Raw genomic sequence first — 115,343 nt, forward strand, 5'->3', positions numbered from 1 at the left:
TAATCCACCGCAACGACTGGGAGACCGGTCAGCACCGCGATACGGCGTACCGAGGAGTGGTGGGTCTCCAGGTTGCCCATGAGCCAGCCGCCACCGTGCATGTAGAGCACCGCAGGGGTCTCCTGGCCGCGCTCCTCCTCCGGGCGGGGATCATAGAGGCGAACCTGGAACTCGTCGACCTGGAAATCCGTGGTCGCGGGTTCCTTCGCCTCATGGAGCGGGTTGGCGTGGGCTGAGGCTACGTAGTTCTCACGCACCTGCGGGATGGGGAAGTTATGGAAGGACTTCGCCCCACCATCGCGGAACGGCTTCAGCGCCTTCCGCGCATCCTCAGCGACGGGGCGCCCGGAATATTCGTCGTGCAGAGTGTGCATCGTGATCACTACCTTCTAGACCAGCTCGTAGTCGTTGAGCTCGAGCTCATCGGTGAGCTCGTAGTACTCAGCAACGTTTCCGGACCAGTTGTTGATGACGCGGCCTTCCTCGTTCTTGTACCAGGAGGAGCAGTCAGCGGAGAACGCAGATGCCTCGAGTTCCTTCTGGATACGGGTGTTGAACTCGTCGATAACGTTCTTCTTCACGTCGAGGGCTGCCTCCGGGTTCTCGCGTAGGTAAGCAACGGCCTGGGAGATGTAGCGGTCCTGTGCCTCGAGCATGGCCACCACGGAGTGGTGGTTGAGGTTGGTGTTCGGGCCGTAGAGCATGAAGAAGTTCGGGAAACCATCCACGGTCATGCCCAGGTAAGCCTCCGGGGAGTTGCCCCAGCGCTCACGCAGATCGATGCCGTCACGGCCGGCGATAGGCAGGTCACCCTGGAACTCCTGGGAGTGGAAGCCGGTGGCGTAGATGACGACGTCGAAATCATGCTCCGCACCGTCGTCGGTACGGATGCCGGTCTCAGTGAACTTTTCGATGCCAGCGGTGATGAGCTCTACGTTGTCACGGTTGAAGGTGGGGTAGAAGTCATCGGAGCGCAGGATGCGCTTGCAGCCGAAGGCGAAGGTTGGGGTGAGCTTCTCCACCAGCTCCGGGTCGTCGACCTGGGAACGCAGGTGCTCCATGGCCTGCTCGACACCCTCAGCAGCGGAATCGGTGCCCTTGCGGGTGCGGTCGAAACCTTCTTCGCGGACATCGTGGATCTCCTGGCGGATGGCGCGGTAGGAATCTGGGTTTTCCTGGAATTCCTTGGTCTCCTCCTCGGTGAAGATGACCTGGTTGCGCGGGAGGATGTAGTTGGCGGAGCGCTGGAACACGGAGAGCTTCTCCGCAACCTTTGCTACCTCCGGAACCAGCTGGACAGCGGAAGCTGCGTTACCGATGACGGCAACCTTCTTGCCGTTCAGGTCGACGTCGTGGTTCCACTCAGCGGAGTGGAACTGTACGCCCTGGAATGCCTCGCGGTTCGGGAAGTTCGGGATCTTCGGCTTGGAGAGCTGGCCCCACGCGCCGACGAAGACACGGCCGTAGAAGGTCTCGCCGTTGGCCCCGATTTCCCAAGCCTTGAGGTCTTCCTTCCATACGGCGTTGGTGATGCGGTGGTTGAACTTGATGTGATCGTAGAGGCTGAACTCCTCGGCAAGTGCCTTGAGGTAGCCCTGCATCTCGTCCTGACCGGCGAACATGCGGGAAACACCGAGGTTGAGGAAGTAGGAGTAGCAGTAGATGAGAGCCTGGGTATCGCAGGCAGCGCCCGGGTAGGTGTTGTCGCGCCAGACGCCGCCGACCTCGTCGGCTGCCTCGAGGATGAGGAAGTCCTTCTGCTCGTCGCGGACCAGCTGGGCGCCCATGCCCAGTCCGCCGTAGCCGGTGCCGAGGATGATGCAATCGTAGATCTTCATGGTGTGTGACTCCTTAAGTCGTTGTAGTGGGGGAGGCCGTTAATTCCAACGGCATGGATTGTGTGGTGGGGTTTAGTTTGCGCGGATGGCTTCAGTCAGGACGTGGAGGCCGTCGCGCAGGGTGGACTCGTTGATGACCAACGGCGGGAGCAGGCGGATGACGTTGCCGTCGAGGCCACAGGTGAGGATGAGCACGCCCTGCTCGCGGCAGGTCTTGGCCACCTTGGCAGTGAGATCAGCATTGGGCTGGTTGTTGTCATCAACGAGCTCGATGGCGATCATGGCGCCGCGGCCACGAATCTCAGCGACGGTGGTGAGCTCCAACAGCGGCTCGAGTTCCTCGCGGATGATGGCCTCAATGTCGCGGGCACGGCCCTTGAGATCGTGCTCCTCCATCTCCTCGAAAGCAGCGAGGGAGGCAGCACAGGCCACCGGGTTACCGGCGTAGGTACCGCCCAGGGAGCCTGGGTCTGGGGCGTCCATGATTTCGGCGCGGCCAGTCACAGCGGAGAGCGGCATGCCGCCGCCCACGCCCTTGGCGGTGGTGATGAGGTCCGGGATGATGCCCTCGTCCTCGCAGGCAAACCAGGAGCCGGTGCGGCAGATACCTGCCTGGATTTCATCGGCGATGAAGACAACGCCGTTGTCGGTGCACCATTCCTGCAGTGCAGGAAGGAAGCCCTTGGCCGGCTCGACGAAGCCGCCTTCGCCCTGGATGGGCTCGATGATGACGGCGGCCAGCTCCTCAGTGCCGACGTACTGCTCGATGTAGCGCAGGGTGCGCTCGGCTGCTTGTTTGCCGTCGAGGCCGTCACGCAGCGGGTAGGACATCGGCGCGCGGTAGATATCGGCAGCCAGGGTGCCAAAGCCCTGCTTGTACGGTTTGTTTTTGGCGGTCATGGTCATGGTGAGGTTGGTGCGGCCGTGGAAGGCACCGTCGAAGACCACGACGCGGTTCTTGCCGGTGTAGCGGCGGGAAATCTTCACGGCGTTCTCAACGGCCTCGGCACCAGTGGAGAAGAGAACGGTCTTCTTCTCGTGAGTACCCGGGGTCAGCTCGTTGAGCTTCTTGGCCACCTGAACAAAGCCCTCGTAGGGAGCGTTGAGGAAGCAGGTGTGGGTGAGGTGGCTAGCAGCTTCGGCGACCGCCTTCGCTACACGCTCGTTGGAGGCGCCCACGCTGGTGACGGCGATGCCGGAGGCAAAGTCGATGAGGGTGTTGCCGTCGACGTCGACAAGCACGCCACCGTCGCCATCGGTGACGAAGGCCGGGTAGCCGGGGATGACTCCTGCGGCGACTTCGGCCTGGCGTGCGGATTCCAGCTCCTGGCTGCGCGGGCCAGGGATGGCGGTGGAGACATTCCGCTCTTGGGGGAGGCGGTGCTTGAGATCCTGCATGCTGTCTACTCCTTTGTGAGGTAAAGATCTGGATTTTTATGATGCAGGTCATTGTTATGGCTACACTGAGGTTGGCGCCATAGACAATCTGGTGAAAGATGGGTGAAGATTTGTCCACTTTGGATACGGGGGTAACTGCCGGGCTGGAAGAGGGAAGCGTTTCCCTCACTTGGTTGGCTAATCAACCCGATCTGGGGATCGATATTCTGCACGATTGCGGGAGTGCTTTTTCCGTGATGCACCCCTGTGAGCTGCGCGATCCTCGCGAATTTGTGGGCGATGGGGCCGTCATTCTGCTCACCGGAATGGCTTTTGAAGGACAGCCTGAGGAGCTAGCAGAGTACATCCGTAGGGTGGCAGCAGGTGGGGTGACGGGGGTGGGCTTCGGCGTTGGCCTCGCCTTTGCCGAGGTTCCGCCCGGCATGGTTGAGGCCGCCCGGGAATGCAACATTTCGCTATTCACGGTGGCGCGGCGCGTACCTTTCGTCTCGGTGCTGGCGCGTTTGCACGACGAGTTGCAGCGCCAGCGTGAGGAGGGGCTAGAGCGTTTCATTGCCCAGCAAGGCGCGCTGAACGACGCCGCTGTGGCCGGCCTCGATGCCCTCGTGGACAAGACCAGTCGCCTCCTGGGCGCACATTCCTGTCTCGTTGATAAAGACGGGCGCGTGTTTGCGCAGTCCACTTGTCCTGGGCTGCCTCCCGTGGATTGGACGCCGGTGATTGCCGATACCCGCGCCCAGAACTTTTACGCCGCGTGCCGCGTGGGCGGGTGGAACGTCTTGGCCCAACGCTTGGCCGACCACGGAGCGCGCTCCTTCGGACTCTTGGCAGTGGCGCGTGACGGCTTCGGTGTCAACGAGCGCGCGCTGCTCAAACAGGCCGCAGGCCTAGCGGAACTCACCGTGAAGCGCCCGCAGGAGCTGCGGCGCACCCAAAACGAACTCAACTCCATGGCTTTGGCCATCCAGCTGGGGTTGGACCAACCGGAAGACCCTATGCGGCGTATCTTCCGCCTCGTGGGCGATGCGCAGGGCCGGGTGCGGCCGGTCCTCGTGAAGTCCGAGGGTGAGCGGGCCCACCAGCGCTTTATCCAGGCTCTGGACGCCCGTCTCCAAGACCACGGGCGTTTGCTCTTCGAGTATGCGCTGGATAAGTCCTCCAGTCTTCTGCTCTTTAGAGGAAGCCGAACGATGAAAAACTTGCAGGATTTGCTGCGCGATATTCGCGGAAACAAGCGCATCGTCGTAGGCCAACCCATGCCGTGGGCTGAGCTGGGGGTGGGGATTGTCCGCGAGCTGGAGTCCTTCGCCTTCGGGCTGCAGCCGGGCATGCTTGCGGGCCCGGAATCGCGCACTTTGAGCTGGACTAGGGATCCCCGCGTCAAGGGGGCGGTGCACAACCGCGCGAAGGAGACCTGGGGCAAGGTGCGTGCCTTTGATGCCGAGCACGGCACCGACTTGGCGGAAACCCTGGAGGTCTACCTGCGCGCCGGTGGGCGGGTAAGCCGCACCGCTGAGGAGTTGCACTCGCACCGCCATACCGTGCGCAAGCGCATCGCGGATTTGGAGGAATTATTAGAGGTTGACCTCAAGGACCCCCTAGTGGCGGCGGAGCTACTTATCCTTGGCGTGAGCGCTCCGGACTGAGTTCTTAAGAATCAAGGCTGAGCAAGAGCAGCTCCGCGCGGGTGACGGGATTGCTCAGATCGACGCCGCAGAGTTGCTCTATCTTGTCCAAGCGGGCGCGCACGGTGTGGCGGTGAACGCCGAGCTCCGCGGCGGCGGTGGCTAAGTTGGCGTTGCCCACGAGGAAGGAGCGCAGCGTGGCGCACAGTTCGGTGTTGTGCTGCGCATCGTGCTCGGTGAGACGGCTGACCGTCGCTGCGCGCCGGGCAGCGAGGGCCTCGGGGACTCCGGGTTCTGCCAGCCAGGTGGGGGCAGCTGAATCGAAGGCCTCCACAGCACCGAGGGGCAGGCTGCGCGCGTGGCTCTGGAGTGAGGACAACAGCGTCGGTGTCAACGCCCGCCATTGAATGTGCTGCAGGATGGACGTTCGGAGGAAGCGCGTATGTTTCCCACTCAAGTTCGGGTTCGCGGTGCCCGGGGGAAGGGCGATAAGCGCCGAATCGTGCTCCGGGCGGATAAGGCTGAGTGGTTCGGCCTTTCCGATTTCGCTCAAAGCCCGCGCGAGGCGGGAGGGGGACGGTGCGGTGAGGAACAGGATATCCACGAGGTCATGGCTATCGACCATGTGGAAGGCCGCCTGCAGGGCGGGGGAGTCAACCCCGGCCAGTTGGGCGTCAAGTGCCAACGCCCCGAGGATCGTGTGCGCAGTGGTGTCGGGGTGATCCAAAAGCAGGCTGGCCAGGCCCGCTAGGTGCCGGATCAGCGCGCGCGAGTAAGAATCAAACTTCTCCGCGCGCGTTACCGCGAGAGCCCAGCGCCGTCCCGCCGAGCCGAAGATGCTGGTGATGGTGGCGCCAGTGCTTGTCGACGTACCCGTTCCCCGACCTGTCTGCTCCGCGGCCCCCACCGCGGCGTCGGCTGCGCTGAGCTGGCCGCGATCGCTGCGGCTGACCACCGCTCCAGAGGAGCTGGCCACCGCTACCGCGGCGCCGAGTTCCTTGCCTGCCTGTGCGATGAGTGCCCCGATGCTCACGGCCGCGGCTTGATTGAGGCGCTCTTGTTGACGGTGGAGTGCAAACTGCGCGTTGTTGTCTAGGCGGGCCTGTTCTTGAGCCACGGCCGTGGTGATGGACACGAAACGGGTGGCGCGTGGGACCTCAAAGAGGGCGAGATTGTGGTGGGAGCAGGCGTGAATAAGTTCCGTGGGGACCTTGTCAAAGGCCAGCCCGGTACCGAAGCCGATGCCCTGCACGCCTGCCGCGGCGAGAGCCGCGACATAGCGCTCAAACCCCTCCGGTTCTTCCTGGAAGGCAAGCCCTAGGGTGAGCATGAGCGCGCCGGGGGAGGTGAACTCGCTGGGGTCCGCGAGCTCGGAGGCATGAATGGTGTTGAACGTAGCGCTACCGGTGACGATGCTTCGCAGGTTCAAAGAGCGCTGGTTGAGCAGCCAGCGAAAGGAAATCTCGCGCATGCTAGACAGAGTACACAGCTATGCGGAGAAAATTTATACACCTCGTCCATAGTGTGCCAAGGGTGGTGGAGACCACACTAAGGGGCACACTATTCATCCGAGCACACAAGGAAGATCATGCAGGAACTTCAGTACCACATTGAGCAGTCTCGCCACCTGGGCCAGCAGGTCCCGGGCCCGAAGAGCGCCGCCCTGGATGAGCGCCGCAAGAACGCCCTTCCCGCGGGCATGGCGCCCTCCCTTCCGGGCTACGTGGTGGATGCCGATGGCGGCATTCTTGCCGACGCCGACGGCAACCGCTTCATCGACCTTGCCTCCGGCATCGCCGTGACCTCCGCTGGCGCTTCGAACCCGGCCGTCGTGGCCGCGGTTCAGGAGGCCGTTGCGCACTTCACCCACACCTCCTTCACCGTTTCTCCTTACGAGTCCTACGTGGCGGTGGCAGAAAAGCTCAACGAGGTCACCCCGGGTGACCACCCGAAGAAGACCGCGCTGTTTAACTCCGGCGCGGAGGCCGTCGAGAACGCAGTAAAGATTGCCCGCAATTACACCGGCAAGCGCGGCGTTGTGGTCATGGACCGCGCCTTCCACGGCCGCACCAACCTGACCATGGCGATGACCGCTAAGCAGTCTCCCTACAAGAACGGCTTTGGCCCGTTCGCGCCGGAAATCTACCGCGCACCGATGTCCTACCCGCTGCGCGATGGCCTGACCGGCGCCGAGGCCGCCAAGAAGACCATCACCATGATTGAGCAGGAAGTCGGCGCGACCAACCTGGCCTGCGTTGTTGCTGAGCCGATTCAGGGTGAGGGCGGATTCGTCGTCCCGGCTGAGGGTTACCTCGCAGCAATCCAGAAGTGGTGCAACGACAACGACGTGGTCTTCATCATCGATGAGATCCAGGCGGGCATGATGCGCACCGGTACCTGGTTCGCCTCCGACCACGAGGGCATCGTGCCGGACATGGTGACCATTGCCAAGGGCATTGCCTCCGGCATGCCGCTGTCCGCTGTCACCGGCCGCGCAGAGATCATGGATGCGCCGCAGCCGGGTGGCCTGGGCGGCACTTACACCGGCAACCCGGTGGCGTGCGCGGCTGCGCTGGCAACCTTCAAGGAATTCGAGGAGAAGGACTTCGGTGCGCGCGCTCTCAACCTGGAGAAGATTGCTCGCGAGGAGCTGGAGCCCATCCTGGGCGACGAGCGCGTCGCCGAGTTCCGAGGCCGCGGCGCCATGCTCGCACTCGAGTTCGTAACCGCAGACGGTGAGCCAGACTCCGAGCTCGTCCACAAGATTGCAGATGCCGCAAAGGCAGAGGGCGTCCTCATCCTCACCTGCGGCCTTGACCACAACGTCATCCGCTTCCTGCCTTCTCTGGCCATCCCGGAGGATCTGTGGCGCGAGGCCCTGCAGGTAGTGGTCAAGCAGTTCAACGAGTACAAGTAAGTCCGGGCTGCAGCCAAAAGGGTAGAAGCAAATGACAAACTTTGATTACTCGCAGGTTTCTGAGCTGTTGGGTTCTCTGCCAACTGGCCTTTGGCTGGAGGGCAGGAACGTCGCAGCCACTGGCGGCGCCACTTTCGAGGTCCTCGACCCAGCAACGGAAGAAGTCATTGCCAACGTTGCAGATGGCACCTCCGCTGACTGGATGCGCGCGCTGGAGCTTGCCGACGCCGCACAAAAGGAGTGGGCCGGTTTTGCGCCGCGCACGCGCTCTATCATCCTCACCGACATCTTCAACGCCATTATTGAGCGCAAGGAAGACTTCGCTCGCGTGATGACCCTGGAGATGGGAAAGCCTTACGCGGAAGCGCTGGGCGAGGTGGCCTATGGTGCTGAGTACATGCGCTGGTTCGCAGAAGAAGCCGTGCGCATTCCGGGCCGCTACTCCCAGTCGCCGGCCGGCAACGGTTCCATTACCGTCTCCCACACCCCGGTGGGCCCAGTGCTGGCAATCACCCCGTGGAACTTCCCGCTGGCCATGGCCACCCGCAAGATTGCCCCGGCTTTTGCCGCCGGCTGCCCGGTCGTGGTTAAGCCCGCTGCGGAAACCCCGCTGACCATGCTGCTGTTGGGTGAGGTCATCGCAGAGGTATTCACCCGCCACGAGGTACCGGCTGGTGTGTTCTCCATCGTGACCACCACGCAGTCGAGCACGCTGTCCTCCGAGCTCATGGCGGATCCGCGCCTGCGCAAGGTGACGTTTACCGGCTCGACCGGCGTGGGCAAGATTCTGGTTCGCCAGTCTGCCGACAACCTGCAACGCACCTCCATGGAGCTGGGTGGCAATGCCCCGTTCCTGGTCCACGAGGACGCCAACCTCGACCTAGTGCTTGACTGCGCAATGCAGGCGAAGATGCGCAATGGTGGAGAAGCCTGCATCGCAGCGAATCGCTTCATCGTCCACGAGACAGTGGCGGAGGAGTTCACCCGCCGCCTGACCGAAAAGATGGCTGCTTTCCAGATAGGCCACGGCTTGTCTGAGGGCACCGCGCTCGGCCCGCTGATTAGCGCGAAGCAGCGCGATGCGGTGGCCGACTTGGTAGCGAAGGCTCTGGAGCAGGGTGCTGTTGCCACGACCGGCAGCTCCAAGCCGGAGGGCAAAGGCTTCTTCTACCCGGCAACGGTCTTGGCGCAGCTGCCTGACGACGCGGAGATTCTCCGCCAGGAGATCTTCGGGCCGGTAGCTACCGTGACCACCTTCTCCACCTTGGAGGAAGGAGTCGCCAAGGCCAACGACACCGAGTTTGGCCTGGCAGCTTATGCCTTCACGGAGAACTTCCACACCGCGGAGTACCTGGCGCACGCGCTGGAGTCCGGCATGGTTGGCATTAACCGCGCTGCGATTTCCGACGCCGCCGCTCCATTCGGTGGCATCAAGGAGTCCGGCTTCGGCCGCGAGGGCGGCGCAGAGGGCATCGAGGAGTACATCTCGGTGCGCTACATCGCGAAGCCTTAATACTTTGCACCGTTCCAGACACGTTTGGCTCTCAAACCCGCTTCGGCGGGGGCCTTCCGTGTCTGGAACGGTGCGTTTTATAAAGAGCGGCGTCGGCAAGCAGCCTGCGCCTTAAACGGAGGAAACGATGACAACTTCAACTCGCAGCACCGCGGCACCTAAGCCAGCGCTGTCATTTATTCAAGGCATTGCCCTGATCTTCGGCACCAACATTGGCGCCGGCATTCTGTCGATTCCATATGCAGCGCGCAACGGTGGCTTCCTTGCGCTCGTCATCGCGCTGCTGGTGGCCGGAACGCTGACCACTATCTCGATGCTCTATGTGGCCGAAACCGCGATGCGCACGAGGGCGCCGCTGCAGGTCTCTGGTCTTGCTGAGCACTATCTGGGGCAGTGGGGCCGCTGGCTGGTCTTCGTGGCGATTATCGTCAACGGCGTCGGCGCGCTCATCGCCTACGCCTCGGGCTCCGGCGACCTCATCAATAATATTTTCGGCCTGCCGCCGCTGGCAGGTACGTTGATCTTCTTCGGCTTTGGCTCTTGGGTGATGTACCGCGGCTTGCACACCACCGGTGCCACAGAAGGCGCCATTACCACAGGTATGGCCATCATCATTGCCGTGCTGTGTGGCTGGACCATTCTGGGACCTGGAATCGAGGCCGAGAACCTGTTGGTGCTCCACCCGTTCTTCATCGTTCCTATTTTGAACCTGGCCGTCTTCTCGTTCTTGGCTCAGTACGTGGTGCCGGAGCTGGTACAGGGCATGGACCCGGCGAAGCCGCAGGAGACAGCTCGCGCCATCGTGCTCGGCATGGTGATTACCGGCTTTACGCTGGCACTTGTGCCGTTTGCGGCGCTGGGTCTGCTGGGAATGGACGTTACTGAGGTTGTTACCATTGCCTGGGGCGAGGCGCTTGGACCGGTCGCGTACTACTTGGCCAATATCTTCGCGTTGGCGGCGATGCTGACCTCCTTCCTCGCGATTGGCTTTACCACCATGCGCAACGTGCTCGACATTTTGCACTGGGAGGGCAACAACGCGCAGCGTGGCATTGCCGTGGCGCTGACCGTTGTTCCGCCGCTGGCTATCTCCATCGCGGGTCTTGGCGGTTTCGTCGCAGCGCTGTCCTACGCGGGCGGCTTTGCGGGTGCAATCATGTCGATCATTCCGGTGATGTTACTGCATGCCTCCCGCAAGAAGGGCGATCGTGACCCCGGCTGGAGCGTCGGTGCGCTGGCAAACCCGGTGATTCAGGGGGCCATCATCGTGGTTTATTTCTTGGCTTTCGTCTATTCGGTTGTTTCGATTGTGGGCTTGGTTCCGGCGGGCTGGGCTTAAGAAAATGGCGTCGGCAAGCGCTCCTGCATAGGGGGTAGGCAGGGGTGTTTGTCAAAAGTATTGCTGGAATTTATTTTTCCAGCCGTGTCCGGCTATCAGTGCAGGTCATAGGGAAATAAAACGAACCTTGCGGGACGAGAGCTCTGAACGCCTAATCAATTTAGTGTGATTAGGGTCATATATTTACCAGTGGCTGCTCGGCTAGGAACTGTTACTGTCATTGGGCAAGGATTTTTCAGAGATTCCTAAAGTTTTTGCTAAGGAGTTCAGTACGCCTACATAACATCCCGAGTAATTCGATCTCTATGCAAATAGCCAGCCTCCTCACGTGCCTTGTTGTCGCTCTGTCTGTTCTACAGTCGCGACAACACCTGAATTAGAGAAAGCATTGGTCATGTCAAAGATAACTTTTCGGCCACCTCGTTCTGTAACTGCACTCAGCGGGCTTAATTTAAGCGGCCGCTGGCGCATGCTCACTGCCTCTGGCATGGCTGCTGCGCTAGTTATGGGCGGGGTCGTTGTTGTACCCAACCTCCTCGATAAAGAGCCTGTAGCCCAGGCGGCGACCGCAGCGCCAGGTTCCTCCGAAGAAACCGCCATAAACACCACGGTTCCCGCGGGAAGCAACCGCTCCGTGAACGGCTTCGTGGGCCTGCAGACCGGCGGCACCATGCAATCGAACCTGAGCGATCCAAACGTTGCGCCCATGTCTGGCGTGAAAGTTTTTGCCCAGTGGTTTGAAAAAGATGGCACCGCTTCGCCGATTTACACCACCACCACCGGCGCCGATGGTCAGTTCCACATCGGCATGACTTCCTTTACTGACGCCAAGGGTGTCCGGCGCAACTTCGACGCAGACCCCAACTTGCCGGAGGGAGAAAAGCTCCGCATCTGGTCCATCAATCCGGATACCTCACAGTACAATCTGCTCTACTCCTATGGCCAAGAGCAGATCATGCCGGAAAGCAACGTCGCCAACACCGAGGCCGGCGCTAGCCAGTCCGTGGGGTCTGATACCTATAACGATATCAAGATCGCTTACTCGCCCATCGCTAACAACAACGTGATGCACGACCTGGCGAATGTCGCGGACAACCCTCAGACTGGCTCCTATGGCCAATACTCCGGTACCGTCTTCTGGAACCAAACCAACGCCGCCGCCGGCGCCCTCTTGTGGCAGAACTACCAGTCCGTCAACGGTATCGACTCCGTGGCTCCAGACGTCACTGTGTATGGCTCCTACCTTTCTGATTACGCGCTTTCGCGCATCTACGATCCCGCAACCATGGCCGCCATCGGTTACAAGGGCCGCGTGCGCGATGCCGGCTGGAGTACCCAGCAAGAACTCGCGCTGCAGCAGTGGATCAAGACGCGGATGGCCGCAGAGGGCCAGCAGAAGTGGATCGCAGAGACCGTCCAAGCCAAGACCGATGCCAACGGTAAGTACACGCTGCAGTTCCGCGGTATCTGGGGAAATAGCTGGGACGATCGCGGTATTTTGTCCAAGGGCTATACCTGGCACGACTTGGCTGATTCCGCCGAGGCAGGTAATTGGGCCAACGGCAACATGAAGTCGAAGCACGTCAATGACGAGTGGATGTTCTTCTCCTTGCAGGACATGCCAGGCATTTCCGTGAACACGCCGTTTAACTACAACGGTTACACTGGCAACACCACCAGCAACTTAACCTCCGCCGGCACCTTGGCCGGATGGCCAGCTAACTGGGGCGGTACGCTGGATTACGCCAGCAACCTCAACTTTGCGCTGTACCCGGGTAACCTGAAGTTTGACGTCACCCCGTATGACTCTTTCTCCAACTTCGCTACTGCGGGTCAAGCCATCGAGACCACCACGACGGGCCTGCAGTACGACAAAATCGGTAACACGCGTTATCAGATCGCGTGGTTCGACGAGGCTGGCAATGAACTGCCCCAGTACACCTGCCCGCCGGTAGCGCCGGATGCGAGTGGCAGGCTTCCTTCCTGCGGTTTTGTCACCGACCCTAACTTGAAGAAGACCACCACCTACACCGCACGCTTGTTTGCGGTCTCGCCCTCTGGCGTGCGCGATGGCCTGGCGATAACGCAGGATTCCTTCACCGTAAAGCCGCTGCCGACGTCCGGACGCTACGAGCCCACCTATGGTTCTACAACCGTGGCTCAAAGCAGCATTGGTTCCGTTGCGGCGCCGCTTTTCGACGACTCGACTACCGCAACAACCGCTGAAACCCTGCCAGCACCAGCCGGTACCACCTTCAAGCTGGCGGATGGCGCCCCAACGTGGGTAAAGATTGATGACCAAGGCACCATCACCGCCACACCGGGCACCGATGTTGCGCTGGAAGATTACACCGTCCCGGTCATTGTCACCTACGCCGATGGCTCGACCGACCTCGTCAATGCCAAGGTCACGGTCACTGACGGCAACCCGCCGCAGATTGAGCAGATCGATTCGCAGTCCCTGGAGCTGGGCAAAGCCATCGCGCCGATTAAGGTTACGACGAAGGATAACATCGGTGTGACCAGCGTTGAGGTCAGTGGCCTGCCAGATGGCGTCACCTATGATCCTGCGACCGGAACCATTAGTGGTACTCCGTCGGCCACCGGGGCGTCGACAGTTAACGTCCGCGTCACCGATGCCGCCGGAAATGTCACCGAAACTGCATTCAGTATCAACGTCGTGGATACTTCCGCGCCGGTTCTCACCAGCCCGGATGCCACCGTCCCAGAGGATAAGCCTGCTTCGATTCCGATCAAGGTGGACGATCCTAAAGCCTCCGTCACCGTGGAAGGTGATATCCCGCCGGGCATGACCTGGAACGAGCAAAACGGTGCCCTCGAAGGTACCCCAACCGAACCGGGCATTTACACGGTCGCCGTATCGGCCACCGATCCCCAGGGCAATAACTCTGTATCCAACCTGGTCGTTACTGTTACCGACACCACGGAACCGACCATTGCCAAGATCAACGACGCCACCGCAGAGGCCGGTCAACCGATCACCGCAATTCCAGTAGACGTCACCGATAACTTCGACAAGTCCGTCAGCAACGTTGTAGTCGCGGGCCTGCCACCAGAAGTGACCTATAACCCGGAGACCCATAAGATCGAAGGAATCCCGCAGGCACCGGGAGAGTACCCAATTACGGTGACTGCGACCGATGCCGCCGGCAATACCTCGACCCAGGAATTCCTTCTCAAGGTAGCCGACACCACCGCGCCGCAGGTAGATAACATTGCCGATGCCACCGTAGAAAATGGCACTGCGCTGGACCCAATCACCGTGACCAGCAATGAGCCGAACTCCACCTTTGCTGCATCCGGCCTGCCAGAAGGTGTTTCCATCGACCCGAACACCGGCGTCATCTCTGGTACACCAAGGACTGAAGTCACGAGCCCAGATGGCAAGGTCTTCCCGGTCACCGTCAAGGTCACCGACCCATATGGCAACGTCACGGAGAAAACCTTCAACATCACGGTCACCGATACCGTTGCCCCGGCTCTGCGCCCGCTTCGCGACGTCTCGGTTCCTGAAGATCAGCCGCTCAACCTGGAGCCTGTCACCAGCCCGGACCCGACTGCCAAGATCACCGTTACCGGCCTTCCCGAGGGTGTGACCTTTGATAGCGGAACGGGGCTCGTCACGGGCACCCCAACCACTCCGGGGCGCTACATCGTTACGGTCACCGCGACCGACCCTGCTGGCAACTCCACCAGCCAGGACGTCGTCCTGCTCGTGGGCGATGCCACCGCGCCTACCTTCGAGGATCCGAAGGATCAGACGATTGAACAGGGGAAGCCCATCGACGACATCGATCTGATGAGCCTAAACCCGGCCGACAACGCCACCGCACCGCAGGATCTCGCCTGGACCGTCACCGGCCTGCCCGAGGGCGTGACCTACGATCCCGCGACCAAGAAAATCTCCGGCACCCCGAAGGAAATCGGCTCTTCCGTAGTAACCGTCACGGTTTCCGATGCTGCGGGCAATACAACGACTCAGACCTTCGTCATTGCGGTTAACGATGCAACGGCGCCTGCCATCACTCCGGTGGAGAACGTCAGCGTCCCGGAGGGTGATGAAATCACTCCGATTCCGGTCAAAACCGATGATCCGAAGGCGAAGATTGAAGTCACGGGCCTGCCTGATGGCTTGACTTATAACCCGGATACCAAGCAGATCGAGGGCACCCCGACTAAGCCGGGTACCTATGATGTCGTTATTGCGGCAACTGATGCAGCGGGCAACGTTTCCTACGAACCGTTTACCATCACCGTCGAAGACACGACCGCCCCGGTCATCGATCCGATTGAGGCCCAGGATATCGCTCTGAACGAGACGATTAAGCCGGTCGTGGTCTCGGTAAATGATCCGGATGCCACCGTCCAGGTTGATCCGGAGACCCTGCCGAAGGGGGTTAGCTTCGACCCCGCGACCAACACCTTTACCGGCCGCCCAGAGAAGCCGGGAACCTACACCATCAAGATCACGGCTACCGATGCCGCCGGCAATACCTCGGAGCCCGTTGATTTTGTCATCACCGTCTCCGATAAGACCGCGCCGCAGATCGCGCCGATTTCGGATCCTACCGTTCCCGCGGATTCCCCGATCACGCCAATCGAGATCACCGCTGAGGACAACGTTGCGGTGACCTCCTTGACATTCACTGGCTTGCCTGAGGGCTTGAGCTACAACCCGAAGACCAAGCAGATCGAGGGCACCCCGACTAAGCCGGGAAGCTACCCAGTGACGATCACCGCTAAGGACGACGCTGGCAATACCACCGAAGAAGTCTTCAACATCAACGTCAATGACGCCGGTGCACCAGTCATCCAGCCGCTGCCCGATAGCACGGTCGCTGCGGGATCTGAGGCCGACCCGATTCCAGTGCGCGTAGATGATCCTTCTGCGAAGGTAACGGTCGAAGGTCTACCTGATGGCATGACTTTTGACCCAGAGACGGGACTAATCACCGGTACCCCGACCAAGCCGGGCACCTACACCGTGACCGTGACCGCGGTCGACGAAGCGGGCAACAAGGCTATCGATACCTCGACCATCACCGTCACCGATGCCCAGGGCCCAGCGCTGGACAAGATCAGTGACCAAACCGTTGCTGCCGGCAGCGCCATTAAAGATATCGTTGTCAAGGCGGATGACCCCGATGCCGAGATTTCCGTAGTTGGCCTGCCAGAAGGCGTTCAGTATGACGCCGCTACCAACACGATTTCTGGCACGCCAACCACCGCGGGCACCTACCCAGTGCGCGTCCTGGCAACCGATGCAGCCGGAAACACCTCCTACGTTGACTTCACCATCACGGTCAGCGATTCCACTGCTCCGAAGGTCGACCCCATCGACGATCAAGAGGTAAAGAAGGGCGATGCCATCGCTCCTGTCACGGTAGTCAGCGATGATCCGAGCGACACCGTGACGGTCATCGGCCTGCCTGATGGTCTCAGCTTCGACCCAGAAACCCGGACCATCTCTGGCACGCCAACCACCGCTGGTGAGCACCCCGTGACCGTGGTTGTCACCGATGCCGCGGGCAACACGGCCAAGGAGACCTTCACCATCACCGTCGACGACCCTGGAGCGCCGGTTCTGGAACCAATTTCGGATCAGGAGGTGCCGCTAGGGGAAGCGATTACGGAGATTAAGCCAACCGTGACGGGTCCGTCGATTTCTACGACGATCACCGTGACCGGGCTGCCGGACGGCGTTACTTACGACACCGATACCAATACGATTTCGGGTACTCCAACCCGCGCGGGTGACTTCCCCATCGTGGTCACCGTAACGGCCACTGACGCCGACGGTAAGTCTTCCGTCGAGAAGTTCACGATCACCGTGGTCGATTCTGAGGGGCCTTCCTTAGACGGCGTCGCCGATCGGACCGTCACGGAAGACACCGAGCTTGACCCGATTCACATCACCTCGGATGACCCGCAGGCTACCCTGACCGTGACTGGCTTGCCTTATGGCGTTCGGTTCTTCGCGTCCACCGGCGAGATTTCCGGTGTGCCAACTACTCCGGGCACCTATGAAGTGACGGTGACCGCCACCGATGCGGCAGGCAATACTACCGAAAAGAAGCTGACCATCACCGTAAAGGATGCAACCGGTCCGCAGGTGGATCCGATTGCAGATCAGGCTGTCGATGCCAATACGCCGATTGAAACGATTCGGGTCTCTTCTGATTCGGACACGGATAAGGTAACGGCCTCCGGTCTGCCGGATGGCGTGAAGCTTGAGACCGTTGACGGCGTTGCCACCATCACCGGCACCCCGACCAAGCCGGGCACCTACGAGGTCACCGTGACGGTCACCGACGCCAGCGGCAATGCCACCGACGAAACCTTCACCATCGTGGTCCGTGAGCCGGCCGATACCAGCGCGCCGAAGCTTGACCCGATTTCGGATCAGACCGTGAAGCTGGGCGAAGACGTCACTGAAGTCACCGTTCACAGCGATGACCCAGCAGCAACGCTGAGCGCAACCGGCCTGCCTACTGGCGTCGAATTTGACCCAGCTACTGGCACCATCAGCGGCAAGCCGAGCGCCCTCGGCCACAGCGAGGTTACTATCACGGCAACCGACGCCGCTGGAAACAAGTCCACCACGACGTTCATCATCGACGTCGTCGCAGCCGATCCGACGGATCCGACCGACCCGACCGACCCGACCGACCCGACGGATCCGACCGACCCGACGGATCCAACCGACCCGACGGATCCGACCGATCCGACCCCGGCACCGGTGATTGCACCTATCGCTGACGTGGATGTTGCAACCAATACGACGATGCCGCCAATCAACGTTGTGGTCGATAACAAGGATGCAGACGTCACCGTCACCGGCCTGCCGGATGGCGTGACCTATGATGAGGCCACCGGCCAAATCTCTGGCAAGCCAACCAAGGCTGGCGACTACACCGTGACCGTTACTGCAACGGTGGATGGCGTTCCTTCGATCCTCGAATTCCACATCAAGGTCACCGACCCGGCCACCCCGCTGGCCGAGGCCAATAACCCGGCCTACCCAGCAGTTGACGGCGCACCGGGCAGTGAGGTCAAGGTCCCACAAACTGGCGATACAGTACTTCCTGCGGGCACTAAGTTCTCCACCACGGACCCGAAGGCGAGCGTTGACCCATCTACGGGTGAACTGACCGTCAAGGTCCCGGAGGATGCAACCCCGGGTGAGACCATCACCATTCCGGTGACCGTGACCTACCCAGACGGCTCTACTGATGAGGTAGACGTCGAGGTCACGGTTGTTGAGCCTGCGCCTGACGACGTCCCGGATTACGCCCCGACATATCCGGCGCCGGTAGCTGTTGCTTCCGGCCAAACCGGTACAGCTGAGGTCGATTTCACTGCTGGAAATGCACCGGCCGGAACCAAGTACCGCATCCCAGCGGAGTGGAACGGTAAGGGCGGTTGGAGCGTCAGCATCGACGAAGATACCGGCAAGGTGACCGTCACCGCGCCGAAGGCAGGGACGGCAACTCCGGATGATCTCGAACTCGTTGTTCCGGTAGTCATCACCTACCCGGATGGGGCAGTGGCTGACACCATTGCGGCAACGTTCACCCTGGATACCTCCGGCGATACTCCGGAAACCCCGGATGCACCGTCTTGGAACGATGCGAAGGCCCCGGCTGGTGGCGCCGTGAAGGTTCCGAACGTCGGCGGCAAGGTACCGGCAGGTGCCAACGTCGATAAGACCACCGGCCCAGGTAAAGCGACCTTGGATGAGAACGGCGATGTCATCGTCACCATCAAGCCAGACGCAAAGCCAGGCGATACCGTAACTGTCATCGTCCGCGACGACTCCGGAAAGGAAATCGGCCACATCACCGTGACCGTCACCGAGTCGAACACCGACCCAACGGATCCGACCGATCCGACCGACCCGACGGATCCAACCGACCCGACCCCGGCACCGGTGATTGCACCTATCGCTGACGTGGATGTTGCAACCAATACGACGATGCCGCCAATCAACGTTGTGGTCGATAACAAGGATGCAGACGTCACCGTCACCGGCCTGCCGGATGGCGTGACCTATGATGAGGCCACCGGCCAAATCTCTGGCAAGCCAACCAAGGCTGGCGACTACACCGTGACCGTTACTGCAACGGTGGATGGCGTTCCTTCGATCCTCGAATTCCACATCAAGGTCACCGACCCGGCCACCCCGCTGGCCGAGGCCAATAACCCGGCCTACCCAGCAGTTGACGGCGCACCGGGCAGTGAGGTCAAGGTCCCACAAACTGGCGATACAGTACTTCCTGCGGGCACTAAGTTCTCCACCACGGACCCGAAGGCGAGCGTTGACCCATCTACGGGTGAACTGACCGTCAAGGTCCCGGAGGATGCAACCCCGGGTGAGACCATCACCATTCCGGTGACCGTGACCTACCCAGACGGCTCTACTGATGAGGTAGACGTCGAGGTCACGGTTGTTGAGCCTGCGCCTGACGACGTCCCGGATTACGCCCCGACATATCCGGCGCCGGTAGCTGTTGCTTCCGGCCAAACCGGTACAGCTGAGGTCGATTTCACTGCTGGAAATGCACCGGCCGGAACCAAGTACCGCATCCCAGCGGAGTGGAACGGTAAGGGCGGTTGGAGCGTCAGCATCGACGAAGATACCGGCAAGGTGACCGTCACCGCGCCGAAGGCAGGGACGGCAACTCCGGATGATCTCGAACTCGTTGTTCCGGTAGTCATCACCTACCCGGATGGGGCAGTGGCTGACACCATTGCGGCAACGTTCACCCTGGATACCTCCGGCGATACTCCGGAAACCCCGGATGCACCGTCTTGGAACGATGCGAAGGCCCCGGCTGGTGGCGCCGTGAAGGTTCCGAACGTCGGCGGCAAGGTACCGGCAGGTGCCAACGTCGATAAGACCACCGGCCCAGGTAAAGCGACCTTGGATGAGAACGGCGATGTCATCGTCACCATCAAGCCAGACGCAAAGCCAGGCGATACCGTAACTGTCATCGTCCGCGACGACTCCGGAAAGGAAATCGGCCACATCACCGTGACCGTCACCGAGTCGAACTCCGACCCAACGGATCCGACCGATCCGACCGACCCGACGGATCCAACCGACCCGACGGACCCAACGGATCCGACGGACCCAACCGACCCAACCGACCCGACGGACCCAACGGATCCGACGGACCCGACCGACCCAACGGATCCGACCGATCCGACCGACCCAACGGATCCGACCGATCCGACCGACCCAACGGATCCGACCGATCCGACCGACCCAACCCCGGATGCACCGTCTTGGAACGATGCGAAGGCCCCGGCTGGTGGCGCCGTGAAGGTTCCAAATGTCGGCGGCAAGGTACCGGCAGGTGCCAACGTCGATAAGACCACCGGCCCAGGTTCCGCGACCTTGGAAGAGAACGGCGATGTCATCGTCACCATCAAGCCAGACGCCAAGCCAGGCGATACCGTAACCGTCATCGTCCGCGATGACTCCGGCAAGGAAATCGACAGCATCACCGTGACCGTCACCGAGCCGAACACCGACCCAGGTACTGATCCGGGTACTGACCCCGGCAAGAACCCAGGCAGCTCGGATGGGTCTTCTGATGGTTCCTCCGACGGTTCCTCCAACGGTTCTTCCAGCGTTGACCTGGGTCGTTGTATCCCAGCTGGCCTGGCTGTAGGCCTGCCGCTGCTGTTCCTGATTCCGGTTGGCATGGCTTCCCAGCTCAATGTTCCGGGTCTGTCCCCGTTCATCGAGCAGATTTCCGGCCAGATTGACAAGGCCAACATCGAACTGCAGAAGCAGCTGGGTGTCTACAACCCGGCTTTTGCTAAGCAGGTTGCTGGCATCAACGCTCAGTTCGGTAAGTACGGCGAGTCAGCTGGCAAGGTTGCTGGCGGTGTCGCTCTGGTTGCCGCTGGTGCACTGGCTATCGGCCTGCTGGCAGATGCTTGCTCCCCGAAGAACTCCTCTTCCTCCAACGGTTCTTCTGACGATGCTTCCGATGGTTCCTCCAACGGTGGTTCCAGCAAGTAATCTCTCGCTGAGAAATTTCCCTACGAGCAGCCGAAGCTACTGCTTAAGGCAGCCGGTTAATCCCGGTTGCCACTAGCTTCACCACCAAGCGAAACGCCCGTCTTCTATTTCTTTCCAAGTAGAAGGCGGGCGTTTGGTGATCCCGCGGCCTTCGCTGTTGCCTGCGGCGGGTTAAGGGTCAAAAGGGGATGCGGACGAAATCTTGGAGGATTTCCCGTATGACTAATGTGCGATACACGGATACCCAGCGGCTCAAGGCATTAGAGGTATTCGACAGAACACAATCTGCTACCAAAACCGTTCGTGAGTTGGGCTACCCAGGCCGTTGGACACTCCATCGATGGATCAGAGAGCGTGATGAACCCCCAGCTGCCCCCATTCGGCGTACGACCTTAAAGCGCTACCCGCTTGCGACAAAGCTCAAAGCCGTTGAGCTCTTCACCGCCGGTATGTCTCCTGACGCCATCGCATCTGAGCTTTCGTTGAACTCGAAAATGAGCGTCTATGCTTGGGCCCAACGATTCCGCGAAGAAGGAAAGTGGGGCTTGATGAGCGCAACTGAACGCAAACGCTCTGCCGGCATTGTCACTCGTAAAACCTTTGAGAAATCGCTTCCAGATGATGCGGCTGAACTCAAGAAGCTGGCAGCACGCCTATCAGCGGAAAAGGCGGTGTTAGAAAAAGAACTGGAAGAATTAAAAAAGACGACAGCATCGACCCAGCCAACTTCAGTAACAAGTTCAAAGCCATTGTGGGGCCTGAAACAGGGGCGATAACTTTGGCAGATAGGGCAGTTGCGGCCTCAACTCGGTTCTAGAGCTACTGGGCGTCGGGCTTATGTGGAAAACGTGAAAGGCTGGGCCACTCCCGTATCAAGGAGTGGCCCAGCCTTTGGCGTGCAACCTAGGTTATGGCTTAGAAGATGCCGTGGCTATGAAGCGCCTCATTATCGGAGGGGACCTCAGAAATGGCATCCCACATTTCGACGAGCTTGCCGTCTTCAACGCGCCACAGCTCGCAGTAGGAGTGGCGCGCACCAGCGATGCTTCCTTCGGAATGCGTCAGAACGAACTGTCCCTGCGCAATCGTGCGGTGGATGCGCTCGTACTCCAGTCCTTCGCCGTCCTCCTTCAGCTTGGTGAGGAAATCGACGCAGTTTTGGGCGCCGTCGGCGATATCGGGGGAGTGCTGGGCAAACTGATCATCGCGTGTGTTGTCGATGAAGCCGGAGTAGTCACTGCCGATGAGCGAGCGCTCGAAGAATTTGATGACGAACTTACGGTTCTCCTCGGTAAGGCTCTCATCTCCCGCATCGGTGGTGCCATCGAGCTGCGTGCGGCCGCTTTCATTCGGCTCTGCCTTAGGAACGAGGTTGTCCCAGTGCTCGACAATTTTGTCACCTTCGACGCGATAAATGTCGAAGCCGACGAAGGGCTCATCTTCGATACCGTCAAAACGACCGTGCAGTGCGACGAGGTTGTTTGCTTCATCGGCAATCACTCGGGCGTTGGTGTACTTTAATCCCTCGCCCAGATCCGTGACGAACTTCTTAAGGCCTTCTGCATCGTTAGCGATGAGGGGAGAGTGCTCCACGAAGTTATCGGCGAAGTGCTTGTCTAGGACGGAGGTATCGTGGCCGTCGAAAAGCGCGGTGTGTACCTCGAGGACAAAGTTTCCTAGTGAAGTCATGGAATCTCCTTAGTTGGCCACAAAGTAGGTGCGCTTGTTGACGAACTCATCCATGCCGTAGGGGCCCAGCTCGCGGCCATAGCCGGAGTTCTTGACGCCACCGAACGGCACCTCGGCGCCCTCAGCCGCGTAGGTGTTGACGTTGGACATGCCAACCTCCAAGCGCTGAGCAACCTTTTCTGCTCGCTCGACGTCCTTGGAGAAGACGCAGCCGCCCAGACCGTACTGTGTGTCATTGGCCAGCGTGAGTGCTTCTTCGTCGCTGCTGACCTTGAACACGGTGGCAACGGGGCCGAAGAGCTCTTCGTAGTAGACGTCGGAGCCAACGGGGACGTCGGTAAGCACGGCAGGGCTCAGGTACGAGGACTTGTCATCTACTAGCTCGCCGCCGACGTGCAGGGTAGCGCCGGCAGCAACGGCGTCATCGAGCTGCTCCTTGAGCTTCTCGGCGGCACCGCGCGAGGATAGCGGCGTATAGACGGTCTCGGATGCGTCCTCCGGCTTGCCGGGTTTCATGGCCTTGGCCAGTTCGACGAGCTCGGCAACGAACTCATCGTAGATATCCTCCATGACGATGAGGCGCTTGTTGGAGTTGCAGGCCTGTCCGGTGTTGTAGAGGCGGGTCTCCCACGCATCCTTGGCTGCCTGCTTGACGTCCGGGGTATCGAGGATGATGTACGGGTCAGAACCGCCGAGCTCGAGGACTGCCTTCTTGAGGTTCTTGGCGGCGATAGCGCCGACGGCGGCGCCGGCACGCTCGGAACCGGTGAGAGATACGCCGCGCAGCTCCTTGTGCTCGATGATCTTTTCAACCTGTTCGTGGGTTACGAAGACGTTGGTGTACACACCCTTGGGCACACCGGCATCGTCCATGATTTTCTGGATGGCCAGCGCGGAACGAGGGCAGATTTCTGCATGCTTCAGGATGATGGTGTTACCCAGCATCAGGTTGGGAGCTGCAAAGCGAGCGACCTGGTAGTAGGGGAAGTTCCACGGCATGATGCCCAACAGAACTCCGAAGGGGCGGCGCTGGATGTAAGCAGTGCCATCCATCTCTACGGGGATTTCCTCATCGGCGGCGAACTTCGGGCCGTTGTCGGCGTAGTAGGAGAAGATAGCGCCGCAGAACTCGGCCTCCTCCACGCCTTCAGAGATTGGCTTGCCCATTTCGGTGGCGATGATGTCAGCTAATTCGTCCTTGCGCTCGTCGAAGAGCTCGCCAACGCGGGTGACAATCTTGGCGCGCTCCTCGATGGGAGTCTCGCGCCAGCTGAGGAAGGCCTCGTGAGCGGTGTCGACGGCTGCGAGTGCTTCCTTTTCGGTGATGTGGTCGAAGGTTTCCAGTACCTCGCCGGTAGCGGGGTTTTCTACACGAATTCCAGGCATGATGTTGTCCTCCTGTGGTCGTTAGTCTGACGGGGTGATCCCCTTTATAGCGCTGCCATGTGACGCGCGCCAATAAATTTTTACTCTATGGCTTTTATCTCACTATGAGGTAGGTGAGCGCTGGGAAAAGATGGTGAGCGCGAACTAGTTAGGCCGTCCACGGCTTAATTCCGGCCCGTTGCCATGCCTCCAAGAACTGGGTTGTCTCTTCCTCGTTGGTGATCGATACGCGAACACCTTCGTCGAGGTAGCGGCGAATGACCACTCCTTGCTCAAGGATCTTCTGCTCTACTTCCGCGGCGTCCCCGCGCGGGAGCCACACGAAGTTGCCGTAGGATTGTTCAGCCCCCAGCTCGTGTGCGACGCGGTCGCGCTGGGCTTTGGTGATGGCGACGGCGTCGAGAAGCTCGTCGTGGTGCTTGAGTACCTCCACCGCGGCCATCTCCGCCATGGCGGTGACCGTCAGGGGAAGGGAGAGTAACCGCAGGGCGTTGATGATCTCCCTGCCGGCTACCGCATAACCCACGCGCATTCCGGCGAGGCCCCAGGCCTTGGAGAACGTACGCACGCCCAGCAAGTTGGGGTAGCGGGTGTATTCCTCGACGGAGTCCGGGGTATCGGGGGCATCGTTGTACTCCCAGTAGGCTTCGTCGAGGAGAACGACGACATCTTCAGGCACGCGGTCCATGAAAGCGCGGAATTCGCCGCGGGTAAGCACCGTGCCCGTGGGGTTATTGGGGTTGCACAGGATGATGAGCTTGGTCTTGTCGGTGAGGGCGGCTAGCACAGCGTCAAGGTCTACGCGGTAGTCTTCCGTCAGTGGGGTCAGCACTGGGGTAGCACCGGCCATGCGCACGTAGAGGGGGTAGGCCTCAAAGCTGCGCCAGGGCACGATGACCTCATCGCCGGTTTGGCAGCAGGCCAAGATAGTGGCCTGCAGAATCGGGGTGGAACCAGCGGAGACAAAGATGTTGTCCGCAGGCAGGTTAAGGTAATTGCACAGAGCATTGGTGAGCTCAGGGCTTCCGGGCTGTTGGTACCGGTTGGTGGTGCGGGCGGCGTCGGCAGCCGCGGCGATGATGTTCTCTGAAGGAGGGAAGGCAACCTCGTTCGAGGACAGCTTGAGGGCATCAGGGAAGTCCTTGCCCACCTTGTACTCGGGGAAGCTGGAGAGATCGCTGCGAAGCATGCGGATTCCTTTCTAAAGCAGGTCCCAGATGGTGACGGCCATGATGAGCACGCCCATACCGAAGACGAAGTAGCTCCAGGGGTCGTTACGGAATTTCGTGTAGACGTCCAGTTTCTTGAACATGTACACCGGCACGATGTAGACAATGAACGCCACGAACACACCGGAGACCACGGAAATCATGGAAATGATGGAGGGGTTGAAGACTGCCACAAGCGTGGTGCCCACGAAAGCGATGAGGTAAATGATGTTGAGAAGGCTACGGCGCGAAACCTTTTCTGCCAGCTGGGGCGCGGCAGTCTTAAGCAGGTACTCCGTGCCCTCTTCGGTGCCGAGCATGTGGCCGAAGTAGGAGGACACAATGGCGCAGATAACGACGATGGGCGCCATATACGCCATGAAGGGTGTGCCGGTGACGTTGGCGAAGTAGGAGAGCACCGGAATGTTTTGCTCCAGCGCCTCATTCATGCCGTCCGCGCCCAAGGCAAGGACGCAGGACCACACGAAGAACATGGTGAACACCACGAGGAGGATGGCGGTGTAGAGCTCCGTGCGGGAGACGCGCTTTTCGGTCTTCTCGCCGTACTGCGGCTGCATATCGATGGCGAACTGCGACAGCGCCGCCATGTGGGAGAAGGAGAAGACCAGCACCGGCAGGATGAGGAAGATGCCTTTCAGCATCTGGCCCCAGCCATCGGCGCCGTCGTCGAAGTGGATAAAGCTCTGGAGATCCCAGCGCGGGATGAGGTACAAGGAGGTCACCGCCAGCGCGATGATGAGAGGGTAGACCAGTACCTGGGCCAGCCAGATCATGGGCTTGCGGCCGATGGCAAATCCACCGGTCATGATGCCGACGCAGATCGTGGCGAGCAGCCAGCGATTCAGCGACGGGCCGCCGAGCTGGTTCACAATGAAGCTGTCGACGGCGTTGGTGATGGAGACACCATAAATGAGCACGGTGGAAAAGACCGTAATCCAATACAACAAGGCGAAGATGACTCCAGAGCCTTTACCTAGGTACTGGGTGACCAGCTCGAGGATGTCCTTGCCGTGGTCTTCCTTTGGGGCACCGGCCACGATGCGCGCGTAGGTGCGGTGGGAGAAGTACACCAGCGGCAGGATGAAGACGGTGGCGAAGACCAGCGGCCAGAAGCCGAAGCCACCGGCGTTGAGCGGCAGGAAGAGGATACCAGCACCCACGGCGGTGCCGAAGAGGGTAATGATCCACGAGGCAGTAGAGGCAGCGGGGCGCTGCTTGGCCACGACATCATCACCGACGAGGTGCTCACCTTCTTTCAGTTCGCTGGCGGGCACGGAAGATGTGGTCGGGGAATTGTGTGTGGTGCTCATGGTGAGCCTCCTCTATTCGATGGGTAGGGAGTGGTCTTGGTCTGTGATGACGTTGATGAGTGCAGGGATACCTTCTTCCTGGATGGCTGCAAGGGCACGGGCGACGGCCTCCGGTGCTTGAGAATCATCGGTGACGAGTTCGCCGTGAGCACCGAAGCCGCGGGCGACGGCCGCGAAGTCGGGGTTGACCAACTGCGTGCCGGAAACACGATCGGGGAAGTGCTTCTTCTGGTGATCGCGAATTGTTCCGAATTCGCCGTTGGACATGACGATGATGAGGAAGGGGGCACCGTACTGAAGGGCGGTGGCGAGCTCTTGGCCGTTCATGAGGTATTCGCCATCGCCAGCAATGGTGACCACGGTGCGCTCGGGGAACTGTAGTTTGGTGGCTACCGCGGCTGGAACGGAGTAGCCCATGGAGCCATTGCGCACGCTGAACTGCGAAGGATAGATCGTCGAGCGCAAGAACTGTTGCGCCCAGATGCAGTGGTTGCCGGCGCCGAAGGTGTAGAGGGAATCCTTGGGCAGCTGCTCGTGGAGCGCTGCGAGGATGGCCTCCATGTGGGCGGTGCCGTCCTTGCCGGGGCGGTAGTCTGCTGGCTCGGGGAGGGTGGCGAACTCAAGATGGTTGGCGTGGGCGGTGTCGAACCACTTACCGCGCTTGTCTGCGCCCTCTACGTTCAGGCGTTCTAGGGCGTTCGCAAAGGCAACGGGGCTCGCCACGATGTGCTCTTCGAGGGCCACTGAGTGCCCGCGCAAGCTGGTATCGGGGTTGATGGCGATGTTGCGTGCCTGCGGGGACTGGCGCAGGGTGTAGCCGTCGGTGGGGACATCACCAAGAACGGCACCGACTTCGATGACGAGCGAGGCATCGTCGAGGAGCTGCGCCGCGCGTGAATCACGTCCGTAGCCTAACCAGCCAGCATTGGCGGGGGAGTCGAAAGGCACGCGGTCAGCGGCGCGGAAGTCCTGGATGATGGGTATGCGGTGCTCTTCGGCAAAGCGAGTAATCTTCTCCGCGGCCTCCGGGGTCCAGCGAGGGCCGCCGGCAAAAATGAGTGGACGCTCTGCGCGGCTTAGCTCGTGGGAGAGGAGGTCCAGGTGCTCGTCGGAAAGCGCGCCCTCCGACACCGGGATGGGTGGGTGGATGCTGCCGGTGAACTCCTGGTGGAGAACATCCTCCGGCAAGCCCACGATGACGGGGCCGGGGCGGCCTTGCTGGGCCTGGAAGAAGGCCTCGGCCACAACCCGGGAGGCGCGTGATGGATCGTCGAGGACGAAGACCTGCTTGGCCTGGGTGCCGAACCAGGCTTTGGGGTCGAACTCCTGGAAGGACTCGCGGTCGCGGTCGGAGGTAGGGATGAGGCCGACAAAGAGGACGAGCGGGGTGGCATCCTGCCAGGCGGTGTGGATGCCCACGAAGGCGTTGGCCGCGCCGGGGCCGCGGGTCACCATGGCAACGCCAGGCTGGCCCGTAGCCTTGCCGTGTGCCTCCGCCATGTAGGAGGCGCCGCCTTCCTGGCGGGTAACGATGGCTTCAACGGGGCTGTCATAAAGCCCATCGAGGACGGGCAAGAAGCTTTCGCCGGGAACGAGGAATGCGCGGGGCACATTGTGCGCGGCAAGGGATGCGGCGATGGCGGCGCCGACATGTGACATGGAGAACCTCCTTGACAGTATTGTGGTGATGGTCTCATTATTCTTGGATGATGCCATGTTGTCTAATGTCGCTAAAGCTCTAAAGCTATGCGCTTAGGGCATGGGTGCTGCTAAAAATAGGGGAATGGACATGGTGAAGGCCAAATATTTCCTCGCGGTGGCTGAGGCTGGGACGGTGACCGCAGCCGCGGCACGCCTTGGAATAACCCAGCCGGCGCTGAGTCGGCAACTGCGGCGCTTTGAGAAGGAACTCGACTTGGAGCTTTTCGTGCGGGCTGGGTCCTCACTAGCGCTGAGCGATGCAGCACACGCCCTCATCCCGACCTGCCGCCGTCTCCTCGCTGAATCCGCGCGTGCTGGGCGGTCGGTGGAGGCCCTGCGTGCGGGCAAAATTCCGGCGCTGCGCGTGGCGGCCACGCCGACGACAATATCGACGCTTCTCGCTCCGTTTATAGAGGCCGCTGGCTCGTCGATTCCTCTGCTTACCACGTTTCCGATGTCGCACTACGATGTGTTCGCCGCATTGGAGGGCACCGCCGACCTTGTCATTGCTCCCATTCCGCCGGGGCCTGATGTGACCTCACTGCCACTGGGTTCTGTTCCCGTTCGGGCTTGGGTCCCGCCAAGCCATCCTCTGGCATTGGAGTGCGCGGGTTCGACCAGCGTGGAGGTGGCCCGCTTGCTGCACGAGCGCCTCGCTATGCCGTCGCGCAGCAGTGTTTCTCGTGGAGTGCTTGATTCCTTTATTGGAAGGGCAGGCTTGAGCCTCGGCTTTCACGTCGAGTGCGATGACACCGCAACCTTGAGTGCCTTAGCCCGCTCAGGCCAGGCCGTGGCCCTGATGACAGAGCTGCAGCCGGCGCGGCTGGTGGGCTTCGACGTGGTCGATGGTGGAAAGACTCTGGGCGGTGTGCCACTGGTGGCGGCCTGGTCCCCGGGGCACTATGCGGGGGAGGAGATTGCGCAGATTGCCCGGCGGTTTCGCAGTTTTATTGAGGGCTCTCTTCGCTAGAGCTGTTTTCTTGGCGCTGGGCGGTGCACTCCTGGTGGGCAGTGGATATAACTGCCCTTGTTGCCAAAGATCTGGCTGGATCTTGAGGCAGAGGCGGTAACTTTGGCAGATAAGGCAGTTGCTCTGCGCTCAGCGGTGCGCCGTGTTAGCTTGGGGTCGAGCTTTCCGGGGGGAATGACATGAAACACGGCATTGTGCGCGGCTTATCTAAAGGTGCGCTTGCAACTCGGGTGCGCCGAGGAGAGATTACGCGTCTTGCCAAGGGGCTCTACGTCTGGGGCAGGCCCGAGGCATTAGAACTATTGAAGCTGTTACAGGAGCACCGGCCATTCCTTAAGGCGACAGGTACAACGGCTGCTCAGGTACTCCTTGGCGAGACTGTCACTTTTCCACTGAAGCTCGCCAGTGTGGAGAGGATGCCGACATCAACCTTCTATGTGCACTCGCGGGTGAGTGTCGAAAGCTTTGTTACCTTGTCTGGGATCCGGGTCCTTAATCCTCTTGTCGCAATGAAGAAAGTTAGTCCTGAGCTGGGAATTCGCGTTTTTGAGTCCATCTATTCCTCAAAGGCCGGGCGGGCGCGCCTGGATAATCACCGCGAAGCACTCAAGGTCACCCCTGTTGCAAGTCAACGGATGCTGGAGCAGGCCGCTTTGTTCACGGACTCTGGTGCGGAGGTCAAGGTGGCCAAGGGATTGAAAAGGCGTGGGCTCAAGGTTGAGTGCAACGTTGTTATCGGCCACTACACCTGGGACATTGTGCTCCCAGAGCTCAAAGTTGCGGTAGAAATCAACGGGATGAAATTTCATTCCCAGCAAGAGGCATGGCTGCGGGACCACTGGAAAAACAACGAAGGTGTACTGATTGGGTGGCTAACGCTGCGCTACACAGGTCATTGCGTGGCACACCACCTGGACTATGTCATCGACCAGATAGCCAATGCCAGGAATCCGGACTTTGAGAAGCGCTACTTCAAGTTCATCGGCTTCTGGCACGAGGGAGTGTTGCCGCCCAAACCAAAGCCCTGGGAGTACAGCGAGCACTTGGGGTATCTTCCGCCAGACTTGCCTGAACCTCCCGACTTCCCACAGCCACCTAACTGCCCTAGTTGACGAAGTTATTGCCAGATCTTGAACCGGAGGCGGTATTTTTGGCAGATCGGGCAGTGTGGAGCGTGATCCTGGCAGTTGAGCCCGACAGCAGGTCGCGGATGCTAGGCTGCAACCAGCCCCTCAACAATGAGCGCCAAGGCTGCACTAATGGCTACAACCACCACAATGCGGTTGAGCACCTTGGCGTTGATAAAGCGGTTGAGGTAGCCGGCGGCGATGAGGCCCACGATGGCTACCGGCAGGTAGGCCGCGGCGGCGGTGAGCTGCAGGCTGGTGATTTGCCCGCTCAAGCCCAAGATTGCCAGCGAGATGGTGCAGCCGATGATGAAGGTGCCCGACAGGGTGCCGCGCACGCGGGCGGGGTCATAGCCTTTAAGCACTAGTGCCATGGGCGGGCCACCGATGGAAGTGGAAGTTCCTAAGAAGCCCGAGGCCACACCTGCTACCGCGATGTTGGTAGTGGTGCGCTTGGGGGACCAGCCGAGGCTGGACAAAGTCATGGCGAAGATGACGGCACAGCCAATAAAGAGGGAGAGCCCGCGGTGCGAAAGCGAGGCAATGGCCCACGCGCCGAGCAGGGAGCCGGGGATGCGCGCGATGGAGGAGATAGCCACGATGTCCCAGGACACCGCGGAGCGTGCTTTAAGCATCGTCGTGGTTGAAATGACGAAGGCCAGCAGGAGGATGAGCGTGGGGACTAGCGCCGGTTTGATGAGCGCCAAGATAGGGGTGGCGATGGTGCCCAGCCCAAATCCGATGGTGCCCTGGCAGATTGTGCCCACGAGGATGAGCACACCGATGAAGACGTAGAGCCAGCTGAACATTGCTCCACTATCTCACGGTGCTGCCTAGGCGCGGACGGTGACCTTCTCGTTGTCCGCGATCTCTTCCAAACGGTCCGCCGAGCACAGGCCCGCCACAATGACGGCGGAGCCGCCCGCAGCGAGCGGTTCCAGTACCGAACGCTGGAAAGAGGCGGTATCGCTCCAGCCGGGGGAGAGCACGCGCTCAGCGCCTAAGTCGGTGGGGAAAAGCTCCGGTAGTGGCGTAGTAGTGCCGTAGAAGTGATCGCCATAGAAGCGGACCGTGGGGCCAAAGTCAATGGTGCCGACGGGCAGCTCACCACCGCTTTCCACGACGCCGCGCCCGAAGGGATCCTGGGTTACGAGTACGGTATCGGCGCCGGAGATTCCGGAGCCTTCGCTAAAGGCCTCGGGGGAGGTGAACACCACGGCAATCTCGTCGGCGGGCGGCTGCATGGCAGCCGCCCCATCGGTGACGTCGAAGGGGACTCCGGCAGCGAGTGCGCCGAGGGCGATGACGGCTGCCTGCCAGGACACCGGAAGGTCGATGAGAATGCGGGAGTCCGAGTCTGGCTCAAGATCGAGCTCCTCCAGCAACATGTTGGCAATCTTGGAGGTCCAGTTCTCCAGCGTTTGCGCCGAGAAGTCCATGCGCGTGCCGTCGGCCTCGTTGTAGACGCTTAGGCGTGGAGCGGAGGCATCGGCGGACAGGAGATGCTGAAGGAGTTCCATGTCCGCCCATCGTAGGTGGCGGGCACGAAGCCCGCCACGGGGTCTTTAGTTCACGCAGCGCGGGCCGTCGCCACCGGCGTCAATTTCCGGCGCCACCTCAGCTGTACCGAAGTCATCGCCCGGGGTGCCTACCTGCTGGTCCTCGGCCACCTGGTTCGAATCCGCTTCAGCTTCTTGCTCCATGGCGGAGTCATCCTTTGGGCCCGCGTAATCATCGGTAGCGACGACGATGAAAGTATCCGGTTCAAGCTCCTCGTTCGCGGTGACCGGCAATCCACCGAGCTGCTCAGCCAGAGCGAGGGCGCGCTCGTCGTTGGCATCCGCAGCCACGACCTGGGATTCGGCGTAGATACCGGACTGCGCATTGGCCGTGCGCTCGACGGTATAGCCCACGTTCTTGAGCCATGTGCCAATGCCACCGGCCATGCCGTCAATCGTGCCAGCGTTGAGCACGTGGAGGTTGAGGCCCTCAGCAACGGGTTTCTCACCGTCATTGGCGGCCTCGTCCGTGGCAGCTTCCTCGGATTTTTTGTCGTCTTCCGCAGCTTCTTGGGACTTAGCCAGGTCATCCATAAAGCGATGCACCTCGGCCGCGTCGATGGTAACGACAGACTCGCCGTAATCGCCGGTGCCAGAAATGGAGGTCACCGGAATAGTCGTAAAGGTTACGTTGCCACCGGCCAAGCCGGCGAGCTGGGTGACAAAACCCATGATGTCCCAGTCGTTGTCAATGACGACGGAACGCTCGACGGCATCGGCAATCTTATTGAGCTTGGCGGGCGAGGTCAGAGTGTCAGAATCCAGGACCTTTGAGGTCAGGGAGGCCATGTAGGCCTGCTGGCGCACGATACGGTCGAGGTCGCCACGCGGCAGATCGTAGCGCTGGCGCACGAAGGACAGGCCTTCAGCTCCCTGCAGGGTTTGGCGGCCCTTCGGGAATTTCGCGCCGGACATCGGGTCGTCCACATCGTCGTTGAGGCAGACGTCGACGCCCCCGACGGCGTCGGTAAGCAGCACGAAGCCCAGCAGGCCCACCTCGGCGTAGTGATCAACGCTGACGTCAGTGAGGGTGCGCACCATGGAAATCAGGCCGGCGCGGCCAGCCTCAGTACTGGCCTTCTCCATCTCCTTTTCCGTATGCGGCGGCTTCTTCCCCAAGGCCTCCGCCTCGGCATTCTCCTGCTGCAGCTCCTCCATCTTCGCGGACTTGTGCAGCGCAAAGACAGCGTTGATTTTGGTGTTGCCAAATTCGCTGTCGTGCACATACGTATCACGCGGGATGGACACGGCCGTGGCACGGGAGCCGTCGTTGGGAATGCGGATGACCATGATGGTGTCCGTATTCTCCTCGCCCTCATCCACGCCGGCATGCAGGTCCGCAAGCTCCTGCTCAGATAGGGGATTGCCCTTGGCGTCGGTGCGGGAGTCCTTGCCCACGAGAAGGATATCCACGGCGCCGTCAATGCCCTTGTCCTTGAATCCACCATCGTTGCCCAGGGCCAAATTGGACGCTGAAGAGATGTCATTGCCCAACTTGCCCACGGTGAAGTAGCCCACGCCGGAGAGCACGAGTACCACTGCAGAGAGGAAAGCCACGAGGGCCTTCACCGGCGTGGAGCCGTGCTGGGTGGCGGGCGCGGACTGCGACGGCGCGGCCTGGATATGGCGGGCGGCGCGCGGGGAGTTCGGGGAAGTCACGGCAATAGTTTAAGGGAGCAGGCGCCGAAAACGTGAAGCAGTGTCGCGTGCGCGTGCGCGCGTCGCCGTTGGGTACGCTCGATGCCATCGTGAAAGATTTAAGCAAACCCCTGGCAGTGGTCACGGTGACGTTCTCCCCGGGCCGCTACCTTAGTGACTTTTTATCCTCGCTGCGCTTGGCGACGTCCCACCCAACCCTCACCATCCTTGCCGATAACGGCTCCACGGATGGCGTGCCCGAAGCCGCTGCGCGGGATCATGCGGAAGTAGAATTCTTCGATACCGGAGGAAACAGCGGTTATGGCGCTGGCATGAACGCGGGCGCGCGTTTCGCGCGTACAAGGGGAGTGGATGAAGAGTTTTTCCTCATTGCTAACCCAGACGTGACGTTTAGTGAGGGCTCCTTAGACGAGCTCATCGCCTGCGCACGCCGCCATCCTCAGGCTGCGGCGGTGGGCCCGCGCATCGTGGAGCCGGATGGCACGAACTATCCCTCGGCGCGCGCGGTGCCGACGCTCACCACTGGAATTGGCCACGCGCTCTTTGGAACGGTGTGGCCGTCCAACCCGTGGTCGAAGGCCTACCGCAATGATGCGGACATGAGCAGCGAGCGTACAGCTGGATGGCTCTCTGGCTCCTGTCTCTTGGTGCGCTGGGAGGCTTTCGACGCCATTGGTGGCTTTGATGAGCGCTACTTCATGTATATGGAAGACGTGGACTTGGGTGATCGCTTCACTCGGGCCGGGTGGAGCAATATCTTTTGCCCGTCGGCGGTCATTACGCACGCCAAAGGCCATTCGACGAAGGCGCACCGCGGCGCGATGCTACGAGCGCACCATGACTCCGCCTACCGTTTCCAGGCAGATCGGTACCCGCACTGGTTCGAGGCACCCCTCCGCGCAGCGCTGTGGCTTGGATTGAGGGTACGTGGGCTGGCTTTGAGCGCGTGCCGTGACGGTTCCTAGGGCTCGTGGGCTATACACTAACGGTAACTTATCTGTGAGAGTTTAAGGATCGATATGACTGAATCAGCACCCCAGTGGGGATCGACGGCCGATGCCGTCATTCTGGTGGGAGGCCGCGGCACCCGCCTGCGCCCGCTGACGATTGGCACGCCGAAGCCCATGCTGCCGACGGCCAACTACCCCTTCCTCCAGCACCTTCTGGCCCGTATCAAGGAGGCCGGTATCGAGCACGTTGTGCTCTCCACGTCCTTTAAGGCTGAGGTCTTTGAGGAGTACTTCGGCGATGGCTCCGATTTGGGCCTGGAGATTGAGTACGTGGTGGAGGAGACCGCGCTGGGCACCGGTGGTGGTATCCGCAACGTCTACGACAAGCTGCGCCACGACACCGTCATGGTCTTCAACGGCGACGTGCTCTCCGGCATGGACTTGAACGGCATCCTCGATACACACCACTCGAAGCAGGCCGACGTCACGATGCATCTGCTGAACGTGGCGGACCCGCGCGCGTTTGGTTGCGTTCCTACAGACTCCAATGGGCGAGTAACGGCCTTCTTGGAGAAGACCGAGGATCCGCCGACGAACCAGATTAACGCCGGCTGCTACGTGTTCAAGCGGGAGGTTATTGAGACCATCCCGGCTGATCGCGTGGTCTCCGTTGAGCGCGAGACTTTCCCGCAGCTCCTGGAGTCCGGTCACCTGGTCGTGGGCCACGTGGACAACTCTTACTGGCGCGATATGGGCCGCCCAGATGATTTCGTGCGTGGTTCTTCTGATCTAGTGCGCGGCATTGCGCACTCGCCGCTGCTGACCGGTCGCACCGGTGAGTCTGTGGTGGATGAGTCCGCCGGCATTGCGGGTGGCGTGCTGTTGCTCTCTGGCACGGCTGTGGGGCGTGGCTCGGTCATCGGCGCGGGTTCGCGCCTTGATGGCACCGTGGTCTTCGATGGGGTGACCATTGAGCCGGGCGCCATCATTAGCAATTCCATCATCGCTTCGGGTGCGCACATCGGAGCCAATGCGCACATCGATAACTGCGTCATCGGTGAAGGCGCGACGATTGGTGCGCGCTGCGAGCTGCAGGGTGGCATGCGTGTCTTCCCAGGCGTGACCCTTCCGGATGCGGGAGTGCGTTTCAGCTCGGACGCCTAAACACAAAGCTGTGGCTAGCACTTAGGCGTAACTACAGGATGATTTAAGCCTCGGCGCTGGGAAAATACCTTCCCAGCGCCTTTCTTATGCCGTGACGGATGGTTTTAGTGGTGCGATTGAGATCCACGAGATCTGCGCGGTTGGGTGGCGACACGCCGAAGAAACCTTGGAATTGTTCACAGGGTAGGGGGTGGCCACTACATGTAGTACCCCCGATGTTCACCCCCGTGGCCGGGATGTTGTGACTGGTGTGAAAGTTGAGGATCGTGTGCAGCGTTTTTGCCGGGATTGCGGAAAAATGACTCCCGACAGGTTGACGATATTTAGTGATCCGGTGTGAAATGACATCAGTGTAATCAACGGCACGGCGGGCAGGGCACCGAGAACAACTTTCGGTGTACGGTCGGTGCCACCGACTAAAAGAGAGAAACGACCTCGGAGAAAGGAAGCGGCGTGGACAATACAACGAATAACAGCGCTATTCTCCGTGGCGGTGCTGCTGCAGAGATGTCGCTCGATGAACTCTTTGGTGCCGTCGAGCAGGAGTGGCAAGACCAGGCGCTGTGCGCCCAGACGGATCCGGAAGCCTTCTTCCCGGAAAAGGGAGGCTCAACGCGTGAGGCTAAACGCATTTGCCAGGCCTGCGCCGTGCGTGATGAATGCCTCGAATATGCGCTTGAGCATGATGAGCGCTTTGGAATCTGGGGTGGACTGTCAGACCGTGAGCGCCGCCGATTAAAACGTGAAATCGGTTAGCGCAGCGGATCTGGTAGTGCAGCATCTCCCTCTCCCCCGTCATACTTTGCTTCCCGCAGGGTGTGGCGGGGGAGAGCTGTGTTTTACCAGCTAAAACGCGGATCAATATCTTCTGGATCCACATTGAGGTAATTGGCGACAAGTGCGGTGAGCACAGTGGACAGCAGTTCTTCGCGCTCCCGGGCTGAGCGCACGCGCTCCTCCACTGGCATGCGGAAGATGACAAGGCGGGCGCGGGTCGGTTGCCCCGCTGAATCGACTCCGGCAGGCACGATGCGCCCCAAGGGGACGGGACCGTCCGCAATGATCTCATCGGGCATGACTGTCATGTCCGCGGACAGGCGCATGCGGGGTACGGTGTCGACGGCTAGGTCTAGGCCAGCGAGCTGCTCGGCGAAAGCGTTTTGGATGGGCGCGTAGGCTTCGAGTACAGCCATGTCGAAGCGCTCAGCGCTGCTGCGGTATCGGGGAATTGCATGGGGGAGTAGCGGCCCGCGAGCGCCGCGGCCATGACGGTGGCGGGCCGGGCGGATGTGGGGGCGGGGCGTGTTCATGCGGCTTAGTTTAAGGCGCGGTGGCGATGCTCGGGCAGGGGGCACGCCGTGTAGGACTATCGAAATCTCAAGTTTGGGTTTAGACTTGGGGCCGTGAATAGCTCCCGCCGTTGCTCCCGCCCCGGCTGCGGCCGTCCCGCCGTGGCTACGTTGACCTATGCCTACGCCCAACAAACCGCCGTTGTGGGCCCACTGTCTGAAGATACTGATCCCCATGCATGGGACCTGTGCGAGAAGCACAGCGAGCGCATCACTGCGCCCCAAGGGTGGGAGATGGTCCGTGTGGATCGCATCGAGCTCGATGAGGATGATGACCTCACCGCTCTGGCTGAGGCCGTGCGTGAGGCTGGCCGCGTGACCACCGGCCTGGTCGACGACTCCACGACCGGTTCCGGAGCTGACCCCATCGACTACTCCGCCACCTTCGACGGCGCGGATCCACGCAACTCCAACCATCCGGTCTTTCGCACCCGGCGAGTCCACGACGCCCGCCAACGCCGCCGCGCGCACCTGACGGTGGTGCCAGACGCCGACTAGCGCTCGGTGACGCGAGCCTCGTGGGTTTCCTTTGCACCGTGTTTCCCAGCGCAGAGGCGCAAGAGGACATGAGTATGCTGTAGGGCTATGCGAACTCGTGAACAGCTCAATGCAGTGATTAAGGCTTATGACGTCCGTGGCGTTGTGGGCGAGGACATCGACGAAACCTTCGTACGGGATACTGGCGCAGCCTACGCCGCCATCCTGCGCGGCGAAGGTGAGAAAACCCTGGCGGTGGGCCATGACATGCGCCCGTCCTCCCCGCAGCTGGCAGCAGCCTTCGCCGAAGGCGCTGCAGCACAAGGCGTCAACGTCATTATGCTGGGCCTGACCTCTACTGATGAGCTCTACTTTGCCGCCGGCGACCTCAACTGCGCGGGCGCCATGTTTACCGCCTCCCACAACCCGGCGAAGTACAACGGCATCAAACTCTGCCGGTCCGGGGCTGTGCCGGTAGGCCAAGAGACCGGTCTGGAGCAGATCAAGGACATGCTCATCGACGGCACCCCGGCCTACGACGGTGAGCCAGGTACCGTCACCGAGCGTGAGGTGCTGGGAGACTATGCCGCCTTCCTGCGCGGCTTGGTGCCGCTGGAGGGCTCCCGCCCACTCGTCGTGGCTGTCGACGCCGCCAACGGCATGGGCGGACACACCGTCCCGGCGGTCTTTGAGGGCCTACCTTTCGACGTCCGCGATCTCTACTTTGAGCTCGACGGCACCTTCCCCAACCACGAGGCGAACCCGCTCGATCTAAAGAACCTGGTGGATCTGCAGAAGTTCACCGTTGAGCAAAAGGCGGATATCGGCCTTGCCTTCGATGGTGATGCCGACCGTTGCTTCGTGGTGGATGAGAAGGGCCAGCCGGTCTCGCCGTCCGCCATCTGCGCCCTGGTGGCGGAGCGCTACTTGGACAAGTTCCCGGGCTCCACGGTGATCCATAACCTGATTACCTCGAAGACCGTTCCGGAGCTCATCGCGGAGAAGGGCGGCAAGGCCGTGCGCACCCGCGTAGGCCACTCCTTCATCAAGGCCCAGATGGCTGAACACAAGGCAGTCTTCGGCGGCGAGCACTCTGCGCACTACTACTTCCAGGAGTTCTGGAATGCCGATTCTGGCATGCTCGCGGCCATGCACGTGCTCGCCGCGCTGGGCGAGCAGGATAAGCCGTTGAGCGAGCTTATGGCGCAGTACTCGCGCTACGAGGCCTCGGGTGAAATCAACTCCACCGTGGAGGATCAGAAGGCTACGACGCAGCGCGTACTGGATGAGCTGGCGGACAAGGTCGAGTCCGTCGACGAGCTCGATGGTGTGACCGTGCAGCTCAAAGGCACCGATGCGTGGTTCAACGTTCGTGCTTCCAACACCGAGCCGCTGCTGCGCCTCAATGTTGAAGCAAAGACCGCCGACGAGGTGCAGGCCATCGTCGACGAGGTCCTCGCCATCATCCGCGCGTAGCGTGAAGGCGTATGTCTTCACGCTAGGCGCTTGAGACACGACCTTCACGCGCAGTACTTGAGACAAGAACTGCCCTAACTGACGATCTTCTCCGCGTTCATTGTGGCGAAGGCGAGAGTTTCGTCAGATAGGGCAGTTTTAGTTCAGGAGGCCTTGCCGTTGGCGGCGAGGATCTGCCGTCGGGGCTGTGGGCCCAGCCTTGAGACAGCAGCCTAGTCGCGCGAGTGGGTGACCATCTCTTCCCACTCGACAAACTTCTTGCGCTCGCGGCCCTCGGCCTCGCCCAAGGCGCGCTCGGCGGCATCAAGCTTCTTCCAGCCCTCCCAGGTCAGGTGCTCCAGGCCCTTGGACTTGAAGAGCTCGACGATGTCCTCCTCGCGGTCGTGGGAGAGATTGCCCGCTTCGGCGTCGTCAAGCAACATGCCGATGGTCTCCGTGGCGTCGGACTTGGTGTTGCCGATAAGCCCCACCGGACCACGCTTGATCCAACCGGTGGTGTAGAGGCCCGGCACGATGGTGCCGTCGAGATCGACGACGTGGCCGCCGTCGTTGTTGATGACGTTCTTCTGCGTGTTGAAAGGCACGCCTTCGATGGCATCGGAGCGGTAGCCCACGGCCAGGTAGACGGCCTGCGCCGGCCACTCGGTGAACTTGCCGGTGCCGGAGACAGAGCCATCACCGTTGAGGGCGGTGCGTTCGGTCTTCACGGCAGTCACCTTGCCATCTTCACCGATAAACTCGACTGGCTGCTCAAAGAGATGAATCTGCAGGGTATGCGGGGCATCCTTAGGTTCGCGGATGGCATAGCCCTCCAGGGTCTGGCAGACCAAGTCGCAGGACTTGGCCTCTTCGCGAGCCTTGAGGGAGGCTTCGTCGTAGTCGATGTCCTCCGGGTCCACGACCACGTTGATGGTCGGGGAGTGGTCGAGCTCCTTGAGCTCCAGTGGGGTGAACTTGGCCTGCGCCGGGCCGCGGCGGCCGAACACGCGCACGGTGGTGGCCTGGTTCTTAGCCAGGGACTCGTAGACGTTATCGGGGATCTCGGTGGCTTCCTTAAGCTCGTCGCCAGTCTTGGCTAGGATGCGGGCCACATCAAGGCCCACGTTGCCCACGCCGATGACAGCGACGTCCTTGGCGGAGAGGTCCCAGGAACGCTCGAAGCGCGGGTTGCCGTCGTAGAAGCCGACGAACTCGCCTGCGCCATGCACGCCCTCGAGGTCGGAGCCAGGGATGGTCATACCCAAGTCGCCGACGGCGCCGGTAGCGAAGACGATAGCGTCGTAGTACTCCTCGAGCTCGGCGACGGTGACATCGCGGCCCACAGTGATGTTGGACAGCAGACGGATTTGTTCGGAATCGAGCACGCGGTGCAGGGAGTTGACAATGCCCTTAATGCGCGGGTGGTCCGGCGCCACGCCGTAGCGGATGAGGCCAAACGGTGCGGGCATCTGCTCGATGAGATCGATCTGAACGTTGCCGCCGGTTTTCTTCACCAGGATGTCGGATGCGTAAATGCCGGCTGGGCCGGCGCCAATGACGGCTACTTTCAGGGGCTGCTGAGTCATGGATGACCTTTCGGAGTGTTGTACTAACTATCGAAAGCTTAGTTCTTTAACAAGTGTGGGCTTTATTGAACCGTCTTGTCTGCTGTAGGGCAACTATGCCTAAATACATTCGCAGATCATTGTGGCATAGACGCAGCGTGCTTTGCATATTGCTCAGAAAATAAAAAAGACTGCTTTGTCTGTTTAGTCTAGACCGGTAGGTTTTCACTAACTGACGAAAGGCAGCAGACTATGACCACCGCCACACAACGACCTACCCGCACGAAGAAGCCGGAAGGCCAGTGGAAGATTGACGGAACCTCCCCGCTCAACGCTGACGAGGAGATTAAGCAGGCTGACGACGCCCTCGCGGTGCGCCAGCGCGTTATCGACATCTACTCCAAGCAGGGATTTTCCTCCATCCCACCCGAGGACCTAGCTCCACGCTTTAAATGGTTGGGCCTGTACACCCAGCGCAATCAGAACTTAGGCGGCGAGATGACCTCCAAGCTTAGTAACGCCGAGCTGCAGGACGAATACTTCATGATGCGTGTGCGCTTTGATGGCGGCTGCGCCGACCCTGCCAAGTTGCGCGCGGTGGGTGAGATTTCGCGCGACTATGCGCGCTCTACCGCGGACTTTACGGACCGTCAAAACATCCAGTTGCATTGGATTCAGATTGAAGATGTTCCCGCCATCTGGGAGAAACTGCGCTCCGTCGGCCTCGATACCCTGCTGGGCTGCGGCGACGTGCCTCGTGTCATTCTCGGATCTCCCGTTGCTGGTGTGGCAGCGGATGAGATTATCGATGCCACCCCGGCCATCGAAGAGATTAAGAACGACTACTTGCTGCGCGATGAGTTCCATAACCTGCCGCGCAAGTTCAAGAGCGCAATCTCCGGCAACGCCCGCCAGGACGTGACCCATGAGATTCAGGATGTTGCCTTCGTAGGCACAACTCATCCCGAGTACGGTCCTGGCTTCGACTGCTTTGTGGGCGGCGGCCTGTCCACCAACCCGATGCTGTCCCAATCCCTCGGTGCGTGGATTCCGCTCGAGCGGGTGCCGGAGGTCTGGGCCGGTGTGGCTCGCATCTTCCGAGACTACGGCTTCCGCCGAAACCGTAACCGAGCGCGCTTGAAGTTCCTCGTAGCGCAGTGGGGCGTTGAGAAGTTCCGTCAAGTACTCGAAGAGGAGTACTTGGACGAGCCGCTTCTCGACGGCCTCCCGCTCCCCGTCGCACCCGGCAACCGGGACCACGTCGGCGTGCATCGCCAGCAGGACGGCAATTTCTATGTTGGCGTGAAGCCCACCGTGGGGCACGCCACGGGCGAGCAGCTCATTGCCATCGCTGACGTAGCGGAGAAATTTGGCATTACCCGCATTCGCACAACCCCGATGAAGGAGCTGCTCTTCCTCGACGTGGAGGAAAAGGACATTCCGGAGCTCTCTCGTGCGCTTGATGAGACGGGGCTGTACTCCCAGCCCTCGGAGTTCCGTCGCGGCGTCATCTCCTGCACCGGCCTGGAGTTCTGCAAGCTCGCGCACGTGACCACGAAGGCCCGCGCCATTGAGCTCGTGGACATCTTGGAGGACACCTTGGGTGACCTCGACGTCCCCCTTTCCATCGCTCTCAACGGTTGCCCGAACGCCTGCGCTCGCTCGCAGGTGGCTGACATCGGGCTTAAGGGGCAGATTGTCACTGATGCGGACGGCAACCGCGTGGAAGGTTTCCAAGTCCACCTCGGCGGCGCGCTGGGTCTCTCACCGGATTGGGGCCGCAAACTGCGAGGCCACAAGGTGGTGGCCGATGAGGTACCGGAATACGTCATCCGCTTGGTGAATAAGTACAAAGAGCAGCGCGACGACGGCGAAGAGTTCCGCCACTGGGTCCTGCGCGCTGACGAGGAGGACCTGCAGTGAATTTCCGCCGCGAGCCCAACCCCAACCGCAATCACCCGGCGTACTGCCCCTACTGCGCCGGCACCAATCTATTCCCGGATGAGGAAGACGACTTTGCCTGGAAGTGCGAAGAGTGCCTGCGCATCTTCTCGCTGCGCTTTTATGGCCAAGACGATGCCCCGGTAGCTCCCGCGCCGACGGTGTCTGCCAACGAAGCACTCAAGCGTTCCCTAGCTCGGCGCGGTCACTCCACTGCGCCTAAGGCCTAACGTTTAACTGAGGAGAGCCATCATGACCGCACTCATTACGTTGTCACACGGCTCGCGCCACCCGGCAGCCGCACCTCACGTGGAGGCCCTGACCCGTGCCGCAGGTTTACTCGCCGGCGTTGCGGCTATGGCCGCGCACCTCGAATTCAACGAACCGACCTTAGAGTCAGCAACACAAGAGTTGGCTCAACGCGGAGTGCGCGATGCAGTTGTCGTCCCACTGCTCTTTACCGAGGGCTATCACCAGCGCGTGGATGTGCCCGCCGCGATTGTCAGCGCTTCTGCATCGTCTGGTCTGGTCCTGCGTCGAGCTCGCGGCCTTGGCACTGGAGAGGACATGGCTCAGCTTCTCGCCGCGCAGGTTCCTGCCGGTAGCGATAAAGTAGTGGTTTATTCCGTTGGTTCTTCCGATGAGCAGGCTAATGACGCTGTCGCGAATCTTGCCCGTCGCGTGGGTGAGCTCACCGGATGCGACGCGGAAGTTGCCTATGCCACGCGAGACGCGCGAGACGCGCGAGCCGCTCACGCGTCTCGCAGTGAGAATCGGAATCGCGAAGCTGGGCGCATCGCGTCCAGTTCTCATAGCGAAGTGGTTGTGCCGCTATTCGTCAGCCCTGGCCTGTTGCTCGACCGCCTTGCTTCCCATTCCGACAATCCATCTAACCCACAGCACCGAAAGGTGCTTCCACCGCTGGGAGAGTCCCTAGCGGACATCGTGTCCCGACGTTTCCAGGAGGTGGCTCATGCGTAGCCTCATTCTCATCGCCCTTGCGGGTGCCGCTGCACAGCTCGTTGATGGCGGTATCGGCATGGGTTTTGGCGTCACCTCTACGACAATCTTGCTCCTTGCTGGCCTTGGGCCAGCAACGGCGTCGGCCGTGGTCCACACCGCGGAATTGGGAACCACCCTCGTCTCCGGTATCAGCCACTGGCGTTTCGGCAACGTGCACTGGCCAACGGTGCTCAAGTTGGGTGTCCCGGGTGCCATCGCAGCGTTCTTGGGGGCGACGGTGTTGTCCAACCTGTCTCTGGAATCCGCAGTACCGGTTACCTCCACCATCCTCCTTATTTTGGGTATTAACCTGGTGTGGCGTTTTTCTCGCCGTAGCCCGAAGAAGGCTTCAACCGCGCGGCCGCATTCCACCCCGTTTCTTACCGGACTAGGTATTGTCGGCGGCTTCGTTGATGCCTCCGGTGGCGGCGGTTGGGGGCCGCTCTCTACGTCGACGCTTATGGCAGTCGGCCGTGAACAGCCGCGTCGCATCGTCGGCACGGTGACCACCGCGGAATTCTTCGTGACATTCGGTGCGACCGCCGGCTTCATTCTGGGCCTGTGGCACGAAATCTTGGCCAATGCTGCGGCTGTGGTGGCGCTTCTTATCGGTGGCATGATCACTGCACCTATCGCGGCGTGGCTGATTTCCCGCATTAACCCTACGTTGCTGGGCGGCTTCGTCGGTACGGCTATCGTCACCCTCAACGTGCCCAAAGCCTTGGGCTGGGCGCTGCCGCACGGCGTTATCGTGGGCCTGCAAATCGCCGCACTGGTGCTAGGCGTCACCCTGACCGTCTGGGCCAATCGCCGCCGCAAGCGCCACGAGCGCGAAGAGAACTACGAGGGCCACCACTCGAGCCCAACGCGTGGAGGCAGCCGCGTCGTGAGCTCCTCGGAGCCGACTGGCCCCGCCGAGAGCTCTGCGGACACGGCAGAAACAGCCCGCGTTGGGGCGTCGGCTGCGGGTTCGGATTAGAGTCCGGCGACCTCGCCGATCACGATGACTGCCGGCGGTGCCACGGACTGCGCCTCCATCGTGGCGCCGAGCTCGGCCAGCTCACACCTGAAAGAACGTTCCTCAGCTAGTGAGCCTTCTTGGATGATGTGGACCGGGGTGTGGGGGCTTAGGGAGGCGTCGATAAGCGCCGCGGCAATCGCTGCGGCGTTTTTGACACCCATAATGACCGAGAGCGTCGCCCCAGAGCGGGCAAGAGCAGCCCAATCGACAAGAGACTTCGGATGGCCCGGTGGGAGATGGCCGGAGACCACCGTGAAAGCATGCACCATGCCGCGATGCGTGACGGGAGTGCCCGCCAGCGCCGGCACCGCCACAGCGGAGGTTACCCCGGGGATAACCTCCACGGGAACGCCAGCCTCCGTAAGCGCGGTCAGCTCCTCGAAACCGCGGCCAAAGACATAAGGATCGCCGCCCTTAAGACGGACCACCCGGCGGCCCGCCTGGGCATGTTCGATGAGGATCTCGTTGATTCGCTCCTGTGCAACTTGTGTGCGGTAGGGGATCTTGGAGACGTCGATAAGCTCCTTGGCGTCAACATCGCACAGCTTGTCCAACTGTGCGGTGGGGCCGAGGTGATCGGCCACAATGACGTCCGCAGCCTGCAGAGCCTGCATACCGCGCACCGTGATGAGGTCCCACGCGCCTGGGCCACCACCGACGAGGACTACCGGATGAATGCTCATGATCGCTCATCCTAGCTATGCTCGAGCCCATGACTTCCTATGACCCCGAAACCGTGCGCTTTTTCGACGTCGCCCACGAAGGCGCTCAAGCCCGCGTCGTAGCCTCCGCCGTGCCAGACCTTGCCCGGGTAGTGAGCGGCATGCGTCCGCGCTCCCTCGTTATCCTCGCTGCGGACCAGGTGTCCCGGGCCGCTGCGCATGTGGCCGTGGGGCTTGCGGAGCCAGCGGACGTTCCCATTGTGGTCAGCGAATCACTACCGCGTTTCATCGGTGCTCTCGACGTGGTCGTCGTGGCAGGGGAAAGCCCGTGGGCAGAACGCGCGTTGCACGACGCCGCACGACGCGGCGCCACCACCATTTGCCTCAACGAAGTTGAGGACGCCCCTGACGACACCGTGGTGATAGACCAGCTGCCCACGGCAGAGGGCGTCTCCCCAGTTCGGGCTATCGTGGCGCTTCATGCGGTACAGGCGGTGCTGAGCGAGGACCCGGAGCTGGTCGCGCGCCGTCTGGAAGACGTGGCGGAAGCCGTGGATCGGGAAATCGAAGCACTGTCCCCGCAGCGAGATTCCACCACGAACCCAGGCCGTGCCCTGCGCGAGTTTGCGGAGGGTGGCCGCGTGGTTCACAGCAGTGGTCCGGACCCCTATGCCTTCTCTGAGGAGCGAACGCGCGTGCATCTAGGTGCGCTCGTTGCCCGCATGGCAGGCGCTATCTGGGCAACGCATGGGCTGGGTGGCTCGGTCGTGGATGCGGAAGGCCTCGGGCCGATTCTGGAGGACGCGCCGACTGATATCTTCCACGACCCCTTTGAAGATGGGGAGCCTTTGGTACCCTTGAAATTAATTTTATGGGGACAGGAAGAGGCGAACCTGCCCCATTCATTCGCTGCGGCGAGCGCCGACCCCTCCAGTGGGGATCTGGCCGGCGCGCTGCAGTTGATTACGCGGAGTTACGCCGCGACCGCCTATGACGTGAAATAGAGGATATCGATGAAGCTGCTCGAGAGCGCTGCCCGCAACTATTCCTGGGGTTCGCGCACACTGATTCCTGCCCTCCTGGGAGAACCTGAAACGCAGAGCCCCGTAGCGGAGCTGTGGTTTGGTGCGCACCCAGCTGACCCATCCACCGTGGACGGTGAACGTCTCGATGACATCATCGCGGCGGACCCAGCGAACCAGGTTGGCACACGCGTGGCCGGTGAGTACGGCGAAAACCTGCCCTTCCTGCTGAAGATTCTTGCCGCGGCTGAGCCGCTATCTTTGCAGGCGCACCCGTCGAAGGCGCAGGCGGAGGAAGGCTTTGCGCGTGAAAACGCGGCAGGTATTGAGCTGACAGCCCCCAACCGCAACTACAAGGACGATAATCACAAACCTGAGCTCATCGTGGCGCTGACAGAGTTCTATGCCATGGCAGGCTTCCGTCCTCTGGAGCAGACCCGCCGCCTCTTCACCGCGCTGGAGTGCCCCGAGCTTGACCACTACGTCAGCATGCTCGCGGATGACCCGGAGGCAGAAAGCGATAACCTGCGCGCGCTGTTCACCACGTGGATTACCATCCCGGGCGCTAAGCGCAAGGAGCTTATCGCTGCCGTCGTGGCTGCTGGTGAGCGCCTCCGCGACCAAGGCGCAGGCGAGGAGTGGATGGGCATGGTTATGGATACCGTGGCCTCACTCAACGAGCAGTACCCCGGCGATATCGGCGTGCTCGGCGCGCTGCTGCTAAACCACATCGTGCTGCAGCCGGGCGAAGCGGTGTACCTCAACGCTGGCGAGCTACATGCATATGTCTCGGGCCTTGGCGTAGAGATCATGGCCAATTCCGACAACGTTCTGCGTGGCGGCCTGACACCCAAGTTTGTGGACGTTCCGGAGCTGGTCAAGGTTCTGACCTATTCCGCCGCACAGGACCCGCGCGTGCCGCAAGTAGATCAATCAGAACAAAACCACGTCCACGGTGCTCAGGCATGGTCTTATCCGGTGCCGATTGAGGAGTTCGCGCTGGACCGCGTGGAATTGTCCGGTGACGACTCAGTGGACGTTGATTTTGACGGTCCCGTCATCGTGCTGTGCACCTCCGGCGCCGTTGATGTCAACAACGAGCACGGTGAAAGTGTGGCGCTCAGCGCCGGCCACGCCGCTTGGCTTCCTGCCTGCGACCCAGTTGCCACTGTGCGTGCTGCGGAGAACGGCGCTGCGCAGGTGTTCATCGCCCGCGTATAAACACGGCGATTAAGCGCGGAGATTACTTAAAAGCTGCTGCGGCGGCGTTAAGCGCGGCCTGACAGCCCTGACAGTTCTTCCGGGGAGGAGGGCAGTTCCGGTGCCGCTGGAGCCTCGGCCTTCACGGGAGCTTTGTCCGCACCTGAGTCCGTTCGCGCACCTTCCGGGTCTGTGGACGCAATCCTGACGGATGGTTCCTCGTTCGCCGGCTGTTCCGCAGTGAGGGCGTCTGCTGCGGGGTCCTTCGCGGCAGACTCAGTCGGTTCTGGCTGCTCAGCAGCAGGCTCCTCGGCTGCCGGGGCACCGTCGGTAGGCGCAGCGGGTGTGGGGGCCTCATTCGTGCGGGAAGCGTCCTGCTCACGCTGGCGATCCAGCTCAGCGAGCTTATCAGCAATCTCCTGCTGCTGTTGTGCCTCTGGGCCCCTTTCCTGCTCGGCGGTCGGTTCCTTGAACCTCACATCGGTGCGCGGCTCTTCTTGAGGCTTTGGGGCCTCCTGAGCGAGGCCCGCTGGCTGCGTGTCCTGAGAGTTTGCCGGGGCATTCGGGGCGTGGGTGTGCTCCGGTGCAGTGGACACCTGGGGCTCAGCTCTGTCAGATTCAGTGTTGTTATCCTGTTGGGCATCCTGCGGAGACGCAGTGCGTGGCGCGGGCTGATCGGTGGGCTCAGTGCCCGGGGTGCCGGTGGTGGTGGAACCCGGGGCCGGTGTGCCAGGCGAAGAAGTAGTAGTAGCAGGAACAGAAGACTCCGGTGAGGTGTTATCCGGTGAGGTGTTAGGTGCCTGTGGATTATTCGGATCCTGGGGTTGCACGGTGCCCTGTGGTTGCTGATTCTGCAGTGACGAGACGTTATCAGGGCGATAGACAGCCGTGGGTTGAGCTGGTTCCGTGCGGTCCAAGACAGCGTTTGGTGCCAAGTAAGGATCTTCCGCGGGGGCTGCAATCGTTTCCTGCGACGTCTTCGGCTGCGAGGTAGAGGACGTGGTGGTGTAGGAGTGCTCAGAAGAGGAAGTCTGCGGCGCCGAAGAACCGGATTCAGCCGTGGCTGCCGAAGGTTCGGGGACAACGGAATTTGGGGCACTTGTCCGCCACACCACCATGCCGATGGCTACGGCGAGGAGGAGACCGGCCGCAATAAATGCGAGCACTCGGCGTGGGGTGCTGGTCATCCTGAGTCTCCTTTCCGCGCACAAGGTCACAAGTCGATAACAACGATAGCATGAAACCTGGTGTACCCACGGTTTCACCTTATAATCCCTGCTCGTACACAGGCTTCTGACAGAAATATGTAGGTGGACTTGTGTCCGCCCCGTGCAGAGTAGCTGCATAGTAATGCTTTACCGTGGCCCTCGACACGGAGCGACAGAGACCTGCGTGGCACTGTCTAAAGAATGGTAAAAAGTGGGTAAGAGACCTCACCTAGCGTCGCGGTGCCGTCGTGGCGCCTTCGACTCCGCAGTTTCAGATTTCAGCATCAGACATTAGGTAATAAGGAGAAACCAATGAGCTCATGGGATGAAGATATCTTCACTGACGAGGCTAACGTCGAGTTTCTTGACGAGCTGTCAGATCTCGAAGACGAAGAGATTGTGGCTGCAGTCGATGACGCCTGCGCGCTGGCGGTATCCGGTGAAGACCAGACTGAAGAAGAACAGCGCAACGCGCTGGCTGCCGCCACCATCGCTGCCATCTGGGCAGGCGCTCCCTTCAGCGCTGGTGAAGTAGTGGAGGATTACCCCTTCATCCGTGACCTCGCAGGCTCTGGGAGTGAAAACCTCCACGAGCATGCTTTGGAACTGCTTGAAGGGGTCGAGGAAGATTACGATCTCGAAGCCTTCATTGAGGCGCTGTCCTAGGCATCCGTTGTTAAGGTCCGCATACGTCTGTGCGGACTCTACGTTCTTAAGAGTTTTCACTCAAAGGGTTTTCACTCAGCATGCTGATTAGTATTGAGGGTATTGACGGCGCCGGAAAAAACACCGTCACTCAACGCCTGCGGAAGGAACTTGACTGCGACGTCTCAGTCTTGAGTTTCCCGCGTTATGAGGAGTCCATTCACGCGCAGCTAGCGCAGCAGGCGCTGTACGGAAAGATGGGTGATCTCATAGATTCCGCCTACGGCATGGCCACGTTGTTTGCGCTTGACCGCTGTGGTGCCAAAGAGCAGTTGCTCGCTGCCGCCGAAGACACGGGTTCTCTACTCATCCTTGACCGCTACGTGGCCTCCAACGCTGCGTACACGGCTGCCCGACTGAGCGAAGAATCCGTCGTAGACTGGATTTATGAGCTGGAGTTTGAGCGCTTTGGCTTGCCGGTTCCGCAGCTGCAGATTTTCCTCGATACCGACGTTGCCGTCGCTGGGCAGCGTGCCGTGTCCCGCGCTGCTGACGACGAATGCCGCAGCCGAGACCGTTACGAGCGCGATGCTGGGCTGCAGGCCCGCACAGCGGCAGCCTACCGGCGCCTCGCGCAGCAGGCGTGGGCAGGACGGTGGATCGCCACCGCGGATGCCGATATGATTATTCAATCTGTCAAGGACCTCGTAGGAGAACAGTAAAGTGGCACCGAAAATCTTGGTCGTGGATGATGACCCGGCAATTGCCGAAATGCTCACCATCGTGCTCGAAGCCGAAGGATTGGAACCTATCGCCGTTAATGACGGCAACGAGGCCATCCCGGCTTTCCACCACCATGACCCAGACCTGATTTTGCTGGACCTCATGCTGCCGGGCATGAATGGCGTGGATATCTGCCGTGCCATCCGTACCGAGTCGTCCGTGCCGATTGTCATGCTCACCGCGAAGACGGACACCGTTGACGTCGTACTGGGCTTGGAATCGGGCGCAGATGATTACATCACCAAGCCCTTCAAGCCGAAGGAGCTCATTGCCCGTATCCGCGCGCGTTTGCGCCGTTCGGATTCCTCCTCTGGCGAGATGATTGAGGTAGGGGACTTGCTTATCGACGTCCCCGAACACACCGTCACCCGCAAGAGCGGCGAGGAAATTTCCTTGACCCCGTTGGAGTTTGATCTCCTGCTGGAGATGGCTCGTAAACCTGGCCAGGTCCACACCCGTGAAGCTTTGCTGGAGTCCGTGTGGGGCTACCGCCATGCCTCCGATACTCGCCTTGTCAACGTGCACGTGCAGCGCCTACGCGCGAAGATCGAGCACGACCCAGAGGACCCGCGCATTGTGCTCACCGTGCGTGGCGTGGGCTATAAGACCGGCAAAGTCGGCGAGTAAAGGACAGCCGTTATTTTTGATGGGATGAGGCGAGTCAGGGATGGCGTCGTCGAGCGCTGGCGTACATCTCTGCAGACACGCGTCATCGGCATGATGCTCGTGGCCTCCGCAGTGGTCATGCTGATTTTGGCGTACGCGCTTGTGTCGGTGTTGACGCAGCAGCTGGTGAGCCAAAAGGAAGAGACTGCTCTGCAGGAGCTCGAACGTGCGCGCGTGGCCGTGGAACAGCAGATTGATGCTACGGGTACCGCAAACTCGACGCAGGTGCGCATCAACTCAGCGCGCGCAGCCTTGGGGCAGATGTCGGCGCAACAAAACGATGCCCAAGCGGTCTACGAACCTGTTGTTGTGGTGGACAATCCTGACGGCACCGCTACAACCTCGCCGGAGGGCTACCGCGTCCCAGAAGGAATGCGCGAGCTCGTAGGCCAAGGGCAAATTGTGCAGCAGTACGCCACCGTGGACCAACAATCAGGCGCGACCTATAACGCGCTGATGGTCGGCACGCCCATCGAGTGTGACATCCCGAATACGCAGGTCTACCTCGTGTTGTCGATGGAGTCAGAGGAATCCACGATGGCACTGATGCGCGGGTTGCTCTCTGCCGCCGGCGTGGTCGTCGTGGTGTTGCTCGTGGGTATTGCGTGGCTGGCTACTCAGCAGGTTATTACCCCGATTCGTTCTGCCTCTCGCATTGCGCAGCGCCTTGCCGCCGGTCACCTGCGTGAGCGCATGGTGGTCAACTCCGATGATGAGATGGGCCGCCTTGCGTCCTCCTTCAACGACATGGCAGACAAACTCTCCAAGCAGATTGCGCAGCTGGAGGAATACGGAGATTTGCAGCGTCAGTTCACCTCGGATGTGTCCCATGAGCTGCGCACGCCGTTGACCACAGTGCGTATGGCCGCCGATGTCATTGCTGCTGATGCCGATGATTTTAACCCCTACACCAAACGTTCGGCGGAGTTGCTCATCAAGGAGCTGGATCGTTTTGAAGAGCTCTTGGCAGACCTGCTGGAGATTTCGCGTCACGATGCCGGCGTAGCTGATCTGTCCACCGCGTCCATTGACATCCGTTCCTGCATTGATTCGGCGTTGAGCCAAGTGGAGCACTTAGCAGATGAGCTCGGTGTTGAGGTCCGTGTCAACGCACCAGCGGAGCCGGTGGCAGTGGAGTGCGATTCGCGCCGTGTTGAGCGAGTTTTGCGCAACCTCTTTGCCAATGCCATCGACCACTCTGAGGGCAATCCCGTCACGGTGGATGTCGCCACGACTGACGACGCCGTCGGAATCGCCGTTACCGACTCCGGCGTCGGCCTCAAGGAAGGCCAGGAGGAGCTTGTCTTTAACCGTTTCTGGCGCGCGGACTCGTCACGCAAGCGCCATTCGGGCGGTACCGGCCTCGGCCTAGCTATTGCGCGTGAGGACGCTATGTTGCACGGCGGCACTCTCGACGCCATCGGCTACTTTGGGGTGGGCTCGCGCTTCCGCCTCATTCTTCCGCGCACCCCAGGCCAATCCATAGAGTCCGAACCTATTGCCTTGGAAGTACCGGGAGCACCGCGTCCGACGGCCGTGGAAGCTGAAGAACAGACTGCGCTGCCCTATGGCTTGAGCGCTAGTGGCATAGCCACTGACAGCTTGTCTGGGGCAGAAAGGGCCGGCCGTGGCGAGCACACAGTCGGCGAGAACACTGTCACTGTAGGCGCAGATTTCTCGCCTCACGACGAGCCCGACGAGAGCACTAAGGCCACGGGTGACGACGCTGGAATTGTCTGGCCCTCGGAACGCCAGTCTCGCTCTAAAATCATGGAGGGCGAGACGCCGTTTAATCAGGAGAACGTGCCCGATTTCGATGAGGAGGCCCAGCGATGATCCCCGCCCGTCGTACCTTGGCGGTACTCAGCTGTGTGTCGCTGACTGCACTCGTGGGATGTTCGACGCTGCCCAACAATACCGATCCCCAGGTTATTGGTACATTCGTCCCGCACGAGCGGGCAGAGGATGCCATTGTGGAGCCACGCACTGATAGCGACCCAGACCTGCTCATCCGTGACTTCTACTCCGCCGCTGCTATCCCGGCAGGCAACTATGCCGCTGCTCGTACCTTTTTGGCCTCTGATATTGCGAATACCTGGGACCCCACCAATACCGTTTTGGTGGTCGATTCCATTGATCTTGTGACCTCCAAGATGGAAGACGGCGCTCTGGAGTATTCGGTTCGCGGCAACATTATTGGTCGCCTCGCGGACGGCGGCGCCTATGTGCCCGATAACTCGCGCATTGAGGCGACCGTCCGACTGCGTCAATTCGATGGTCAGTGGCGCATCACGGATCTTCCCACCGGTGCTGTCATTGAGCGCACGGAACTGCGCAATCGCTACCGACCACAGTCCTTGTATTTCTACGACGTCACCCAACGCATGCTCGTGGCTGACCGGCGGTGGCTCTACACCGGCAGGGATTCCATCGCTGCCGAATTGGTGACGTTGCTTCTACAGGGCCCATCCTCCGATATTGCCCCCGCTATATCCTCCCTGGTGCCGAAGGACGCCACGTTCCTCGGCCTCAATGAGGGGGTCTATGAATTCAGCGGCATGTCAGGGATGTCGCAAGAGGAACGCCTGAAGTTCGCGGCCCAGTTGGTGTGGACACTCAATAACGCGGAGGTGGCCAGCACTGTGCGGGCCACGATCGATGGCAGCCCCATGGTGGATGGCATGGAAGAGATGACCATCGATGACTTTGCGGAGTTTAACCCTGAGGTGGCGGCGCAATCGGTGGCAAAGCTCTACGCGGTCAACGATGGCTCCTTGCTCGATGTCGGCTCGGACGGCCCCGTTGAGCTTTCCGGGCCGGCGGGACAGATCCACGACATCCAATCTGCGGATATCTCCGACGAAGGTGTCGTGGCTGCTGTGCGCAAGCGCTCTAAGGATGAGTCGCAACTTTCGATGGGCGAGATTGGCCAAGAACTCGGTGATTCCGTCACCGGGTCAACGCTCGCTCGCCCCACCTTCGAGGTAGGCGGTCAAGTGGCCTGGACCGTCGTCGACGGCGAGCACGTTGTTCGCGTGACGCGTTCGCCAGCCACGGGTGAACTCAGTACTTCGGAAGTCGATACCTCTGCCTTGGACGCTATCGATGGCGAGATTTCCGTTATCCGCCTGTCCATTACGGGCGCGCGCATCGCCATGATCATTGATGGCAGCATTTACACCGGTGTCGTCGCCCGAGCCACCTCTGGTGAGCGGCGCATCGTTAACGTCCACCAAGTGGGTCCTGAGCTCACCGGTTCGGCACTGTCTGCGGAGTGGCAGTCTGATGGTTCGCTACTGGTCGGAACCTCTTCCTCCAACTCGCCAGTATGGCGTGTGGAGCAAGATGGTTCCGCAGCTACGACGCTGCCGACCGGTAACATCACCGCCCCTGTGGTTGCGGTGGCGGCGTCGCCATCGACTCTGTATGTCACCGATGCCCACGCCCTCCTCCAGTTGCCGGCAGGTGGCTCGGAGAGCTCCTACTGGCGCGAGGTTGATGGTCTGCGCGGCGTGCGTTCTTCTCCCATCATTCCGCGCTAAAGTCCAGCCCTCTGCGCGCCGCCGTGGCCGCGGCTAGATGTACTGTTCGGGGACGTTGATCAATCGTGAGAAGGGCGGCTGGTTGCCGCAGGCCGTGTGCGGGCGGTGCTGATTGTAGTAGTGCAGCCAACCGTCGAGCTCGCCGCGTCGTTCGGCCTCGGAGGTGTAGCAGCGGGCGTAGGCCCAGCCGTCGGCCAGGGTGCGGTGGAAGCGCTCGATCTTGCCGTTGGTCTGGGGCCGATACGGCCTGGTTCGCTTGTGCTTGATGTCGAGCTCGGCGCAGGTGTCTCGCCACAGGTGTGACCGGTAGGCACCGCCGTTGTCGGACAGAACCCGCTCGACCGTGACCCCACGAGCGTTGAACCACTCGACAGCCCTCACCAGGACCGCAGTGGCGGTGATCGCGGTTTCGTCGTCGTGGATCTCAGCGTAGGCGACACGGGAATGGTCATCGATCACCGTGTGAACATAGGCCTTTCCCATCAGGGGGTTGTGGTGCTTGTTCTTCGGCTTGTCTGGTGTGGCGGCCCGGTTCTTGTCGCCCTGCCGTCGTCCGACGTAACGCCAGCCTCCACCGTCGGGGATGTTTCCGAGCTTCTTCACGTCGACGTGGAGCATCGCGCCGGGGTGGTCGTGTTCGTAGCGGCGGATGGGTTCGCCGGTGGCACGGTCGACGTGGGTCAGTCGGTTGAGGTGGCAGGACGAGAGGATGCGGTGGACGGTGGAGGGGGCGATCCCGAGTCGTGGTGCGAGTTGCACTGGCCCTTCGCGGAGTCGCATGCGCAGGCTGATGCAGCGTTTGACGACCTTCGGGTGGGTCTTGTTCGGGCTGTGGTGTGGTCGTGAGGACCGGTCGTGCATGGACTCTCCGGCGCGGTAGCGGTCGGCCCAGCGCTTCGCGGTGGGCCAGGAGACCTGGAAGCGAGCGGCGACCTCGCTGATCGGCCATCCTTCCTCGACGACGAGTTGGGCTACCTTCAGGCGGTGGCGAGGGGTCAGTGCAGAATTTGGGTGGGACATGGACGTCCTCCAAGGTGTGATGGGCGGCCACCTCACACGGTGGCCGCCCATCACCGGCTCCTCGCCGTGGGCGACCGACGGGGAGGGTCAGTTGTTCTGGTTGCTCACTTCTGCGGCCCAGGCATCGACCCGACGAGCTGATTCCTCATCGCTGAGGTCCTCGACCCGCGTCATCACCGACCACCGGATCCCGAACGGATCGCGGATGCTCCCGTAGCGGTCGCCAGAGACGAAACTCGTCACAGCTTCGCGCAGTACAGCGCCGCGAGCGACTGCGGTCTCAACGACCCTGTCGACGTCCGCGACGTAGATGCCGAGGGAGAACTGCGTGTCTTCGGCCTCTGGATTCAGCGCCAGCAGGTGATAGTCCTTCATCGCCGGCCCCAGCTGGAGGCGACCACACCCGAAGTCGAGCTCGGCGTGGATGATCACCCCCTCCATCTCGGTGGAGTTCACAACGCGGGCGCCGAACACCTCGGCGTAGAACGCCAACGCTGCCTTCGGGTCCTCGAGTGCAACGAACGGAGTCAGGCTGGAGAAACCCTTTGGGCGGCCGTTGTCGGTGTACTTGCCATGGGCAGGGGTAACTGGTGAAGTCGTCATGACCCCCATGCTAGGGACTGCTGGCGCGGGTTGTCTTGTAGATTCGTGCCATGACCACACCATCTGACGTCAGTGGACGGGGCCCATTGTTCCCAGCGGAACTTCCCTTCGATTTCACCCGGATCCCACCCGGCCCCGCGGCCAAGGACTTGGTGGCCTGGTGGTGGGCCACCTCGTGGGACCTCCCCTCGGGGCACCACTCGTCGCAAGAACTCCTAGCCTTCCCCGCGAGCAACCTCGCCTTCGAAATGGACCAGGTGCGCTTCTGGGGACCCACCACGCGGCGCTCCACAAGAGTCCTGGTCGGGCAGGGATGGGTACTCGGTGCCTTGCTACGTCCGGCAGCAGTGCCCGCCTTCACTCAACAACCCGCAGCCTGCCGCGACGATTCTGTCCCTGTCTCCGCCCTTGAACTCCACGAAACGGTTCAGGCATCAAGCGGCAGCCTTGCCGCTGTCATCGATGAAGTCGAGCGGTGGCTTGCACACCACGTGGGCCCGCTGACCGACGAGGCTCACCAAGCCAACCGTTTGGCCGACCTGGCCATCACTGACTCCACCATCGCCACGGTGCAAGACCTCGCGGGCGCTTTGGGTATCTCGACTCGAACGGTCAACCGACTCACCACGAAGTATGTGGGTCTGTCGCCCTACACGATGATCCGCCGCCGACGCCTCCAAGAAGCGACCGAATGGATCCGTGACAACCCAGATGAAACGCTGGCCGATGTCGCAGTCCGCTACGGCTTCGTTGACCAGGCACACCTGAGTCGTGAAGCGCGCACTCTTCTTGGGATGACCCTCACGGACTACCGCATGCGCACGATCAGGCAGTGACGATACCCGTCTAGCCTCAATCAACGTGTCCGGTCAGTACAGCTAGAGTAGACAGCATGCCGAAACAGTGGGGGATAGGGGAGCTTGCGGCCTCACTCGTGGAGTTGATTCTGCCGCGCCCTTGCGCTGGTTGCGGTGATGAGACTGAGGCCGGTGGGGTGCTGTGCCCGCGCTGCCAGGAACATCTTCGCGAGGTGCCGCGCCGAGTTGAGCGCCCCATCCCACTGGGGTTTCCTGCGTGGGCCTTGGGCCCCTATTCCGATACCCGCCGCGGCGTGATCATCGCGATGAAAGAGCGCGGTAACCACGCGGTGCGTGGGCACATGGGTGCCGTGGTGGCGGCTGGTATTGAGTATTTGCGTGCGCGTGGCGATATTCCCGAGACAGCATTGCTCGTCCCGGCGCCGACTCGCGCGTCCTCGGCACGTTCCCGCGGTGGTGATCCGGTTACTGCGCTGTGTGAGTCGGCAGTGTCGCGGCTTCCCGGTTGGCGCACACTCCAAGCACTGGCTACGTCGGAATCGAGCGCGGATCAGTCGGAACTGACAGCAGGTGAGCGTGCGGATAATATGCGCGCGGCAGTGCTTCTTCGGCCCTGCGCGCAGCAGCTTACGGGACAATCGGTGGTGCTTGTCGACGATGTCGTGACCACCGGTGCTACCTTGCGCGCGAGCGCCGCGCGAATAAGGGCCGTCGGGGGTGACGTGGTTGGCGCGATTGTGCTGGCAGATGCCTAGCTAGGCGCACTGGCCGGAGCGTGAAGAGGGGGCCGGTCGATCCGTTGGTTATGACCAGTGGTAGCATGAGGGGTGTCACAGGGAAGCGGATGAGAAGCCCTCATCACAGGCCTTCTCAAGGTCCGCAGAATGTGCGTCATTCAGTCCCCACGAGTAAAGGGAGGCATTTACATGTCCCAGCAGACCAACGCTCAAATCACCATCACGGGCCGTAACGTGGAAGTTCCGGAACACTTCCAGGAGCGCGTCGCCGGTAAGCTGGCCAAGATTGAGCGCCTTGATCCGACTCTGACGTTCTTCCATGTAGAGCTGATGCACGAGCCGAACCCGCGCCGCGAGTCCGAGGCTGAGCGCCTGCAGATCACTGCCACCGGTAAGGGCCATATCGCTCGTGCGGAGGCTAAGGAAGACTCCTTCTACGCTGCCCTCGAGACGGCCCTGAGCAAGATGGAGCGCTCCCTGCGCAAGGTCAAGGTCCGCCGCGAGAACGTCAAGTCCGGCCACCGCGCCCAGAAGGGTACCGGCGAGATTGCCGCCGAGATGGTTGCTGAGGCTGAGGCGGCCAAGCTCACCAAGGAAGATCGCTACATCGATCCGTACGCAGAGACCGTCGAAGATGTCCGCCCGGGCCAGATCGTGCGCTTCAAGGAGCACCCGGCCACCCCGATGTCTGTCGATGATGCCCTCAGCGAGATGGAGCTGGTGGGCCACGATTTCTACCTTTTCGTCAATGTGGAGAACAATAAGCCGTCTGTGGTCTACCGCCGCCATGCCTACGACTACGGTCTCATCTCTCTGACTGAGGAGAACGAAGAGAGCTAAGCTCTCGCGCCTTCCCGTCTAGTTGCGTAAGTCAAGCGCATACTGGTCGCCGAAGAGCCAAAGGCCCTCGCTGCACTGTGGACTGTGCGGCGAGGGCCTTTTTACTCTGTACTGGAGGCGGATTCCTAGAGGGAGAATTGGCTCGATAGGCGGACTTCTTGCTCGGCCACGATTTGGAGTGGAATCAGCGCGATAGCTAGCGGGGCAACGATGAGCAAATCCGTGCCGAAGTTTTCGGTTGGATGCGTATTAGGGGCGTGAGAGCTTTTAGCGATTTCTAATGCTCCGGTCATAATGGTGCTATAGAGCCACATGGCACTTCCGCCTTGTGGGGTATCGTCTTCGGCAGCAAAGGCGGCAGGGGCGGTGAGCGTGCTGACCGCCAGGGCGGTGGAGGTGGCTGCGGCTACGGCAAACCTGGAAAGCTTCATGGTTTAGTCCTTTTCGTGTAGGGCGTGGAGTGGACATTCCTCGGGACGAAGCGAGAGGAGCAAGATGAACATCGTTCACCTTTGTTAAGGAAATCGTTGTCCTCCACGGGATCGTTAACAGGGGGAACTGAGTGAACGTCGAACTCGCGGTGGAGTGGGGCAGTCTAGAGAGACTTTGGGCTAGCCCTGCAGCGAGGCTTAAAACCTAGTGAGTACAATGGCGACGAGTTAACTATATTGTCGCGACAAGAAGGACTATCTAGACGTGTTTGGACTTTCCAAGCTGCTCCGCGCCGGTGAGGGACGCACCGTAAAGCGCCTAGCCAAGATGGCTGATGATGTTATTGCCCTCGAGGATGATTTTGCCAAGCTCTCCGACGATGAGCTGAAGGCGAAGACGGAGGAGTTTAAGGAGCGCCTGAGCAAGGGCGAGAAGCTCAACGACATTCTGCTTGAGGCTTTTGCAACCGTGCGTGAGGCTGCCTGGCGCGTGCTGGATCAGAAGCACTACAAGGTGCAGATCATGGGCGGTGCTGCCCTGCACTTCGGCAACGTTGCTGAGATGCGCACCGGTGAGGGTAAGACCCTGACCTCACTGCTGCCGGCCTACCTCAATGCGCTTGAGGGCAAGGGTGTGCACATCGTGACCGTTAACGACTACCTGGCTAAGCGTGACGCGGAGATGATGGGCCGTGTGCACCGCTGGCTTGGTCTCTCCGTTGGCGTCATTCTTTCCGAGATGCGCCCGCCGGAGCGTAAAGAGGCCTATGCGTGCGATATCACCTACGGTACTAACAACGAGTTGGGCTTTGACTATCTGCGCGACAACATGGTCCGCTCGCTCGATGACACCGTACAGCGCGGCCACCACTACTGCATCGTCGATGAGGTGGACTCCATTCTTATTGATGAGGCCCGTACCCCGCTCATCATTTCCGGCCCGGTTGACGGTTCCTCCCAGTTCTACAGCGTCTTCTCCCAGTTGGCGCCGAAGATGCGTGAAGGTATCCATTACGAGGTCGACCACAAGAAGCGCACCATCGGTGTGCTGGAAGATGGTGTCGAGTTCGTTGAGGATCAGCTCGGTATTGATAACCTCTACGCTCCTGAGCACTCGCAGCTGGTGTCCTACCTCAACAACGCGCTGAAGGCTAAGGAACTCTTTACCCGCGATAAGGACTACATCGTCCGCAACGGCGAGGTCATGATTGTGGACGGCTTCACCGGCCGTGTCCTGGCTGGTCGTCGTTATAACGAGGGCATGCACCAGGCCATCGAGGCCAAGGAGCAGGTGGAGATCAAGAACGAGAACCAGACGCTGGCAACCGTCACCCTCCAGAACTACTTCCGTCTCTACGACAAGATTTCCGGCATGACCGGTACCGCCGAAACCGAGGCTGCCGAGCTGCACTCCATCTACGGCCTCGATGTGGTGCCGATTCCGACGAACAAGCCGAACCAGCGTATCGACCACTCCGACCGCATTTACAAGACTCAGGAGGCGAAGTTCGCCGCCGTGGTCGATGACATCTCTGAACATGTCGAGGCCGGCCAGCCGGTGCTGGTGGGTACAACGTCTGTGGAGCGTTCCGAGTACCTCTCCCAGCTGCTGAGCAAGCGCGGCATCAAGCACTCGGTGCTCAACGCGAAGCACCACGAACAAGAGGGCCAGATCGTCGCTCGCGCGGGTCGCCCCGGCACCGTGACGGTGGCTACCAACATGGCCGGCCGTGGTACCGATATTGTGCTCGGTGGTAACCCCGAAGTCATCCTCGATGAAAAGCTGCGCGAGCGCGGACTAGATCCCTTCGAGGACGAGGAGAAGTACCAGGAGGCGTGGGACGCCGAGATCGATGAGGAGAAGGAGCGTTCCAAGAAGCTTGGTGACGAGGTCCGTGAGGCCGGTGGCCTGTACGTCCTGGGTACCGAGCGTCACGAGTCGCGCCGCATCGACAACCAGCTGCGTGGTCGTTCCGGCCGTCAGGGTGACCCCGGTGAGACCCGTTTCTACCTGTCCATGCGCGATGAGCTCATGGTGCGTTTCGTCGGCCAGTCGATGGAAAACATGATGAATCGTCTGAACGTGCCGGATGATGTTCCGATCGAGGCCAAGATGGTCTCTAACTCCATTAAGGGCGCGCAGGCGCAGGTGGAGAACCAGAACTTTGAGATGCGTAAGAACGTGCTCAAGTACGATGAGGTCCTCAACGAGCAGCGCAAGGTTGTCTACGCTACCCGCCACGACATCCTCGATGCCGGTGACATCAAGGACAACATCCGCTCCATGATCGATGACACCGTCTCTGCTTATGTCTCTGGCGCGACGGCCACCGGCTATGTCGAGGATTGGAACCTCGATGAGCTGTGGAACGCGCTCGAGTCCCTCTATGGGCCGACTATGTCGCACGAGTCACTCGTTGACGGTACCGAGTACGGCTCCGCCGGTGAGCTTTCTGCGGAGCAGCTTCGTGACGCTTTGCTTGCCGACGCTAACTCGGAGTACGACAAGCTGGAAGACTCCGTCACCGCCATCGGCGGCGAGAGCCAGATGCGCAACACTGAGCGCATGATCATCCTCCCGATCATCGACCAGAAGTGGCGCGAACACCTCTACGAGATGGACTACCTCAAGGAAGGTATCGGTCTGCGTGCCATGGCACAGCGCGATCCTCTGGTGGAGTACCAGAAGGAAGGCGGCGAGATGTTCAACGCCATGAACGACGGTGTGAAGGAAGAAACTGTGCGCCAGCTGTTTATGTTGCGCAAGCAGTTCAAGGCTCAGGAAGAGGCTAATGCCGCTGAATCCGGTGAGGCTTAAAACCAAGCACACAACATCCTGAAAAGACGCTGCGGGGTAGGCTCCCCGTGGCGTGTTTTCATTGGAGGCACTTAGCTTTATACTGTCAGAATATTATTCGTTTCGTGTCTCGGAGGTTCTCATCATCATGCGCCGCTTCTCTATGCGAGTAGGTTTGTCCGTTTTTGCCTCCGCCACCCTGCTGGGCGGCGGCGCAGTTGCCTCCGCCTTTGAGGTAGCACCGGAAGAGCAATGCCAGTTGTCTTCCGTGCTCAGCTCTGAGGAGGGCTCCGGTGCTGAGGGGTCTGAGAGCCCGGCTGGCCTGAGCTCTCAGAACTCAGTTGCCACCGAGTGCGGTGCTGTTGCCGACGCCCCAGCAGTCGCGGGCTCTTCCGACCCCGTAGCAGGTGCCGCTACCCACGCCACCATGTTCGGGGGAATCAGCTTGGCGCTTATTAGCGCCTCCGCCGCCTTCGCAGGAATTGACTGGACCCCGATCCTTATCAAGCTGGGTTCCTGGTTCTAAGCGGACTTACAGTGGGGTTCGGGGGCCCACTGTCAGCATGCGAAATGAACGTAAGTGCCGGCCGGACGCGGAGCCGGTAAAAGCGCGCTGCTGGCCGCCAATAACGGCGGAACCGAAGTATTCACCATTGGCCCGCGCATGCAAACTGCTGAGCGCGATGCGCCCGCGGCTCCTATCGGCAGGCTGAGCCTTCTTCCACGCCCGAATGTGCGTGGAGATTTCTGGCGCAAAACGTGCGCTGTCGAGATGGCTTAACGGCCGCAGGGATGCCGCAACCTCCACTACGATGACGACCAAACCGCGGATCTCCTCACGCGTCGCGAGGTCAGCGGCGGTAGGTTCGCTTTCATAGCGAATGCGCTGTGGAGCGGCGTAGAGCTGCAGATGGCTCATTCCGGGGATGGGGATGTACACAAGAGCTAACCTTCCCAGCGGTGAGCGGCGCAGACAGGGGAGAGGAGAGCTGGACGCCTTTTCATTGTGCCACGCTGACAGCCTTGGCTGCTAGCTCGCTGCAGGACGCGGGTGGTAGGAGCGTTCACACTGTAGGTTCGCTATACTTTCGGACGATATACACAGCTCAACGCGAAGGGTGAAGGATAGAAATTATGCGTGGACTCATCGTTGATTTTGTAGGTGTGCTGGACGGCACCGAGGAAGACGTCAAGCGCTGGCGTGCACTGTTTGCCGCTGCCAAGTCGAATGGTGTGGCCACCGCTATTCTCTCCAACGATCCAGGCGGCCCAGGCGCTGAGCACATTCGCGAATGGGAATACCGCGGCATCGTCGACGCCGTAGTCCTCTCCGGCGAGATCGGTGCCGAAAAACCGGATCGTGCTGCCTTCCAGGCCGCTGCCGATGCTATCGATCTGCCTATTAATGACTGCGTCATGGTGGATGATTCCATCGTGAATGTGCGCGCCGCTGTGGAAAATGGCATGGTCGGTATGCTCTACACGGTCTTTGACCGCACCAGCGTTGAGGTCCAGGCCGTCTTCGACATTGAAGGTGAGTTCTAAGTGTCCTCAGACGTGCGTGTCTTCTTGCCCGCCACGTTCGCTATGCTCAGCGAGCTGGAGGAAACCGGTCAGCTCGCTGCACGCAGTGGATGGGGCTTTATGGTGACTCCGGCGCTGCGGGAGTTCTATACCGAAGGCGGAGATGAAGAGGAGATTGCTTATTCTGCCTTCCTTGAAGCCTCCATGGCCTCTCTGCGCCTGCTGGCCATTGGTGATGAGGAGAAATTCCCGCATCGCCGCGTCGTAATCTCGGTGGATGTCGATGAGTCTGTCGTTACCCCGAAGCCAGATATGGGCGAGCCCGTAGTGGCACTGAACCCGGCCATCATTACCAAGGACAACCTGCAGGCGATTCACGTCGACATCGAGGAATCCGAAGCAGCTACAGCAAAGGCCATTGAGGCCATTGATAACGCCGACTTGGGCGATGAAGACGCTGAGCTCGCCGTTGGTGATGCCCTGGATAATTTCATGGCGTTCTACGACCCGACGGAGCTACCTTTCCTCGTCGAGCTGCTCTAAACTCAAGCTCATTCCGCTTTCTTCCCCCCTTGAAGCCCTGCCGAGCAGGGCTTTCAACTTTAAGGAGTTACCCCCATGAAGGCATCCCGTCTTTCTGCACTGATTACTGCTGCCGCACTGTCCACCGCTGTTCTTGGCGCCCCTGCCGCTGGCGCACAAGAAGCAGCCGCTCCCGTCAAGAATGCGGTGGAGACGTCGCAAAGCAGCACCAACAGCACTGCATCCGATACGGAAAAGCAGGACCCGAGTCTTGCTGAGCAGCCCACCACGCCGTGGCTGCGCATCGTGGAAGGCTCCTCCCAAGGGCCGGCCGGTGTCATCATCGCGACTCTTTTCGGCATCATCAGCGTCGGTATGGCTATCTATCAGCAATTTGGGGAGTACCTGCCCAAGTTGGGCTAATTGTTGATAGTCTGCTTAGGTAAAACTTAGCTCGATCGAAAGGCTCTCACCAATGTCTTCCTCCCGTATTCGCCGTGTGGTGGCTACCTCGACCTTGTCCGTCGCGCTTGTGGCTGGCGGTGTCGTTGCCCCGACTGCCGGTGCAGTGACCACCTCCATCAAGAACAATAAGTGCACCATCACTTTGAGCGATAAGGAATCGTCCGACCTGTCCAACGCCGAGTCCAAGGACAACGATGTGGATTCTGGCCTGCTCCAGGATGACTACGAGATCCTGCCGAAGGACGCCGGGGCCCGGGCACGTGCTGTTCAGAACCAGTCTGACGAGCTGTACCGCGACCTTGCAGATTTTGAGACTGAGGTCGAGCTTGGTGACGAAGACGCGGTAAAGCGCGCCAAGAACAACATCAAGGTAGCCGAGACCTTCCGCGACATCGCACCGGAGTACATTAAGGCGCTCAACGCGTGTGCGAAGAAGGAAGAGTTCAACAAGAAGAAGGATTCGGACGGCGACAACACCTCCTCCAACATCGATAAGGGTGGTGCAATCATCCTCGGTGTGAGTGGTGCTCTCACCATCATCCTGATGGCTCTGCGTGCTGCTGGCCCGTTCCTCAAGACTGTTCTGCCGCCTCAGTTGGCAGACATGATTCCGGCTTAAGGTTCAGGCTAAGCCCAGTCCACATTGGTGCGCAGGGCTGCTAGCAGAGTGCGGACGGCATCGCGGCGCCGAGCTGAGGCGGTGCCGTCTTCGATGTTGAGGTCCAATCCGCACTCGGGGTCGGCTGGGGGGCCGGCATGGGTACAGCCGCGGGGGCAGTCTTCGATGGCCTCCGCAAGGTCCTCAAACACCTCGATGACGTTTTCCGCATCGATGTGAGCCAGACCGAAGGAGCGGATACCGGGGGTATCAATAATCCAACCGCCGTGCGGCGTATCTCCAGAAGCAGGCAGACGCAGAGCGACTGACTGCGTCGAGGTGTGGCGGCCTTTGCCCACGGCAGAGACCTCACCCGTTTCTCGGTGGGCATCTGGGACGAGGCGGTTGACCAAGGTAGATTTGCCCACACCGGAGTGCCCGATAAGGGCGGTCACGTGGCCGTCGATAGCCTGGCAGACGTCCGTGAGGTCATCATCTACGCCGGCCTCCACGACGGTGACATTCAAGTCCTCAAATTCCTTGGCAAAAGGAGCGGGATCGGTGAGGTCGGTCTTGGTTAGACACAGAACTGGGTGAATATTGCCGGCGAACGCGGCGATGAGCGCGCGCTCCACAAAACCAGAACGCGGTGGTGGGTCCGCTACGGCGGAAACGATGAGGAGACGGTCGGCATTGGCCACGACGATGCGCTCATAGGGATCGGTATCGTCAGCAGTGCGGCGCAGGACGGAGGTGCGCTCCTCTAGCTTCACGATGCGCGCGAGCGTGTCCTTCTTACCCGAGGTATCGCCCACGACGCCGACGCGATCGCCGACCTCCACGGGGGTGCGGCCCATCTCTCGAGCGCGCATGGCAGTGACAATGGGGCCATTATCGTCCAATGCGATTCCCCAGCGCCCGCGGTCCTTGGTGATGACCATGCCGAATTTGGCGTCCTTGTGCTGGGGGCGGTCCTTAGTACGCGGGCGGGAGCCCTTGCCTGGGCGAATGCGAACATCGGACTCGTCGTAACTGCGTGCGCGTCTAGCCACGGACCATGTCCTCCCACATCTGGGCAAAGCTAGGCAGAGTCTTCGACGTGCACTCGATGTCATCGACGTTCACGCCCTCGACAGCGAGGCCGATGATGGCACCAGCGGTGGCCATGCGATGATCCGCGTAGGCACGCCACGTCCCGCCATGAAGTGGGGCGGGGGTGATGCGGAGGCCGTCGTCAAGCTCGGTAACGTTGCCACCCAAGTTATTAATCTCCGCTGCGAGAGCCGCCAGACGGTCCGTCTCGTGGCCTCGCAGGTGTGCGATTCCGGTCAGTGTCGAAGGAGTGGAGGCCAGCGCACACAGCGCCGCGACGGTCGGGGTGAGTTCGCCGAGATCCCCCATATCCAGGTCAACACCGCGCAGGCCAGCTGCACCTTCCTGAGGCCCGGTCACCGTGAGGTGTGGTTCCTTACGGGGAGCCTGTGGGACGTACTCGACGGTGGCGCCCATCTGCTCCAGGATGCCGCGGAAAGCATCGCCTGGTTGCGTGGTTTCCTCCGGCCAGTTCGGAATACACACGCTACCGCCCGCAACGGCCGCGGCGGCAAGGAAGGGCGTCGCATTGGAGAGATCCGGCTCGATGTACCACTCACGGCCCCTGATGGGGCCCGGATGGACGACCCACTTGTTGTCCGCCGAGAAAGCGTAGACGCCGGCCTCACGCAGCATGGCAATAGTCATCGCAATGTGCGGCTGGGAGGGGACAGGTTCTCCCTTATGGAGCACGACGAGGCCATTGCGGTAGCGCGGAGCAGCCAGGAGGAGGCCGGACACGAACTGGGAGGATGAGGAGGCGTCGATGGTCACCTCGTACACATCCGGCACACCGCGTGGTGTGATGCGCAGAGGCACACTATCGCCTTCGACGTCGACGCCAATCTCACGCAACGCGGTGGTCATGGTGGACATGGGGCGCTTGCGGGCGTACGGGTCACCGTCGATAAGCACAGGCCCATCCGCCAAGGCGGCTACCGGCGGCAGAAAACGCATAATGGTGCCGGCCAAGCCGCAATCTACCTCCGCGCCGTGCAGCGAGCCCGGTGTGACGCGCAGGTGCGGTCCCCACTCGGAGAATCCCACGCCCATGGCTGTGAGGGCTTTCCTCATGAGGTCAGTATCACGAGAGACGAGCGGGTTGTAAATGATTGAGGCGGAGTCCGCCAACGCGGTAAGGATGAGGGCGCGGTTAGTCATCGACTTCGAACCAGGGATCTCCTGCGTCCACGACAGGGGGCCGGTGGGTTGAGGCGCACTCCAGAAATCAGACATGTAGTCCATAATAGGGGGCATGTGCGGAAGATTTGTACTGTTTACCGAGTCCCTCCTCGACGAGGTCGGTGAGTGGGAATCCATCAAGGAGGTCCACGCGCCCGAGGGCTTGCCGCCCGCTCGCTACAACATTGCCCCGACCCAACCGGTGGCCATCGTCCGTGTTGAGGACACCACCGCGCGAGTAGAGCCGGCGCGCTGGGGACTTCTCCCTCACTGGAAGAAGGACCTGGATGGGCCACCGCTGTTCAATGCACGCGCTGAGACGGTGGCGAAGAAGCCCTCCTTTCGTGATGCCTTCAAGGCCCAACGCTGCGTTATCCCCTTGGATGGCTACTACGAATGGAAAGCAGGCGATAACCCGAAGGCGAAGAAACAGCCCTTTTACGTCACCGGTCCCGAGGGGCTGCTGTGGGCAGCGGGATTGTGGGCCACGGGCGTGGACAGGTTATCGGCCACGATGGTGACCACTGAGGCTACCGAGGAAATGGCGTGGCTGCACCACCGTTTGCCCAAATTCCTGCGCAGGGAAGAGATTGCGCCGTGGCTCGCCGGGGAAGCCTTGCTCGAACCGAGCTCGGTGGAAGGTTTCAACGCTTGCCCGGCGGATCCGGCGGTGGGTAACGTCCGCAATGACTATCCGGAGCTGATTGCCGAACAACCGCCGAGTACCTTGTTTTAAAAGCCGAGTACCTTGTTTTAAAAGCTGTGTAGCGTGCCCGAGGCAGGATGCCTATTCGGCTAGGAGGTCGGCGAAGGAGACGTCGAGGACCTGGGAGAAATCTTCGGCGTTCATTTCGATGTCGAGGCCTCGCTTGCCGCCGGAGAAAAAGATGGTATCCCACAGCACCGCTGTTTCATCGATGACTGTGGGGAGGACGTGTTTGTGGCCGAGGGGTGAAATACCGCCGGGGATGTAGCCGGAAGACTTAGAAGCATCGGCAGGATTGGCCATAGAGGCTCTGGAGGCGCCGAAGGCAGCGGCGGCCTTCTTGAGACTGAGTTGGTGGGTTACTGGAAGGACACACACGGCGAGCTGACGTTTGGGACCTTTGCCGGCAGTGAGGTCGATGACAAGGGTCTTGAAAATGCGGTCAGGCTCGACATCCAAAGCCTTAATGGCCGCCTCCCCGAAATGGTCGCTGCCGCCGTCGAAGGTGGTGACGCGGTGCTCAACACCGGCCTCCGCTAGGAGTTTGAGTGCGGGGGTAGCTGCATGCGGGGTCTTCTTAGCCATAGGAACCACCCTAGTCCGGGGCGCTAGGATAGTTTCTATGGCCACAGACACGACGAGCGCGAGCGAAACCTCAAAAAAGCAGCGCGAACAGCAGAGGCTGTTTGAGGAACAAGCCCTGCCGTTGCTGGACCAGCTCTACGGTGGTGCGATGCGGCTGACCCGCAACCCACAGGACGCAGAGGATTTGATCCAGGAGACCTACTTGAAGGCCTACAGCAATTTCGGCTCCTTCAAGCAAGGCACCAACCTCAAGGCCTGGCTCTACCGCATTATGACGAATACGTATATCAACTCCTACCGCAAGGCGAAGCGCCGGCCGACAGAGTCGTTGGCAGATGAGCTCAGTGATTTCCAACTGTACACCACTGCGGGACACGATTCGACCGGCCTAGAATCCGCCGAGGTGGAAGCGTTGAAACAGATGCCCGACTCGGAAATCTCTGACGCCATGAACGACCTTCCCGAGGATTACCGCATGGTGGTCTACTACGCGGATGTGGTGGGTCTGGCGTACAAGGAGATCGCTGAGGTGATGGATACCCCGTTGGGTACGGTGATGAGCCGATTGCACCGTGGAAGAAAACTACTCCGCACTGCGTTGAAGGACGTGGCACGAGAAAAAGGCATTGGCCGCGACCACCCAGATATGAATTCAAAGACGGAGGAGAAGTAATGGAACGCGCAACAGGACGTAACTGCGGTGCGTGCAACTCTCCGGAGGTAAATGCACTCTTTCGGGAGCTGCTCGATGAATCGACGAGCTATGCACGGGCGCTCGCCATCCGCGAGCACATCGCGCAGTGCGACGTGTGCCAGGAGCGCTTGGAAAGCGAAGAAGTGGTGAGGGCTCTTGTTCGCAAGTGCTGTAGTGGTCAAGCCGCACCGCAGTCCTTGCGTCGGCGGATTTCTGTGCAGATTACGCGCACTGAAATCACGTGGGGATAAAGGGATAAGCCTCCGCGGCTTTCTGTGGATACAGCAAAGGCCCGTTCCCGCCGTGGATGCACGGTAATGGGGAACGGGCCTTAAATGCTGACGTTATGCGTTAGGACGCTTGCCGTGGTTAGCGGACTTCTTACGGCGATCCTTGCGCTTACGGCCACGCTTGCTCATCGCGTACTCCTTCTGTTAAGGGTAAATGAACTTATTTAACTGTAGCGGCAGGGTATGCCGAAGTGGAAATCGGGGGAGTGTTTAAGCAGACACGCGGGCGCGGCTGCGGCTGCGGTTACGACGCTTGATAGCGCGGCGTTCCTCCTCCGACAGGCCGCCCCAGACGCCGGCGTCCTGGCCGGACTCGAGGGCCCACTTGAGGCAAGAGGAAGCAACCGGGCAGCGGTTGCAGACCAGCTTGGCCTTTGCGATCTGAGTAAGTGCAGGGCCGGAGTTACCGACTGGGAAGAACAGCTCTGGGTCTTCGTCGCGGCAAACGGCTTCGTGGCGCCAATCCATGATTGAAATCTCCTAACAAAATTGTGACAGCAGTGGATCACTAAGAACAGTTCACAGCGGTAAGCACAGCAGGAAACTGCCCCGAGTGTTGAAGGGGGAAGGTGGACCGGTCTGCGGTCAGTGGGACCCTGTCTCGAGGTAGGGTCAGCGTCGCCGCCGCCATGATTCACCTTGTGTTTACTCGGATTTTCCTCCGAGTTTCGAACTGGTTTAACAGCTCGTTGTTTTTGCTACCTGAGAATAATGACATGTTTACTCCAAGTCCGCTAGGGGTAAACGTCAAAAAGTGGTCAACGTCACTAAAATAAACGCTCATCTTTACACTTACGCTTCCGTCGGCGCGCTGTAAGAATCCTGTCAAAAAGTCTTCTACCTGCAATATTCTCTTTTCTAAGGTGAGTGTGGTGACCTGGATCCCGTCAAATCCATTTATGAGGATTTGCCCCCGTTATCGGCCCACCGGTTCAGTGAACGCCGCGGAAAGAAGAGGAAGTAGACAGGAGAAGTAGACTAAGCAGACGTGACTAAGAAGAAGAAAAACACTGGCAATTCGACGTCCTCCCGAAAGACCTCTCAAGCGGAGTCAAAGTCTGCGCCGAAAGAGGCCACGATTGCGAGCCCGCCGCGCTCGGTTGTCGTGTCTGCTGGCATTGCTGTGATTCAATCCGTCGCGGTCATCATTTTTGGCATCTTCCTTATTATCCGCGAAGTAACTGGTGCTGAGAATGCCTCGATGGTCTCTGATTCCGGTGCAGCTGGCTACGTGGGGTTAGGCACGGCCATCTTCCTCTTCATCGTTTTCGGCTTCGTCATTGTGGCGTCTCGGGCCTTTGTGAAGGGGCGGCGCTGGGGGCGCGGTGCTATTGTCCTCGTTGAGTTCATTTTGGCAGCGATGGCGTTCCAGATGTTTAGCGGTGGATCCCCGGTCCTGGGGGCTGTGACCCTGGCCAGCGCGGCCGTTGTGCTCTACCTTCTCATGGCGGTGCCAGAAACGGCGCAGTGGGCCGAGCGGAACTTTTAAGGATTCGCTTGAAGTAGATGCCCGTCAGTGACGGCGGTGGTCCTAAAGCTAATCGGCCTTAAGCGCCACAGCCGTGTCGCCGCGCTGCTCAATAATCACTGTTCCTGAGAGTGTGAGCGAAATTGGGCCGGTATAACCTTCACGGTCCACAGGGATGGTGCGCTCAGTCTGACCGCTCGACCAGTTCACCACGTCGATGCCCTCCTCGGTGGGGACGAGGAGGCGTTCATCAAGGGCGATGCCGGTGCCCACGGCGTTATTCAGCACATGGTCTACCTTCAACTCAGTCGGGGTGAACAAGTAGAGGCGCTCACCATCGAACCACGTCATGTGGTGGGGAAGGTCAGCGATGGCCGGTGCAAAGGGCGAGGCTGAATCAATAATGGCCTGGGACGGTTCGACGTCCGTGGTGGATAACTGCTCGCCGTCGAAATTGTAGGAGACAATGCGCGGTGTACCTGTGGGCAGGTAGACCGCGGCGGCTTCCTGACCAACGGCGACCAGACGCGCGCCCGGATCAGTAATCTCAATCTCTTTGGTAATTTCCGGCTTACGCGAGTCCTCCGGGGTAGCCTCCTGTATGCGAAGCCACGTCGACGTGGGGGAATCTGGGCAAGACTCGGTAACGGCGAGCGTTTCGGTACGCGTCAGAGCAGAGGAGATGGCACAGTCTTCGTGAGGCTGCATATTGGGTTCTTGCTTGGCGTCCACATCACCGTATTCCACCGTGCGGACCAGGTCCGAACGCCAGAGTTCGATGCGCTCGGTAGAGACAGTACCGACTCGGTCATTCGAGGAAATAGGGACAACCTCATCGGAGCTGCGTGCGCTGCGGGTATCGGAGTACTCACCGGTTGCAGCGTCAATCGCTACGACATCACCGCAACCAACATTGGTGTGATAGGACGCCACGATCTTGTTCCACGCCGTGCCAAGTGAGCACAGGTCGGCATCACGGCGCTGATACGTCCACACCGTGTCACCTGCGGAATTAGTGGCGGTTAGGGTATCGCCCTCGTGGGCCACCACGAGCCCCTTTGACGACACTGCCCGCGTTTGGCCCGGCACCAAGGTATTAGGCAGTGAAAAGGACTTCGACAAGGCAGAAGGGATGGAGGAGAGAGTGTCGGGGTCAGTATCGACGGACGATTCGACGGCTGGGGTGAGTTCCGCTTTGTGAATCGGGGCAGTGACAAACGCGCCACCAACGGCGATGGCGCACACCGCGCTGATGACGCCCACAGCCGTCCAATCCGCCTTGGAGGAGCGCAGAATCGGGGCTTTCTGTGAAGCCTTCGCGGCCTTCTTCTCCGGCTGCGCGGAGCTATTCTCCTGTGCCTCCGAGCTCATCGGCGTCCTCCTTGGCGGGTTGAGCGTGTACGGGTGTGGGCGCGGGTGCGGCGGGATGCACGCGCGGAATCAGTGGCAGTGCGACGATTCGAGCCGGACCGGCGCGGTGCGCCCAACACCTTGGTGGGTGGTCCGACGGATTCTTCAACGTCTTCGGGAATACTGAGGGCTGCGGCAAGCTCCGGTGAGGTGCTAAACCACTGGGGCGGTTCCGGCTGATCCAAATCGAGCTCATCGTTGATAATGTGCCATTTGCTCAGTTCATCGTAGCCCACGAGGGTGACAGCAGTTCCAGTGTGTCCTGCACGACCGGTACGGCCGATGCGGTGCACGAACGTCATAGGATCATCTGGGACCTGGTGGTTGATTACGTGCGTGACGTCATCGACGTCGATACCGCGCGCAGCCACGTCGGTAGCCACAAGAATGTCCACGGTGCCCTCGCGGAAAGCGGTAAGGGAGCGCTCGCGTGCAGACTGATCCATATCGCCATGGACCGCGCCCACGTTGAAACCTCGCTGTGCCAGTTCCTCCGCTACGGAAGCTGCCGCGCGTTTGGTGCGGGTAAAGATAATGGTTCTTCCGCGTCCTTCGGCCTGCAGAATGCGACTCAACACCGCAACCTTATCCATGCGGTGAGCCTGGAAGGTGATCTTGCTGGTGGAGGAGTGAGTGTGCTGATCATCACCGGATTCGGCACGGATATGAACCGGTTTGGTGAGGAAGGTGCGCGCCAGCGTGACGATTGGCCCCGGCATCGTGGCGGAGAAGAGCATGGTCTGGTGTGGGTTTCCGTGCAAAAGAGTGAGAATCTTCTCGATATCCGGCAAAAATCCCAAGTCCAGCATTTCATCTGCTTCATCAAGGACGAGGACACTGACCTTGTCGAAGCTCAGGTGCTTCTTCTGGCACAAATCAAGAAGGCGTCCAGGCGTGCCCACGACAACATCCGCGCCGGCTTTGATCTGTTTAATCTGTTCCTCGTACGGCCTGCCACCACAGAGCGTGATCACACTGAGCGGCAAGTGCGCGGCGGCCACCTCGAGGTCACCGCTGACCTGGATCGCTAGCTCGCGCGTTGGGGCGATAACCAGCGCTCGGGGAGTGCCATCGAGTTCTGGGATATCGGCATCATCAAAGACCCGATCCAGCAGTGGGACGCCAAAGCCATAGGTCTTGCCCATACCGGTGCGGGCTTGACCAATGAGGTCCTGACCGCTGAGCGCGATGGGAAGAGTCAGTTCTTGGATGGCAAAAGTATGCGTGATTCCACGCGCAGCCAAGGCATCGCAGATTTCTGCCGCGACTCCTAGTGCGGCAAAGGTGGGCGATTCGCTGGTGTTCCCGCGGTGATCGCGGGAAGCGTTCGAGGATTTCGGGGAATGCACACCTTGATAGTAGAGGACGTAGCTATAGTGGGGCCATTAGAGCGCCGGAGCACGGGTGCTAAAACGCGCCCCTTCGGCAGGACGTTGAAGAATTATCGAAGGAGCATGCACAGCATGGACATTAAGTTTGGATTCGCCGATACCGCACGCGAGCTGGTTATTCACGCTGAAGGTGAGCAGGAGGAGCTGACTAAGACGATCAATGGTGCTTTGGCGGACAACTCCACTCTCGAACTAGAAGACTCTAAGGGGCGTAAGTTCATTGTGCGGACGGACCGCGTCGTCTACGTCGAAATCGGCACTGCCCGCGCCCATACCGTGGGATTCGCGGGTTAAGTACGCACGAGCTTCGCTAGCGGGTAGCCTAAATGGCCATGGACAATCCCGCGCACAGTGATCAGCGCCCTCAGCAGCATTCTCAGCACGCCTCAGCGCTGACGCGTTTTGCACGCGACTATGGCTGGTGGCGGGTGGTGGCAATTCCCGTCATGGTTGTCATCACGGTCTGGGTTCTCGTTGACGTGCTCCGCTCGCCGTCAGCAGAGTCGCCTGAACCGACGGCAGGGGAGGAGCAAGCAACGAGTAGTGTTGTTGCCACTACATCCGCACGGAAGGGGCCCGACCCGGCAAATGCCAGCGCCATTGCTGCTGCTAAGGATGAGCTTCCCGCAGGCGGGACCTTCACTGAGCAGGGCGAGGAAACCTACCGTGACGCCGGCCCATCGACGATGCATGCCGGCAAGGGCGGTGCACAAACCATCCGGTTTTCAGTCGAGATTGAAGATGGCGTGGATACTTCCACTTATGGGGGCGACAGTGCAGTTGTCGCGCTTGTCGACGCCACCCTGGCCGACCCCCGCGGGTGGACCGGCGCTGGGAATTACGAATTCATCCACGTGAAAGCGGATGACAACCCAGATACTCACATTCGCCTCACGTCACTAGGCACGACTGCAAAGCTGTGCGGCGCACAGTTGCAATCAGAGACTTCCTGCCACACGACAATTACGGGCGAATCAGCGGTGTATCTCAATGAATCGCGCTGGGTACGCGGTGCAGTTCCCTTTGAAGGTGATCTAGGAAACTACCGCCAGTACCTCATCAACCACGAGTTCGGCCACGCTATCGGCTATGCCTCCCACCAGCCGTGCGGTGGCGATGGCAAATTGGCTCCGGTCATGATGCAGCAAACACTGAGCCTGAACAATGCTGAGCTTTATGCCAAGGATTCGGAAGAGGTTTATCCGGACGAGGATGTGACGTGTGAGCCAAATCCGTGGCCTTATCCCATCTCAGCCGACCACGATCACGCTAAGCCGGAATAGCTCTACGAGAAAGACGAAGACGTACTTATGCCGCTGCCGCCTGAACCTGTTCTAGCTAGCTTTAACGCTGAAACCCGACCCCGCCGTGTAACGGGCGAGCTGATGGGGTCTGCCTGGGATAATGGCATCCTCGTTGGGGATGTTGTCTTTGCTGAGGCCCGCGAATGGTCAGGATGGTCTGCCAAAGTGCGTGACAAGCTCAGTGTCCCAGGGGTGCGGATTGCTCGTCCCGTACTGACCACTGATGGCCGCTACACGGCCGCCGGCTGGAAGGCTACGCAGTTCGTGCCCGGCCAGGTACGTGGGCGAATTGATGAAGCGGTGCAGGTGGCGCTGCGGCTCGATAGCGCCCTTGCGACTGCGCCACTGCCGAGCTTGGGTCAGCGTGACGATATCTTTGCCCGTGCCGAACGCGCCGCGTGGGAGGAGACGGGCGAGGCCTATTCCGACGAGGAGCTTTCCGAGCTTCCCCTGGCGACTGCGCACATGGACGTGCTGGGTACCACGGTTTTCTCTGGGGCGAACCCGCCAGCACTGACGGATATCGTCCCTTCCGCGGCACCGCGCCCACAGGGCTGGTCTGCGGCATTAGCGATGGTGGACGGGTTGATTGCGGATGCCGTCGATGCGGACATCTGTACTCGCTTCGAATCAATTCCTGGTGTCCACCAGCTCTTGTTACGTGCAGTGGCGTATCGACGATACGTGAACGTACTGCACCCGAACTCCAAATCGACCGTTCGTTCGAACATTGAAAAGGTGGAAGAGACCCTCGTGTCCGCCGCATCTGACAGACTATAAGGCGTGAATTACAGCAGTCAGTCCACCGTCCGCGCCGGCGTTAGCCTTCCTCCCTCGCCCGACGTTCGCCTAATTCCCCGAACTCGGAGCGCCATCCAGCGCTCCTGGGACGTGCCGCTGCCAAAGGAAGGCACGTGGCGTGTCCTGGGCACTGCGGGTTCAGGGGTGTCGAGCCTGCTTATCGATGTTGTCTTAGACCAACTCACCAGCGGTGCTGATGCCTCTGGAATTCTCGTTGTAGCGCCGTCGAAGGAGTCGGGCTCGTTGCTGCGGCAGGAACTGGCTGAGCATCTCGAGGACTATGCAGCACAGGCTTCCATGGTGCGCTCCGTGCACTCCTTGGCTTTCGCGTTGCTGCGCCGCGGCAGTGAGGAGGAGCTGCGCCTGATTACCGGTGCGGAGCAGGACGTTGTTATCCGGGAACTACTGGCGGGCCACGCGGCGGATGGCCGTGGTTCGTGGCCCGCGGAGGTGCGCCCGGCTCTGGAGTACGTTGGCTTCGCACGGCAGTTGCGCGACTTGCTGCTGCGCGCGATTGAACGCGGGCTTGGTCCAGGAGACTTGGAGGAACTTGGGGCCCGTTACCAACGTCCCATGTGGTCTGCCGCAGGTGACTTCCTCCGTGAGTACGAGCGCACCCAGGCCCTTGCTGGTTCGCATTCTTACTCTGCGGCGGAACTTGTCAGCCAAGTCCTCCTTCGACCTGAGTTACTCCAGGATCACCCATGGCACACCATCGTGGTGGATGATGCCCAACTGCTCGACCCCACCTCCGGCCGGCTCATTGCTGAGCTGGCCAAGACCGCTCGGCTCACTGTGGTTGGTGGCGACCCAGATCAGGCAGTCTTTGCTTTCCGCGGCGCCAATTCTGAATTCCTCACCTCGTGGGAGGCAGAAAACGAACTGCGCTTGGTAGCCCCGCACCGCAGGCCATCACCTGCTTGTGTCAGCGTTGTCGACTCCCGTGGAACCCTGCGTGATGTTCTGGCTAATACGGTCCGCCGCCGCCACCTAGAGGACGGGGTGAATTGGCGCGACATTGCAGTTATTGTGCGCTCCACAGGAGACATTGGCCCAGCTCGAAGGACCTTGCTGGCGGCCGGCGTACCGGTGCATATCAATCCAACGGATGTGATTCTTGCAGAACAGCGTTTGGTTAAGGCCGTAATGTTGGCGTTGCGTGCACTGGAAACCGACCTTGATCCGGTGGAACTTGAGGACCTCATTACTGGCCCCGTGGGCGGTGCTGATCCGGTTACCTTGCGCCGACTTATCCGCGGCTTGCGCCGTTGGAAGCCGGAGCAGCGTGGCATGGACACCTTGCGTGAGTTGCTTGAGGGCGATGTGCCGGACTTCGATAACATGCTCACGGAGCGCGAGGAAGCCATTCTTGCCCGTATCCGCGGCGTCCTGTCTGCGGGGCGCGAGGCTCTGCGGGCAGGAGCTGCGGTGGAGGAAATCCTCTGGGAGGTGTGGCAGTCTACGGGGCTCGATACCCGCCTCCAAGCCGCGGCCCTGCGCGGAGGTGCTGCCGGTTCTCAAGCGGACCGAGATCTTGATGCCATGATGGCCCTTTTCGATGCCGCTGGTGACTATGCCGAACGCCGTCCTTCCGCATCTTTGGAATCTTTCATCCTCCACATCACCGAGCAAGAGCTGCCCACCGGCGTGCGTGATCGCCGCTCGGCTCTGCCAGATGCCGTGGAGATTCTCACCGCGCATGGAGCGGTGGGACGAGAATGGGACACGGTTATTGTCGCGGGAGTCCAGGAAGGTACCTGGCCCTCAGTGGGGGAGACCGGTTCCCTCTTCGGGCAGGAGGACCTAATTGACTTGCTGGATCGTGACATCACTCCTGGCACTCCGGTAAGCCATGTATCTGGGCGTTTGGCGGAAGAACGCCGCCTCTTCCACGTGGCTACAACCCGTCACCGCCACCGTTTGTTGGTTGTCGCGGTGGATTCTCCAGAGAGTGATGAAGTGGAAGAACCGTCGCGCTTTATTGAGGAGTTTCTGTCTGCCGGTGGAGTGGATGTACCTGGTGCACAGGCGCGCCGGGAGGCCAGTCAGCGGTGGGCACGTCAAGCACTGCCGCGCGAGTTAGGCCTTGAGCTTCCGGATCCGGGGCCAGTGACCGTACGCGGTGGTGCCGGCATTGATGAGGAGATGGATCCGCTTGAGGTCTCAGTGCTCTCGGTCCCTTCCTTCGTGGCACAACTGCGTCGCTGTGCCACCGATCCAGAGTCTGGCGAGGCCGAGCGTTCTCAGGCAGTTCGGCAGCTTGCCCGTCTCGCAGAGGCCGGTGTTCCAGGCGCACACCCGGATCAGTGGTGGGCTGCGCGCTCGGTGGCGTCCGAGCATCCGCTGTCTGGTTCTCACAGCTTGTCTCCCTCCCGGGTGGAGGCACTCAGAGCCTGTCCACTAAACGCAGTGTTGGGCAATCTTGCTGAAGAAGAGACAACGAATATCAACCTTGTACGTGGCAACCTTGCCCATGCCTTCCTCGAAGCTTTAGGTCGTGGTGTTGAACCAGGTACTGCGAAGAAACTCGTGGTAGAAGCCTTCGCTTCGATGCTCGACGGCCCCTTGTGGCGCCGCGATGCCGAGCTTGCTGATTTCGAGCGGCTCATCGATCGCACCCATAGCTGGTTGCTGTCCACCACGTTGGAACCGGTCGGTGTCGAGGTCCGTGTCTCCGTCGACGTTTCCCCGGATGTGACTATCCGCGGGTATATCGATCGACTCATGAAAGAGGGCGATGAGTACGCCGTAATCGATCTCAAGACAGGCTCGCAGGCAGCAACGAAGGAAGCTGCACGAGACAACACCCAGCTGTTGACCTATCAGTTAGCCCTTGCCCACGGAGAACTCGTCATGGAGGACTCTGCAGATGAGGAACAAGTAAAGGCAATTCGCACCGGCGAAGGTGTGCCCCGTGCCACGAGCCGGCTGGTGTATCCACGTACCTCAGCAGCAAGTGTGACGGAACGTGAACAAACAGCTAAGCCACCGGAGGAACTCGACGAGTTTGCAGCACAGCTACCAGCCCTCGTCGCAGAGCTGCGGGGGCCGGGTCTTACTGCCCGTGAGAACGACGGCTGTGATCGTTGCCCCATCCGCTCCATCTGCCCTGTCATGAACGAAGGAGGTCTGGTGACCAATGCCTAATCACCCTCAGAACCCCACTCACCACTTCAGTCCTGAGGAACTGGCTACTGCCCTAGGCAAGCCTTTCCCTCCTACCGAAGAACAAGCTGCCGTCATCGAAGGTCCACTTGGACCCAAGCTCGTCGTCGCCGGTGCTGGCGCGGGCAAGACTGAGACGATGGCCTCACGCGTCGTGTCCCTAGTAGCCAACGGCCTTGTGCGTCCTGAACAGGTCCTTGGTTTGACCTTCACCCGTAAAGCAGCACAGCAGCTCGAGCAGCGCATTCGCCGTCAGTTGTTGACCTTGCGCTCTTCAGGCATCCTTCGCCCCGGTAGTGCTGCTGCCGAAGCCGTGGAGAATATCGTGCCAAAGGTGTCCACCTATGACTCCTACGCAGGTGACCTTGTCCGTGAATACGGGCTCCTCATGCCGGTAGAGCCAAGCGCACGCATCATTACGGAGGCTGAGCGCTACGCCATCGCCCATGAAGTAGTGAGTAACTATGCCGGTTCCTTGAGCACAGATCACGCAGTGGCAACGGTGGCTGCCACCCTTTTGAACCTCGCGCAGACCATGGATGGCGAACTTAAGGATCCAGCTTCCTTGCGTGAGCACGAGGAGATTTTCCGGAAGACTGCGGAAGACCTTGAGAAGACTCGCAAGAATGGCAAGGAATTCAGCGACAATGTGCAGAGCTACCTGGACACGCAGCGTCTTCGTTTGGAATACCTGCCTCTTGTGGAAGCTCTCAAGAAGGAGCAAGCTGAGCGAGGAGTCATAACTTTTGGTGAGCAGATGTCTATTGCTGCGACCTTGGCGAAGAACTTCCCACTCTTGGGCGAGCAGCAAAGCGCGCGCTATCGCGTCGTGATGCTCGACGAATACCAAGACACCTCCCACGCGCAACGTATTTTGCTGCGCTCTCTTTTCGGCGGGCCACGTGAGGGGCTATCGGTGACCGCAGTGGGTGACCCCATGCAGTCAATTTATGGGTGGCGTGGGGCCACCGCGGAAAACCTTGCGGCTTTTGTCACCGACTTCCCACAACCGGATGGTTCGGATGCGCCGAAGGACCAGCTCACCACCTCGTGGCGCAATCCCTCCTCGGTGCTAGAGCTGGCTAATGATGTGGCTGCGAAGCTTTTCTCTGAAAGCCCAGGGGAGCGCCCCGTTGATGAGCTTTCGCCCAAGCCGACTGCACCGGCAGGAACCGTCGAGTTGGGCTACTTTGCCACGGAAGCAGAGGAACGAACCTTCATTGCGGAACACTTGCGCGAGCTTTATGAAGCCACTCCCGAAGGCGAGGAGTTTAGTGCGGCAGTGTTGGTGCGCACCAACAAACAATCCCCGCTCATCGCGGCAGCCCTCGATGAGGTTGGTGTTCCGAATGAGATTTTTGGAGTCGGTGGCCTCCTGTGGCGCCCCGAAATTCAAGACCTCGTCGCAGTCGCGACGTTGCTGGTCCGTCCCCAGGACACCACAGCAGCTTTGCGCGTGCTCACCGGGCCGATGTGTGGCCTAGGCATCTCCGATATTCAGGCCCTCCACTCACGTCAGCGCAATTTGGCCGGTACTACTGATGGCCGCCTGCGGTGGGAAGGGGGCGACCCGCTGGAGTACCTCACTGCTCAGGTGGAATCCATCACTGCTGAAGGGCCCGACCAAGTGTTGGGACTCGCGGACGCCCTTGCTGATCTAGGTGAGCGGGATCGCTACAGCGCTGAGGGCCTTGAGCGAATGGAGGAGGTCGCCGCTAAACTGCGGTACCTACGCACATACTCGCTGGGCAAATCGTTGAATGACATTTTTGCTGACATTGAGTTTGTCTTCGGCGTGCGTACTGAGGTTCTCGCTGCCGGAAAGCCGGGAGGAGCAACGCACCTTGATGCCTTTGCTGACCTCGTAGCAGGTTTCCACGGAGATAGCTTGGCGGCATTGCTGGATTATTTCGAGCTGGCCAAGGAAAAAGAGGACGGGCTCGCCCTGGGCGAGGTACCGGTTGTACGCAACCGCGTACAGATTATGACCGTGCACAAGGCTAAGGGCCTGGAATGGGAGCACGTGTGCGTGGCACATGCAGATTCCTCGAGCTACAAAGCCCAGGCAGAGACTTTCCTCACGAAGATTGAGAAGGCACCTGGCGATGATGACTACATCGAACTGCCCGATGACGCTGTGAAGCGCTCGGAGTTCGGTAAGGCTTGTGAGGCTTTCAAAGAGCTTGACCGCGACTTCCAAGCTGAGGAAGCAGCGCGCTTGTTCTACGTGGCGATAACGCGCACAGAGTCCACGCTGACAGTGACAGGTTCCGGTACGAACAAAGCAAAGGGAAAGAGTAAGAAGGGCCCATACTCTTATCTACAGTTGCTGGCAGATAAGCACCCAGAACTTGTTGTTCACTGGGAGGTACCGGACCTCCCCGTCGAGGCTGAGGAAGGCACGGAGCGTGAAGCTTATTTCCCATCGCTGACTCCACAGCCCCGGGCGGTTGATGCAGCCGCTGCGGTTCGCGCCGCGATGAAGGGGCTTCCAGCATTGCGAGATGGCGAGACCTTCGAGCTGTGGGAGCAGGAGGCTAGCGCGCTTATTGAAGAGCACAAGGCGCTGCACGCCCCAGTGGTCGATGTTGAGCTTCCGAGTGAGTTGACGGCCTCCGACATGGTGGCCATGTCAGCTGACCCGATTCAGTTCGCACGCCGTCAGCGTCGCCCCATTCCCTTCAGGCCGAATTCCTACGCCAAGCGCGGTACCGCCTTCCACGCCTGGCTCGAAGACCGCTTCGGCGCACCAGCGCTCTTGGGTGAAGATGAGCTACCAGGCTCCCACGATGAGCCCGACCACGACCTCGAATCTCTCAAGGAAGCGTTCTTGGCTTCCGAGTGGGCTCAGCGTACCCCAGCACATGTCGAGGCACCTTTTGAAATCACCATCGGTGATTCCGTCGTGCGTGGTCGCATGGATGCGGTATTCCAGCAGCCCGACGGAACTTGGCTCATCGTGGATTGGAAGACGGGCCGGCGCCCTCAGGGCTCTGCGCTGACCTCAGCGCAAATCCAGCTTGCTGTCTACGCAGAAGCATGGCGCCGTATCCACGACGTCGACTCTGTCCGAGCAGCCTTCTTCTACGTCCAAGAGAACTTCCTGCTAGAGCCGGAGAACCTGCCTACTGGCGCACGCCTTGCTGAGCTTGTGGACTCTGCAGTTTCCACCCCGCCCGGGTTAAGTCTAAGGTAGTCTCACGGTACATTCGCTCCGTTAAAGGGAGGTTGGCGCTTAGTGGCCAAGCATTTAGGCAAACGCTTGACATCGCGTTTTTTGCCGCAGATTGAGTTAACCTCGCAGCCTGACCATGCGTTGATTGACGTCATTACTCTCCCGCGTACGGAGAGCACCAACCCGTGGAAGCAGCTGGCACGCCGCGTCCTGTGGGCTTTCGGACTTCTCGTCCTCGTCACTATCGTCGTCTACTTTGACGGCGATGGATACAGCGAGGACCTGTCGCTGCTCGATGCTGCCTATTATTCGGCGGTCTCGCTGACCACGGTGGGCTATGGTGACATCGTTCCCGTTACTCCGCAGGCACGTTTCCTCAACCTCGCCGTTGTTACCCCGGCCCGTCTGCTCTTCCTTGTTTTGTTGGTTGGAGCGACCTTGTCGGTGCTCACTGACCGAGCCCGTCGCACATTTGAAATCCAGAATTGGAGAAAGCAATTGCGTAACCACACTGTCGTTATCGGCTATGGCACGAAGGGCGCCGGTGCGGTGGCTGCTCTTATCGCGGATGATGTTCCTGCCTCCCAGATCGTGGTCGTCGATACCAACCGCGCCGCACTGGCTAATGCTGAACACCACGGTCTGGTGACCATCTATGGTTCCGGTACCAAGCAGGATGTTTTGCGCATCGCCGGTGTGCAAAATGCCTCATCCGTTGTTGTGACTCCATCCACGGACGATACTGCCGTGCTGTGTACGCTTTCCGTGCGCGAGCTCAACCCCAAGGCCAAGGTGGTGGCTTCAGTCCGAGAATCCGAGAACCGCCACCTTCTCTTGCAATCGGGTGCAGACTCAGTGGTGACCTCTGCTGAGACCGCGGGCCGTCTGCTAGGTCTTGCCACCGTCACACCGACGGTGGTGGAAATGATGGAAGATTTGCTCTCCCCGAACGAGGGCTTCTCCGTCGCCGAGCGCGCTGTGCGCGAGTTTGAGGTTGGTTCTAACCCGCGTCACCTTGCAGATATTGTGCTCGCGGTCCTGCGCAATAATGAGCTGCACCGCGTTGATACCGCCGATGCCTATGCGCTCAAGCCGGGTGACCGCCTGCTCTACATCAAGCACGAAGTGAACCAATCCATCGACGATACCGATGAGGACGAGGACGACGACAAGTAATGTTCCTGCCAGTCACCGAGACCGGCCGCATCCCAGTTGATGCCGAAGGCCTGCCTGTCCTCGTGGCAGAACCTGCCGGTGACATCCTCGTCGAGGCTGGCGACGTTGACGCCTTCCTGCTGGATACAGCAGCTGCCGAGAAACTCGGCTCGCTGCAGGATGCTACGTTCTTCAACGGCCAGCGCGACATCCTCAAAGCTGTGCATGTTATCCGGAATCGTCGTGAAGCGCGCTTCGATCCGCGCACGGGTGAGGAATTGCAGTACCCCGCTCCTGGCATAGTGGGGCGCACTGGTGACTGCTATGTCTTCCCCCGTGTTGACCCAGCGGTGATCGGCATTATCCACCACCCAGAGTCCGAACGCATCCTTCTGGCGCGCAACCGCCACCGCCCCGAATTCTTTTCTCTCATTGCTGGCTACGTAGAGCCGGGCGAAACCCTCGAGGACGCCATGGTGCGAGAAGCGCTCGAGGAAACCGGTCGTCGTCTGCATACCGTGCGGTACTGGGGTTCCCAGCCGTGGCCGCCAAGTGGGTCCCTTATGGTGGGCTTTTCTGCCGTCACGGAGGATGTCGAGGCCGTGTGCGATACTGACGAAGAGCTCGCAGAAATACGGTGGGTGTCCCGCGGTGACCTGCCGAGCATGACCATTGCCCGTAAGGGCTCAATTGCACACACGATGATTATGGAGTGGTTCCACGGTGATGAGACCGGATCTGTCCCTGCTCGATGAGGACCAGCGTGCCGCCGCTACGGCGCCGCGCGGCCCTGTGTGCATCCTGGCAGGCGCCGGAACGGGTAAAACCCGAACGATTACCTACCGCATCGCCCACATGGTGGACCAGGGCTTTGTCAATCCCCAGCGTGTTCTCGCTGTCACCTTCACCACCCGAGCGGCAAGTGAGATGCGCGAGCGGCTCCACCAGATGGGTGTGGGGGGAGTGCAGGCCCAAACCTTCCACGCCGCCGCCCGCCGTCAATTGAAGTTCTTTTGGCCACAGGTAGCAGGGGACTTGCCGTGGCAGCTCATCGATAACAAATTCAGCCTTGTCGGACGCGCCGTGCGCTCCTTGGGGCTCGACAACACCAAGGACACTATTCGTGATTTTCTGGGGGAAATTGAGTGGGCCAAATCATCGCTCATTGGTCCCGAGGGCTATCCGGGTGTCATCGAGAGCACGGACCGCGAAGCACCGGGTGATCCGCAGGCCGTCGCCGAAGTTTTCCGCCGCTATGAGGACATGAAATCCACTCCGGATCTCATGTACCTCGATTTCGATGACCTCCTCATGCACATTGCCGGGGCCATTGAGAATGTGCCATCGGTTGCGGAAGTATTCCGTGAGCAGTACCGCACGTTTGTCGTGGATGAGTACCAGGATGTCACGCCGCTGCAGCAGCGTGTCCTTGAAGCCTGGCTGGGGGACCGTGATGACCTCACGGTCGTGGGTGATGCCAACCAGACCATTTACTCCTTCAACGGCGCTTCACCGGAGTACCTGTTGGACTTTTCTCGCACCTATCCGCAGGCCACCATGATTAAATTGCAGCGAGATTACCGCTCCACCCCGCAGGTTACGCAGTTGGCTAATGAGGTCATTGCAAAGGCCACCGGACGTGCCGCCGGTACCCGGCTGGAGCTGCAAGGCATGCGCGAGCCCGGTCCAGAGCCCACCTTTAAGGCTTATGAATCCGAGGAGGTAGAAGCCAAGGAAGTCGCGGGGCAGGTGCTGACCTTGCTTAACCAAGGCGTGAAAGCTTCTGAGATTGCCATCCTCTATCGCATCAATGCGCAGTCGGAACAGTTTGAGCAGGCGCTGGCGGACGCCGGACTTGTCTACCAAGTCCGCGGTGGTGAAGGGTTCTTCCGGCGGCCCGAAATCCTGGAGGCTATCCGTGTGCTTATCGCCGCATCGCGCCGTGAGGATCTACCGGATGATCCGGTTGCCGTTGCCCGCGCGGCTTTCGTGGAGCTGGGCTTGACGGCTACGGAACCACAGGGTGCTCAGGCACGCGAGAGGTGGCAGTCACTGAGCGCACTGGTGGATCTCATTGCCCAGATTGTGGAGGACCACGAGGGCATTGATCTCAACGGCGTGCTGGGAGAGCTGCACCGCCGCTCAGAAAACAAGCACAACCCCACCATGGAGGGGGTTACCTTGGCTACCATTCACGCTGCTAAGGGCTTGGAATGGGATGCGGTCTTCCTTGTCGGGCTCACGGAAAAGCTGTTGCCCATTAACCACGCCATCAAAGCTGGCGATGAGCAGGTGGAAGAGGAACGCCGCCTGTTCTACGTGGGCATTACCCGTGCCCGCGAGCATCTGGCCCTGTCGTGGGCGTTAGCAAAGACCACCGGTTCGCGGGCATCGCGCGAGCGGACCCGCTTCCTTGACGGCCTCGTGCCGAGCATCGAGGAAAGCGAGTCGAGCAATCGCCGTTATCGCCCGCGGCGCTGCAGGGTGTGCTCCAGCGAGCTCACCAGCCCTGCAGAAAAGGTGTTGGGCCGCCACGAATGGTGCGAGTACGAAGGGGATGAGGATGTCTTCAACGCGTTGAGGTCGTGGCGTGCCTCGGTGGCGAAGGACTCTAAAGTACCTGCGTACGTAGTCTTTTCTGACGCCACTTTGCAGGCCATCTCGGAGGCGCTTCCCGCCACGGAAGCGGAACTGCTCGATGTCTCAGGCGTCGGCCCGACGAAATTGGAGCGCTACGGCGCGGAAGTTCTGCAGATCATCGCTTCAACACGTTAAGCGCTCTTACGCGTATAACCAGCAATCAGGAGGCCTTAGCCCGAACAGTATGGGCAGCGTGGATGCTCCAGCACGAAGCGATGTTGGTCCATGCCGTAGGGATCAATCTCCCTGAGCTCCCCGGCTAGAGGCCGTGCTTGCGGAGCCCCAGGTGGGGAGGGCCGGCCCATGAGGCCTGACTTAGGTCATGGGCGGGTGAGTAACGTCACTCTGACACTGTAACCTGTTGGTTTTCGTCGGTGGGGAAGAATTTTTCCGCACTAAGTGGGTAGTGCCGGGGGTGTTCAGTAGTCTGATTTTTGTGAGTCCTTATATTCGCACTGTCAAGACCGCTTCTGGGGCGATGGCGGTGCAGGTGGTGTTCTCTGAACGCAAAGGTGCGAAAAGGATGAAGCATATCGGCTCAGCGCATTCAGAGTCTGAGCTTGCACTTTTAAGAGCTGAAGCTCAACGCATCGTCGATGGTGACCAACTCGCAATGGACTTCGGAGAGGTGAAACACATCGCACCGGCAACAGGCAGCGTTTCCAACCCGCTGCCGGTAGTCGGTCAGCGGGCCGGATACTTACTGGACTGTATTGATGCGTGTTTCGACGAGTTAGGCCTTGCTGCAGCAACCGGTGATGATCCGGTGTTTCGCGATCTGGTGCGTGCCCGGATCATCCATCCCGGCTCAAAGCTGGATTCCATCGAGACTCTTGCCGAGGTTGGCATCACCAGCGCAAGCTACCGCACCATCCAGAGGCGTCTTTCCTCCTTCGCCACCGAATCGTTCGGAGAGATACTCACCCAAGCGTTGGCCCATCATGCAGGTATCGGGCCAGGCGCATTCATCTTGTACGACGTGACCACCTTGTACTTTGAAACCGATACTCCTGATGAGCTTCGCAAACCCGGATTTTCCAAAGAGCGCCGCCTAGAGCCACAAATACTTGTCGGGCTGCTTACTGATGCCACCGGGTTTCCACTGCATGTGGGCGCGTTTGCTGGCAACTCGGCAGAAACCCACACGATGCTGCCGATGATCACACGGTTCCAAGAGGCCTACCAGCTCGACGAGGTCACCGTCGTTGCTGATGCGGGGATGTTTTCCGCGGCGAACAAACAAGCACTCATTGATGCAGGTCTGCACTATATTTTGTCGGTGAAAACCCCCACCGTGCCTGAGGTGATTGAAACCTGGCGGCGGGAAAACCCCGGTGAAGACTACGCCCACGGCCAGATCTGGACACAAGCCTCGGCAAGCGATGGGCGCAAACACACAACCCCGAATACGGTGACGCATTACCAGTACTCTCACGACCGGGCTAGGCGCAGCCTGCGCGGAATCAAAGAGCAAGTCGCAAAAGCTAAACGCGCTGTTGACGGCGATATCGCAATCAAGCGCAACCGCTATATCGATCTTTCCGCCCCGAACAAGAAGGTCAACTACGCTCTTGCTGCCAAACACCGAGCCCTAGCCGGAATAAAAGGTTATGAAACCGACCTGACCGCTCTTGACGCTAGTGAGGTTATCGGGCATTACCGCAGGCTATTTAACATTGAGAAATCGTTTCGGATGTCGAAATCAGACCTGAAAGCCCGCCCAATCTACGCCAGAAAACAAGACTCAATCACCGCACATCTCAACATTGTCATCGCAGCACTAGCAGTGGCCCACCTAATGGAGACCCGCAGTGGTCAATCCATCAAACGCCTGGTGAGAACACTCAAGAAATACCGCAGCTTTGAACTCAACATTGGTGGCGAAACCATCCACGCCGCCGTACCACTCCCGCCCGATACCACCGCCACCATCCAAGCAATCACCGGCCGCGAACTTCCGCACTAAAGTGGCCTAAGTCAGGTCAATCTCCCTGAGCTCCCCGGCTAGAGGCCGTGCTTGCGGAGCCCCAGGTGGGGAGGGCCGGCCCATGAGGCGGCGGATGGTGACCACCGCGTGCATGACAACTGCGGTGCGCACGATGGGATCCCCTGGCCGTGCGGCCGCATCAGCCCGTTGTGCCACCTCATGCCATTGCGCATCAGCATCAATACGGTGCAGGTGCGCACACATGGGGCAGGGGCCTGCACCATTGACACGTACCGGACCAATAATGCCCCGGGCGTCCAACATGGATACCGGCAGCCACGTCGCTGTGCTCCGGTGGAGTGCCCGTGCCCAGTCCACGGCACCACCGAGCATGTCTACCGCCACGATTGGAAGGTAGCCCGCCACGTTGTCGATGTAATCAGCGGCTGATTCGGTGTGGAGGGGAGTGCGGGGCTGGAAGTGGTCGCCCAGAAGTGCGTCGCGGAGCTCATCGGCTAACACCGAGTTCCCAAGCACCGCGATGCGTTGGAGTCGCGGTTCCGGCCACAAGATGTGGTAGCTAATGAGGTCGTCGACAAGACTGCGCGCAGCAGCAGGTGATAGCCCCGTACGGGCAATCAGATTCTCAATCGTTTGCCTGGTCAGCGGCGTCCGAAGCCGGTTGAGGACACTCGCCAACTGTGGATGTGCTTCTAGCACCCCGACGCGCGTGGCGTCCATTCCGCATTGCACCATTCCCGGCTCGCGTTCGAGAACGACCACGTCCGGCGCCAGCGTATAGGCTTGTGCTGCCATATTTTTCTATCCCCCCGTCGCGCGGCATCCCTCCTAGCCGCGGTGGGTCTTTATTGCACCACAGGTAGAATGCCCTGTCATGTCGAGTAACCCCGAAGTCCGTGTCATTCGCTCAGCCCGGCGCCGGCGCACCGTCCAGGCCCGCAGCGTCGATGGTGTGCTGGAAGTCCGCATCCCGGCGTGGATGTCGGCGGCGGAGGAGGAGAAGGCTGTAGCGGACATCGTGGGGAAGGTGCGGAAGAAGCACTCTTCGGCGCAGCTTTCCGACGCCTCCCTCCAAGCCCGCGCCCGCTCACTGAATGCACGATTTCTCGACGGCCGCGCGACTGTGGGATCTATTCGCTGGGTAAGCAATCAAAAATCCCGTTGGGGCAGTTGTACTACCTCAACGGGAGATATTCGCATTTCAGACCGGCTGCAGGACGTTCCCGAGTACGTTCTCGACGCGGTCATTATCCACGAGCTGACCCACACCTTCATTTCCGGTCATGGCCCGGAATTTTGGGAATGGGCAGATCGTGCGCCCAAGGCGGAGCGCGCCAAGGGCTATTTGGAGGCCTATCAGCGCTTCCGCTAATCCTCGCGGGAGTCTTTGCCGTCGGCGTCGTCACCGTCGGCGTCGTCCTCGCCTTCGTCTGTGCCCTCCGCGTCAGTGTCCTGCGCGGAGTCATCGTTCTGCTGCTTGAGCATTTCCTCCAGCTTGGAGAATTCCTCTTCAAAACCTTCGTCAGTGCTGTCATCGAGCAGGCCATCAATGAAGGAGGCAGGGTTGTCGATGTGCTCCGCCGTCGGCAGCAGATCTGGGTGATCCCACGCGGAATCGCGCTTGTCTGGGCCCACGGCCACGGTGGCGCGACGCCACAGCTCCGCGGCAGCCTCCACCTTCGGGGCATTGAGCTCAATTCCTACGACCTGGGAGAAGGCCTTTTCCGCTGAACCGCCGGTGGAGCGGCGGTGTGCCCATGCCTCATTCATCGCCTGCGTCGACGGAATGCGCTCACTCAGGGCCTCGGTAACCACGTGCTCGACCCAGCCTTCGACGAGTGCCAGAAGGGTTTCCAGACGGGACGCGGCACCAGCGTTGCGTGAGGTGATGCGCGGGGAGAGGTCCATGCCCTGCAGCTTGCCCATCGCATCCTGAATAGCCTGCGGGTCACCGGATTCCAGGTTGAGCTCGCGGGTCGCTTCTTCAATGTGGGAGGTGTCAATGACGAGGCCCATGGCGTACTCCTCGACGGAGGACACGAGGCGCTCCACCAACCACGGCACGTGCTTGAACAGGCGCTGACGGGCGGCCTCACGGGCGCCGATGTAAACGAGCACCTCCTGTCCTGGAACGTTGAGGTTACGGGCGATGGCCTGAATATTGTGCGGCAAGAGTGCCGTGGTGCCAGCGGGGGAGACCGGCAGTCCGAAGTCGGAACCGGTCAGTGCCTGCGAGGCGAGATCACCAAGAGCATGGCCCAGTTTCATGCCGAAGTTCATGCCGGACATCGAATTCATCATTGAGGTCAGGGGGCCCATCATGTCGCGCGCTTCCTCTGGAAGGGACTCGAGCTGCGCGTTGTTCATGTGCTCCGCCACCGGGGTCACCATGCGCTGCCACATCGGGAGGGTTTCCTCGAGCCACTGAGCGGAGTTCCACGCGGTCACGGTATCCGAGGCCGTGGGAAGGTAGGTGGCGTCATCAAGCCACAGCTCGGCCAAGCGTACCGATTCTTGGACGGCGGTGCGGTCTTTATCATTGACCTCTTTATCACCGGAGATCTGCTGCAGGGCAATGCGCTTGGCCAAGTCATAGTTGACCGGGCCGGCGCCTTCCGGGGAGTTCATGGAGGAACCCATACCGGACAGCATCTGGCCAAATTGATTGAGAAGATCGCCTAGGCCACCGCCACCGCCAGCGCCACCCGCGCTGAAGCCGAAGGCGCCGAACGGGTTCTGGTCGCGACGATCGTTGTCGTCGTCATCATCGTTGTTGGGGAAGGAAAAACCGAATCCGTTGCTCATGCGCCCCAATCTACCGGTTCCCAGGTCGCGGATTCTAGGTCTTCGGCAACGCTGAGAGCGAACAGACCATCAGACGTTGTAGGCTGTTTCTCCGTGAATCAACAGCAGAACCTTCGAACTCGCCGCCTCCGTACCCTGACCTGGGGAGCGATTCCGGTGGTGCTTACGGGAGCTCTGCTCAGCGTGGACCACATCCCGGGGACGGACATTACTCTGACGGTTCCGTATGCCGCAGAAGGCCCGGGGCCTGTTGTGGACACGCTCGGTGAGGTAGAGGGAATGCAGGTCGTCGACGTGGAAGCGCCGGAGACGTACCAGCCCACCGGCCAGCTCAACATGACAACGGTATCGGTACGCACCAACATGACGATGGCGCAGGCGTTGGGGCGTTGGCTGTTTACGGATGACACCCTCGTACCTATCGAAAACATCATCCCGCAGGGCAAGACCGACGAGGAGGTACAGGAGGCGAACCAGCAGGCCTTTACCCAATCTGAGTCAGCTGCCACTGTGGCCGCCATGGACTACCTCAACAAACCCGTGCGCGTTGAGGTGGCACAGGTGCTTGACGACGCCCCCGCGGCCGCCACGCTTCACGACGGCGACATCATCACCGCCGTCAATTCCGAACCCGTCACCGAACCCGGCGAGGTCCAAGAGAAAATCCGAGGACTGGCTCCCGGCGATGACGTCACGCTCGACATCACCCGCGACGGTAAGGACCGCACCGAGAAGGTCACTCTCGGCGCCCACCCGGAGGACAAGGGCATTCCGCTCCTTGGCATCCTCATGACGTCGGTTCCTACCGAAGACATCACGGTGGATTACAACCTGCAGGACATCGGTGGTCCTTCGGCGGGCATGATGTTTACCTTGGCGGTTATCGACAAACTTTCCACCGAAGACCTCACGGGCGGCACGACGGTTGCCGGCACGGGCACCATCGGTGAAGACGGAAAGGTCGGCCCTATCGGCGGCATTGTCCATAAAGTTCGTGCCTCCCGGGATGCGGGCGCACAGCTCTTCCTCTCCCCAGCAGAAAACTGCGCGGAGGCCATCAGCCGCGATACCGAGGGCATGGTGGTGGCCAAAGTTCACACACTGGATGATGCCATCGAGGCGATGCAGGACTTTGCCGACGGGAAGCCCGTCGAGACCTGCGAAGGCTAAGTACGTAGGACTAGCACTGCCCAAACTCGCCGCCCAGAGTGGAACTCGTTCACACCCAAGATCCGTAGCGCCGTTCAATGAAGTCGAGCTAAACCCAAGACGCTTCAGACATTACAGGGTTCAATAATGGGATTCCTAAAGCATTGGCAGATATGTTAATATTTCAGCGGTTTCTTTTCTAGAAGCACACGCTTTTCATTCAAGAACGCGTCTCATCGAATTCGAAGGTACGCAATTAACCCTCTGTCGAATTTAAGGATTCTTTAATAATGATTAAAAAGATTGCCACAGGCATTTCGGCAATTGCTCTTGTTGCTACCCTTGCGTCATGTTCATCGGAGGAAAAGCTTCAGGAAGTTGACGTTAATGGACTTACCATTTCTGCAGCTTGTGAAAAGGTTCGAGAAGCAGGCTGGAGAGTGGATGCAGTGCAAGGGACGGAGAACGACCAAGAATCGTCTGATTGTTCCGACAGCGAACGCAAAGTGGCGGAGGCATGGTTTTCTGATGAAACAGTGACCCTGTACTTTGCAAACGCCCCTGTTGCAACTGCCGAAGAAGCCCCCATCGATGAATCACCTGTAGAAGAAGAAACCCCCGCCGAGGCTCCCGCCGCTGAAGACGGTTCTCAGGAAGGTTCCACTCATGGTTACCAAGCCATCTACGACGAGTATTCTGCTCGGCTTCAAAACGAATGCCCTAACCTCTCTATGACCGAATGTGCAGAGCTCTCGAACGAGGGAATCTCCGAGATGGCGAAATATATGTATACCGCCAAGGGCAAGGATGGTCAGTACCAGACCTATGAGGAGTGGTCACAAAAGCTATACGACGTTTACATGTCAGTTCAGCTCTAATTAAGCAGAGTGACTTCTGGACTTGCCCCGAAAGTTGGACTGGTTTAATTTGAGGCAGTTGGAGGCTCAAGAGTCTGATTCCGGTATTGCTTCAGAGTTAGGCCCTTGAGTCGCTTTTGGAACCGTTCGTTGTTGTACCAGTGAGTGCAGTCATTGATCGCGTTGTAAAACGCCTCCAAGCTGGTGAATGTTTTACCGTTGTGTAAATGAACTCAATTGTGAAACGAACCCGGTATTCATCTGGGCAAGTTCGGAACTTTTGGCAGGTAGGGCAGTTTCGAGTGCCTCTTGTCGAGCCCCGGTCCTGCGGTGACATCAATGGGCGGGCAAGCCCGCCGGCGCCTGTGAAGGATCGGCCGCACCTCAACTCACCAGGGCAGCGGTAAAAAGTGAGCCTAAACCAGGCCCAGCTCCTTGAGGCGCTCCTCCGGATCGTCCTGGTCAGTGGAGATCATCTGCTGCATGATGAGACCTTCGTCGTTATCCACGACGGTAAGGATGGCAGTGTTGCCCAACATGGACCAGCCCACGACGCGGTTGCCGCTGTCCTCAACGACGCGCGAACTGCGCAATTCCGTGAGCACCTGGGTGGTCTGGGAAGCCTTGGCCTTGGACTTGAAGAACTGGAACTGGCCCACCTTGGAGCCCGAGCAATTGAAAGAATCCGTCACGCCGTTCGGGTCGCAGCGATCAAACTCCTCAAAGATCTCCTCGGGAACCAAGCCGCCGAAGATGGCATAGGCTTTGTCAACCGAAGCCTCGAACTTCCCGTCCGATGCCGAGCTTGGCTCAGCGGATTCGGACTCGTCCGCGTCGTCGGAGTTGGACTCAGACTCCGAGGCCGGTGCTGACTCCGAGTCCTTGGCGGACGTGGTTTCCTCCGCAGAGCTGGTCTCGCTCACTTCTTCAGAGGCCGAGGTAGCGGCCGCGGAGCTGGGCTCCTCTGAATCTGTTGACGCAACAGGCGAGGTAGCTGGCGACGGCTCGGGGGTTTCCTTATTCCCACATGCGCTCAACAGCGCGCCGGCGGCGAGCACGGCTGAGGCAGCGGCGGTGAGGCGGGTGGTCAAACGCACGGTGGGGTGGCTCCTCTACAAAGCGGTACTGCTGAATAACTCGATAATGCTTAATGCTATCTGCCCAGTTTAGACGATTAAATAAGCTCGTCTGGATCCTGCTCCAAACCGTAGCGCAGGGCAGCGATGACGCCCGGTGCTACGTTCGGCCCTCCGCGCAGTTGAATGTCGTCCTCGGCGAAGGGGCCAGCTGCTTCCAGCTCTTCCTCCGTGGGGCGCAGCTGCAGGAGGGTAAGCTCAGCGCCGTCCGAGCCGTCCTCGCCCACGCCGTCGCGCAGGACACCAGAGAAGAGGCGGGCCGGGTGGGCGTCGCTAAGCGCGGCGTCCTCCGTGTCTTTAAACATGATTTCCTGTGCCAGGATGACTCCGGCAATCTCGCGCGGCCACGCCAGGCGAGCTACGTACTCTGCTAAGTGCTCCGACCCCGGCTCGATGCCTTCCGGTAGCTCCTGGACGACAAGGGTAAGCGGCGACTCTTCATCCACATCACCCAACTGGGCAGCGACTAACTCGGTAGGTACGAGCGCAAACAGAGTAGGTGGGGCATCCCAGCCCTCGGCGTGAATGAAGTCGACGGCCTCGCGCATCGCCTTGTTGAGCGCGCGGTGTACAGCTGGCTGGGAGTGTGGTTGGGAACTCATAAGTGTCCTTGTTCGTTGACGGGGTTAGTGCTTCTCTAGACTAGAAGCTTGATACCTCTATGTTCGCACGAGACCTGATTGGAGCTGGAGTTGGCTTCCGGACTGAACCGACCCACCGCCCCGATGAAACGTCCTCCCAGAGCACTGTCTTGGGTCGTCGCTATCATCGCTGTCCTCTTGTTCATCGGCCCCATGTTCGTGGGCTTCTACACGGACTGGAAGTGGTTCGGTGCGATTGATTACCGCGGGGTCTTCACCAAGACCCTGATTACCCGGATCATCCTCTTCGTAGTCTTCGGACTCGTTGCCGCCGCTATCACCTACGTGGCCGGGCTACTGGTATGGCGTGGTCGTGGTGGTTCGCTGGACATGGCTGATCTCAACTCGCCGGTCTACCAGTACCGCAAGTCCATTGAGCGCACCATGGGGGTCTTCCTCAAGACCCTCCCGCTGCTTATCGGTGTCGTCTCGGGCTTGCTGGGCCAGGCCAACTGGCGCACAGTCATGCTCTTCCTCAACTCGCATGACTTCGGCTTTAATGACCCGCAGTTCCACCACGACTTGGGCTTCTACGCCTTCCGCCTGCCTGTATGGTCCATGCTGGTCAACGCATTCTCAATGCTGTTTGCAGTGTGCTTCCTCATCGCGCTGGTGGGCCACTACATCCTGGGCGGAATCCGTATTGGTAACCGTGCGGCCGGCGTGCGCGGATCGCTGTCGAAACCGGCGCGTACCCAATTGGCCGTCACCGCCGGTATCTGGATGCTGCTGCAGGTGGCTGGCTACTGGCTGGAGCGCTACCAGCTGCTCTACAACCAGCACTCACTGTTCACCGGTGGTTCTTATACCGATATCAATGCCTACCTGCCGGCAAAAATCATCCTCATGATCATCGGCATCTTTGTGGCGGTAGCAATCTTCTCTGCTGTGGTCATTAAGGACCTGCGCATCCCCGGTCTTGCCGTGGTGCTCATGGTGCTGTCCGCACTTGTTATTGGTCAGGGTTGGCCACTCATCATGGAGCGCTTCTCTGTTAACCCGAACCGCCAGGCTAAAGAAGCTGAATCCATCTCCCGCAATATCGAGTCCACCCGCTTTGCGTACGGGCTTACTGAGGACAAGGTGACCTACGAGGAGAACTGGGGAGCAGGAGACGTTTCCGATGACAAGGTGGGTTCAGATGACTCCACCATCTCAAACCTCCGCCTGCTGGACCCAGACATTCTGGCGCCGACGTTTACTCAGATGCAGCAGCTAAAGAACTTCTATGGCTTCCCGGAAACTCTGGCGATGGACCGCTACGAGATTGACGGCGAAATCCGTGACTTCGTGGTGGCCGCCCGCGAGTTGGATCCCAACGAGCTGCAGGAGAACCAGCAGAACTGGATTAACCGCCACACCGTGTATACCCACGGCAACGGCTTTATCGCCGCGCAAGCCAACAAGGTGGATGAGGTGGCCCGCGATGCAGGCTCTGCTCGTGGTGGTTTCCCCATCTTCACGGTGGCTGACCTGCAGACTCAGTCCGGCAAGGACGCTGAAGGCGAGGGCGAGACCCAAAACGCTGAAGAATCCTTGGGCATCAAGGTGGACGAGCCGCGTATCTACTATGGTCCGGTGATTGCGAGTGCACGTGATGGCATGGATTACGCCATCGTGGGCAAGACCGGTGACCAGCCGGTGGAGTATGACACCGATACCTCCACCTACACCTATGACGGTAAAGGCGGCGTTGATATTGGCAATATCGTTGACCGCACAGCCTTTGCCCTGAAGTATCAAGAGCTGAACTTCCTGCTGTCGGAACGCGTCGGTTCCGAATCCAAGCTTCTCTATGACCGTGACCCGCGTGAGCGCGTGGAGAAGGTCGCCCCGTGGCTGACGACGGATTCCTCCACCTACCCGGCAGTCATCGATGGCCGCATCAAGTGGATTGTGGATGGTTACACCACCCTGGATTCCCTCCCGTATTCGCAGCGCACCTCGCTGACGGAGACCACCCAGGATACCCAGAACCCGACGGGCACGACGCAGCGCTTGGTCAATGACCAGGTGGGCTACATTCGTAACTCGGTGAAGGCGACTGTCGACGCCTACGATGGCACCGTTGACCTCTACGAGTTCGACACCGAAGACCCCGTGCTCAAGGCTTGGGAGGGTGTGTTCCCGGGCGTCGTCAAGCCTGAGTCGGAGATTTCCGACGAGCTGCGCCAGCACCTGCGCTACCCGGAGGACATGTTCAAGGTGCAGCGCAACCTGCTGGCCAAGTACCACGTGGATGACCCGGGCGTGTTCTTCAACAACGATGCCTTCTGGTCCGTCCCGGAGGATCCGACCGCCGGCGAGTCCCAGGGCTTGAACCAGCCGCCGTACTACGTGCTGGCTTCCGACCCGGAGACCAACAAGCCGAACTTCCAGCTCATCACCTCCTACCGTGGTTTGAACCGTCAGTTCCTGTCCGCCCACATGGCGGTGTCTTCTGACCCGGAGACCTACGGTGACATCACCGTGCGCGTGCTGCCGACGAATACCCAGACCCAGGGCCCGAAGCAGGCGCAGGATGCCATGATGTCCTCTGACCAGGTGGCTCGTGACCGCACGCTGTGGCAGGGCTCGAATGACCTGAAGAACGGTAACTTGCTGGCACTGCCGGTGGGCGGGGGAGAGATCCTCTACCTTGAGCCGATTTACTCGCAGCGTAAGGGCCAGGAATCCGCGTTCCCGAAGCTGCTGCGCGTGCTGGTGTCCTACAAGGGCCGCGTGGGCTATGCCCCGACGATTGGTGAGGCCTTGGAACAGGTCGGCATCGACCCGAAGGCAGCCCAAGACATCACGGAGATCGAGGGCGACTCGGGCGAGAAGACCGACAAGGATGACAAGGAGAAGTCCGACGGTGACCAGAAGGACGCCAAGGATGACAAGGATTCTGAGGCATCCGGACCGGCTTCCGCTCCGAAGGCATCCAACGAAGGTGAGGCCATCGACGCCATCAACAAGGCCCTCGACGGTGTGGACAAGGCCAAGGGTGGCTCCTTCGAGGAGTACGGCAAGGCTCTGGACGAGCTGGACAAGGCAGTGGAGGACTACCGCTCGCTGCAGTCCCAGTAAGTCGAAACCAGCGCCGGGAATCAAGCCTGGCGCCTCAGCGTAAGATGGCGCCTGCCCAGGGGATTTGGGTAGGCGCCATGGTGTCTGTATAGTTACATGAGTCGCCAGCGCACAGGGCTAACGCTAGTGCGCAGAGCGCTTGATGTTCGGAAGTGCATCTCGACGCGGGGTGGAGCAGCTCGGTAGCTCGCTGGGCTCATAACCCAGAGGTCGTTGGTTCGAATCCAGCCCCCGCTACCAACTTCCGAGACCCACCAGTCCCTTTGGCTGGTGGGTCTTCTCGTTTTGCCGGCCTCGGACCGCTCGGCCCGACAGCGGCCGACTCGAGCGCTAGGCCTTACCGTCACCGTAAATAAGCCCCGAAATCTTTGCAGATTTGAGGCACTATCTACCGTGAACGACGATCGTCGTGGGCGCGGCTAGGCTTAAGGGACATTTCAGCAAGGCACCACCGTTGTCTAGGGGGTGATTAGAACAGTCTGATGTAGATCCCGAAAATCGAGTTGAGCATGTGCTGAATGTTATCGCGAAGTGGGCTGTTCGGGGCCAGGGCAGCCGCGCCGCCGGCGACGACTAGTGCACTGATTGCACCGAGCAGGAATCCAATTACGCCGCCGCGCGAAGACATGCAATCCTCGTCCGAGGAGCTCTCAGAAGAGTGCGCCGAGCTTCCCGACGACCCCGAGGAAATCTCCTCGCAAGACACCCGCTCCTTAGACGGTTCCTCAGAGGGGCGTGGTTGCTGCTCGGACGGTTCCTGCGGCTTACCAGCCACAGTAGAGGTAATCGTGGTGGGCACTACCTTGGTCTCGGTCCGTGTGCCACCGGGGACCACGACCGTGGAGGTAAGCGTCGTTGGAACCTCCTTGGTAATCACCTTGGTTCCACCGTCTCCCTTAACAGTGGAAGTGACGGTAGTGGGAACGACTGTGGTCTCTACCTTGGTTGTTCCTGGTTCTTTCACAGTGGACGTGACTGTGGTGGGAACTACTTTGGTCTCGACCTCGGCCGGTGCAGGCTCCTTCACAGTGGACGTGATCGTCGTGGGCACGTCCTTGGTTTCTGTCTTTACTTCGGTGGTCGGGACCGTCGTCGTGATGACTTTGGTCGTCTTCTCTGCGGGGAGAGTAGTGGTTACCGTGGTGGGAACCTCTTTGGTTTCGGTGGTGGTGATGGTCGTAGGGACCACAGTCGTGACGACCTCAGTGGTCGTGGCAGGTGTTGGAGTGGTGGGCTCCTCTTCACGAGGTTCAGGGATAGCGCGGTCATTGTTGTTGATGGTGACCTTATCCACCAGATACGGATTGTTGGCGTTGTAGGTGCGGAAGGTGAGGGTCTCACCGGTCACATCGACGACCATGTAGTCCTCGTCGTAGTCCTGGCGCCAGAACGCAGTGGAATCGTGCACTAGCGCTGGATCCATGTTCTCCATGCGGGCATTGGGGTACTTTTTGCCGTCTTCGCCCTGGAAATCATAGAACTTACCGCCACCGGCGGAGCTGGTGGTGATGTAAAGGACCTCGCCGTCGTTGGGGTCGAGGACATCGCCACGCTTGCCCGGGGTTTCAACTGGGGTAAGGCCGTCCATGAGGTGGGTTCGGGTGTAGATGTGGTCATGGCCGCTGAGGACAACATCCACATCCAGATCTGACATTACGGGAGCTAGTTTTTCGCGGAGGGCGGTGACGTCAGTATCCGTGTAGTGGGTTCCCTGGGAGAAGAAGGAGTGGTGCATGCCTACGATGACCCAGTCGTTAAAGGCGCCACGGTTCTCAATGGTCTTACGTAGAAACTCCGCGTGGCGATCAATCTCAGCTTCGCTATGGGCGTTAGTGTCCAAACCGATGAATAGGACGTTGTTGCGCTCGAAGTAGAAGTTGCGCAGATCTGAATCCTGATTCGGGTTGATGAAGTGCTCGTCGTAGTGCTTCATCGCCAAGTCTGACGGGTAGGTCTCGTGGTTGCCTGGAATCGCATTTGTAGGGTAGTTGCGGATGGCAGGTGCAGAGAAAAAGCCGTCATACTGCGCCACGGTGGATCCCCAGCCTTCGACCTGATCGCCCAAGGACCAAATCATGTTGGCGTCTGGGTAGTCTGCAGTGGCATTCTTGATGGTGGTGTTCCACTGATCCGTCTGCCCCTTTATATCTGTATCGACGCCGATCTGGGCGTCGGCAACGGTGATGAAGCGCCAGTCTTCCCCGAAGCTACCGGTGTTGAAGGTTTCTTCCGCAGACCAACCGCCTTCATCCGAACCAACACGGTACGTGTACTCGGTATTTTCTTTTAGTCCGGTCGCGGTGGCGTTGTTGGAGACATACGCCACGGCACCGGCATCCTTTTCCTGGGCATCGAAGGTCTGCGTGCCCTCCGGCCCGGTGATTTCGAGAACTTCCTTATCGGCTGGGCCCTTGGTGCGCCAGGACACGATCACAGAGCTCTCATCGCTGCCTGGCTGGAGCACCATGCGGAACGTCGGATCAGTCTGTGCTGAAGCTTCGAACGGCACGCCAATTTGTGCGGTGAACGTGAGCGCGGCTGCAGTGACGACGGCTACGCCTGCTGATGCCGGAGAAAAACGGAAAAGTTTCATTATTGTCTTGTTATGCCTTTGTGTGAGAAATCTTAAGGGGGGCTGTCCGTCGGTAGGGCTCTCCGCCGAGAAAACGGAGAGTCGAATATGACTTCCATACAGAAACACGCGCAGATGAATCCTTGGTTAATCGGAATAAAAATCTAGAGAAAGTCCCCTACAATGGGGGTCTCAACGGGTTTGTACGTGTTGAAGGCACCTTTTTGTTGGGCTTAGGTTAAGCTTCATGTCCCACGAATTCGGGTCCACGAACGGGCCGTCACACTCGAGCAATTTCTTAGCTAATTCTTCAATTCCGTCTCGCATCAATCGTCGTACAGCACTGCGCTGGGGTGCCGCCAGCGCTACCACCGCAGCTGCTGGATTTGGCCTAGCTTCTGCCGCAGCGCAACGCACCGAAACAGGAACCGCACCGCTGGATACCTACAACCAGGATTCCGACGCACAACTCCCGTTCCTCCATGGCGTCGCTTCGGGTGATCCTCTACCCACGTCAGTGGTGCTGTGGACACGCGTCACCCCGGACAGAGATTGCCTGCCGGGGTCCGGAATGGGTGAGGACGTCGATGTCGACTGGGAAATCGCGACCGACGAGTCCATGAACTCCGTGGTAGCTCAAGGCAGGGTCACTGCGTCCGTTGATCACGATCACACCGTCCATGTCGATCCTTTTGGGCTCGCCCCTGATACCGAGTACTTCTACCGCTTCCGAGTAGCATCCGGCCCGCACGAAGGAGCAGTGTCCCCGGTTGGCCGAACGAAGACTGCTCCGGCGGTTGATGCTGAGGTGGAAAGTCTTACCTTCGCTGTGGCATCCTGCGCTAACTACGAGTCCGGATTCTTTAATGCTTACAAGGACATGGCGGAGCGCGGCCGCTCAGGAGAGATCGACTTCGTGGTCTTCCTCGGTGACTACATCTACGAGTACCCCACCGGTGAATATGCTGGTAAGAGCGGAGTTGCCCGCCCGCACCACCCAGTGTGGGAAATCGTCACTCTCGAGGATTACCGCATCCGCTATGGCCGTTACCGCACGGATGCGCACCTCCAAGCAGCGCATGCAGCAGCACCGTGGGTCGTGGTGTGGGATGACCATGAGACCGCCAATAACTCGTGGCGCGAGGGAGCGGAAAACCATACCCCGGGGTTTGTGGAAGGTGAATGGACAAGGCGTTGGAACGATGCGCTGCAGGCCTACTACGAATGGATGCCGCTGCGCCAGAAGCAGCTGAGCGAGGGTGGAAAACTCTACCGCAATCTGCGCTTCGGATCCCTGATGGAACTCACCATGATGGACCTTCGTACCTACCGTGACCAAGAGACCACCTCCGCCAACTTTGGCGATCCGAACCGAACCATTGTGGGCGATGAACAGCTGCAGTGGCTGCGCGACACCATCTCGATGTCGGACGCGACGTGGATGGTGATGGGCAACTCCGTGATGATGGCCCCGATGCGCATCATGACTTTTCCGGGCAACGACGCAGCGAACGAGGGCCTGCGCTTCGTCAAGGGAAATACCTCAGGTTTCGCTGTCAACTCTGACCAGTGGGATGGCTACACCGCGGATAGGGACCGCCTTCTCGAAGCCCTTGAGGCGCGTGAGGGAAATTCTTTGTTTATCACCGGTGACATTCACTCTGAATGGGCCAACGACATCTATCGCGGTGAGAACCGCGTGGCGTGTGAGATGGTGACCACGTCGATTTCGGCGCCGAACATCGACGAAATCCTCACCACTTACACTGGCATCTACCATACAGAAGACAATTCCACGTCCCTGCTTATTGAGGATGCCATTAAGAGCGCCAACCCGTGGGTCAAGCACTTGGATTACGACTCTCATGGCTATGCCGTTGCCAACCTGTTCCCGGGACGAGTTGACATGAACTATTATCGCGTCTCTGACGTCGAAGACCCCGACGCTTCGGTGGCCTTGGCCGTGACAAAGACATGGACCCCTGAGGGCGGCTTTGATTCTTAGAGTCGACCGGGGTGGTTGCCCTCCGCTCAGCTCATGCAGACCCGAGCGCTAAACCCTCACCGTCACCGTAAATAAGCCCCGAATTCTTTGCAGATTCGGGGCACTATCTACCGTGAACGACGATCGTCGTGAACGTGGCTAGCGGTGTTATGTCCATAGGGGGACCTGACCCCTGTTTGGTAGACACCTGATATCCAGCCCTGTTGGGTTGGGAAGAAAGGTAATCTACCACCATGCCTAGGTACTCCGAACAGTTCAAACGTGATGCTGTGGCCCTCTACGAAAACAATGAGGACCTCTCACTTCACGCGGCTTCAGCAGAGCTTGGAGTCAATCGTTCCTCACTTTATTCCTGGCTTAAGCAGTACGGCACCGGCAAGCGTGCCCGCACAAAAAGCATGCGCGACAAGGCACAGGCGACGACTGATTCTGAACGAATCCGCCAGCTAGAAAAAGAAAACGCAAAGCTGCGCGAAGAACGCGACATCCTGCGCAAGGCCGCGAAGTATTTTGCTTAAAGAGACACGCTGGTACTCCGCTTCCAGTTTGTCTATGACCACCGAACCGAATACTCGGTCAAGCGGATGTGCCACGTGTTAAAGCTCAATCGCTCCTCGTTCTACAAATGGGTGCAAACCCGCGAAAAACGCAGGTTAAAGACGTGTTCTGATGCTCTTATTGGCGCACAAATCAAGACCATCTTCGATGATGAGCACGGGCTTTATGGTGCTAAACGCATCGCTGCAAGCCTCAACGACGATACGGACTTTCCTCCGATCAATCACAAGAAGGTCGCACGCATCATGAAATCCATGGGGCTGAAAGGCTTTAGTAAACAACGTCGATGTGTCACTACTAGGCGTAAGCCTGGTCACCGAGTCATGCCAGATCTAGTAGGCCGCAGATTCACAGCTGACAGGCCGAACCAAGTCTATGTAGGCGATATTACGTACCTGCCGTGTAAGGGCGGCAAGAACATGTACCTTGCCACGGTCATCGACGTCTACTCGCGCAAACTTGTCGGACATGCACTCGCCGATCACATGCGGGTATCGCTGGTTATCGAAGCTTTGTCCCATGCCAGCAAGGTTCGCGGAAGCCTTAAAGGGGCAATTTTCCATTCTGATCATGGCAGTGTGTACACCTCACAAGCCTTTAGGGACCACTGCGCCCAGCTTGGTGTACGCCAATCCATGGGCGCGGTGGGTACAAGTGCTGATAATGCCCTGGCAGAATCCTTTAATGCCGCCTTAAAGCGTGAAGTTCTGCGTGATCGAAAAGTCTTTGACAATCCCGTCATCTGCCGCCAAGAAGTCTTTCGATGGTGCATGCGCTACAACACGCGCAGACGGCACTCCTGGTGCAACCTTCTAGCCCCCGATGACTTCGAAGCACTCACATCAGCTACACTGACCCAAGCAGCATAGCTAACCCCCGACGTGTCTACTTTCCGGGGGTCAGGCCCGGGTTTTTGGACATGGAGTCCGGTGTCTTTTTGGACACGGAATCCATGGAGGTCTTGGACACTTCTAGCGGTTTATGGTTGTGGCCTGCGTTTCGGCCGGGGTTTGGATAGTTTCGGGTTCATCCGCGGTGGTTGGCGGTGTTTCATTCCTTCAACGAGGTTGATGTTGATCTGGCCACCTGGTGGTCTGTGGCTCAACGTGATCGGCAGTGGCACGCTGAAGAGGAATTCACCGTCATGGGCCGTGTAGAACTCCGCAACGTTTTCGGCTGTGACTGTGGAGTAGAGTCTGCGGTTTTTAAACCTCAGACCAATGTAGAGACCGAAGCCGCACACGCGTACAACGCCGTCTTTGCTTACGCAGAGCTGGTCTGGGATACCCCAATGGTTTGTTGAATTTGTCGTCGGCGCCGTTAGTGTGGGGGTATCGGTGGGAGGTATGCCTTGCAAAGCTGCCATGTCATCGGTGCAGGCCTCGTGTGAAGTTGCCGCTTCCGCGGGGCCGTTTAGCATTTCGGATACAGCTTGTGGATTGTGCGCTTGGTTATAAGCGACTACGCGGGCCCAGACCTGCTCGGGATCGAGTGGATGCTGAGGCGATGGTGCCTTGGGGAAGGTATCGAAGGCCTGGCGTGGTGTGATGTGCATTTTGCCGACCAGCAGTGATTGGTGCCGTCGTCGTTCGTTGTATACCTGGCGATATTCAGCCAGATATGTGTTGACCTCAGCAAGGCTGACTGGGTGGCGTGCATCGAGGAACTGGGTCAACGTGCGGTGAGAGCGTTCGTCTTTTCCCTGGGTTGTCGGGGCGAAACCAGCAATAGCAAGTACACCTTGGCTAGCGAGCCAAGTTTCAGTAGCAGAGAGAAAACCACGGTGATAGGTGGCGAACGCATCGCCATTGTCGGAAAGGATTTCTTGAGGTTTGCCGTAGGCGGCGAACGCTGCAGCCAGTACGGCGCGCGCATCAGTACCGTTTTCTGGCAGAGCGAACGCTGTGGTTCCGACATCGAATCTGCTGGCATCATCGATAATCTGGTAAATCGTGACATGTGTGTGGGCATGGTCAAAGAGGCGGTAGACCAGTCCATCGATTTGCCAGAGTTCACCGACGAGATCACGGGCGAAGCGCTTATAGGAGCTGCGGGGGCGTTTGCGGGCATTGGCATCAACAAATCCCAGCTCATGAAGCCACGAGGCGATTGTAGAACGCGACGGTGTGGAATCTGGGCCTACAGTGTCAAACAAGAAGTAGTAGATCGACCAAGGCCCATAATCCAAGCCTTGCTCCATCAACTCCTGCCTGGCGTGGACGACTGCGATTTTATCGGCCTCGTTAAATTTCTTAATCGGATTCTTCGGGGCAGTCGAATCAGGCACAATACCTGCGCGACCCTTCTGCGCTAACCGGCTTTTGATGTTGTGGTACGTCTGCCGCGAGATTCCTAATTCTTTGCAAAACTGTGTGACCGTCTTGCCGTCACGAACGGGATCGAAATCTGCGACCTTTCTACGCTTATGCAATGGAATAGCCATTCGGCTATTCCACCGCCGCAAACGTCCAAAAAGCCACTAGACATCCCGTCCAAAAACATCCTGGACTCCGTGTCCAAAAAGTCGCTAGACATCACAGAACGTGGCTAGCGGTTGAGGCTCCTGATGACAAGCACTAGTGCAATGATGAGGCCAAGCAGGACTAGCAACCCCAGCCCGCCAATCAAGGGAAGCGGGATAGCAGAGAAGAACGAAGAGTTGTCCTTGGCTTGCGCCTGGTTATTGGAGTTGTCCTGGGCAGTTGGCTTTGGTGCCTCCGAAGGTTTCTCAGTTTCAACCTTGACAGGAGCAAAGGTTGGTTCCGGGACGGGATCGCCGAAGGCGTCCACCACGAGGTCATAGGTCAGCACCGGCAGTTGGGTGTTTTCGTCGATTTCTTGGTCGCTGAGGAATTGTTCATAGTTGACGGCGATATATTGCTCGCCGCCTTTCCATACACGAACATTGTCCGGCCACCCAGAACCTTCGTTGCTAGAGCCACCATAACGGTTGGCAAAGAGGATCGGCGCTGGATAACTGAAGTCTTGGCTGCTGTCTTTCTGGACGGTCGCACGGTATCCTTCCATGCGAATCTCACTGCGCGCGTCGTTATAGGCAGTCAGAACAAGTCCATCACCAGCTCCGGAGTGCTCGAAATCTTCTGCCTCCTCAACCATGGATACCTTGCCCGCAAGTTGCTGGCCGTGCTCGACAGGGATTCGATAAAAGTGAGTTTCACCGGGGACGATCTGTGCTCGTACGGGTTGCTTCGGAGAAAGCTCGCTGGCATCGGTGAACCACGTACCGGGAGTAACCTCAGTGGGCTCTCCGGAGGCTGCAACGGGACCTGCTTCAGTCTTGTCTTCGGCTGCGTCGGGTTGACCCTGCAGGTCGGGTTTGCCGAAGCGAGTGATGGTTACTTCTGTACTGAGCTCTTCATCCTGCTTCCAGTCGCCGGAGCGATTAATGCTGAAGACCAGGTCTTCGGTGGGACAGCCGTTCTCACCACCTGCAACGCTGTATAACGTCGCAGTCTGATACTGGTTCACAGAGGAGTCGGTGGAATTAACTGCGTCGAGCTCACAAGACAGTTCTTGGGTGTCTATTGCAATGTGGAGATACTCACCACGGCGGAAGTTGTTGATGCTTGGTTCCTGCGCGGTGGTGGCGCTGATGACTACGTGCTCCCCTTCGGCCAGTGGCGTTGAGAAATAGTGAGCGGATTCATCCCGAGACTGTGAGCCTTCTTTAGGGCGAAGAGTGGTGGAAAAGGCCTCTACGTCACGGTCTACCTTGGCCGGGGAACCTTCGGTTTCGCCGCCTTCGATCTCCTCCAAGTCTGACTCGTAGGCGTTGTAAGCGCGCGGGGCGGCGCGGCGTAGTTCTTTGGCCAAGCTATCGGCGTCGGAAGCATCGGCGTAGGTGCCGCCGGTGGCGTCGGCAATGCACTGCAGTTCCTGTTGAGCCTCGGGCTCAACGTTGAAGCCCACCGTGTTAATGACGAGATCGATACCTTGTTCCTTAAGCTCCTTGGCTACGTCACACACTGGTGGCGGGGTACAGGTGGCCACGCCGTCGGAGACCAAGATGATGCTGCGCTGGCCTTCCTTTGGCAGTTCGGCCGCGGCTTTTCGCAGGGACTCACCGATGGGGGTAAAGCCGCGGGGTTGCAAGCCGTCCATGTGGGCAATCATCTTCTCAGTGTTGCCTGCCTCGGGTGGTGTTACCACGGTGATGTCTTGACAACCGGCCGCCTCATCCTCGGGCGCCTCGCCGGTATTGCCGCCGTAGGTGACAAGGCCCAGCGGGGCATCGTCGCCGGCTTCACTAATGAAGGTTCGGGCGGCCTCTTTGGCAGCATCGATGCGGGTCTGGCCGCCGGCGTCGTTGGTGATCATGGAACCGGAGGAATCGAAGACCACCATGGTGGGGGCCATAGTGCTGGAGCCAGACGGAGCATTCGACGTGGATGGGCTGGGGGATTCTACTGTCTTGTCGTCGGCAGCGGCTACTGGAAAGATCCCAGCCACAATGGCAATGGCGATGGCGGCTAGGAAGCCAAGTAACGCGGTGAATCGTGATGACGACGAGAAGCGAGGCGCTGTATTCATGTGAGTCAAGCTACATTATGCGCGGGGGCCTTGCTGTCGACAGCGGCTCGCGAGGGGAGTGGCCCCCACTGTTAACCGTCCAACGCCCGCAGATAGAAGCACCGGATCAATGCGCGCCGGGGAATATCGAGCAGCGGGCGTAGGAAGGTAAGGCGGGCGGGCTGGGAGGAGGCATCGACAAGCAGCAGCGTGCGCCCATCCCGCAGGCGCTCTAGTGTGAAGGTTTCTTCGCCGCGCTCGATGTGGCCGGGGAGGGTGCCGTAGGTAAAACCGCAGCGCCCCTCCTCGCGGAATACATTCACCACTCGGCAGCGAAACTCCCACGGCCCCAACCCAAGGCTGACCTCTGCGCCTTCCTCCACGACGTCATGAGTAGCGCGCACGCGGAAGAGGCCGCTGCGCTGCAGTCCCCAGCGAAAGAGCCTGCTGGACGCGGCCTCGAAATCAGCATCAATGACGCGGGACATGTGCAGCTGCGGGAAGCCCTCGGTGGAGGAGTAGGACAGTTGCTCAGACATGGGGCTTAGCCTAGTCAAACCGCCCTTAGATGATGCTTGAGAAGAGTAAAATAGGGTGTATGCAGGACAAACGACAACGCCTCATCGTTCCCGACTTAGCGCGCGGCACGGCGTTGTTGGGGATTGCCATGGCGAACGCTGTGCAGAGTTGGATTGTGAACGATTGGTCCTTGGGGCCTAGCTCCACCTTGGGCGGTGTGCGCCCTGATAGCACCTTGGACATCGTGGCTGCAGTGTTCACCGGCATGTTTGTGCGCGTGCGTGGCCTGCCCATGTTTTGCATGCTGTTGGGATTCGGCATTGGTCTCATTGTTGCCAGCCTGCAGCGCAAAGGCTACACCCATAAGGAATCTCGACGCGTGCTCATCCGCCGCTACGGCTTGCTGGCAGTGTTTGGTCTGGCACATGGCTTCCTGCTATTCAATCAAGACATCATGCTGGTCTATGGCCTCATGGCCGTTGCAATGGTCTGGTGCTTCACACTCTCGATACGTACGCTGCGGCGCATCGCCTACTGGTTCTTCGGCGGCTATGCGGTTTTCACCGGTTCGGGTGCGGTGGCTGCCTACTTTGGTTACATCAATCTTCTGCCCGGCTCGCGACCGATGACCAGGGAGCTTGTCACCTTCGGTGACTTCTTCGTCCGCAACGTGCGCGGTGAGGTCGCTGCTTTGGGACTGATCCCCTTGATGTTTGTGTCGCTGGTCGGCGTTTTCCTCATCGGGTACATCTGGGCACAGGAGGGCGTGCTTGCCAGCGTTTCTGCGCACCGCCGAACCTTGGTGACTTGGGTTGTCATTGCAGGCGCGATCATCGTCTTTATTGGGCTGCCGTGGGGTCTTGCGGCTGCTGGTGTCGTGCCATCCGAACTGGAACCGGTCTTCCTCATGCTGAACCAAGCCTTCGGCTTTCTCACTGGTCCGGGCATTCTTGCTGTATTGGCACTACTCACGGAGAAACTCAACAACCGTGTTCCCAGGTGGGCCTATGCTTTCGTGGCGCTGGGCAAGCGCTCGATGTCGGGCTACATTGCGCAGTCGGTCGTCTTCATCATTCTGGTTACCCCAGCTGGCTTCGGGCTAGGTGGGGATGCTTCGGTCAGCGGCAAGCTTGGAATCGGTCTGCTGGTCTTTGCTCTCACTCTGCTTCTTGCCGCTCTGCTTGAGGCTTGGGGCAAACCCGGCCCATTCGAGTGGGCGCATCGCCGACTGGCATACGGTCCGACAGGGCGTATTGAACCCAAGGTGACTCCCGAAGGGGCCTGATGGTGTTTAGGCGGTTGGTTCGTGGCCCAGAAGCCAGTCGCACAGTTGCTCCTGCGCGTGGACGACACCTCCGGGGTAGCTTTCTTCGAGTTCTACCTTGACGCCATCAAAGATCCGTTCAGCGATAAGTTCGGCGCGCTGCCTACTGAGCTGCCCCCGCAGCTCATCGAGGGGCACCTTGAGCTCTGTATACGGGCTCGGCCGGAAGTACCACGACCTCATGTCGTCGGCGTAGACGACGATAATCGTCTTCGTCATCTGCGATTCCAGCACAACATTTCCAAATACCAGTGACGTCAGCGTCTTCGATTCCATGGCCGCGATTGTAGGCCTGCGTAATGGAATATACGAGGCCTCATTTTGAGGGACGAAGCACTTAGGATCTTAAGTGGCGGTGACGGGTTGGACGGAGAGGTAGTTCGCCTCGCCAGCGCAGCCCTGGAGGCCTTCGATGCGGATGAAGGCACTGGCGGTTTCGCCTGGTGGGTACACGCGGAGACCATCGGCGGGCTGTGGTTGGCAGGTGGCGGGATCTATCACGTCGACGACGGTCATCTTGAGGCCCGCACGGGCAGATTTGCCGGGTTCTAGGGTTACTGTCGCACTGGGGAGGCTGGTTTCGCGCTCAGCAGCTGCGCCTAGTTGCGTGCCATCGTCATTGGTCACTGCGGACACACCGGGAAATCCGGTGAGAGTGCACGGAGCGTTGGAGGTGTTGGTGAAGACGATATCAGCCAAGCGTGAACCGGCTGCGCCCTGCTCATTGTTGAGGCTGATGTCGAGCTGCGCTGTAGCGCAGGCGCCGTCCTCGGTGCTGGCTGGAACTGTTTCAGCTGTGTCCTCCTGCGTCGCCTTAGACGACGAAGCATCCGAGGCTGGACTGTCTGCTGACGCAAGCGGTGTGGACACGGCATCAGTGTCATCGGAAGCCTGCGGAGTGGCGTGGCTTTCGGGGCTCGGGGAGGGGGAAACGGGGGAGGGGGAGACGTCGGAAAGCGTGGCGTCCGTGCTGTCATCGCTGCTGCAGCCGGTCAACACGAGGGCAAGGGAACCGGCGGCGAGAACGGGGAGTAGTCGCTGCGTAGTCATGGGGTGGAGTCTAGGGTTTAGGAGGTTAGAGATCCTGTAAGGCGGGGAATACTCTCTCCTTGAGTAATGGGGCGATATCGACGTCCGGAGCGGCGGGATCGACCCATGCTAGCTCGGCAATCTCTTTGTCGGGGTGCGCAACAGAGATTTCTTCTTCGTAGACATACACGTGCGCGTGGATAGTTTGTGGGGCGTCGTTGGCGGCTGGGGAGATATAGGTGGCAAGCCGGCGCAGCTTGGACATATCGACCACCGCGCGTATGGCTTCGTGGGCGATGAGCTGGGCCGCGCGGGCGGGATTGAGGGTGCTGTCAATGGAGCCGAAAGGCAGGACGAATTCTGGGGTGGACGTAGCGCGAATGACAAGAACTCGGCCGTGAGTATCACGCAGGACAATGGCGACAATTTCCGAAATGTCTGCAGCTGATGATGGCGAGGTGGGGTTCTCAGACATACCTCCATTGTAGGTCTGGGCGGGGGTAGGGGACTGTGGTGAAAGAAAAGAGGGGGCACCCGAAAGCTGTCAGTAATGTAACGGGTTGGACACAGTCCCACGCGGTTGAAACACACGCCACAGTGGGCGTGCCATCATGGGTAGGTCTTATAGACCAATACGAGAAGAAGTGAAAGAGGAATTGCGTAATGCGAAGAATCCCGCACCTTAAGAAAGTCCTTGTGGGCTCGGCTTTCGCAGGTGCGTTTTTCCTGGGCAACCCGGCGGCCGGCGCCCAGGAACTTCCCACCATCCCGGAGCTAGATTCGGCGGGCATCGTGGACCAGGTGCGAGCGGATTTGGCGTCTGTGGGTATTGAGACCAAGCCGGTGGACGCCGAGCTTACCGACGCCATCGATACCGCCGTCAACGGCGCCGCCGCTCAAGCAGCACAAGACGCTTCCGCCGCAGCGGCGTCCGCGGCGAACTCTCCAGTAGCACGCCAGGTTGCGGACCAAGCGCAGGTGCCGGCTTTCCCGGAGGCTCCTGCCTACACCGGTGCTGACGCCATCACGGGCGACCCGCTGACCAACCCGGAGCCGATTGGGCTGCTGCAGGAGGCTACGCAGCCGGAATTCGTGCCGAAGGGCACGGATCCGAACTACGTGTGGAAGAACGACTCGTTCTCCAAACTAGCTGCAGGCAAGCCGCAGGCAGATTACGTGCTGCACCGCGTGCCGGGGTCCTTCTACGATGCACCACAGATACCCGAGGAATCCAACACTGCGATGACCGAGGGTAAGTCCCTCTACGGCCCGGGCACCCCGCTGTATATCAGCGAGGACACGATGTGCACGCTGACTGCAGCAGGTACCGATGCCCAAGGCCGCAAGGTTGGCATCACCGCTGGCCACTGCGGCAACGTGGGTGATCCTGTGTCGTCGGCGGACTCCTGGCAGGTTGGCCCTACCGGCACCCTGGTGACTAAGAACACCTACCTGGACTACTCGGTTATTGAGTTTGGTTCCAAGGCTGAGGTAACCCGCAGCTACAACGGCGTGACCGCCTACGGTGTCGGCGGCGCGGCACAGCCAGGTGAGGTTGCCTGCAAGCGTGGCGTCGCCACTGGTACCACCTGCGGTATGACGTTCCAGCACGGCAAGGAGATCTCCGTGAACCAGGTCTGCGCCATGGTGGGTGATTCCGGCGCACCGGTTTTCCGTGACGGTCGCATCGTTGGCTCGGTCTCCCGTGGACTGTTCCCGGGCCTGCCGTCCTGCCGTACTCCATGGCAGGGAGCACTGCACAACCCGACGGTCGTCTCTAACACCGATGCCATCATCGCGGATCTGAACCGCCGCGAAGGCGTGGGTTCCGGCTTCACGATTCCGGAGAACTAGAAGTACGTTTCTAACAAATATGGCCCCAGATCTTTAAAGATCTGGGGCCATATTTGATCGAAGTGACCATCGAAGTGACCTACGCGGCGCGGCTCGCAGGGGAGCGAAGCCGGCGTGTGGCGTTGGGGCGCCGCGCGGCGTTAGGACAGGGCAGAGAGGGCAGCCTTGTGCAGAGTGCCGTTGGTGACCAGTGCCGAGCCGCCGTGGGGTCCGTCCTCGCCGCGAACGTTGGTGAAGCGGCCGCCGGCCTCGGTGACAAGGAGAGCCGGAGCAGCTAGATCCCAGAGGGAAACCTCAGGCTCGGCAGCGATGTCGACCGCACCTTCGGCCACGAGGCAGTAGTTCCAGAAGTCACCGTAGCCGCGCAGGCGCCAGACCTTGTCGGTCAGGGAAATGAAGGTGTCGCGGTGAAGCCCCCACCCGGCCAGGGAGCTCATGGCCAAGGAAGCATCCTCGAGATTGGACACTTCGGAGACGCGCAGACGTTTCGGCTCGCCGCCGAAAACGCGGTAGGCGCCGCCGCCCTTGGCGGCGTACCAGCGACGTCGCAAAGCAGGAGCGGAGATGACGGAGACGACGGGTTCGCCGTCTTCCAGAAGAGCGATAAGCGTGGCCCAGACAGGGACGCCACGCACGAAGTTCTTGGTTCCGTCGATAGGATCGATGACCCACTGGCGGCCCTCATAGCAGGCTTCGCCGCCGAACTCTTCGCCTAAGACTTCATCGCGCGGGCGGGAACGCTTGAGCGCATCACGGATGGCCTTTTCGCAGGCTAAGTCCGCATCCGAAACCGGAGTCATGTCCGGCTTGTCCTTCACGGATAGGTCAGCAGCCTCAAAACGGTGCATGGTGACGGCATCCGCATGGCCCGCCATTTCCAAGGCTAAGCCGAGGTCTTCTTTGTACTTACCCACGGAGCCATTCCTCCATCTGATCGACTACCTGTTTATTACCCGCGATACACCATTCCACACCGCCGGCTTCAACCTTGCGCGCCGCGCCGCCGGCCGCGATGACCAGCGCTTGGCCTGGGTACCAATCCCAGTCCTTCACAGAGTGCTGCATCCATGCACCCCACGTGCCATCGGCCACGGAGGAAAGATCCACAGACCCAGCGCCGAGCATGCGCACGGTGGCGAAGTGTGGGGCCACCTTCTCCCACGCTGCGGAAATCTTGGGATCGGTGATGCAGGAAGGGTGGAGGTAGGTCGACAGGCACAGGTCTTCTGCGGGAGCATCGACCAGTGGGGTGACCTCCTTGCTGTCCAAGGTGGCGGGGAAGTCACGGCCGCCAAACCAGGTGTAGCCCATGGCGGGGCGGTGGACGGCGCCGAGGATGACCCCGTTGGCGTCGGAAAGCGCAAGTGCGGAGCACCAGTAGTCGAAACCGGAGGCAAAGTTGTAGGTGCCGTCGACGGGATCGATGACCCAGGTGCGGCCGGACTTCGACTCACGGTTGGCGCCTTCTTCGCCCACGATGCCGTCCTCGCCGCGCAGGGCTTCGAGGACGCCGGCGACGAAGCGCTCGGCAGCGAAGTCAGCGTCCGTGACAACGTCCGAACGGTCGGTCTTTTGGGATACTTCTACGCCCTGCTCACGCAGGCGCCAGGCCAGGCGGCCGGCGTTATAGACAAGCGCCTGGGCAAGGTGGGCATCGGTATCGTCTGCATGGGCGACGATGAAGGTCTTGATGATGGCATCGATCATCTCTGTGAGGCTTGGCTGGTCACTCATGCCGCCTATTGTCGCGCTAAATGCGGCCGATGGCTAATCAGAGAGTGAGAATAAGTAAAGTAGGGGGCTATGCGTCCGGAACAAACAGCACGACTTGAGGAACTCAGCGCCACCTTGACCTCGATTGAAAAGGTGATGGACCCGGAGGCGGTGTCCGAGCGCGTGCGCGAGCTCGAGGCCCAGGCGGGGGACCCGTCGCTGTGGGACGACCCCGACCATGCCCAGAAGGTGACCTCAGCCCTTTCGGCGGAACAGGCGAAGCTGCGCAAGCTGACCTCCCTGCGGGGGAGGATTGAGGATCTACCCGTCATGGCTGAGTTGGCGGAAGAAGAAGGCGATGAGGCCTCCCAGGAGTTGGTGGACACCGAGCTGAAGGAGCTGGAAGCCGCCATCGAATCTCTTGAGATCACCACCATGTTGTCCGGCGAGTATGACGAGCGTGAGGCCGTCATCAACATTCGCTCTGGCGCCGGTGGCGTGGATGCTGCGGACTGGGCGGAGATGCTCATGCGCATGTACACCCGCTGGGCGGAGAAGAACGGCCACAAGGTAGATGTGTACGACATCTCCTATGCCGAGGAAGCCGGCATCAAGTCTGCCACCTTCGTCGTCCATGGTGAATACATGTATGGCCAGCTCTCCGTGGAACAGGGCGCGCACCGCCTCGTGCGCATCTCGCCCTTTGATAACCAGGGGCGCCGCCAGACCTCCTTTGCTGAGGTGGAGGTTCTTCCGGTGGTGGAGCAGACCGACTCCATCGAGGTGCCGGATTCGGAGGTGCGCGTGGATGTCTACCGCTCGTCGGGACCAGGCGGGCAGTCGGTGAATACGACGGACTCGGCAGTGCGCTTGACACACATTCCGACCGGCATCGTGGTGACCTGTCAGAACGAGAAGTCCCAGATCCAGAACAAGGCTTCTGCTATGCGCGTGCTGCAGGCCAAGTTGCTGGAGCGCAAGCGCCAGGAGGAGCGCGCGGAGCTCGATGCGCTGGGCGCGGGCGGCAATGCGTCCTGGGGAAACCAGATGCGCTCCTATGTGTTGCACCCGTATCAGATGGTCAAGGATCTGCGCACAAACTTCGAGGTCGGTGACCCGTCCAAGGTGCTGGATGGCGATATTGACGGCTTCTTGGAGGCGGGTATTCGGTGGCGCATGGAGGGCAACGAGGCCTAGGCTTCAGTGACAATTGTTGCTACTGTTGCTTAAGTGATCACTTTTGAGAATGTGTCCAAGGTCTATCCGACCTCCACGAGGCCCGCGCTGGACAATGTGTCTTTTGACATAGACGCCGGCGAATTCGTCTTCCTCATCGGCCCCTCGGGCTCCGGAAAGTCCACCTTTCTGCAGCTCATGGTGCGCGAGACAAACGTGAGCTCCGGTGATATTTATTTCGGGGACTTCCACGTCAACGCCTTGAAGGGCCGCCAAATTAACCAGCTGCGCCAGTCCATCGGCTATGTCTTCCAAGATTTCCGCCTGCTGCCTAAGCTCAATGTCTACGACAATGTAGCGTTTGCCCTACAGGTCATTGGCAAGAAGAAGTCGCGCATTGCGAAGCAGGTTCCGGAGGTCCTCGACATGGTGGGCTTGGGCGCCAAGCAACACCGCATGCCGCACGAGCTTTCTGGTGGCGAACAGCAGCGCGTGGCCGTTGCGCGTGCCTTTGTGAACCGCCCCAAGCTGCTGCTTGCCGACGAACCCACGGGCAACCTCGATCCCGCCACTGCTGCGGAAATCATGGCCTTGCTGACCAAGATCAACCGCCGCGGAACCACCGTGGTGATGTCGACGCATAACGCGCGCGCGGTCAACGACGCCCGCCAGCGCGTCATCGAGCTGCACAACGGCACGCTCGTGCGCGATGAGAAGAACGCGATGTACGGGGAGGCGCTCTAGATGAACTTGAGCTTTGTTTTTCGGGAGGCCTCCAAGGGGCTCGGCCGCAACATCACCATGACCATCGCCATGGTGATCACCACGGCAATTTCGGTGGCACTGGTGGTTGCCGGCGTGCTCGTGGCCCAGATGACCAAGGACACCAAGGACATCTACCTCGAGCAGGTAGAGGTCATGGTGCAGCTCAACGAGGACATCTCCACCAACGATCCGGAGTGCAAGGACGCTGCCTGCGCTGGGCTGAAGAAAAAGCTGGAGGCAGACGATGAGATTGAATCCGTGGGCTATCGCAGTCAGAAAGAGTCCTATGATCGCTTCGTTGAACTGTTCAAGGA

The 115,343-nt window shown here is 60.0% G+C and carries 96 protein-coding genes, 1 tRNA gene and 2 pseudogenes (2 of these 99 running past the window's edge); 58 read left to right on the forward strand and 41 right to left on the reverse strand.

The window, feature by feature from the left end:
* The 3 genes from I6J26_RS09150 to gabT (I6J26_RS09160) form a co-directional block, all read right to left on the reverse strand.
* Window positions 1–374: the 5' portion of an alpha/beta hydrolase gene (locus I6J26_RS09150; protein ID WP_115021336.1), read on the reverse strand. It extends 607 nt beyond the left edge of the window; the window shows 374 of its 981 coding nt (coding positions 1–374); its start codon is at window positions 372–374; the stop codon falls past the left edge of the window.
* A gap of 15 nt (window positions 375–389) precedes the next feature.
* On the reverse strand, window positions 390–1,838 hold the full coding sequence (locus I6J26_RS09155; protein ID WP_115021337.1) for a flavin-containing monooxygenase: 1,449 nt from the start codon (window positions 1,836–1,838) through the stop codon (window positions 390–392).
* Window positions 1,839–1,910: 72 nt separating this feature from the next.
* Window positions 1,911–3,236: a 4-aminobutyrate--2-oxoglutarate transaminase gene (gabT, locus tag I6J26_RS09160; RefSeq protein WP_115021338.1), complete on the reverse strand. Its 1,326-nt coding sequence runs from the start codon at window positions 3,234–3,236 to the stop codon at window positions 1,911–1,913.
* Window positions 3,237–3,334: 98 nt separating this feature from the next.
* Here gabT (I6J26_RS09160) and I6J26_RS09165 point away from each other — a divergent pair, with 98 nt between their 5' ends.
* Window positions 3,335–4,882 (forward strand): helix-turn-helix domain-containing protein, encoded by a 1,548-nt coding sequence (locus tag I6J26_RS09165; RefSeq protein WP_239121754.1) that lies wholly within the window; start codon window positions 3,335–3,337, stop codon window positions 4,880–4,882.
* Between the two features lie 4 nt (window positions 4,883–4,886).
* Here I6J26_RS09165 and I6J26_RS09170 read toward each other — a convergent pair whose 3' ends face one another.
* Window positions 4,887–6,332, reverse strand: a complete 1,446-nt coding sequence (locus I6J26_RS09170; RefSeq protein ID WP_115021339.1) for a PucR family transcriptional regulator — start codon at window positions 6,330–6,332, stop codon at window positions 4,887–4,889.
* A 117-nt stretch (window positions 6,333–6,449) separates the two neighbouring features.
* Between I6J26_RS09170 and gabT (I6J26_RS09175) the strand changes: the two genes are divergently transcribed.
* The 5 genes from gabT (I6J26_RS09175) to I6J26_RS09195 all read left to right on the forward strand — a co-directional run bounded on the left by gabT (I6J26_RS09175) (window position 6,450) and on the right by I6J26_RS09195 (window position 21,460).
* Entirely contained in the window at window positions 6,450–7,778 is a 1,329-nt protein-coding gene (gabT, locus tag I6J26_RS09175) for a 4-aminobutyrate--2-oxoglutarate transaminase (RefSeq protein WP_115021340.1), read from the forward strand.
* 31 nt (window positions 7,779–7,809) lie between these two features.
* Entirely contained in the window at window positions 7,810–9,291 is a 1,482-nt protein-coding gene (locus I6J26_RS09180) for an NAD-dependent succinate-semialdehyde dehydrogenase (protein WP_115021341.1), read from the forward strand.
* Between the two features lie 127 nt (window positions 9,292–9,418).
* Window positions 9,419–10,630, forward strand: coding sequence for an aromatic amino acid transport family protein (locus tag I6J26_RS09185; protein ID WP_115021342.1), 1,212 nt, complete (start codon window positions 9,419–9,421; stop codon window positions 10,628–10,630).
* A gap of 469 nt (window positions 10,631–11,099) precedes the next feature.
* Window positions 11,100–20,684 carry a putative Ig domain-containing protein gene (locus I6J26_RS09190; RefSeq protein WP_181815342.1) on the forward strand — a complete coding sequence of 3,195 codons (9,585 nt, stop codon included), beginning with the start codon at window positions 11,100–11,102 and terminating at the stop codon, window positions 20,682–20,684.
* Between the two features lie 218 nt (window positions 20,685–20,902).
* A complete protein-coding gene (locus I6J26_RS09195) occupies window positions 20,903–21,460 on the forward strand; it encodes a terminase gpP N-terminus-related DNA-binding protein (RefSeq protein WP_231913705.1) in 558 nt (185 codons plus the stop codon).
* A 139-nt stretch (window positions 21,461–21,599) separates the two neighbouring features.
* Here I6J26_RS09195 and I6J26_RS09200 read toward each other — a convergent pair whose 3' ends face one another.
* From I6J26_RS09200 to I6J26_RS09220, 5 genes are all read right to left on the reverse strand, one after another.
* Window positions 21,600–22,373 carry a nuclear transport factor 2 family protein gene (locus I6J26_RS09200; protein ID WP_115021343.1) on the reverse strand — a complete coding sequence of 258 codons (774 nt, stop codon included), beginning with the start codon at window positions 22,371–22,373 and terminating at the stop codon, window positions 21,600–21,602.
* Between the two features lie 9 nt (window positions 22,374–22,382).
* Window positions 22,383–23,759: an NAD-dependent succinate-semialdehyde dehydrogenase gene (locus tag I6J26_RS09205; RefSeq protein ID WP_115021344.1), complete on the reverse strand. Its 1,377-nt coding sequence runs from the start codon at window positions 23,757–23,759 to the stop codon at window positions 22,383–22,385.
* 148 nt (window positions 23,760–23,907) lie between these two features.
* Complete coding sequence (locus I6J26_RS09210) at window positions 23,908–24,948, reverse strand: histidinol-phosphate transaminase (protein ID WP_115021345.1); 1,041 nt, start codon at window positions 24,946–24,948, stop codon at window positions 23,908–23,910.
* Window positions 24,949–24,960: 12 nt separating this feature from the next.
* Window positions 24,961–26,298, reverse strand: a complete 1,338-nt coding sequence (locus I6J26_RS09215) for an aromatic amino acid transport family protein (RefSeq protein ID WP_115021346.1) — start codon at window positions 26,296–26,298, stop codon at window positions 24,961–24,963.
* 12 nt (window positions 26,299–26,310) lie between these two features.
* Entirely contained in the window at window positions 26,311–27,957 is a 1,647-nt protein-coding gene (locus tag I6J26_RS09220; RefSeq protein ID WP_115021347.1) for a thiamine pyrophosphate-dependent enzyme, read from the reverse strand.
* Window positions 27,958–28,087: 130 nt separating this feature from the next.
* On the opposite strand from I6J26_RS09220, the gene I6J26_RS09225 reads away from it, so the two are divergent.
* Both I6J26_RS09225 and I6J26_RS09230 read left to right on the forward strand, forming a co-directional pair.
* Window positions 28,088–28,969: a LysR family transcriptional regulator gene (locus tag I6J26_RS09225; protein WP_239121755.1), complete on the forward strand. Its 882-nt coding sequence runs from the start codon at window positions 28,088–28,090 to the stop codon at window positions 28,967–28,969.
* A gap of 179 nt (window positions 28,970–29,148) precedes the next feature.
* The gene (locus I6J26_RS09230) at window positions 29,149–30,081 is read left to right on the forward strand and encodes a type IV toxin-antitoxin system AbiEi family antitoxin domain-containing protein (protein ID WP_115021349.1); all 933 of its coding nucleotides are present in this window, start codon (window positions 29,149–29,151) and stop codon (window positions 30,079–30,081) included.
* A gap of 101 nt (window positions 30,082–30,182) precedes the next feature.
* Here the strand turns inward: I6J26_RS09230 and I6J26_RS09235 are convergent, their stop codons facing one another.
* The 3 genes from I6J26_RS09235 to I6J26_RS09245 are packed head-to-tail and all read right to left on the reverse strand — an operon-like array spanning window position 30,183 to window position 33,314.
* Entirely contained in the window at window positions 30,183–30,905 is a 723-nt protein-coding gene (locus I6J26_RS09235) for a sulfite exporter TauE/SafE family protein (protein WP_115021350.1), read from the reverse strand.
* A 24-nt stretch (window positions 30,906–30,929) separates the two neighbouring features.
* A complete protein-coding gene (locus I6J26_RS09240; RefSeq protein ID WP_115021351.1) occupies window positions 30,930–31,616 on the reverse strand; it encodes a TIGR03089 family protein in 687 nt (228 codons plus the stop codon).
* 45 nt (window positions 31,617–31,661) lie between these two features.
* Window positions 31,662–33,314: an LCP family protein gene (locus I6J26_RS09245; RefSeq protein ID WP_181815343.1), complete on the reverse strand. Its 1,653-nt coding sequence runs from the start codon at window positions 33,312–33,314 to the stop codon at window positions 31,662–31,664.
* A gap of 53 nt (window positions 33,315–33,367) precedes the next feature.
* Between I6J26_RS09245 and I6J26_RS09250 the strand changes: the two genes are divergently transcribed.
* From I6J26_RS09250 to I6J26_RS09260, 3 genes are all read left to right on the forward strand, one after another.
* Window positions 33,368–34,279 (forward strand): glycosyltransferase family 2 protein, encoded by a 912-nt coding sequence (locus I6J26_RS09250; protein ID WP_395858312.1) that lies wholly within the window; start codon window positions 33,368–33,370, stop codon window positions 34,277–34,279.
* Window positions 34,280–34,333: 54 nt separating this feature from the next.
* Complete coding sequence (locus I6J26_RS09255; protein ID WP_115021352.1) at window positions 34,334–35,428, forward strand: sugar phosphate nucleotidyltransferase; 1,095 nt, start codon at window positions 34,334–34,336, stop codon at window positions 35,426–35,428.
* A 507-nt stretch (window positions 35,429–35,935) separates the two neighbouring features.
* The gene (locus I6J26_RS09260; RefSeq protein WP_005528147.1) at window positions 35,936–36,184 is read left to right on the forward strand and encodes a WhiB family transcriptional regulator; all 249 of its coding nucleotides are present in this window, start codon (window positions 35,936–35,938) and stop codon (window positions 36,182–36,184) included.
* Between the two features lie 83 nt (window positions 36,185–36,267).
* Here the strand turns inward: I6J26_RS09260 and I6J26_RS09265 are convergent, their stop codons facing one another.
* Window positions 36,268–36,738 (reverse strand): metallopeptidase family protein, encoded by a 471-nt coding sequence (locus tag I6J26_RS09265; protein WP_115021353.1) that lies wholly within the window; start codon window positions 36,736–36,738, stop codon window positions 36,268–36,270.
* Between the two features lie 93 nt (window positions 36,739–36,831).
* On the opposite strand from I6J26_RS09265, the gene I6J26_RS09270 reads away from it, so the two are divergent.
* Both I6J26_RS09270 and I6J26_RS09275 read left to right on the forward strand, forming a co-directional pair.
* Window positions 36,832–37,275: a DUF3499 domain-containing protein gene (locus I6J26_RS09270; RefSeq protein ID WP_082013898.1), complete on the forward strand. Its 444-nt coding sequence runs from the start codon at window positions 36,832–36,834 to the stop codon at window positions 37,273–37,275.
* An 87-nt stretch (window positions 37,276–37,362) separates the two neighbouring features.
* Window positions 37,363–38,730 carry a phosphomannomutase/phosphoglucomutase gene (locus I6J26_RS09275; RefSeq protein ID WP_115021354.1) on the forward strand — a complete coding sequence of 456 codons (1,368 nt, stop codon included), beginning with the start codon at window positions 37,363–37,365 and terminating at the stop codon, window positions 38,728–38,730.
* Window positions 38,731–38,942: 212 nt separating this feature from the next.
* On the opposite strand, the gene I6J26_RS09280 is transcribed toward I6J26_RS09275, so the two are convergent.
* Entirely contained in the window at window positions 38,943–40,295 is a 1,353-nt protein-coding gene (locus I6J26_RS09280) for an FAD-dependent oxidoreductase (protein WP_115021355.1), read from the reverse strand.
* Between the two features lie 231 nt (window positions 40,296–40,526).
* Between I6J26_RS09280 and I6J26_RS09285 the strand changes: the two genes are divergently transcribed.
* The 4 genes from I6J26_RS09285 to I6J26_RS09300 are packed head-to-tail and all read left to right on the forward strand — an operon-like array spanning window position 40,527 to window position 44,196.
* A complete protein-coding gene (locus I6J26_RS09285) occupies window positions 40,527–42,197 on the forward strand; it encodes a nitrite/sulfite reductase (RefSeq protein ID WP_115021356.1) in 1,671 nt (556 codons plus the stop codon).
* Window positions 42,194–42,445 carry a hypothetical protein gene (locus tag I6J26_RS09290; RefSeq protein WP_115021357.1) on the forward strand — a complete coding sequence of 84 codons (252 nt, stop codon included), beginning with the start codon at window positions 42,194–42,196 and terminating at the stop codon, window positions 42,443–42,445. Before I6J26_RS09285 ends, I6J26_RS09290 begins: the two co-directional genes overlap by 4 nt.
* 22 nt (window positions 42,446–42,467) lie before the next feature.
* A complete protein-coding gene (locus tag I6J26_RS09295) occupies window positions 42,468–43,196 on the forward strand; it encodes a sirohydrochlorin chelatase (RefSeq protein WP_115021358.1) in 729 nt (242 codons plus the stop codon).
* Entirely contained in the window at window positions 43,189–44,196 is a 1,008-nt protein-coding gene (locus I6J26_RS09300) for a sulfite exporter TauE/SafE family protein (RefSeq protein WP_115021359.1), read from the forward strand. The genes I6J26_RS09295 and I6J26_RS09300 overlap by 8 nt, the downstream gene beginning before the upstream one ends.
* Here I6J26_RS09300 and cobA read toward each other — a convergent pair.
* A complete protein-coding gene (cobA, locus tag I6J26_RS09305; RefSeq protein WP_115021360.1) occupies window positions 44,193–44,921 on the reverse strand; it encodes a uroporphyrinogen-III C-methyltransferase in 729 nt (242 codons plus the stop codon). The two genes, I6J26_RS09300 and cobA, sit on opposite strands and share 4 nt — an antisense overlap.
* Before the next feature lie 29 nt (window positions 44,922–44,950).
* Between cobA and I6J26_RS09310 the strand changes: the two genes are divergently transcribed.
* Together I6J26_RS09310 and manA are read left to right on the forward strand one after the other, a co-directional pair.
* Window positions 44,951–45,904: an exopolyphosphatase gene (locus I6J26_RS09310; protein WP_239121756.1), complete on the forward strand. Its 954-nt coding sequence runs from the start codon at window positions 44,951–44,953 to the stop codon at window positions 45,902–45,904.
* A gap of 9 nt (window positions 45,905–45,913) precedes the next feature.
* Complete coding sequence (gene manA / locus I6J26_RS09315) at window positions 45,914–47,143, forward strand: mannose-6-phosphate isomerase, class I (protein ID WP_115021362.1); 1,230 nt, start codon at window positions 45,914–45,916, stop codon at window positions 47,141–47,143.
* A gap of 47 nt (window positions 47,144–47,190) precedes the next feature.
* Here the strand turns inward: manA and I6J26_RS09320 are convergent, their stop codons facing one another.
* Window positions 47,191–48,309 (reverse strand): DNA-directed RNA polymerase II, encoded by a 1,119-nt coding sequence (locus I6J26_RS09320; protein WP_115021363.1) that lies wholly within the window; start codon window positions 48,307–48,309, stop codon window positions 47,191–47,193.
* 333 nt (window positions 48,310–48,642) lie between these two features.
* Here I6J26_RS09320 and I6J26_RS09325 point away from each other — a divergent pair, with 333 nt between their 5' ends.
* From I6J26_RS09325 to lpqB, 5 genes are all read left to right on the forward strand, one after another.
* Window positions 48,643–48,996 carry a DUF4259 domain-containing protein gene (locus I6J26_RS09325; protein ID WP_115021364.1) on the forward strand — a complete coding sequence of 118 codons (354 nt, stop codon included), beginning with the start codon at window positions 48,643–48,645 and terminating at the stop codon, window positions 48,994–48,996.
* Between the two features lie 80 nt (window positions 48,997–49,076).
* Window positions 49,077–49,697 (forward strand): dTMP kinase, encoded by a 621-nt coding sequence (locus I6J26_RS09330; protein ID WP_115021365.1) that lies wholly within the window; start codon window positions 49,077–49,079, stop codon window positions 49,695–49,697.
* Window position 49,698: 1 nt separating this feature from the next.
* A complete protein-coding gene (gene mtrA, locus I6J26_RS09335) occupies window positions 49,699–50,385 on the forward strand; it encodes an MtrAB system response regulator MtrA (RefSeq protein WP_115021366.1) in 687 nt (228 codons plus the stop codon).
* Between the two features lie 24 nt (window positions 50,386–50,409).
* Window positions 50,410–52,260 carry an MtrAB system histidine kinase MtrB gene (gene mtrB, locus I6J26_RS09340; protein WP_239121757.1) on the forward strand — a complete coding sequence of 617 codons (1,851 nt, stop codon included), beginning with the start codon at window positions 50,410–50,412 and terminating at the stop codon, window positions 52,258–52,260.
* Entirely contained in the window at window positions 52,257–53,966 is a 1,710-nt protein-coding gene (lpqB, locus tag I6J26_RS09345; protein ID WP_115021367.1) for an MtrAB system accessory lipoprotein LpqB, read from the forward strand. The genes mtrB and lpqB overlap by 4 nt, the downstream gene beginning before the upstream one ends.
* Window positions 53,967–53,999: 33 nt before the next feature.
* Here the strand turns inward: lpqB and I6J26_RS09350 are convergent, their stop codons facing one another.
* Together I6J26_RS09350 and I6J26_RS09355 are read right to left on the reverse strand one after the other, a co-directional pair.
* A complete protein-coding gene (locus tag I6J26_RS09350; protein WP_115021368.1) occupies window positions 54,000–54,986 on the reverse strand; it encodes an IS481 family transposase in 987 nt (328 codons plus the stop codon).
* Window positions 54,987–55,073: 87 nt separating this feature from the next.
* Window positions 55,074–55,589: a VOC family protein gene (locus tag I6J26_RS09355; RefSeq protein WP_034986635.1), complete on the reverse strand. Its 516-nt coding sequence runs from the start codon at window positions 55,587–55,589 to the stop codon at window positions 55,074–55,076.
* A gap of 50 nt (window positions 55,590–55,639) precedes the next feature.
* On the opposite strand from I6J26_RS09355, the gene I6J26_RS09360 reads away from it, so the two are divergent.
* From I6J26_RS09360 to hpf, 3 genes are all read left to right on the forward strand, one after another.
* Entirely contained in the window at window positions 55,640–56,425 is a 786-nt protein-coding gene (locus I6J26_RS09360) for a helix-turn-helix domain-containing protein (protein ID WP_115021369.1), read from the forward strand.
* A gap of 56 nt (window positions 56,426–56,481) precedes the next feature.
* Window positions 56,482–57,162, forward strand: coding sequence for a ComF family protein (locus I6J26_RS09365; RefSeq protein WP_115021370.1), 681 nt, complete (start codon window positions 56,482–56,484; stop codon window positions 57,160–57,162).
* A gap of 171 nt (window positions 57,163–57,333) precedes the next feature.
* Window positions 57,334–57,984: a ribosome hibernation-promoting factor, HPF/YfiA family gene (gene hpf, locus I6J26_RS09370; protein WP_115021371.1), complete on the forward strand. Its 651-nt coding sequence runs from the start codon at window positions 57,334–57,336 to the stop codon at window positions 57,982–57,984.
* Between the two features lie 125 nt (window positions 57,985–58,109).
* On the opposite strand, the gene I6J26_RS09375 is transcribed toward hpf, so the two are convergent.
* Window positions 58,110–58,415, reverse strand: coding sequence for a hypothetical protein (locus I6J26_RS09375; RefSeq protein WP_115021372.1), 306 nt, complete (start codon window positions 58,413–58,415; stop codon window positions 58,110–58,112).
* A gap of 265 nt (window positions 58,416–58,680) precedes the next feature.
* Between I6J26_RS09375 and secA the strand changes: the two genes are divergently transcribed.
* Both secA and I6J26_RS09385 read left to right on the forward strand, forming a co-directional pair.
* The gene (gene secA / locus I6J26_RS09380) at window positions 58,681–61,233 is read left to right on the forward strand and encodes a preprotein translocase subunit SecA (RefSeq protein WP_115021373.1); all 2,553 of its coding nucleotides are present in this window, start codon (window positions 58,681–58,683) and stop codon (window positions 61,231–61,233) included.
* 127 nt (window positions 61,234–61,360) lie between these two features.
* Window positions 61,361–61,738, forward strand: a complete 378-nt coding sequence (locus I6J26_RS09385) for a hypothetical protein (protein ID WP_115021374.1) — start codon at window positions 61,361–61,363, stop codon at window positions 61,736–61,738.
* A gap of 6 nt (window positions 61,739–61,744) precedes the next feature.
* Here the strand turns inward: I6J26_RS09385 and I6J26_RS09390 are convergent, their stop codons facing one another.
* On the reverse strand, window positions 61,745–62,152 hold the full coding sequence (locus I6J26_RS09390) for a hypothetical protein (protein ID WP_070672824.1): 408 nt from the start codon (window positions 62,150–62,152) through the stop codon (window positions 61,745–61,747).
* A gap of 194 nt (window positions 62,153–62,346) precedes the next feature.
* On the opposite strand from I6J26_RS09390, the gene I6J26_RS09395 reads away from it, so the two are divergent.
* The 4 genes from I6J26_RS09395 (at window position 62,347) to I6J26_RS09410 (ending at window position 64,342) form a co-directional block, all read left to right on the forward strand.
* On the forward strand, window positions 62,347–62,757 hold the full coding sequence (locus I6J26_RS09395; RefSeq protein ID WP_039674214.1) for an HAD-IA family hydrolase: 411 nt from the start codon (window positions 62,347–62,349) through the stop codon (window positions 62,755–62,757).
* Window positions 62,758–62,769: 12 nt separating this feature from the next.
* Window positions 62,770–63,279 (forward strand): DUF6912 family protein, encoded by a 510-nt coding sequence (locus I6J26_RS09400; protein WP_181815430.1) that lies wholly within the window; start codon window positions 62,770–62,772, stop codon window positions 63,277–63,279.
* Window positions 63,280–63,354: 75 nt separating this feature from the next.
* Complete coding sequence (locus tag I6J26_RS09405; RefSeq protein WP_115021376.1) at window positions 63,355–63,681, forward strand: hypothetical protein; 327 nt, start codon at window positions 63,355–63,357, stop codon at window positions 63,679–63,681.
* Between the two features lie 52 nt (window positions 63,682–63,733).
* Complete coding sequence (locus I6J26_RS09410; protein WP_115021377.1) at window positions 63,734–64,342, forward strand: hypothetical protein; 609 nt, start codon at window positions 63,734–63,736, stop codon at window positions 64,340–64,342.
* An 8-nt stretch (window positions 64,343–64,350) separates the two neighbouring features.
* Here I6J26_RS09410 and rsgA read toward each other — a convergent pair whose 3' ends face one another.
* Window positions 64,351–65,373, reverse strand: a complete 1,023-nt coding sequence (rsgA, locus tag I6J26_RS09415) for a ribosome small subunit-dependent GTPase A (RefSeq protein WP_115021378.1) — start codon at window positions 65,371–65,373, stop codon at window positions 64,351–64,353.
* Window positions 65,366–66,670, reverse strand: coding sequence for a 3-phosphoshikimate 1-carboxyvinyltransferase (aroA, locus tag I6J26_RS09420; protein WP_115021379.1), 1,305 nt, complete (start codon window positions 66,668–66,670; stop codon window positions 65,366–65,368). The genes rsgA and aroA overlap by 8 nt, the downstream gene beginning before the upstream one ends.
* On the opposite strand from aroA, the gene I6J26_RS09425 reads away from it, so the two are divergent.
* Complete coding sequence (locus I6J26_RS09425; protein ID WP_115021380.1) at window positions 66,669–67,331, forward strand: SOS response-associated peptidase; 663 nt, start codon at window positions 66,669–66,671, stop codon at window positions 67,329–67,331. The genes aroA and I6J26_RS09425 overlap by 2 nt on opposite strands.
* Window positions 67,332–67,382: 51 nt before the next feature.
* Here the strand turns inward: I6J26_RS09425 and ybaK are convergent, their stop codons facing one another.
* Entirely contained in the window at window positions 67,383–67,886 is a 504-nt protein-coding gene (gene ybaK, locus I6J26_RS09430) for a Cys-tRNA(Pro) deacylase (protein ID WP_115021381.1), read from the reverse strand.
* 37 nt (window positions 67,887–67,923) lie between these two features.
* On the opposite strand from ybaK, the gene I6J26_RS09435 reads away from it, so the two are divergent.
* Window positions 67,924–68,559: a sigma-70 family RNA polymerase sigma factor gene (locus I6J26_RS09435; protein ID WP_115021382.1), complete on the forward strand. Its 636-nt coding sequence runs from the start codon at window positions 67,924–67,926 to the stop codon at window positions 68,557–68,559.
* Window positions 68,559–68,831 carry a mycothiol system anti-sigma-R factor gene (gene rsrA, locus I6J26_RS09440; protein WP_115021383.1) on the forward strand — a complete coding sequence of 91 codons (273 nt, stop codon included), beginning with the start codon at window positions 68,559–68,561 and terminating at the stop codon, window positions 68,829–68,831. The genes I6J26_RS09435 and rsrA overlap by 1 nt, the downstream gene beginning before the upstream one ends.
* 93 nt (window positions 68,832–68,924) lie before the next feature.
* Here the strand turns inward: rsrA and I6J26_RS13005 are convergent, their stop codons facing one another.
* Complete coding sequence (locus tag I6J26_RS13005) at window positions 68,925–68,999, reverse strand: 50S ribosomal protein bL37 (RefSeq protein ID WP_012714902.1); 75 nt, start codon at window positions 68,997–68,999, stop codon at window positions 68,925–68,927.
* Window positions 69,000–69,080: 81 nt separating this feature from the next.
* Window positions 69,081–69,338, reverse strand: coding sequence for a WhiB family transcriptional regulator (locus I6J26_RS09445; RefSeq protein ID WP_070672799.1), 258 nt, complete (start codon window positions 69,336–69,338; stop codon window positions 69,081–69,083).
* Window positions 69,339–69,858: 520 nt separating this feature from the next.
* Here I6J26_RS09445 and I6J26_RS09450 point away from each other — a divergent pair.
* A complete protein-coding gene (locus tag I6J26_RS09450; RefSeq protein ID WP_115021384.1) occupies window positions 69,859–70,359 on the forward strand; it encodes a hypothetical protein in 501 nt (166 codons plus the stop codon).
* A 48-nt stretch (window positions 70,360–70,407) separates the two neighbouring features.
* Here I6J26_RS09450 and I6J26_RS09455 read toward each other — a convergent pair whose 3' ends face one another.
* Both I6J26_RS09455 and I6J26_RS09460 read right to left on the reverse strand, forming a co-directional pair.
* Entirely contained in the window at window positions 70,408–71,709 is a 1,302-nt protein-coding gene (locus tag I6J26_RS09455; protein WP_115021385.1) for an Rv3212 family protein, read from the reverse strand.
* On the reverse strand, window positions 71,706–73,097 hold the full coding sequence (locus tag I6J26_RS09460; protein WP_115021386.1) for a DEAD/DEAH box helicase: 1,392 nt from the start codon (window positions 73,095–73,097) through the stop codon (window positions 71,706–71,708). Before I6J26_RS09460 ends, I6J26_RS09455 begins: the two co-directional genes overlap by 4 nt.
* A gap of 114 nt (window positions 73,098–73,211) precedes the next feature.
* On the opposite strand from I6J26_RS09460, the gene I6J26_RS09465 reads away from it, so the two are divergent.
* From I6J26_RS09465 to I6J26_RS09505, 9 genes are all read left to right on the forward strand, one after another.
* Window positions 73,212–73,433, forward strand: a complete 222-nt coding sequence (locus I6J26_RS09465) for a DUF3107 domain-containing protein (RefSeq protein ID WP_115021387.1) — start codon at window positions 73,212–73,214, stop codon at window positions 73,431–73,433.
* 38 nt (window positions 73,434–73,471) lie between these two features.
* Window positions 73,472–74,422, forward strand: a complete 951-nt coding sequence (locus I6J26_RS09470; protein ID WP_239107263.1) for a DUF3152 domain-containing protein — start codon at window positions 73,472–73,474, stop codon at window positions 74,420–74,422.
* A gap of 27 nt (window positions 74,423–74,449) precedes the next feature.
* Window positions 74,450–75,223: a hypothetical protein gene (locus I6J26_RS09475; protein ID WP_115021389.1), complete on the forward strand. Its 774-nt coding sequence runs from the start codon at window positions 74,450–74,452 to the stop codon at window positions 75,221–75,223.
* A 3-nt stretch (window positions 75,224–75,226) separates the two neighbouring features.
* Complete coding sequence (locus I6J26_RS09480) at window positions 75,227–78,391, forward strand: ATP-dependent helicase (RefSeq protein WP_239121758.1); 3,165 nt, start codon at window positions 75,227–75,229, stop codon at window positions 78,389–78,391.
* Window positions 78,384–81,605 (forward strand): ATP-dependent helicase, encoded by a 3,222-nt coding sequence (locus tag I6J26_RS09485; protein WP_115021390.1) that lies wholly within the window; start codon window positions 78,384–78,386, stop codon window positions 81,603–81,605. The genes I6J26_RS09480 and I6J26_RS09485 overlap by 8 nt, the downstream gene beginning before the upstream one ends.
* A 42-nt stretch (window positions 81,606–81,647) precedes the next feature.
* Window positions 81,648–82,760, forward strand: a complete 1,113-nt coding sequence (locus I6J26_RS09490; RefSeq protein WP_115021391.1) for a potassium channel family protein — start codon at window positions 81,648–81,650, stop codon at window positions 82,758–82,760.
* A complete protein-coding gene (locus tag I6J26_RS09495; RefSeq protein WP_115021392.1) occupies window positions 82,760–83,494 on the forward strand; it encodes an NAD(+) diphosphatase in 735 nt (244 codons plus the stop codon). The genes I6J26_RS09490 and I6J26_RS09495 overlap by 1 nt, the downstream gene beginning before the upstream one ends.
* Complete coding sequence (locus tag I6J26_RS09500) at window positions 83,463–85,514, forward strand: ATP-dependent DNA helicase UvrD2 (protein ID WP_115021393.1); 2,052 nt, start codon at window positions 83,463–83,465, stop codon at window positions 85,512–85,514. Before I6J26_RS09495 ends, I6J26_RS09500 begins: the two co-directional genes overlap by 32 nt.
* Window positions 85,515–85,815: 301 nt before the next feature.
* Window positions 85,816–87,345: an IS1634 family transposase gene (locus I6J26_RS09505; protein ID WP_115024224.1), complete on the forward strand. Its 1,530-nt coding sequence runs from the start codon at window positions 85,816–85,818 to the stop codon at window positions 87,343–87,345.
* A 6-nt stretch (window positions 87,346–87,351) separates the two neighbouring features.
* On the opposite strand, the gene I6J26_RS09510 is transcribed toward I6J26_RS09505, so the two are convergent.
* A complete protein-coding gene (locus I6J26_RS09510) occupies window positions 87,352–88,122 on the reverse strand; it encodes a hypothetical protein (RefSeq protein WP_115021394.1) in 771 nt (256 codons plus the stop codon).
* 79 nt (window positions 88,123–88,201) lie between these two features.
* On the opposite strand from I6J26_RS09510, the gene I6J26_RS09515 reads away from it, so the two are divergent.
* The gene (locus I6J26_RS09515; protein WP_115021395.1) at window positions 88,202–88,699 is read left to right on the forward strand and encodes a M48 metallopeptidase family protein; all 498 of its coding nucleotides are present in this window, start codon (window positions 88,202–88,204) and stop codon (window positions 88,697–88,699) included.
* On the opposite strand, the gene I6J26_RS09520 is transcribed toward I6J26_RS09515, so the two are convergent.
* A complete protein-coding gene (locus I6J26_RS09520) occupies window positions 88,696–90,132 on the reverse strand; it encodes a zinc-dependent metalloprotease (protein WP_115021396.1) in 1,437 nt (478 codons plus the stop codon). The two genes, I6J26_RS09515 and I6J26_RS09520, sit on opposite strands and share 4 nt — an antisense overlap.
* A gap of 93 nt (window positions 90,133–90,225) precedes the next feature.
* Here I6J26_RS09520 and I6J26_RS09525 point away from each other — a divergent pair, with 93 nt between their 5' ends.
* Both I6J26_RS09525 and I6J26_RS09530 read left to right on the forward strand, forming a co-directional pair.
* Window positions 90,226–91,302 carry a YlbL family protein gene (locus I6J26_RS09525; RefSeq protein ID WP_115021397.1) on the forward strand — a complete coding sequence of 359 codons (1,077 nt, stop codon included), beginning with the start codon at window positions 90,226–90,228 and terminating at the stop codon, window positions 91,300–91,302.
* A 269-nt stretch (window positions 91,303–91,571) separates the two neighbouring features.
* Window positions 91,572–92,159 (forward strand): hypothetical protein, encoded by a 588-nt coding sequence (locus I6J26_RS09530; RefSeq protein ID WP_070672762.1) that lies wholly within the window; start codon window positions 91,572–91,574, stop codon window positions 92,157–92,159.
* 44 nt (window positions 92,160–92,203) lie between these two features.
* Here I6J26_RS09530 and I6J26_RS09535 read toward each other — a convergent pair.
* The 3 genes and pseudogenes from I6J26_RS09535 to I6J26_RS09545 all read right to left on the reverse strand — a co-directional run.
* Window positions 92,204–92,365, reverse strand: a pseudogene (locus I6J26_RS09535) (IS3 family transposase); the annotation flags it as partial.
* A gap of 189 nt (window positions 92,366–92,554) precedes the next feature.
* Window positions 92,555–93,235: a beta-N-acetylglucosaminidase gene (locus I6J26_RS09540; protein WP_115021398.1), complete on the reverse strand. Its 681-nt coding sequence runs from the start codon at window positions 93,233–93,235 to the stop codon at window positions 92,555–92,557.
* 77 nt (window positions 93,236–93,312) lie between these two features.
* The gene (locus I6J26_RS09545; RefSeq protein ID WP_115021399.1) at window positions 93,313–93,876 is read right to left on the reverse strand and encodes a PPA1309 family protein; all 564 of its coding nucleotides are present in this window, start codon (window positions 93,874–93,876) and stop codon (window positions 93,313–93,315) included.
* A gap of 123 nt (window positions 93,877–93,999) precedes the next feature.
* Here I6J26_RS09545 and I6J26_RS09550 point away from each other — a divergent pair, with 123 nt between their 5' ends.
* Complete coding sequence (locus I6J26_RS09550) at window positions 94,000–96,984, forward strand: UPF0182 family protein (protein ID WP_115024240.1); 2,985 nt, start codon at window positions 94,000–94,002, stop codon at window positions 96,982–96,984.
* Between the two features lie 163 nt (window positions 96,985–97,147).
* Window positions 97,148–97,224 (forward strand) — tRNA-Met (locus I6J26_RS09555).
* 229 nt (window positions 97,225–97,453) lie between these two features.
* Here I6J26_RS09555 and I6J26_RS09560 read toward each other — a convergent pair.
* The gene (locus I6J26_RS09560) at window positions 97,454–99,577 is read right to left on the reverse strand and encodes a purple acid phosphatase family protein (RefSeq protein ID WP_115021400.1); all 2,124 of its coding nucleotides are present in this window, start codon (window positions 99,575–99,577) and stop codon (window positions 97,454–97,456) included.
* Between the two features lie 226 nt (window positions 99,578–99,803).
* On the opposite strand from I6J26_RS09560, the gene I6J26_RS09565 reads away from it, so the two are divergent.
* Together I6J26_RS09565 and I6J26_RS09570 are read left to right on the forward strand one after the other, a co-directional pair.
* Window positions 99,804–101,561, forward strand: coding sequence for an alkaline phosphatase D family protein (locus I6J26_RS09565; RefSeq protein WP_115021401.1), 1,758 nt, complete (start codon window positions 99,804–99,806; stop codon window positions 101,559–101,561).
* Between the two features lie 233 nt (window positions 101,562–101,794).
* Window positions 101,795–102,988, forward strand: a pseudogene (locus tag I6J26_RS09570) (IS3 family transposase).
* A gap of 110 nt (window positions 102,989–103,098) precedes the next feature.
* On the opposite strand, the gene I6J26_RS09575 reads toward I6J26_RS09570, so the two are convergent.
* From I6J26_RS09575 to I6J26_RS09585, 3 genes are all read right to left on the reverse strand, one after another.
* Window positions 103,099–104,562, reverse strand: coding sequence for an integrase core domain-containing protein (locus I6J26_RS09575; RefSeq protein ID WP_115021402.1), 1,464 nt, complete (start codon window positions 104,560–104,562; stop codon window positions 103,099–103,101).
* Window positions 104,563–104,666: 104 nt separating this feature from the next.
* Window positions 104,667–106,670, reverse strand: a complete 2,004-nt coding sequence (locus I6J26_RS09580) for a vWA domain-containing protein (RefSeq protein ID WP_239121759.1) — start codon at window positions 106,668–106,670, stop codon at window positions 104,667–104,669.
* A 71-nt stretch (window positions 106,671–106,741) separates the two neighbouring features.
* Complete coding sequence (locus tag I6J26_RS09585) at window positions 106,742–107,188, reverse strand: DUF1990 domain-containing protein (protein ID WP_115021404.1); 447 nt, start codon at window positions 107,186–107,188, stop codon at window positions 106,742–106,744.
* A 59-nt stretch (window positions 107,189–107,247) separates the two neighbouring features.
* On the opposite strand from I6J26_RS09585, the gene I6J26_RS09590 reads away from it, so the two are divergent.
* Window positions 107,248–108,453, forward strand: a complete 1,206-nt coding sequence (locus I6J26_RS09590; RefSeq protein ID WP_239121760.1) for a DUF418 domain-containing protein — start codon at window positions 107,248–107,250, stop codon at window positions 108,451–108,453.
* Window positions 108,454–108,459: 6 nt separating this feature from the next.
* Here the strand turns inward: I6J26_RS09590 and I6J26_RS09595 are convergent, their stop codons facing one another.
* The 3 genes from I6J26_RS09595 to I6J26_RS09605 all read right to left on the reverse strand — a co-directional run bounded on the left by I6J26_RS09595 (window position 108,460) and on the right by I6J26_RS09605 (window position 109,996).
* Complete coding sequence (locus I6J26_RS09595; RefSeq protein ID WP_115021406.1) at window positions 108,460–108,768, reverse strand: hypothetical protein; 309 nt, start codon at window positions 108,766–108,768, stop codon at window positions 108,460–108,462.
* A gap of 69 nt (window positions 108,769–108,837) precedes the next feature.
* Window positions 108,838–109,542, reverse strand: a complete 705-nt coding sequence (locus tag I6J26_RS09600; RefSeq protein WP_115021407.1) for a DUF4232 domain-containing protein — start codon at window positions 109,540–109,542, stop codon at window positions 108,838–108,840.
* Window positions 109,543–109,567: 25 nt separating this feature from the next.
* On the reverse strand, window positions 109,568–109,996 hold the full coding sequence (locus tag I6J26_RS09605) for an NUDIX domain-containing protein (RefSeq protein ID WP_039674290.1): 429 nt from the start codon (window positions 109,994–109,996) through the stop codon (window positions 109,568–109,570).
* Between the two features lie 188 nt (window positions 109,997–110,184).
* Between I6J26_RS09605 and I6J26_RS09610 the strand changes: the two genes are divergently transcribed.
* Window positions 110,185–111,375 (forward strand): S1 family peptidase, encoded by a 1,191-nt coding sequence (locus tag I6J26_RS09610; protein ID WP_115021408.1) that lies wholly within the window; start codon window positions 110,185–110,187, stop codon window positions 111,373–111,375.
* Window positions 111,376–111,515: 140 nt separating this feature from the next.
* Here I6J26_RS09610 and hisN read toward each other — a convergent pair whose 3' ends face one another.
* Together hisN and I6J26_RS09620 are read right to left on the reverse strand one after the other, a co-directional pair.
* Window positions 111,516–112,289: a histidinol-phosphatase gene (gene hisN / locus I6J26_RS09615; RefSeq protein ID WP_010189103.1), complete on the reverse strand. Its 774-nt coding sequence runs from the start codon at window positions 112,287–112,289 to the stop codon at window positions 111,516–111,518.
* The gene (locus I6J26_RS09620) at window positions 112,282–113,109 is read right to left on the reverse strand and encodes an inositol monophosphatase family protein (protein ID WP_115021409.1); all 828 of its coding nucleotides are present in this window, start codon (window positions 113,107–113,109) and stop codon (window positions 112,282–112,284) included. Before I6J26_RS09620 ends, hisN begins: the two co-directional genes overlap by 8 nt.
* Window positions 113,110–113,178: 69 nt before the next feature.
* Between I6J26_RS09620 and prfB the strand changes: the two genes are divergently transcribed.
* The 3 genes in view from prfB to ftsX are tightly spaced (at most 33 nt apart) and all read left to right on the forward strand, a layout consistent with a single transcriptional unit that may run on beyond the window.
* Window positions 113,179–114,285, forward strand: coding sequence for a peptide chain release factor 2 (gene prfB, locus I6J26_RS09625; protein WP_115021410.1), 1,107 nt, complete (start codon window positions 113,179–113,181; stop codon window positions 114,283–114,285).
* 33 nt (window positions 114,286–114,318) lie between these two features.
* A complete protein-coding gene (gene ftsE / locus I6J26_RS09630) occupies window positions 114,319–115,008 on the forward strand; it encodes a cell division ATP-binding protein FtsE (RefSeq protein WP_115021411.1) in 690 nt (229 codons plus the stop codon).
* Window positions 115,009–115,343, forward strand: the 5' portion of a protein-coding gene (gene ftsX, locus I6J26_RS09635; RefSeq protein WP_115021412.1) for a permease-like cell division protein FtsX. The gene runs 568 nt beyond the window's last position; the window shows 335 of its 903 coding nt (coding positions 1–335); the start codon lies at window positions 115,009–115,011; its stop codon lies beyond the right edge, outside the window.

Origin of the sequence: Corynebacterium minutissimum (assembly GCF_016889765.1) — a bacterium.
Lineage (GTDB): Bacteria > Actinomycetota > Actinomycetes > Mycobacteriales > Mycobacteriaceae > Corynebacterium > Corynebacterium minutissimum_B.

Excerpts from the sequence above, each read along its gene's own strand:
- I6J26_RS09360 (WP_115021369.1), top strand. The coding sequence starts at position 55,640 with ATGACCACACCATCTGACGTCAGTGGACGGGGCCCATTGTTCCCAGCG.
- I6J26_RS09210 (WP_115021345.1), bottom strand. The coding sequence starts at position 24,948 with ATGCTTCGCAGCGATCTCTCCAGCTTCCCCGAGTACAAGGTGGGCAAG.
- I6J26_RS09395 (WP_039674214.1), top strand. The coding sequence starts at position 62,347 with ATGCGTGGACTCATCGTTGATTTTGTAGGTGTGCTGGACGGCACCGAG.
- I6J26_RS09560 (WP_115021400.1), bottom strand. The coding sequence starts at position 99,577 with ATGAAACTTTTCCGTTTTTCTCCGGCATCAGCAGGCGTAGCCGTCGTC.
- I6J26_RS09445 (WP_070672799.1), bottom strand. The coding sequence starts at position 69,338 with ATGGATTGGCGCCACGAAGCCGTTTGCCGCGACGAAGACCCAGAGCTG.
- I6J26_RS09275 (WP_115021354.1), top strand. The coding sequence starts at position 37,363 with ATGCGAACTCGTGAACAGCTCAATGCAGTGATTAAGGCTTATGACGTC.
- I6J26_RS09575 (WP_115021402.1), bottom strand. The coding sequence starts at position 104,562 with ATGGCTATTCCATTGCATAAGCGTAGAAAGGTCGCAGATTTCGATCCC.
- I6J26_RS09190 (WP_181815342.1), top strand. The coding sequence starts at position 11,100 with ATGCTCACTGCCTCTGGCATGGCTGCTGCGCTAGTTATGGGCGGGGTC.
- I6J26_RS09235 (WP_115021350.1), bottom strand. The coding sequence starts at position 30,905 with ATGTTCAGCTGGCTCTACGTCTTCATCGGTGTGCTCATCCTCGTGGGC.
- I6J26_RS09410 (WP_115021377.1), top strand. The coding sequence starts at position 63,734 with ATGTCTTCCTCCCGTATTCGCCGTGTGGTGGCTACCTCGACCTTGTCC.
- I6J26_RS09580 (WP_239121759.1), bottom strand. The coding sequence starts at position 106,670 with ATGAATACAGCGCCTCGCTTCTCGTCGTCATCACGATTCACCGCGTTA.
- I6J26_RS09325 (WP_115021364.1), top strand. The coding sequence starts at position 48,643 with ATGAGCTCATGGGATGAAGATATCTTCACTGACGAGGCTAACGTCGAG.
- I6J26_RS09595 (WP_115021406.1), bottom strand. The coding sequence starts at position 108,768 with ATGGAATCGAAGACGCTGACGTCACTGGTATTTGGAAATGTTGTGCTG.
- I6J26_RS09365 (WP_115021370.1), top strand. The coding sequence starts at position 56,482 with ATGCCGAAACAGTGGGGGATAGGGGAGCTTGCGGCCTCACTCGTGGAG.
- I6J26_RS09520 (WP_115021396.1), bottom strand. The coding sequence starts at position 90,132 with ATGAGCAACGGATTCGGTTTTTCCTTCCCCAACAACGATGATGACGAC.
- I6J26_RS09320 (WP_115021363.1), bottom strand. The coding sequence starts at position 48,309 with ATGACCAGCACCCCACGCCGAGTGCTCGCATTTATTGCGGCCGGTCTC.
- I6J26_RS09585 (WP_115021404.1), bottom strand. The coding sequence starts at position 107,188 with ATGTCTGAGCAACTGTCCTACTCCTCCACCGAGGGCTTCCCGCAGCTG.
- I6J26_RS09605 (WP_039674290.1), bottom strand. The coding sequence starts at position 109,996 with ATGTCTGAGAACCCCACCTCGCCATCATCAGCTGCAGACATTTCGGAA.
- I6J26_RS09350 (WP_115021368.1), bottom strand. The coding sequence starts at position 54,986 with ATGTCCCACCCAAATTCTGCACTGACCCCTCGCCACCGCCTGAAGGTA.
- I6J26_RS09485 (WP_115021390.1), top strand. The coding sequence starts at position 78,384 with ATGCCTAATCACCCTCAGAACCCCACTCACCACTTCAGTCCTGAGGAA.
- I6J26_RS09510 (WP_115021394.1), bottom strand. The coding sequence starts at position 88,122 with ATGGCAGCACAAGCCTATACGCTGGCGCCGGACGTGGTCGTTCTCGAA.
- mtrB (WP_239121757.1), top strand. The coding sequence starts at position 50,410 with ATGAGGCGAGTCAGGGATGGCGTCGTCGAGCGCTGGCGTACATCTCTG.
- I6J26_RS09435 (WP_115021382.1), top strand. The coding sequence starts at position 67,924 with ATGGCCACAGACACGACGAGCGCGAGCGAAACCTCAAAAAAGCAGCGC.
- ybaK (WP_115021381.1), bottom strand. The coding sequence starts at position 67,886 with ATGGCTAAGAAGACCCCGCATGCAGCTACCCCCGCACTCAAACTCCTA.
- I6J26_RS09255 (WP_115021352.1), top strand. The coding sequence starts at position 34,334 with ATGACTGAATCAGCACCCCAGTGGGGATCGACGGCCGATGCCGTCATT.
- I6J26_RS09330 (WP_115021365.1), top strand. The coding sequence starts at position 49,077 with ATGCTGATTAGTATTGAGGGTATTGACGGCGCCGGAAAAAACACCGTC.
- rsrA (WP_115021383.1), top strand. The coding sequence starts at position 68,559 with ATGGAACGCGCAACAGGACGTAACTGCGGTGCGTGCAACTCTCCGGAG.
- I6J26_RS09610 (WP_115021408.1), top strand. The coding sequence starts at position 110,185 with ATGCGAAGAATCCCGCACCTTAAGAAAGTCCTTGTGGGCTCGGCTTTC.
- I6J26_RS09470 (WP_239107263.1), top strand. The coding sequence starts at position 73,472 with ATGGACAATCCCGCGCACAGTGATCAGCGCCCTCAGCAGCATTCTCAG.
- I6J26_RS09155 (WP_115021337.1), bottom strand. The coding sequence starts at position 1,838 with ATGAAGATCTACGATTGCATCATCCTCGGCACCGGCTACGGCGGACTG.
- I6J26_RS09260 (WP_005528147.1), top strand. The coding sequence starts at position 35,936 with ATGTCGCTCGATGAACTCTTTGGTGCCGTCGAGCAGGAGTGGCAAGAC.
- gabT (WP_115021338.1), bottom strand. The coding sequence starts at position 3,236 with ATGCAGGATCTCAAGCACCGCCTCCCCCAAGAGCGGAATGTCTCCACC.
- I6J26_RS09285 (WP_115021356.1), top strand. The coding sequence starts at position 40,527 with ATGACCACCGCCACACAACGACCTACCCGCACGAAGAAGCCGGAAGGC.
- I6J26_RS09355 (WP_034986635.1), bottom strand. The coding sequence starts at position 55,589 with ATGACGACTTCACCAGTTACCCCTGCCCATGGCAAGTACACCGACAAC.
- I6J26_RS09220 (WP_115021347.1), bottom strand. The coding sequence starts at position 27,957 with ATGTCACATGTCGGCGCCGCCATCGCCGCATCCCTTGCCGCGCACAAT.
- I6J26_RS09405 (WP_115021376.1), top strand. The coding sequence starts at position 63,355 with ATGAAGGCATCCCGTCTTTCTGCACTGATTACTGCTGCCGCACTGTCC.
- aroA (WP_115021379.1), bottom strand. The coding sequence starts at position 66,670 with ATGCCCCCTATTATGGACTACATGTCTGATTTCTGGAGTGCGCCTCAA.
- I6J26_RS09310 (WP_239121756.1), top strand. The coding sequence starts at position 44,951 with ATGACTTCCTATGACCCCGAAACCGTGCGCTTTTTCGACGTCGCCCAC.
- I6J26_RS09375 (WP_115021372.1), bottom strand. The coding sequence starts at position 58,415 with ATGAAGCTTTCCAGGTTTGCCGTAGCCGCAGCCACCTCCACCGCCCTG.
- I6J26_RS09200 (WP_115021343.1), bottom strand. The coding sequence starts at position 22,373 with ATGACTTCACTAGGAAACTTTGTCCTCGAGGTACACACCGCGCTTTTC.
- I6J26_RS09195 (WP_231913705.1), top strand. The coding sequence starts at position 20,903 with ATGACTAATGTGCGATACACGGATACCCAGCGGCTCAAGGCATTAGAG.
- I6J26_RS09240 (WP_115021351.1), bottom strand. The coding sequence starts at position 31,616 with ATGGAACTCCTTCAGCATCTCCTGTCCGCCGATGCCTCCGCTCCACGC.
- I6J26_RS09295 (WP_115021358.1), top strand. The coding sequence starts at position 42,468 with ATGACCGCACTCATTACGTTGTCACACGGCTCGCGCCACCCGGCAGCC.
- I6J26_RS09230 (WP_115021349.1), top strand. The coding sequence starts at position 29,149 with ATGAAACACGGCATTGTGCGCGGCTTATCTAAAGGTGCGCTTGCAACT.
- prfB (WP_115021410.1), top strand. The coding sequence starts at position 113,179 with ATGCGTCCGGAACAAACAGCACGACTTGAGGAACTCAGCGCCACCTTG.
- I6J26_RS09515 (WP_115021395.1), top strand. The coding sequence starts at position 88,202 with ATGTCGAGTAACCCCGAAGTCCGTGTCATTCGCTCAGCCCGGCGCCGG.
- cobA (WP_115021360.1), bottom strand. The coding sequence starts at position 44,921 with ATGAGCATTCATCCGGTAGTCCTCGTCGGTGGTGGCCCAGGCGCGTGG.
- I6J26_RS09590 (WP_239121760.1), top strand. The coding sequence starts at position 107,248 with ATGCAGGACAAACGACAACGCCTCATCGTTCCCGACTTAGCGCGCGGC.
- I6J26_RS09225 (WP_239121755.1), top strand. The coding sequence starts at position 28,088 with ATGGTGAAGGCCAAATATTTCCTCGCGGTGGCTGAGGCTGGGACGGTG.
- I6J26_RS09495 (WP_115021392.1), top strand. The coding sequence starts at position 82,760 with ATGTTCCTGCCAGTCACCGAGACCGGCCGCATCCCAGTTGATGCCGAA.
- I6J26_RS09475 (WP_115021389.1), top strand. The coding sequence starts at position 74,450 with ATGCCGCTGCCGCCTGAACCTGTTCTAGCTAGCTTTAACGCTGAAACC.
- I6J26_RS09600 (WP_115021407.1), bottom strand. The coding sequence starts at position 109,542 with ATGACTACGCAGCGACTACTCCCCGTTCTCGCCGCCGGTTCCCTTGCC.
- hpf (WP_115021371.1), top strand. The coding sequence starts at position 57,334 with ATGTCCCAGCAGACCAACGCTCAAATCACCATCACGGGCCGTAACGTG.
- I6J26_RS09205 (WP_115021344.1), bottom strand. The coding sequence starts at position 23,759 with ATGCCTGGAATTCGTGTAGAAAACCCCGCTACCGGCGAGGTACTGGAA.
- I6J26_RS09170 (WP_115021339.1), bottom strand. The coding sequence starts at position 6,332 with ATGCGCGAGATTTCCTTTCGCTGGCTGCTCAACCAGCGCTCTTTGAAC.
- I6J26_RS09550 (WP_115024240.1), top strand. The coding sequence starts at position 94,000 with ATGAAACGTCCTCCCAGAGCACTGTCTTGGGTCGTCGCTATCATCGCT.
- I6J26_RS09620 (WP_115021409.1), bottom strand. The coding sequence starts at position 113,109 with ATGAGTGACCAGCCAAGCCTCACAGAGATGATCGATGCCATCATCAAG.
- I6J26_RS09530 (WP_070672762.1), top strand. The coding sequence starts at position 91,572 with ATGATTAAAAAGATTGCCACAGGCATTTCGGCAATTGCTCTTGTTGCT.
- I6J26_RS09300 (WP_115021359.1), top strand. The coding sequence starts at position 43,189 with ATGCGTAGCCTCATTCTCATCGCCCTTGCGGGTGCCGCTGCACAGCTC.
- I6J26_RS09280 (WP_115021355.1), bottom strand. The coding sequence starts at position 40,295 with ATGACTCAGCAGCCCCTGAAAGTAGCCGTCATTGGCGCCGGCCCAGCC.
- I6J26_RS09180 (WP_115021341.1), top strand. The coding sequence starts at position 7,810 with ATGACAAACTTTGATTACTCGCAGGTTTCTGAGCTGTTGGGTTCTCTG.
- lpqB (WP_115021367.1), top strand. The coding sequence starts at position 52,257 with ATGATCCCCGCCCGTCGTACCTTGGCGGTACTCAGCTGTGTGTCGCTG.
- I6J26_RS09465 (WP_115021387.1), top strand. The coding sequence starts at position 73,212 with ATGGACATTAAGTTTGGATTCGCCGATACCGCACGCGAGCTGGTTATT.
- I6J26_RS09185 (WP_115021342.1), top strand. The coding sequence starts at position 9,419 with ATGACAACTTCAACTCGCAGCACCGCGGCACCTAAGCCAGCGCTGTCA.
- gabT (WP_115021340.1), top strand. The coding sequence starts at position 6,450 with ATGCAGGAACTTCAGTACCACATTGAGCAGTCTCGCCACCTGGGCCAG.
- I6J26_RS09545 (WP_115021399.1), bottom strand. The coding sequence starts at position 93,876 with ATGAGTTCCCAACCACACTCCCAGCCAGCTGTACACCGCGCGCTCAAC.
- I6J26_RS09265 (WP_115021353.1), bottom strand. The coding sequence starts at position 36,738 with ATGAACACGCCCCGCCCCCACATCCGCCCGGCCCGCCACCGTCATGGC.
- I6J26_RS09455 (WP_115021385.1), bottom strand. The coding sequence starts at position 71,709 with ATGAGCTCGGAGGCACAGGAGAATAGCTCCGCGCAGCCGGAGAAGAAG.
- I6J26_RS09385 (WP_115021374.1), top strand. The coding sequence starts at position 61,361 with ATGCGCCGCTTCTCTATGCGAGTAGGTTTGTCCGTTTTTGCCTCCGCC.
- I6J26_RS09165 (WP_239121754.1), top strand. The coding sequence starts at position 3,335 with ATGGGTGAAGATTTGTCCACTTTGGATACGGGGGTAACTGCCGGGCTG.
- I6J26_RS09425 (WP_115021380.1), top strand. The coding sequence starts at position 66,669 with ATGTGCGGAAGATTTGTACTGTTTACCGAGTCCCTCCTCGACGAGGTC.
- I6J26_RS09215 (WP_115021346.1), bottom strand. The coding sequence starts at position 26,298 with ATGAGCACCACACACAATTCCCCGACCACATCTTCCGTGCCCGCCAGC.
- manA (WP_115021362.1), top strand. The coding sequence starts at position 45,914 with ATGAAGCTGCTCGAGAGCGCTGCCCGCAACTATTCCTGGGGTTCGCGC.
- I6J26_RS09565 (WP_115021401.1), top strand. The coding sequence starts at position 99,804 with ATGTCCCACGAATTCGGGTCCACGAACGGGCCGTCACACTCGAGCAAT.